General features: G+C 62.5%; 71 protein-coding genes and 3 pseudogenes. 28 read left to right on the top strand and 46 right to left on the bottom strand.

Features of this window, described 5'->3' with window-relative positions; translation table 11 throughout:
* Nucleotides 1-171 precede the first annotated feature (171 nt).
* Complete coding sequence (locus ABIE18_RS20650) at nt 172-2,613, top strand: polysaccharide lyase 8 family protein (protein ID WP_499724391.1); 2,442 nt, start codon at nt 172-174, stop codon at nt 2,611-2,613.
* A gap of 146 nt (nt 2,614-2,759) precedes the next feature.
* Here the strand turns inward: ABIE18_RS20650 and gabT are convergent, their stop codons facing one another.
* Nucleotides 2,760-4,115 (bottom strand): 4-aminobutyrate--2-oxoglutarate transaminase, encoded by a 1,356-nt coding sequence (gene gabT, locus ABIE18_RS20645; protein ID WP_499724390.1) that lies wholly within the window; start codon nt 4,113-4,115, stop codon nt 2,760-2,762.
* Between the two features lie 59 nt (nt 4,116-4,174).
* Complete coding sequence (locus ABIE18_RS20640; RefSeq protein WP_442006669.1) at nt 4,175-5,605, bottom strand: gamma-aminobutyraldehyde dehydrogenase; 1,431 nt, start codon at nt 5,603-5,605, stop codon at nt 4,175-4,177.
* A gap of 146 nt (nt 5,606-5,751) precedes the next feature.
* On the opposite strand from ABIE18_RS20640, the gene ABIE18_RS20635 reads away from it, so the two are divergent.
* The 3 genes from ABIE18_RS20635 to ABIE18_RS20625 all read left to right on the top strand — a co-directional run bounded on the left by ABIE18_RS20635 (nt 5,752) and on the right by ABIE18_RS20625 (nt 9,228).
* On the top strand, nt 5,752-7,194 hold the full coding sequence (locus ABIE18_RS20635) for a PucR family transcriptional regulator (RefSeq protein ID WP_499724389.1): 1,443 nt from the start codon (nt 5,752-5,754) through the stop codon (nt 7,192-7,194).
* A gap of 76 nt (nt 7,195-7,270) precedes the next feature.
* The gene (locus tag ABIE18_RS20630; protein WP_499724388.1) at nt 7,271-8,551 is read left to right on the top strand and encodes an MFS transporter; all 1,281 of its coding nucleotides are present in this window, start codon (nt 7,271-7,273) and stop codon (nt 8,549-8,551) included.
* The gene (locus ABIE18_RS20625; RefSeq protein WP_499724387.1) at nt 8,548-9,228 is read left to right on the top strand and encodes a FadR/GntR family transcriptional regulator; all 681 of its coding nucleotides are present in this window, start codon (nt 8,548-8,550) and stop codon (nt 9,226-9,228) included. The genes ABIE18_RS20630 and ABIE18_RS20625 overlap by 4 nt, the downstream gene beginning before the upstream one ends.
* Nucleotides 9,229-9,257: 29 nt before the next feature.
* On the opposite strand, the gene ABIE18_RS20620 is transcribed toward ABIE18_RS20625, so the two are convergent.
* The 5 genes from ABIE18_RS20620 to ABIE18_RS20600 all read right to left on the bottom strand — a co-directional run bounded on the left by ABIE18_RS20620 (nt 9,258) and on the right by ABIE18_RS20600 (nt 16,156).
* Nucleotides 9,258-10,637 (bottom strand): MBL fold metallo-hydrolase, encoded by a 1,380-nt coding sequence (locus tag ABIE18_RS20620; protein WP_499724386.1) that lies wholly within the window; start codon nt 10,635-10,637, stop codon nt 9,258-9,260.
* A gap of 82 nt (nt 10,638-10,719) precedes the next feature.
* Nucleotides 10,720-12,186: an FAD-dependent oxidoreductase gene (locus ABIE18_RS20615; protein ID WP_499724385.1), complete on the bottom strand. Its 1,467-nt coding sequence runs from the start codon at nt 12,184-12,186 to the stop codon at nt 10,720-10,722.
* Nucleotides 12,187-12,203: 17 nt separating this feature from the next.
* Nucleotides 12,204-13,481 carry a uroporphyrinogen-III C-methyltransferase gene (gene cobA / locus ABIE18_RS20610; protein ID WP_499724384.1) on the bottom strand — a complete coding sequence of 426 codons (1,278 nt, stop codon included), beginning with the start codon at nt 13,479-13,481 and terminating at the stop codon, nt 12,204-12,206.
* Between the two features lie 142 nt (nt 13,482-13,623).
* A complete protein-coding gene (locus ABIE18_RS20605) occupies nt 13,624-14,535 on the bottom strand; it encodes a glutaminase (protein ID WP_499724383.1) in 912 nt (303 codons plus the stop codon).
* Nucleotides 14,536-14,539: 4 nt separating this feature from the next.
* Nucleotides 14,540-16,156: a PucR family transcriptional regulator gene (locus tag ABIE18_RS20600; protein WP_442016479.1), complete on the bottom strand. Its 1,617-nt coding sequence runs from the start codon at nt 16,154-16,156 to the stop codon at nt 14,540-14,542.
* Between the two features lie 388 nt (nt 16,157-16,544).
* Between ABIE18_RS20600 and ABIE18_RS20595 the strand changes: the two genes are divergently transcribed.
* On the top strand, nt 16,545-17,996 hold the full coding sequence (locus tag ABIE18_RS20595; RefSeq protein WP_499724393.1) for an amino acid permease: 1,452 nt from the start codon (nt 16,545-16,547) through the stop codon (nt 17,994-17,996).
* A 17-nt stretch (nt 17,997-18,013) separates the two neighbouring features.
* Nucleotides 18,014-20,821 (top strand): aminotransferase class I/II-fold pyridoxal phosphate-dependent enzyme, encoded by a 2,808-nt coding sequence (locus ABIE18_RS20590; RefSeq protein ID WP_499724382.1) that lies wholly within the window; start codon nt 18,014-18,016, stop codon nt 20,819-20,821.
* A 28-nt stretch (nt 20,822-20,849) separates the two neighbouring features.
* Here the strand turns inward: ABIE18_RS20590 and ABIE18_RS20585 are convergent, their stop codons facing one another.
* The 11 genes from ABIE18_RS20585 to ABIE18_RS20535 form a co-directional block, all read right to left on the bottom strand.
* On the bottom strand, nt 20,850-21,890 hold the full coding sequence (locus ABIE18_RS20585) for an LLM class flavin-dependent oxidoreductase (RefSeq protein WP_499724392.1): 1,041 nt from the start codon (nt 21,888-21,890) through the stop codon (nt 20,850-20,852).
* Nucleotides 21,891-21,925: 35 nt separating this feature from the next.
* A complete protein-coding gene (locus ABIE18_RS20580; protein ID WP_499724381.1) occupies nt 21,926-22,483 on the bottom strand; it encodes a dihydrofolate reductase family protein in 558 nt (185 codons plus the stop codon).
* A gap of 24 nt (nt 22,484-22,507) precedes the next feature.
* Entirely contained in the window at nt 22,508-23,452 is a 945-nt protein-coding gene (locus ABIE18_RS20575) for an ABC transporter permease (RefSeq protein WP_224088454.1), read from the bottom strand.
* Nucleotides 23,442-24,173 carry an ABC transporter ATP-binding protein gene (locus ABIE18_RS20570; RefSeq protein WP_499724380.1) on the bottom strand — a complete coding sequence of 244 codons (732 nt, stop codon included), beginning with the start codon at nt 24,171-24,173 and terminating at the stop codon, nt 23,442-23,444. Before ABIE18_RS20570 ends, ABIE18_RS20575 begins: the two co-directional genes overlap by 11 nt.
* A gap of 100 nt (nt 24,174-24,273) precedes the next feature.
* Nucleotides 24,274-25,425 carry an ABC transporter substrate-binding protein gene (locus ABIE18_RS20565; protein ID WP_499724379.1) on the bottom strand — a complete coding sequence of 384 codons (1,152 nt, stop codon included), beginning with the start codon at nt 25,423-25,425 and terminating at the stop codon, nt 24,274-24,276.
* A gap of 230 nt (nt 25,426-25,655) precedes the next feature.
* Nucleotides 25,656-26,609 carry a homocysteine S-methyltransferase gene (mmuM, locus tag ABIE18_RS20560; RefSeq protein WP_499724378.1) on the bottom strand — a complete coding sequence of 318 codons (954 nt, stop codon included), beginning with the start codon at nt 26,607-26,609 and terminating at the stop codon, nt 25,656-25,658.
* A 111-nt stretch (nt 26,610-26,720) separates the two neighbouring features.
* Complete coding sequence (locus ABIE18_RS20555) at nt 26,721-28,124, bottom strand: sulfate adenylyltransferase subunit 1 (protein WP_499724377.1); 1,404 nt, start codon at nt 28,122-28,124, stop codon at nt 26,721-26,723.
* Nucleotides 28,125-29,192 (bottom strand): sulfate adenylyltransferase subunit CysD, encoded by a 1,068-nt coding sequence (gene cysD, locus ABIE18_RS20550; RefSeq protein ID WP_499724376.1) that lies wholly within the window; start codon nt 29,190-29,192, stop codon nt 28,125-28,127.
* Nucleotides 29,189-29,902: an adenylyl/phosphoadenylyl-sulfate reductase gene (locus ABIE18_RS20545; RefSeq protein ID WP_498687019.1), complete on the bottom strand. Its 714-nt coding sequence runs from the start codon at nt 29,900-29,902 to the stop codon at nt 29,189-29,191. The genes cysD and ABIE18_RS20545 overlap by 4 nt, the downstream gene beginning before the upstream one ends.
* Nucleotides 29,899-31,641: a nitrite/sulfite reductase gene (locus tag ABIE18_RS20540; protein WP_477514692.1), complete on the bottom strand. Its 1,743-nt coding sequence runs from the start codon at nt 31,639-31,641 to the stop codon at nt 29,899-29,901. Before ABIE18_RS20540 ends, ABIE18_RS20545 begins: the two co-directional genes overlap by 4 nt.
* A 152-nt stretch (nt 31,642-31,793) precedes the next feature.
* A complete protein-coding gene (locus ABIE18_RS20535) occupies nt 31,794-32,561 on the bottom strand; it encodes a sirohydrochlorin chelatase (RefSeq protein ID WP_499724375.1) in 768 nt (255 codons plus the stop codon).
* Between ABIE18_RS20535 and ABIE18_RS20530 the strand changes: the two genes are divergently transcribed.
* The 4 genes from ABIE18_RS20530 to ABIE18_RS20515 all read left to right on the top strand — a co-directional run bounded on the left by ABIE18_RS20530 (nt 32,562) and on the right by ABIE18_RS20515 (nt 34,894).
* Nucleotides 32,562-33,233: a trimeric intracellular cation channel family protein gene (locus ABIE18_RS20530; RefSeq protein ID WP_499724374.1), complete on the top strand. Its 672-nt coding sequence runs from the start codon at nt 32,562-32,564 to the stop codon at nt 33,231-33,233. It abuts the gene before it with no gap.
* A gap of 13 nt (nt 33,234-33,246) precedes the next feature.
* On the top strand, nt 33,247-33,669 hold the full coding sequence (locus tag ABIE18_RS20525; RefSeq protein ID WP_499724373.1) for a hypothetical protein: 423 nt from the start codon (nt 33,247-33,249) through the stop codon (nt 33,667-33,669).
* Nucleotides 33,670-34,133: 464 nt separating this feature from the next.
* A complete protein-coding gene (locus tag ABIE18_RS20520) occupies nt 34,134-34,442 on the top strand; it encodes a type IV toxin-antitoxin system AbiEi family antitoxin domain-containing protein (RefSeq protein ID WP_499724372.1) in 309 nt (102 codons plus the stop codon).
* Nucleotides 34,443-34,537: 95 nt separating this feature from the next.
* On the top strand, nt 34,538-34,894 hold the full coding sequence (locus ABIE18_RS20515) for an endonuclease domain-containing protein (protein ID WP_499724371.1): 357 nt from the start codon (nt 34,538-34,540) through the stop codon (nt 34,892-34,894).
* A gap of 129 nt (nt 34,895-35,023) precedes the next feature.
* Here ABIE18_RS20515 and ABIE18_RS20510 read toward each other — a convergent pair whose 3' ends face one another.
* The 3 genes from ABIE18_RS20510 to ABIE18_RS20500 are packed head-to-tail and all read right to left on the bottom strand — an operon-like array spanning nt 35,024 to nt 38,273.
* Nucleotides 35,024-36,127: a polyprenyl synthetase family protein gene (locus ABIE18_RS20510; RefSeq protein ID WP_499724370.1), complete on the bottom strand. Its 1,104-nt coding sequence runs from the start codon at nt 36,125-36,127 to the stop codon at nt 35,024-35,026.
* A gap of 9 nt (nt 36,128-36,136) precedes the next feature.
* Nucleotides 36,137-37,480, bottom strand: coding sequence for a geranylgeranyl reductase family protein (locus ABIE18_RS20505; RefSeq protein ID WP_499724369.1), 1,344 nt, complete (start codon nt 37,478-37,480; stop codon nt 36,137-36,139).
* A gap of 22 nt (nt 37,481-37,502) precedes the next feature.
* Nucleotides 37,503-38,273 (bottom strand): demethylmenaquinone methyltransferase, encoded by a 771-nt coding sequence (locus tag ABIE18_RS20500; protein ID WP_224088477.1) that lies wholly within the window; start codon nt 38,271-38,273, stop codon nt 37,503-37,505.
* Nucleotides 38,274-38,364: 91 nt separating this feature from the next.
* On the opposite strand from ABIE18_RS20500, the gene ABIE18_RS20495 reads away from it, so the two are divergent.
* From ABIE18_RS20495 to ABIE18_RS20480, 4 genes are all read left to right on the top strand, one after another.
* Nucleotides 38,365-39,729 carry an isochorismate synthase gene (locus ABIE18_RS20495; protein WP_499724368.1) on the top strand — a complete coding sequence of 455 codons (1,365 nt, stop codon included), beginning with the start codon at nt 38,365-38,367 and terminating at the stop codon, nt 39,727-39,729.
* A gap of 158 nt (nt 39,730-39,887) precedes the next feature.
* The gene (locus ABIE18_RS20490) at nt 39,888-40,688 is read left to right on the top strand and encodes an ABC transporter substrate-binding protein (RefSeq protein ID WP_499724367.1); all 801 of its coding nucleotides are present in this window, start codon (nt 39,888-39,890) and stop codon (nt 40,686-40,688) included.
* A gap of 102 nt (nt 40,689-40,790) precedes the next feature.
* The gene (locus ABIE18_RS20485; RefSeq protein WP_223934202.1) at nt 40,791-41,582 is read left to right on the top strand and encodes an amino acid ABC transporter permease; all 792 of its coding nucleotides are present in this window, start codon (nt 40,791-40,793) and stop codon (nt 41,580-41,582) included.
* An 11-nt stretch (nt 41,583-41,593) separates the two neighbouring features.
* Nucleotides 41,594-42,388, top strand: a complete 795-nt coding sequence (locus ABIE18_RS20480; protein ID WP_499724366.1) for an amino acid ABC transporter ATP-binding protein — start codon at nt 41,594-41,596, stop codon at nt 42,386-42,388.
* 301 nt (nt 42,389-42,689) lie between these two features.
* Here ABIE18_RS20480 and ABIE18_RS20475 read toward each other — a convergent pair whose 3' ends face one another.
* Complete coding sequence (locus ABIE18_RS20475) at nt 42,690-43,556, bottom strand: GntR family transcriptional regulator (protein ID WP_499724365.1); 867 nt, start codon at nt 43,554-43,556, stop codon at nt 42,690-42,692.
* Between the two features lie 268 nt (nt 43,557-43,824).
* Here ABIE18_RS20475 and ABIE18_RS20470 point away from each other — a divergent pair, with 268 nt between their 5' ends.
* The 4 genes from ABIE18_RS20470 to ABIE18_RS20455 all read left to right on the top strand — a co-directional run bounded on the left by ABIE18_RS20470 (nt 43,825) and on the right by ABIE18_RS20455 (nt 48,594).
* Nucleotides 43,825-45,090, top strand: coding sequence for a RuBisCO large subunit C-terminal-like domain-containing protein (locus tag ABIE18_RS20470; RefSeq protein WP_499724364.1), 1,266 nt, complete (start codon nt 43,825-43,827; stop codon nt 45,088-45,090).
* Between the two features lies 1 nt (nt 45,091).
* Nucleotides 45,092-46,390 carry a four-carbon acid sugar kinase family protein gene (locus tag ABIE18_RS20465; protein WP_499724363.1) on the top strand — a complete coding sequence of 433 codons (1,299 nt, stop codon included), beginning with the start codon at nt 45,092-45,094 and terminating at the stop codon, nt 46,388-46,390.
* A 52-nt stretch (nt 46,391-46,442) separates the two neighbouring features.
* Nucleotides 46,443-47,486, top strand: coding sequence for a zinc-dependent alcohol dehydrogenase (locus ABIE18_RS20460; protein WP_499724362.1), 1,044 nt, complete (start codon nt 46,443-46,445; stop codon nt 47,484-47,486).
* 70 nt (nt 47,487-47,556) lie between these two features.
* The gene (locus ABIE18_RS20455; RefSeq protein WP_499724361.1) at nt 47,557-48,594 is read left to right on the top strand and encodes a 2-keto-3-deoxygluconate permease; all 1,038 of its coding nucleotides are present in this window, start codon (nt 47,557-47,559) and stop codon (nt 48,592-48,594) included.
* Between the two features lie 263 nt (nt 48,595-48,857).
* Here the strand turns inward: ABIE18_RS20455 and menD are convergent, their stop codons facing one another.
* The 3 genes from menD to ABIE18_RS20440 form a co-directional block, all read right to left on the bottom strand.
* Nucleotides 48,858-50,567 (bottom strand): 2-succinyl-5-enolpyruvyl-6-hydroxy-3-cyclohexene-1-carboxylic-acid synthase, encoded by a 1,710-nt coding sequence (gene menD / locus ABIE18_RS20450; RefSeq protein ID WP_499724360.1) that lies wholly within the window; start codon nt 50,565-50,567, stop codon nt 48,858-48,860.
* Between the two features lie 417 nt (nt 50,568-50,984).
* On the bottom strand, nt 50,985-53,072 hold the full coding sequence (locus tag ABIE18_RS20445) for a PhoX family protein (protein WP_499724359.1): 2,088 nt from the start codon (nt 53,070-53,072) through the stop codon (nt 50,985-50,987).
* 76 nt (nt 53,073-53,148) lie between these two features.
* Nucleotides 53,149-54,177: an o-succinylbenzoate synthase gene (locus ABIE18_RS20440; protein WP_499724358.1), complete on the bottom strand. Its 1,029-nt coding sequence runs from the start codon at nt 54,175-54,177 to the stop codon at nt 53,149-53,151.
* Between the two features lie 94 nt (nt 54,178-54,271).
* Between ABIE18_RS20440 and ABIE18_RS20435 the strand changes: the two genes are divergently transcribed.
* A complete protein-coding gene (locus tag ABIE18_RS20435) occupies nt 54,272-54,649 on the top strand; it encodes a VOC family protein (RefSeq protein WP_499724357.1) in 378 nt (125 codons plus the stop codon).
* Between the two features lie 18 nt (nt 54,650-54,667).
* Here the strand turns inward: ABIE18_RS20435 and ABIE18_RS20430 are convergent, their stop codons facing one another.
* On the bottom strand, nt 54,668-55,276 hold the full coding sequence (locus ABIE18_RS20430; protein ID WP_499724356.1) for a hypothetical protein: 609 nt from the start codon (nt 55,274-55,276) through the stop codon (nt 54,668-54,670).
* Between the two features lie 104 nt (nt 55,277-55,380).
* Here ABIE18_RS20430 and ABIE18_RS20425 point away from each other — a divergent pair, with 104 nt between their 5' ends.
* Complete coding sequence (locus tag ABIE18_RS20425; RefSeq protein WP_499724355.1) at nt 55,381-56,001, top strand: DUF2510 domain-containing protein; 621 nt, start codon at nt 55,381-55,383, stop codon at nt 55,999-56,001.
* A 28-nt stretch (nt 56,002-56,029) separates the two neighbouring features.
* Here the strand turns inward: ABIE18_RS20425 and ABIE18_RS20420 are convergent, their stop codons facing one another.
* Nucleotides 56,030-56,371 carry a DUF5655 domain-containing protein gene (locus tag ABIE18_RS20420; RefSeq protein ID WP_499724354.1) on the bottom strand — a complete coding sequence of 114 codons (342 nt, stop codon included), beginning with the start codon at nt 56,369-56,371 and terminating at the stop codon, nt 56,030-56,032.
* Between the two features lie 141 nt (nt 56,372-56,512).
* On the opposite strand from ABIE18_RS20420, the gene ABIE18_RS20415 reads away from it, so the two are divergent.
* Nucleotides 56,513-57,574, top strand: a complete 1,062-nt coding sequence (locus tag ABIE18_RS20415; protein ID WP_499724353.1) for a LacI family DNA-binding transcriptional regulator — start codon at nt 56,513-56,515, stop codon at nt 57,572-57,574.
* A gap of 139 nt (nt 57,575-57,713) precedes the next feature.
* Here ABIE18_RS20415 and ABIE18_RS20410 read toward each other — a convergent pair whose 3' ends face one another.
* From ABIE18_RS20410 to ABIE18_RS20395, 4 genes are read right to left on the bottom strand one after another with little or no spacing between them, the layout of a single operon-like run.
* Nucleotides 57,714-59,141, bottom strand: coding sequence for a glycoside hydrolase family 32 protein (locus ABIE18_RS20410; RefSeq protein ID WP_499724352.1), 1,428 nt, complete (start codon nt 59,139-59,141; stop codon nt 57,714-57,716).
* A gap of 23 nt (nt 59,142-59,164) precedes the next feature.
* Nucleotides 59,165-60,037 (bottom strand): carbohydrate ABC transporter permease, encoded by an 873-nt coding sequence (locus tag ABIE18_RS20405; RefSeq protein ID WP_499724351.1) that lies wholly within the window; start codon nt 60,035-60,037, stop codon nt 59,165-59,167.
* 8 nt (nt 60,038-60,045) lie between these two features.
* A complete protein-coding gene (locus ABIE18_RS20400; protein ID WP_499724350.1) occupies nt 60,046-61,011 on the bottom strand; it encodes a carbohydrate ABC transporter permease in 966 nt (321 codons plus the stop codon).
* Nucleotides 61,008-62,426 (bottom strand): extracellular solute-binding protein, encoded by a 1,419-nt coding sequence (locus ABIE18_RS20395; RefSeq protein ID WP_499724349.1) that lies wholly within the window; start codon nt 62,424-62,426, stop codon nt 61,008-61,010. Before ABIE18_RS20395 ends, ABIE18_RS20400 begins: the two co-directional genes overlap by 4 nt.
* A gap of 188 nt (nt 62,427-62,614) precedes the next feature.
* Between ABIE18_RS20395 and ABIE18_RS20390 the strand changes: the two genes are divergently transcribed.
* Complete coding sequence (locus ABIE18_RS20390; protein WP_499724348.1) at nt 62,615-65,323, top strand: AMP-binding protein; 2,709 nt, start codon at nt 62,615-62,617, stop codon at nt 65,321-65,323.
* Nucleotides 65,324-65,634: 311 nt separating this feature from the next.
* Nucleotides 65,635-66,546, top strand: a complete 912-nt coding sequence (locus ABIE18_RS20385) for a phosphatase PAP2 family protein (protein ID WP_499724347.1) — start codon at nt 65,635-65,637, stop codon at nt 66,544-66,546.
* A gap of 97 nt (nt 66,547-66,643) precedes the next feature.
* On the opposite strand, the gene ABIE18_RS20380 is transcribed toward ABIE18_RS20385, so the two are convergent.
* From ABIE18_RS20380 to ABIE18_RS20365, 4 genes are all read right to left on the bottom strand, one after another.
* The gene (locus ABIE18_RS20380; protein ID WP_499724346.1) at nt 66,644-66,832 is read right to left on the bottom strand and encodes a hypothetical protein; all 189 of its coding nucleotides are present in this window, start codon (nt 66,830-66,832) and stop codon (nt 66,644-66,646) included.
* Between the two features lie 276 nt (nt 66,833-67,108).
* Entirely contained in the window at nt 67,109-68,566 is a 1,458-nt protein-coding gene (locus ABIE18_RS20375; RefSeq protein WP_499724345.1) for a S24/S26 family peptidase, read from the bottom strand.
* Nucleotides 68,567-68,721: 155 nt separating this feature from the next.
* Nucleotides 68,722-69,120 (bottom strand): hypothetical protein, encoded by a 399-nt coding sequence (locus ABIE18_RS20370; protein WP_499724344.1) that lies wholly within the window; start codon nt 69,118-69,120, stop codon nt 68,722-68,724.
* A gap of 286 nt (nt 69,121-69,406) precedes the next feature.
* Nucleotides 69,407-69,604, bottom strand: a complete 198-nt coding sequence (locus ABIE18_RS20365) for a response regulator transcription factor (protein ID WP_499724343.1) — start codon at nt 69,602-69,604, stop codon at nt 69,407-69,409.
* A 341-nt stretch (nt 69,605-69,945) separates the two neighbouring features.
* On the opposite strand from ABIE18_RS20365, the gene ABIE18_RS20360 reads away from it, so the two are divergent.
* Nucleotides 69,946-70,356: a DUF6855 family protein gene (locus ABIE18_RS20360; RefSeq protein WP_499724342.1), complete on the top strand. Its 411-nt coding sequence runs from the start codon at nt 69,946-69,948 to the stop codon at nt 70,354-70,356.
* Nucleotides 70,357-70,511: 155 nt separating this feature from the next.
* Here ABIE18_RS20360 and ABIE18_RS20355 read toward each other — a convergent pair.
* A pseudogene (locus ABIE18_RS20355) lies at nt 70,512-70,856 on the bottom strand (MFS transporter); the annotation flags it as partial.
* 302 nt (nt 70,857-71,158) lie between these two features.
* Here ABIE18_RS20355 and ABIE18_RS20350 point away from each other — a divergent pair.
* Nucleotides 71,159-71,392: a hypothetical protein gene (locus ABIE18_RS20350; RefSeq protein WP_499724341.1), complete on the top strand. Its 234-nt coding sequence runs from the start codon at nt 71,159-71,161 to the stop codon at nt 71,390-71,392.
* A gap of 157 nt (nt 71,393-71,549) precedes the next feature.
* On the opposite strand, the gene ABIE18_RS20345 is transcribed toward ABIE18_RS20350, so the two are convergent.
* Both ABIE18_RS20345 and ABIE18_RS20340 read right to left on the bottom strand, forming a co-directional pair.
* A complete protein-coding gene (locus tag ABIE18_RS20345; protein ID WP_499724340.1) occupies nt 71,550-72,605 on the bottom strand; it encodes a NosD domain-containing protein in 1,056 nt (351 codons plus the stop codon).
* Between the two features lie 405 nt (nt 72,606-73,010).
* A pseudogene (locus tag ABIE18_RS20340) lies at nt 73,011-73,464 on the bottom strand (MFS transporter); the annotation flags it as partial.
* Between the two features lie 64 nt (nt 73,465-73,528).
* Here ABIE18_RS20340 and ABIE18_RS20335 point away from each other — a divergent pair.
* Nucleotides 73,529-74,254 (top strand): hypothetical protein, encoded by a 726-nt coding sequence (locus tag ABIE18_RS20335; RefSeq protein ID WP_499724339.1) that lies wholly within the window; start codon nt 73,529-73,531, stop codon nt 74,252-74,254.
* 89 nt (nt 74,255-74,343) lie between these two features.
* Here ABIE18_RS20335 and ABIE18_RS20330 read toward each other — a convergent pair whose 3' ends face one another.
* Together ABIE18_RS20330 and ABIE18_RS20325 are read right to left on the bottom strand one after the other, a co-directional pair.
* Nucleotides 74,344-75,207, bottom strand: coding sequence for a hypothetical protein (locus tag ABIE18_RS20330; protein ID WP_499724338.1), 864 nt, complete (start codon nt 75,205-75,207; stop codon nt 74,344-74,346).
* Nucleotides 75,208-75,329: 122 nt separating this feature from the next.
* Nucleotides 75,330-76,547, bottom strand: coding sequence for an MFS transporter (locus ABIE18_RS20325; RefSeq protein ID WP_499724337.1), 1,218 nt, complete (start codon nt 76,545-76,547; stop codon nt 75,330-75,332).
* An 83-nt stretch (nt 76,548-76,630) separates the two neighbouring features.
* Between ABIE18_RS20325 and ABIE18_RS20320 the strand changes: the two genes are divergently transcribed.
* Entirely contained in the window at nt 76,631-77,482 is an 852-nt protein-coding gene (locus ABIE18_RS20320) for a hypothetical protein (protein ID WP_499724336.1), read from the top strand.
* 90 nt (nt 77,483-77,572) lie between these two features.
* Here ABIE18_RS20320 and ABIE18_RS20315 read toward each other — a convergent pair whose 3' ends face one another.
* A complete protein-coding gene (locus ABIE18_RS20315; protein WP_499724335.1) occupies nt 77,573-79,078 on the bottom strand; it encodes a beta strand repeat-containing protein in 1,506 nt (501 codons plus the stop codon).
* A gap of 31 nt (nt 79,079-79,109) precedes the next feature.
* Between ABIE18_RS20315 and ABIE18_RS20310 the strand changes: the two genes are divergently transcribed.
* Nucleotides 79,110-79,736, top strand: a complete 627-nt coding sequence (locus tag ABIE18_RS20310; protein WP_499724334.1) for a hypothetical protein — start codon at nt 79,110-79,112, stop codon at nt 79,734-79,736.
* A gap of 82 nt (nt 79,737-79,818) precedes the next feature.
* Here ABIE18_RS20310 and ABIE18_RS20305 read toward each other — a convergent pair whose 3' ends face one another.
* The 5 genes and pseudogenes from ABIE18_RS20305 to ABIE18_RS20285 form a co-directional block, all read right to left on the bottom strand.
* A complete protein-coding gene (locus tag ABIE18_RS20305; RefSeq protein ID WP_499724333.1) occupies nt 79,819-80,988 on the bottom strand; it encodes a hypothetical protein in 1,170 nt (389 codons plus the stop codon).
* 116 nt (nt 80,989-81,104) lie between these two features.
* The gene (locus ABIE18_RS20300) at nt 81,105-81,992 is read right to left on the bottom strand and encodes an MBL fold metallo-hydrolase (protein ID WP_431116117.1); all 888 of its coding nucleotides are present in this window, start codon (nt 81,990-81,992) and stop codon (nt 81,105-81,107) included.
* Between the two features lie 105 nt (nt 81,993-82,097).
* Nucleotides 82,098-84,527 carry a S8 family serine peptidase gene (locus ABIE18_RS20295; protein ID WP_499724332.1) on the bottom strand — a complete coding sequence of 810 codons (2,430 nt, stop codon included), beginning with the start codon at nt 84,525-84,527 and terminating at the stop codon, nt 82,098-82,100.
* 213 nt (nt 84,528-84,740) lie between these two features.
* Nucleotides 84,741-84,926: pseudogene (locus tag ABIE18_RS20290) on the bottom strand (2-oxo acid dehydrogenase subunit E2); the annotation flags it as partial.
* A 57-nt stretch (nt 84,927-84,983) separates the two neighbouring features.
* Nucleotides 84,984-85,897, bottom strand: a 914-nt coding sequence (locus ABIE18_RS20285; protein ID WP_499724331.1) for an FG-GAP repeat domain-containing protein, incomplete at its 5' end; no start/stop codon positions are given.

The raw sequence follows: 85,897 nt of genomic DNA, 5'->3' as shown, positions 1-85,897 counted from the left end.
ACACCTATTTCTCTTCTCCAAAAGTGCCCCCCCCCCCCCCCCCCCCCCCCCCCCCCCCCCCGCCGGCCGGCCCCGGGTGGGGGGGCCCCCCCCCCCCCCCCCCACCCCCCACTACTGCCAGCCAGTTGGGTGGGCCGGGCGGTGCGGGCAACAGTTTTGAACGGAGCCGTTTTGAACCCCAATGGACCCACACTGAGCCGTAGGACCCTCTTCCGCACTGCTGGTGCCGCGGCACTAGCCGGTGCCCTGCTTTCCCATTCCTCTCCAGCGTTTGCGGAACCGGCACCTGGACTGCAGGAACTCATAGACCGACGCCGCTTGGTCCTCACCGGAGGACAAAGTGCTGCGGGCATCCCGGAGCTTGCCAACCAGCTGCAGGGAATGGGGAAAATCACCGAAAATTGGTGGACTTCCATGGATAAGTCCGCCACCCGGACGTCCTTGTGGAATGACATTCCGCTAACGGGTATCGGTCAGTCAACGGCCGCCACAGGCAACATGGGCCTGCACTTCAACCGCCTCTACGACATGGCCTTGGGCTTTGCAGTCCCCGGAAATCCCTACGCCCGCGATCCCCAATTGGCCGCAGACATAGTGGCTGGACTGAATCTCCTTAGTGACAGCGCCTACAAACCGGGAATGCGGGCGGCCGGCAACTGGTGGTTCTGGGAAATAGGCGTACCCCGCAAAACGGTGGACATCCTCACACTGATGTATGCAGAAGTCCCGGAAGACTTACGGACATCATTGCTGGCTGCGGTCCGTTGGTTCGCTCCGAATCCGAATTGGCGTGGACGCGCCACGTCCCTCGCAGAGACCGGTGCAAACCGCGTGGATAAATCCTTGGCCTGCTGCATGCGCGGAATCCTGGACAACAATGTGGACGACATAGCCCTTGGCAGGGACGCATTGAGTGACACCGTCCGCGGCGGCACCAACAGCGTGTTCACGTACGTAACCAGCGGCGATGGCTTCTACACAGACGGTTCGTTCGTGCAGCACGGTTATCTGCCATATGCCGGAACCTACGGTGTTGTGGCTCTGGCTGGCATCGCCGAGATCATTGCGATGCTCGGTGGAAGCACCTGGGCAGTCAACGACCCCAAGCGTTCCGTTCTCCTGGACGCAGTGGAGGACACCTACGCCCCGTTCGTGTGGGACGGCCGCATCATGGACACCATCCGTGGCCGTGCCGTGTCCCGGCAGCGCGAGCCCGACTACGTCAGCGGCTTTGCCCTAATCTCCGCCGTCTTGTTGCTGGCACCCGGCTGCAACGAGCCCTACCGTTCAAGGTTCCTCGCCTTGGCCAAGGGCTGGCTCGAGCGCTGTGCAGACCAGAAACTCGTGGGGCATCCAACGCAGAGCCTGGCAAAGTCTTTGTTGTCGCTTGGCGTCCTGTCCGATTCCTCGGTAGTTTCAGCACCGGCACCGGTGTATAGCCGGATGTTCGCCGACCAGGACCGGCTGGTCCACCACAGGCCACAGTGGGGCTGCACTGTAAACCTCTCGTCCAAGCGCATCGGCCGCTATGAGTGGGGTAACAGTGAGAACAACCTTGGCTGGTACCAGGGCGACGGCATGACTTTCCTTTACACCCGCCAGGATCCCTCCCAGTTCAGCGCAGACTTCTGGCCCACCGTGGACCCGTATAGCCTTCCCGGGACCACCGTCAACGATCAAGTGCGGGCCAGCGGAGCAGGCACTGCAGGAACCGGCATTCCCCGCGCTTTTCAGGCGTTCGCTGGTGGCCTCACAGTGGACGGGCGTTTGGGCGTGATCGGCATGGACCACCTCAACCACAACAAGACGCTGTCCGGCCGAAAGTCATGGTTCTTTCTGGACGATGCAGTGGTCTGCCTGGGCTCCGCCATCACGGGCACGGGTGGGGCGGCAGTACGGACGACCATCGAGAACAGATCCTTTGCCATCGGGTCCGTGCCGGCAGTGCGGACGGATTCGAGGATCCGCAACCTGGCACCTGGGGATCCGTCCCTGCCCTTGAAGCGATCACTCCACCTCGACGGACATGCCGGCTACGTTTTTCTGGATGCTCCGGGCGTCTCCGGTGCGGCGGAACTGGCAGTGGTACGCCGCACGGGCAGCTGGTACGACATCAACTCGGGCGCAGACACCGGCGGGTCCCCTGATCCCGTCACCCGGGATTACGTGACCATCACGCATCACCACGGCACAGATCCTGTGGGGTCAGGCTACGCATACATGGTGTTGCCTGCCGCAAGCCATGAGGTCACGTTCTCAGAATCCGCAAACCCCGGCGTGAAGGTGCTGGCCAACTCTGCGGAGGTGCACATGATTGAGGTGGGCAGGGATAAGCTCACGCTGGCCAACTTCTTTGCCGGAGGCGCCGCCAGTGGATGTATGGCTTCTGGCCCATGCACCATGGCATCCCGCCAAACCGGGGACCAGCTCGCTGTCTCCGTGGCAGATCCGTCCCGGACCCAGTCCAGCGTCCGGATCACCCTGCCAGGGACCCAGTGGCGCACCTTGGCTCAGTCGGATCCTGGGGTGGCCCTGGTGAGCTCCGATCCCCTGGTCATCGAGGTCCAACTCGACGGACATGGCCATCAGAAAAACCTGACCCTGGGCACCTAGGCGCGTTCCGCCGTCGAGATCGCCGGAAAGGTGCCAGACCGCCGGGTAACCTCCAGCGAAGCTGGGCGCGTTCCCGCGAACTGGGCGGTTAAAGAAGAAGGAGGGCCGGGAAACCCCGGCCCTCCTCCCAAAACAAGCGTGGAGACTTACGCGTGGGCCTTGATGGCTGCAGCGAGGACCTCGAGGCCGTCGGTGAGCAGCTCATCGCTGATCACGAGCGGCGGAAGCAGGCGGATCACGTTGCCGTAGGTGCCGCAGGTCAGGATGATGACGCCTTCCTGGAGGCAAGCGGCAGCAACAGCCTTGGTGAGCTCAGCGTTGGGTTCCTTGGAGCCGGGCTGAACGAGCTCGATGGCCAGCATTGCGCCACGGCCACGGATGTCGCCAACCACGGAAACTTCTGCAGCCAATTCGCGGAGCTTGCCGAGGGCGAGCTCTTCGATGTGGCGGGCACGGCCGTTGAGGTCGTGCTGTTCCATGGTGTCGATGGCTGCGAGGGCGGCTGCACAAGCAACCGGGTTGCCACCGTAGGTGCCACCGAGGCCGCCCGGGTGAACGGCGTCGAGCAGGTCCGCGCGGCCGGTGATGGCGGACAGCGGGAGGCCGCCGGCGATGCCCTTGGCCATGGTGATGATGTCCGGGACAACACCTTCGTGGTCAACGGCGAACCATTCGCCCGTGCGGCAGAAACCGGACTGGACCTCGTCGGCGATGAAGACGATGCCCTTTTCCTTGGCCCATGCGGACAGTGCCGGGAGGAAACCTTCGGCCGGGACGATGAAGCCACCCTCGCCCTGGATGGGCTCGATGATGATCGCGGCAACCTGGTCGCCACCGATCTGCTTCTCGATCATGGTGATGGCGCGCTTGGCAGCCTCGGCACCGGTGATCTCCGGGTTCTCTTCACGGAACGGGTAGCTCATGGGCATGCGGTAGACCTCGGGCGCGAACGGGCCGAAGTTGGTCTTGTACGGCATGGCCTTGGCGGTGAGTGCCATGGTCAGGTTGGTGCGGCCGTGGTAAGCGTGGTCGAAAGCAACGACGGCGTCGCGGCCGGTTGCCAGGCGAGCAACCTTGACGGCGTTCTCCACGGCTTCAGCGCCGGAGTTGAACAGTACTGTGCGCTTGGCGTGGTCGCCCGGGGTGAGGCGGTTGAGTTGCTCGGCCACAGCTACGTAACCCTCGTAGGGGGTCACCATGAAGCAGGTGTGCGTGAAGTGCGCAGCAGCTTCCTGGACAGCGGCGACGACGGCGGGATCGGACGCGCCGACGCTGGTCACGGCGATGCCGGAGCCGAGGTCGATGAAGGAGTTGCCGTCGACGTCACGGATGATGCCGCCGTCGGCGTCTTCAACGTAAACAGGGACACCGGAGGCGACGCCGGCAGCAACGACGGCGGAGCGACGCTCGGCCAGTGCCTGCGACTTGGGGCCGGGGAAGGCGCCGTTGATGTTGCGCTTCTGCTCGATGCGGTACGAGAGTTCGTTCGCGGTAGTGGTCATGGGGTGGTTGCCTTTCTGGGAAATTCGTACGGGTTACGCGAACGCGTTATGCATTCGGGTTATGCATCGAGTGCAGACATCACGTGCTTAATGCGCGTGTAATCCTCAACGCCGTACATGGAGAGGTCCTTGCCGTAGCCGGACTGCTTGAAGCCGCCATGGGGCATCTCTGCCGTCAGGAGGATGTGGGTGTTAATCCAGACCGCACCGAAGTCCAGGTCGCGGCTCATGCGCATGGCCGTGCCGTGGTCGGTGGTCCAGACGCTGGATGCCAGGGCGTATTCGACGTCGTTGGCCAACTCGAGCGCTTCGGCTTCCGTGCTGAACTTCTGGACTGTGATGACCGGACCGAAGGTTTCCTTCTGCACGATGTCATCTGTCTGCTTGGCGCCGGAGATGATGGTGGGCTCGAAGAAGAAGCCCTTCTCGCCTGCACGGTGGCCACCGGTCTCGATCTTGCAGTTGGCCGGGAGGTGCTCCACCACCGAGGTGACGGCGTTGAAGTGGTTCACGTTGTTGAGCGGGCCGAAGTAGTTCTCTTCGTCGTTCTGCGAACCGGTGTGCAGGGTCTTGGTGTGCTCCACCATTGCTGCCACAACATCATCGTGGACGGAGTCTTCCACCAACACGCGGGTGATGGCCGTGCAGTCCTGGCCCGCGTTGAAGAAGGCGAACTCGGCGATGGCCGCTGCACTCTTCTTGATGTCGGCGTCCTTGAAGACAATGGCCGGAGCCTTGCCGCCCAGTTCCAGGTGGGCACGCTTGAGACCCTTGGCTGCGCCGCTGGCGACCGCGATGCCGGCGCGAACGGAACCGGTGATGGACACCAGACCGGGAACCTTGTGGTCAACCATCATGGCGCCGGTTTCGCCGGTGCCGAGGACGACGTTGAGCACGCCGGCCGGGAAGATCTCGCCAGCGAGGCGGGCCAGGACCAAGGTGGATTCCGGTGTGGTGTCCGAGGGCTTGAGAACAACGGTGTTGCCGGCTGCAAGGGCGGGGCCGATCTTCCAGATTGCCATCAGGAACGGGTAGTTCCACGGGGCAACCTGGGCTACGACGCCGATCGGTTCGCGGCGAACATAGGAGGTGTGGCCCTCGAAGTACTCCCCGGCAGACTTGCCTTCCATGATGCGTGCTGCACCGGCGAAGAAGCGGAGCTGGTCAGCACCTGCGGCAACTTCCTCGGAAGCGATCAGGGACCGGACCTGACCGGTGTTGCGGTGCTGGGCGTCAACGAGTTCGTCGCTGTTGGCCTCCACGGCGTCGGCGAGCTTGAGCAGCATGAGCTGGCGTTGGCCCGGCGTAACGTGCTTCCACGTCTTGAAGGCTTCGCTGGCTGCGGTCATGGCGGCGTCAACATCGGCCTGCACCGAAATCGGCGACTTGGCAACGATCTCCCCGTTGGTGGGGTTCACGATGTCCAGGAGACCCGTACCTGCCGGCGTAACGAATTCGCCGTTGATGAAGTTCTGCAAGGTTTGAACCACGGTGTGCAACCCTCTTTCGGTGTCTGGGGCATGGGTTTTAGCTGATCAGAGCCTATGCCAGCGAAGGGGTCCAAGGAATAGTCAGCTGCACACACCGGCATGCCCTCCTTAGTGCGCTTGACCAGCGCCGGGTTACGCTTGTAACCATGGCAATGTCCCTCTCTTCGCTCGTCGCTGTCCCATCCTTGAAGCTCCGTAAAACAGGTAGCGCAGAAACAACCTGGAACCAGGACATCAGTTGGGTGGCCGTGACGGAGCTGGAGGATCCACAACGCTTCCTCAGCGGCGGGGAATTGGTCCTCACCACTGGCCTGCGCCTGAAGAGCGCCGCCGACCAGCGCCGATTCGTCCGGCAGGTCCAGCGGGCAGGTGCGGTGGGCATCGGCTTCGGCATCGGCCTCACCCACGAGTCCGTTCCGGAGGCGCTCATCGCCGAAGCCAACCGTTGGGGTTTGCCCCTGGTTGAAGTACCCTACGAGATTCCCTTTATCGCGATCGGAAAGCTCGTTGCCGAGTCACATTCGGCTGACCACTACTCAAACCTGGAACGGCTTCTGGCCGGACACCAGATCCTGGCCAGATCGCTCCTTACTGGCGGCGGCCTGGGCGAGCTCCTTAAACAGTTGGGCAGCATGCTGCGCACTGATGTCGTCCTCACCCAGTTCAGCGCGCAGCTCTACAACAGCGTCCCCGGAAAACCGGCCCCGACGGCGGACGGCTGGGCTTCGTACCCGATCCCCACCGGCCGCAGGGACGCCTGCACGCTGTGGTTGCGGCAGCCCTTTGTGGACTCGGGGATTGTGAGCTATGCGCAAAACCTCATCAGTGTTGAGCTGAACAACATGGTCAAGCAGCGCCAGGCCCAGCGCGCCATGGCCGGACAGGTGCTGGACGACGTCATCCACGGGACCCTGGAAACCATAGAGGCAGCCCGCCGTCTGGCTGGCGTTGGAATCAACAGCACCAGGAAGAACGTGGTGCTCGTGGCGGAGTCCACGGCACACCATAAACAACTGGTGAGCATCTCGCTGCCCCAGGCGCTGGAAGCCGGCGTCAGCGCCGTCGTCGGGAAGGATCTGGTCACCGTCATCACCGACGACGGCAGCTCCGCGACAGCCTTGGCCAAGAGCCTGAGCGATCACCTGCAAGAGGCCGGAATCCACGCTGTGATTGGAATCGGCGGCGCCTATACGAAGCCGAACGGCCTGCGCTGGAGCTACTTTGAAGCGCGCGACGCCGTGGCGCACGGCTTACCCGTCAACGAGCCCGAGCGGCTGAGCCTGACGTCCCTCCTGCTGGCGAGCGAGGACGTTCCGTTGGCCGACATGGCCAGCGAGTCACTCACGCCGTTGAGGAAGTTCGACGCCGCCCACGGTTCTGAACTGGTAGCCACGCTGGAGAGCTACCTAAATCACAACGGCTCCGTCGCCGCCGTCGCCGAAGCCCTGACCCTGCACCGAAACACCGTGCGGTACCGGTTGGCCCAGATCACCGAACTGACGGGCTACGACCCATCGCAAACCCAGGATCGTGTGCAGCTCTGGCTCGCCTTGGCGGTGCAGCGCCTGGGTTCGCGCAATCCGCGCTAGCAGTCCACTGGGAAGTACATGGAGAGCTTCGCCACAAAAGTGTAGACATTAAACGTCAAACGTCTAACCTTTAGATATGGCTGCGACGACCCCTCTTACCCCCACCACCGGAAACATCCCTATGATTGCCACTTCTTCTACGGCAACAAACCAACGCCAGGCAGTTCCCAAGACGCGCGTCGTCGCCGTCGTCGGCATCATTGCCGTGGTGCTCATCGGACTGAATCTTCGCGCCGGCATCACCAGCGCCGCGGCGCTCTTCCATGAGCTGCAGCAAGTGTTGGGCTACGGCGCTTTGGTGGCCTCAATCCTGCCCTCGATTCCGCTGCTGTGCTTCGCGGTTGCTGGGATGGGGACCTCGTGGCTGACCCGCCGCGTGGGTGTGGAGAAGGCTATCGCCATCGCCTTGGCCTTGCTCGCTGGAGGTTTGCTGGTGCGCGGCGTCCCGGCCACCGGTGCGCTCCTCGGCGGAACGGTCCTGGCGATGTCCGGACTTGCCGTCTGCAACGTGGCCATGCCGTCGTTCATTCGCGAGCATTATGCGGACCGCACCTCCATGATGACCGGCCTCTACACCTTCACGATGTCCGGTGGCGCTACCTTCGCAGCGGCAGTGAGCGTTCCCTTGGCGCAGCAGCTCGGTTCGCCATCGATGGGTCTTGCCGCCTGGGGCGTCCTGGGTGTCGCAGCGCTGCTCGGCTTCCTGCCGGTGGTCCTGCACTCGCACCGGAATTCCACCAAGACGGACCGTCCGCGAGTATCCATGTGGCCCCTGCTCCGCACCCGCCTGGGCATCCTGATCACCGCCATCTTCACCTTCCAGGCTTTCCTCGCCTATGCCGTGATGAGCTGGTTCGCTTACATCCTCACGTCCCAGGGCCTCAGTGCCTCCGAAAGCGGGCTGCAGTTTGGCATCATGCAGCTGGTCTCCGTGGCCGCTGGCATGATCCTGCTCGCCTTCGGTTCCAGGCCCGGAATGCTGCGGCCTGCCCTCTACCTCGCAAGCAGCTCCACCCTGGTTGCCATTGCCGCCATGATCTGGCTGCCGACCTCCCTGGCATTCGTTTCCGCCGTGCTCTTTGGGTTTGGCTTGGGCATCTTCCCGCTGGTCCTGGTAATCATCAGCCGCAGCGGACGGTCGACGGCGGAAACCACCGCGCTCTCCACGATCGCCCAATCGCTGGGATACTTGATTGCGGCAATTGGCCCCTTTGGCATGGGGCTGCTCCACAGCGCAACGGGCGGCTGGGCGCTGCCCTTGAGCTTGCTGTCCATCGTGGCGGTGGCGCTCATGGTTACCTGCCACATGCTCACGAGCAAGCGCACTGCCACCAAGACCGGACCGAGGACAGCATGACCCTTACCCCTTCGCATCGCCCGGCCCTCGCCGAGGAGATCACCGCCAAGCTGCGGGACATGATCAAATCGGGCGAATGGCCGCTCCAGGAGCGCATCCCGGCAGAGCCTGAACTCATGGCAAGCCTGGGCGTTTCGCGGGGAACCCTCCGCGAGGCCATCAAGGCATTGGCGCACTCGGGCATGCTCGAAGTCCGCCGGGGTGACGGCACATACGTGCGTGCCAATAGTGAGATGTCCGGCGCGGCGCAGCGTATGTACTTGGAGCACACCCAGGAACACATCGTGGAAGTGCGGCTTGGCCTGGACACTCAGGCCGCCCGCCTTGCTACCAAGCACGCCACTGTCGAAGACCTGGCTGAGATGCGCCGCCTTCTGGCCCTGCGCCATGACGCGTGGCAGTCCGAGGACTACCCCACCTGGGCCCGCGCGGATTGGGAATTCCACGAACGCGTTGCCCTGGCGTCCGGAAATCCGCTGTTGCATCAGCTCTATGTCTCGTTTGGCGGGGTCTTCCACAACGATCTCCTCCGGCAGCAACGCAAGGAAGGCTTCAACGGCATCCCCCGCGAGGGCCACGACGAACTGGTGGATGCGCTGGAAGCACACGATCCCGACGCCGCCGTCCGGAGCGTCTACCGGAACCTGGATTTCTGCGCAGACAAAACCCCTCGTTAGTCCGTTGCCGTCTTAGGCACGGTCCCGGTTTAAGGCACGGTCTCGATTCCCACCCCGGCCGCGTCCCTGAACCGCGCGTTGATCAGCACCACGTCCCGTCCCGCCCGATCCAGGAGACTCGCTGCGACACTCGCCCGGTATCCCGTGGCGCAGTGCACCCAGATCCTGGTGTCCGGCAGCTCGGTGATCCTGCCGAGCAACTCATAGACCGGAACATTGAGCGCTCCTATGACGTGCGAGGCCTTGTATTCCTCCGGGCGGCGAACGTCCAGCACCACGTCCCCAGGCTCCCGGTCTTTGAGGAGTGCAGCCCAGTCCCCGTGCTCGTAGCTCACTTGGGGAGTGTCCGGCGCCAAGGCGCCGATACCCGAATCACCCGACTCAGGCCCGACGGCGGCATCCGGTCCATCGATGCCAATCCTCGCCAGATCGCGGATCGCCTTCTCCACCTCATCCAACGGGCCCAGCAAGGTAAGGGGTTGATTCCACGGGATCACCCATCCGAGATAGCTGGTGAAGTTATCGCCCCGACCGTATTCGAAGCTCACGCTGCCTTGGAGATGGCTGTCTGCGAAGGCCACCCTGTGCCGCAGATCCACCACCCACTCCCCCGCCCCCAAACGCCGGCTCAGCTCTGCGGCGTCCACGGAATCAGGCACCTGCAAGTTCGCTGCACCGGGGCCGGCGGCGTTGAGGGGGCTCATGTGCGCGTAGTAGGCCGGATAGGCTGTAATGTTCTCCAACAACTCGGCCACAAAATGGTCCTCGTTGGGATCCGTGAGGGCATGGTTGGCCGCGGCTTGCTCGCCGATGGTTGAGGCAGTCACCTTGCTGGAGGGCCCCACGGAGCAAAAGGAACCGAAGCCGTGTGTTGGATAGAGAAATGCCTCGGGTTGCGCCAGATCCACGAGTCGCCGGACCGATGAATACTGATCGTGGGCCAACTTCGCAGTGTCGTGGGGCGAGACGAGGTCCGTTCTCCCAACTGAACCGTAGAGCAGGCTGCCGCCGGAAAACACAGCTTCAGGGCCGCCGTCGTGCGTGTCGTCCCGGACCACGTACGAGAGGTGTGTGTGCGTGTGGCCAGGCGTGGCAACCACCTTAACAGTGAGCCGGCCGACGTGAAGCACCTGTCCGTCCGTGACGGGAACGCGTGTGAACTCCACATTGTCATCAGCATTGACCAGGTAAGCGGCGCCATGTGCCTCGGCGAGCAACAATCCGCCAGTGACGTAGTCGTTGTGCAGGTGGGTTTCGGCCACATGGGTGATCCGGACGCCGGCTTCCCTCGCTGCCGCCTCTATCCGATCGGTGTCCCGTTGGGGGTCGATCACCAAGGCCACTCGGCCGTCATGCACCAAGTAGCTCCGGTCCCCCAACTGGGGTGTTTCGATGACGACGACGTCCATACCTCAGGTTAAAGCAACGCGGGGTCACATACGCACCATCCGGCAGCCCGGAAAGGTGCGTAAGTGTGACCCCGCGTTGAAATTAAACTTCCGCGGCTACGCCGTCGCGGGAGATGTTGACCATGTCCTCACGCGGCACAACCTTGATGCGCTCACGCGTGACCTCAACACCGTGGGAGCCGCCGGCCTCAGTGGCTGCTGCGCCGAGCGCGAGCTCGTGGGCGTCCAGAGCCAGCCAGCCTTCCCAGCTGGTGAACTGCACGCCGCGGGAGTCGAGCAGATCCACGACGGCGTCTGCCGCAGGAACCTCGGCGAACGGCAGGTTTTCGCGGTCCTCCAAGAGGTACGTCACCGTTTCAAGGGCATCACCCTTGGTGTGGCCGATGAGGCCCACCGGACCACGCTTGATCCAACCGGTCGCGTAGAGGCCCGGCACGTGCTGACCGTCGGCGTCAAGGACGCGGCCGCCGTCGTTGGTCACGACGCCCTTCTTGTGGTCGAACTCGACGTCCGGCAGGGCCGAACCGAAGTAGCCGATGGCTCGGTACACGGCCTGGACCGGGTAGTCGACGAACTCGCCGGTGCCGCGGGCGTTGCCCGTGCCATCCAGTTCCGTGCGCTCGAACTTGATGCCCGCAACCTTGCCCGGGGTTTCCGGGGAGTCGACGATTTCAACCGGGCTGTGCAGGAAGTGCAGGTGGAGGCGACGCGAGGCCTTGAGCTCCGAGAGGTCCTCGGGCTGCTCGGCGATCCAGTTGGTGAGCGTGCCAACCATGGTCTTGGTCTGGTTGTTCGTCTGGACCTGGCGGTCTGACTCTTCGTCGAATTCGAAGTCCTCGGCGTAGAGGATGATGTCGACGTCCTTGGAGTGCGAGAGTTCGCGGAGTTCCAGCGGGGTGAACTTCACCTGTGCCGGGCCACGGCGGCCGAAGACGTGAACGTCTGTGACCGGGGAATTCTTCAGGCCCGCGTAGACGTTGTCCGGGATTTCGGTGACCAGGAGGTCGTCAGCGTGCTTGGAGAGGACGCGGGCGACGTCAAGGGCCACGTTGCCGTTGCCGAGGACGGCGATTTCCTTGGCGTCCAACGGCCATTCGCGGGAAACGTCCGGGTGTCCGTCGTACCAGGAGACGAAGTCAGCGCCGCCGAAGGAGCCTTCAAGCTCGATACCCGGGATGTTCAGGTCCGCGTCCTTGATGGCGCCGGTGGCGAAGATGACGGCGTCGTAGTGCTTGCGGAGGTCCTCGATGGAGATGTCGGTGCCGTAGTCAACGTTGCCGAAGAAGCGGATGTCGCCGCGGTCCAGGACCTTATGCAGGGCGTTGACGATGCCCTTGATGCGGGGGTGGTCCGGAGCGACGCCGTAGCGGATCAGGCCATACGGTGCCGGGTAGCGGTCGAAGAGGTCGATGCTGACGTTGAGCTCGCCGCTCTTGACGGCCTCGCTCTTGGTCAGGATGTCTGCTGCGTACACGCCGGCAGGGCCGGAGCCGATGACGGCGACGCGAAGCGGACGGTCCGCAGAACCTACGGGGGTGCTAATTGACACGGCTGTGTTCCTTCTTCTCAGTTGGTGCGGACGCGGGGACGGTTGGGGGTAATCGTGCTGTAGTCAGCGGTCTTGAAATGCTGTGGGGCGAAGGGGCTGACACGGACCACATCGCCGATCACGATGACCGCGGGATTGGCCACGCCGACGGCTTCAGCCTGGTCCGCGATGGATCCCAACGTGCCGATCGTGACGCGCTGATCCGGCAAATACCCGTTCTCAACGATACCTACTGGAGTGTCCAAAGGCAGACCCGAGCCAGCCAGGGCAGCCGCGGAATCGCGCAATTGAGCCACGCCCATGAGCAAAACCACAGTGTGATCCGGCCGGGCAGGCACTTCGGAAAGCTCTTCATGACCGGTCACAACGCTGAAGCCCTTGGCCAGGCCTCGATGCGTGACGGGAATACCGGCAGCGGCAGGAACCGAAATGGCCGACGTCACGCCGGAGACCACTTCAACCTCGACGCCGTTCTGCCGGCAGAATTCTGCTTCCTCGCCACCGCGGCCCAGCACGTAGGGATCGCCGCCTTTGAGGCGGACCACGCGGTTGCCCTTGAGGGCTTCGTCAACGAGGATCCGGTTGATCTCAAGCTGCGGCACGGGGTGATGGCCCGGCGTTTTGCCGACCTCGATCACGCGGACGTCTGGAGCCAGTTCCTTGAGCAGCTCGCGCGGGCCAAGACGGTCAGCAACCACGACGTCGGCCTGGCCCAGCAAGCGTCGACCCCGGACTGTGATGAGTCCCGAGTCGCCAGGGCCGCCGCCAACCAGCGCAACAGAACCAGCAGGCGCTTTGCCGGCAGCGTCCGGCTTGCGGTGACGACGGAGCGGCAGGTCACCGGTTTCCAGTGCAGTGGCCACAGCATCGCGAAGCGCCATGGCGCGGCGTGGGTCTCCCCCTGCATTGATGGCGATCTTGACGTCATCCACCACAGCCACTGCGGGCGTCCAGGCAGCTGAGGATTCGTGGTCCGAGGCGTTGACGCACCAGATGCGCTGGGCTTCGGCGTCGGCTGCTACCTGGGTGTCCACAGCGGCAGTGCCCGTGGCGGTCTGAACGAACCAGACGCCGTCGAGGTCTGACGTGCGGTACTCGCGCGGCTCCCAGGTGAGGAGTCCAGCGTGGGCGAGTCCGCGGAGGTTTTCGGAGGCAACGGGAGCGACCACGGTGACTTTCGCACCGGCGTCGAGCAGCCCCTTGGCACGGCGCTCCGCGACGGGCCCGCCGCCCACAACCAGCACTGGGCGGCCGAGCAGCCGCAGTGCCGTGGGGTAAATGTCCTGTATTGCCATAAAAAAACTGTAGGGCGGGCCCGTAATATGCTTCAAAGGCTCGGAAACACCCGGTAACGCTGGGTAATCCAGCGTCACATATGCGTCATCCCTTGTTTCCGCCGGCAAACGTCCGGAAACCGTTCCGCTAAAAACTGTGCCGCTAAAAAACAGACCAGCCCGTGCGCGTCGTGAATTCGTCCAAGGCAGCCACCCCTGCCACCGAGTTCCCGGACCGCCCAAGGCCTGGGCTCCACACACTGATGGCGCATCTGTTGGGAACCACTGCGACGATTCCGCCCCCAACACCGCTCTTCCCCGGAAGGCCCACGCGATACGCGAATTCCCCGGCGGCGTCGTAGGTCCCGCACGTGAGCATGACGGCATTGATCCGTTTGGTCTGTGCTGGGGACAGCAACCGGGTGCCGTCCGCTCCAACCCCGTTGGCGGCGAGGAACCGGGTTGCGAGCGCCAGGTCTTCACAGGTCATGGCCAGGGCGCACTGCTCCACATAGGACTCGAGGACGGCTTCCACGGGGTTCTCCAGGTTGCCGCAGCTGGCCAGGAAGTGGGCCAGGGAGGCGTTGCGGTGGCTGTTGCGGAGTTCTGATGCCGCTACGTAGTGGTCCGCGGCCACAGTGGAGTTGCCGGTTTCGCGGCGCATCAAGTCGCGGACAGCCAAGGCTGCGCTTCCCGTGACGCTGAGGAGCCGGTCGCTGACGACGATCGCGCCGGCGTTGATGAAGGGGTTCCGGGGAATCCCTTCTTCGCTCTCCAACTGGATCAGTGAGTTGAAGGGGTTGCCCGAAGGTTCACGGAAGACGCGCTTCCAGATGCCATCGCCGTCGAAGGCCAGCACCAGGGCGAGCGCGAAGACCTTGGAAATGCTTTGGATGGAGAAGGGCACATGCGCGTCCCCTGATGAGTAGACGTCACCGTCCCGGGTTGCGACGGAGATGCCGAACTGGTGTGGGTCCACGGCTCCCAGCTGCGGAATGTAATCGGCCACGTTGCCCTGGCCGACGTGCGGCTGTACTGCCCCGACGATGTCGTCGAGGAGATTCTGGATGTCCAAGGTTCTAGCTCCTGGCCTCTGCGTAGGTCCAAAGTCGTATCTGGAGATGGGCAAGCAATCGTTCGTCGGCGGACTGCAGGTCCAGCCCTGCCTCTTCGCACGCGCGCCGGAGCCGGTAGTGGACGGTGTTGCGGTGGATGGCCAGTTCCTCGGCGCAGCGGTTCACATCGCCAAAGAATTCGAGGTACGTGAGCAGTGTCAAAGCGAACTCCGGGTAGCGGTCGCAGAGCTTCGCTATGCCCTGGTGGCGTAGCCCCTTCCGGGTTTCCAGCAGATCCAGTAATTCGTTGGTGAGGACCGTGGTTTCCACATCCCTGTAGGAGGCAACGCGGATCGACGGGGTGCTCTGCAGCACCTTGAGAACGCTGCGGACGTGGTCAAGCGTGGCGTAGAGGGCGTCGAGCCGCGGAACAATCGGGCCCACGGCGGCTTGGACCTGGAAGTGCAGGTGCGTGGTGGCGTCACGCACAATCGTGTTGACCAGCCGGTTGATCGCGGGCAGGGACTTTACCGGGTCCAGATCGGGCAGGATGATCGCTGTTTCCGTGCCCAAGGCTCCCACCACTGCTCCTGGACGGTACGCCGCCGCGTGGATGGAGGCGAGGTTGGAGAGCTCACCCCTGCGGAGCTGTTGACCGGGGGCGCTCTGGTCCAATCCGCCTGCTGAAATCAGCACCAATGCCGCAGGTTTGGAGGGGTCTATGCCCGCCGACTGGGCCTGCGAGTGAACCTGTGCCGTACCGCTGAGCAGGCTGGACACGCGGTCTTCGCGCATCGATTGGGATTGCTGGTTGCGGTGGCGGACCAGTTCAATCGCGGCATGCCGGGCAGCGCCGATCATCAGCCTGTCGGTGTTCGCGGCCAACGGCTCTGCGCCTTCCTGCAGCCAGATGTAGCCCATCACCCGGCTTCCCGCATGGATGCCAATGGCCACGCGTTCCCGAAGGCCGGCCTCAGGGTTGGCATCCACATGGACGGGTTCCTCGGTGGCCTGAAGGTGCTTGTAGACGCCTGATTCCTTGAGGAGTTTCTGGTACCGCTCGGGTCCGCGCCGCGCCAGGATGGACAGGCGCCGGAGCTCATCAACATCGTTGGACGCAGGCGAGTAGGCGAGGACCCTGTTTCCCGGATCCTCGATGACTACGTGGCCGTTGGTCAACGTTGCCGTTGTTTGGGCGATGGCGAACAAGTCCCTGTGCACCGTGGTGGGGTTCTCCCCCGATACACCGCGTTCCCGGATACGGTCCACGGCGACGCTCTCGAACTTGTCCCAGCGAAGGCCGGGGGCTACGGCCACCAATCCGATACCGGTGGATTGCAGCAGTTCCGCCACGGCTTCGAGTTCACGTTCGTTTCCCTTGACCGCGACGGCCGTGGGCCTGTCGCTGATGATCCGGCGGATTGCGGGCAGCGCCACACGTCCACGGGCGCCGATGAGCATCACCAAGGACCCAGGGCGAGTGGCATCCTCATCTTCTGCGTCCACAATGACCGTTTCACGAACTGTCAGGTTGTCCGCGTCCGGGGCAAGCAACAAGCGTGCGTTGTCCACGCCCAGGTCTTCAAGTACATCGCTCAGCAAGGTGACGACGCCGTCGTCGTCAATGTCCAGGGCCTTCAACGAAGCTATCGCTTCCTCTCGTATTCAATTCGGGTCAACCGGACGTCCTTCGCCATTGAAGAAGTCCTGCCCATGCTCCTGCGCAATCGCGCACAGCCAGAAACATTACCGGGCCTTCAGGACACCAGTGTTGTCCAGCCAGCACAAGAGCCGGGTCCTGAATTTGGTTCCCCAGCCAATTTGCGCGATTCGCCTGAGATCTAGAGTTATTTACTGTCCCCAACGCCACAAACACTGTGTGTTGCGCCGTGTCAGACAACACATCTGTGCCGTTTGGGACTGTTGAGCTGCCGACGGCGGCGCCGGAGTCAAAGGAGACCCCCAAGTGATACCCACGTCAGTTTCAGAGCATTCTGCTGCCCCCGACCGGCCCGACGAGGCCGGCACCCTGCTTCTTGGCCAGGAGCCAGGCCAGGATTTTTCAACGGAAGAATCGGGCTACCGGAAGACCCTCAAGCCCCGCCAGATCCAAATGATCGCCATAGGCGGCGCGATCGGCACCGGGCTGTTCATGGGAGCCGGCGGCCGCCTCAATGGTTCAGGCCCGGCCTTGGTCCTGGTGTATGCGGTGTGCGGATTTTTTGCCTTCCTCATCCTGCGCGCATTGGGCGAGTTGGTTCTCTACCGTCCGGCTTCGGGCTCGTTCGTTTCTTACGCCCGCGAGTTTTATGGCGAGAAAATGGCGTACACGGCTGGCTGGTTGTACTTCCTGAACTGGGCCATGACCTCAATCGTGGATGTGACCGCAGTGGCCCTGTACGTGAAGTTTTGGGGCCAGTTCTGGCAGCCGATCAATGACGTCCCGCAATGGCTCATCGCCCTGATCGCCCTGGTGGTAGTGCTGGCGTTGAACCTTGTGTCCGTGAAGATCTTCGGCGAGATGGAGTTCTGGTTCGCCCTCATCAAGGTGGGTGCGCTGGTGGCCTTCCTCGTCGTCGGAATCTGCTTCATTGTCCTCGGGGGGCGGACGGATGTGGGCGTTCCCGGCCTGAATGTCATTGCCGATAACGGCGGCCTCTTCCCCACGGGTGCGGTGGCGCCGCTTCTGGCGATCAGCGGCGTCGTCTTCGCGTACGCAGCAGTTGAGCTGGTAGGCACGGCCGCCGGCGAAACCGCCAACCCGCACAAGGTCATGCCCAAAGCCGTCAACACGGTGGTGCTCCGTATCGGCATTTTCTACGTCGGCTCGGTCCTGTTGCTCTCCCTTCTGCTGCCCTTCACGTCCTACAAGTCCGGCGAATCGCCGTTCGTGACCTTTTTCTCGCACCTCGGCGATCCCCAGGCCGGCGCGATCTCGGCCTCCGTGATGAACTTCGTGGTTCTGACCGCCGCCCTCTCGAGCCTCAATGCTGGCCTGTACTCCACCGGCCGGATCCTGCGCTCCATGGCAATCAAGGGCTCAGCTCCCCGCTTCACCGCCCGAATCAGCGCTTCCGGTGTCCCTTACGGCGGCATCCTGCTGACTGCCGTCATCACCTTGATGGGCGTGGCGCTGAATGCGATCGTTCCGTCGCAGGTCTTTGAAATCGTGCTCGAGGTCTCTGCGCTGGGCATCATCGGCGGCTGGGCCACCATCATGCTCTGCCACATCAAGTTGCAGGCGTGGGTGCGGAGCGGCAAAGTCACCAGGCCGGCATTCCGGCTCTTCGGCGCACCCTTTACTTCCTATCTCACCCTCGGATTCCTGGCCTTTGTCCTGATCACCATGGGCTTCTCGGAAACAGGCCGATGGGTGCTCGCTTCCCTTCTGGTACTGGCACCGCTGCTGGTGGGCGGCTGGTATGCCCACCGCGGCCGAATCCGTAATGAGCAGTCCGCTTTGAACCCGCCCTCAGTTTGAAAGAGAAAACACGTCACATGAGCACCCTCTCCCCCCTTCCAAAAATTGGCACGCCCAGCCGCGCCTGGAGGTCGCGCGCCGATGCTTGGGAGTTCCTGGGATATGCCATCAAGCAGCTTGCCTTGGACCGTCATTCAGGATCGTCCGACTCCGGTTTGCACTCCCAGATCAGCCGGACTTTTGCTCTCCTGGATGCCGTGGAGCCCTACTGGGCAGAACCGGGCGTTGCGGCTGTGGCGCAGTTGCGCCAATTGGTCGACGACGGCGACCCCCACGCCGCGCTGGAACTTCTGGGCGGTTTGGCGCACCTTCCTCTGGCTTCCGGAGCGGAGCAAGGCTCAGTTTCCGGGGTTCTCCCGGAGTCGCCGGAGGACGAGGTTGCACAAGCCGAGCAGGCTGACCGTCCTCGCTTTGAGGTTCTGGTGGTGGACAACGTCACGGCCCAGGAAGCGGAGGCATTGAAGGGCAACATGGCAGCCCAGCGCCGCCCTTCCGATGCTTTCACCTACGAAATCAATGTGGTCCCCAGCTACGAAGACGCGTTGGTCGCTGTCCTGCTTAACCCCGACATCCAAGCCGTGATCATGCGTCCGGGCTTCTCCGTTCGCAGTTCCCAGCAGCTGGGCAGCGATCTCCGCCGGTTCCTGGCCGGGCACACTCCCGAGGGCCTGCAGGCCTTGCGGCCCGTCAAACGGATCCTGGGCCTGGCCGAGGAAATATCCGGGCTCAGGCCTGAATTGGACGTCTATCTGGTTGCGGGCGTCTCCATCGAGTCCCTGGCCGGATCACTGACCAGGAAATTCCGGAGGATTTTCCGCAGACAGGATCACCTGGACCTGCACTTGTCCCTGTTGTCCGGGGTTGCAGAACGATACGAAGCTCCGTTCTTCACAGCCCTGCAGGATTACAGCCGCCGGCCTGCAAGCGTCTTCCACGCGCTGCCCATTTCGCGTGGCGGATCCGTAGGGAACTCCCCCTGGATCCGGGACATGGCCGATTTTTACGGGACAAACCTGCTTTTGGCAGAGACGTCGGCAACGTCCGGCGGCCTCGATTCCCTGCTGGACCCGCATGGATCCATCAAGCAAGCCCAGGATCTCGCTGCCCGGGCCTTCGGAGCACAAAGAACATACTTCGTTACCAATGGCACGTCCACGGCCAACAAGATCGTTCATCAATCCCTGCTTGCCCCCGGTGACGTTGTGCTGGTTGACCGGAACTGCCACAAGTCCCACCACTACGCCTTTGTGCTCGCCGGTGCCCGCGTTTCATATCTGGATGCCTACCCCTTGGACAAGTACGCCTTCTATGGCGCTGTGCCCTTGGCGAGTTTGAAGCGCAGGCTGCTTGAGTACCGGCGGGCCGGACGGCTGCACGAAGTCAAAATGGTCACGCTCACCAACTGCACCTTTGACGGGATCGTTTACGACGTCGAGCGTGTCATGGAGGAATGCCTGGCCATCAAACCTGACCTGGTGTTCCTATGGGACGAGGCATGGTTCGCCTTCGCCCGCTCCCATCCCATCTACCGGCGTCGAACGGCTATGGCTTCAGCAGCCGCTCTGGAAGCCTCTTTCAGCAGCCCTGCCTACAAGGCCCGATATGCCGAGCAAGCAGCGGCCCTGCATGACCCTGCCACCGGTGAACCACTTGATGACGAGGCGTGGCTGAACAGGCGGCTGATTCCCAACCCTGCCAAGGCGCGGATCAGGGTGTATGCCACCCAGTCCACGCATAAAACCCTGACATCCTTGCGCCAAGGTTCGATGATCCACGTGTACGACCAGGACTTCATGGCCTCCAACCAGGAGTCCTTCCGCGAGGCGTACATGACCCACACCTCCACCTCACCCAACTACCAAATCCTGGCTTCCCTGGACATTGGCCGGCGCCAGGTGGAGTTGGAAGGTTTTGGTTTGGTCCAGAAGCAATCCGACCTCGCCGTCTCTGTGGCACAAGCAGTCGCACGGCATCCCCTGCTGAAGAAATACTTCCGGGTGTTGACCTCGCGGGACCTTATTGAGCCCCAATACCGCGAAACCAGCGCCGCCATGCCGCTGCGGGAAGGATTGGCGGAACTTGAGGACGCCTGGCAGCGCGATGAGTTCGTCATTGATCCCAGCCGCCTCACGCTGGACATCAGCAGGACAGGAATCGACGGCGACACGTTCCGCCACAGCTACCTCATGGACGATCACGGAATCCAGGTGAACAAGACGTCCCGGAACACTGTGCTGTTCATGACCAACATCGGTACCTCACGAAGTTCCGTGGCGTACCTGATCGAGGTCCTGGTCAAACTCGCCGAGGGGTTCGAAAACCCGCATCCCTCAGCGCGACCCCGCACGGTGCCCGTGCTTTCACCGGCATCTTCGCAGGCCGGAGGATCAGGCGAGGTTGGACAGACGCCGCCGCTTCCGGACTTCAGCACGTTCGCGGCGCGGTTCCGTGTGGACGACGCCTGCGAAGACGGCGATATCCGTGCGGCCTACTTCGAAAGCTACAAGTCCGAATCCACTGCCTACTTGTCCGCCGACGAGCTTGCCCTTGCAGTGCGGGCCGGGCAGGAAGTCATTTCCGCCGGCTTCGTCACGCCGTATCCGCCCGGCTTCCCCATCCTCGTCCCGGGCCAGGTAATTACCCGGCAGACGTTGGAGTTCATGGCCGCTTTGGACACCCGCGAGATCCACGGTTTCGATCACGAACGTGGCTACCGGGTATTCGTGGATGGGTCTGGTGTTACGGGGTCCGGCTCCGCCGAAGCTGGTGTTTCGGAGACTGCTGTTGCAGCGGTGGGCATCGGGCGGCTGCCCGCCGCGTCGTAGGACTGGCCGGATACCTGCGCAGAGTGCGCTAGGCGCCTTGGCGGGCCCAACCAAAAGCAGGTGCGATGTACTTCGCAACGTTCCCCAGGAGCTTCGCGTTGTACTCCACCCCAAGTTGGTTGGGCACCGTCAGCAGGACAGTATCGGCAGCTTGGACGGCCGCATCGGCTGCGAGTTCTTCTGCCAGCTCGTCCGGCTCCCCGATGTAGCTCTTCCCGAAACGGGACAACGCGCCGTCGAGAATTCCTACCTGGTCCTGCCGGTCCGCTTGGGCGCGAAGGCCAAAGTAGCGGTTGTCCACCTCATCGACGATCGGCAAGATGCTGCGGCTGACTGAAACGCGGGGCTCGAACTCGTGCCCGGCAGCTGCCCAGGCTTGGCGAAACATGTGGATCTGCTCGGCTTGCAGTTGGTCGAAGGGGACTCCGGTGTCTTCGGTCAGGAGCGTGGAACTCATGAGGTTCATGCCCTGCTCGGCGGCCCAGACTGCTGTCTTGCGGGTGCCGGCACCCCACCAGATCCGTTGTGGAAGTCCCGGGGAGAGCGGCTGGACAGGCAGAAGCCCGGTGGCTCCGCCTGCGTAGTGGGGATCAGCTTGGGCTACCCCGTGCCCGGCAATCGCCTTGCGGAAAAGTGCCGTGTGGCGCCGTGCCATCTCGCCTGTGTCCTCGCCTTCGTTCGGGACATAGCCAAAGTTGGCGGCTCCGTTCAGGGCAGGCTCGGGTGAACCACGGCTTACTCCAAGCTGAAGCCGGCCGTCGCTGATCAGGTCCGTGGCAGCAGCCTCCTCCGCCATGTACAGCGGGTTCTCGTAGCGCATGTCGATCACGCCGGTGCCCATCTCGATGGTGCTGGTCCGTGCGGCAATGGCGGCGAGCAGCGGGAACGGGGACGCTTGCTGCCGGGCGAAGTGATGCACACGGAAGAACGCTCCGTCGATCCCCAATTCCTCTGCGGCCACCGCCAGTTCGATGCCCTGCTTGATGGCTTCACCGGCCGACGGAACGAGCGAACCAGGGACGCGCGCCCAGTGGCCGAAGGAAAGGAAACCGATCCGTTTGGTGTGCATGTCCGGGACAACAGCCGTGGGCGTCCGGTAATTCCTCACTCGGCGCGTCGGTAGTGCATGGCGACCGCGCCGTTGCTGAGCGGCTCGGCCGAGATGAGTCCGAGGCGCCTGGTGCTGGGCAGCCCGCCCTGGTACAGAGTGGGACCATGGCCGGCGATCATGGGGTGGACCAGGAACTTGTACTCGTCGATGAGGTCCAGTCGGTCCAGCTCGGTAGCAAGTTTGCCGCTGCCGACAAGAACGCCGTTAGGAGTCCCATCCTTGAGATCCTGCACCGCAGTGCGCAACTCGCCGACGAGGTGATGGCTGTTGGTCCACGGGAAGTCGCTACGGGTCGCCGAGACCACGTATTTGGGCTTGGTCTCCAGTTTGAGGGCCCAATCGCGCATGGCTGGCGGCGCATCGACGTCGCCATGAGCCACCAGGGGCCAGTAGTCCTCCATCATTTCGTACGTGGTGCGGCCCCAGAGCATCGCGCCGCTCTCCTCCAGGAGCCGGGTGAAGTGGGCATGCGTCTCGTCGTCGGCGATGCCCTCCCGGTGGTCGATGCAACCATCCAGTGTGACGTTGATGCTGAACGTTAGAAGGCCCATGCGGTGATTCTAGCCAAAAGACAGCTAGCGGCTGCTACCCGCCAGCAGACCGCGACGCTGCAGCAGGCGCTTCTCGATCGGGCCGAAAACGAGGAGCTCGATCAGGATGCCCACAGCCAGGATCAACAGGATCGCGGACATGACCACTGCCATGTCGGACAGCGCACGTCCTTGGTCAAGCAGCGAGCCCAAGCCGAAGCCAATGGTGCCACCGACAGCGATGATTTCCGCGGCCATCAAAGAACGCCAGGAGAACGCCCAGCCCTGCTTCAATCCGCCGATGTATCCGGGAAGTGCTGCGGGAAGCACGATCTGCAGGGCCATCTGCAGCCGGTTCGCGCCGAGCACCGTACCTACGCTGCGGTATTGCGGCGGGATCTGGTCCACACCGGAGATGAGGCCATTGATGATCGACGGAATGGCACCCATGAGTACAACGAAGTAGACGGTGGCATCGGTCAAGCCGAACCAGATGATCGCCGCCGGTACCCAGGCCACGGACGGAAGGACCTGAAGACCGGAAATCAGCGGGCCAAACGCACGGCGGAGAGGAGCAACCTGCGCCAGCAACAAGCCCACAGGCGTGGCAACTACTACCGAAATCAGGAAGCCGATCAAGCCGCGCTGCAACGAGGTCCATACCGATTCCTGAACCCTGCCTTCGCCCCAGAGCGTCACCAGCTGGTTGAGCACATCAAGGGGCCCGGGCACCTGATCACGGCGCTTAAGGCCGAGGGACACGTAGAACTGCCAGGCGAGGACGAGAACTACCAAGGCAGCGATCGGCAGCAGTACGCGCTTCCATTCGATACCGGCTTTGCGTCCGGTATCGGACTGGAGGTTGTCCAGGCCCGCTTCGAGGTCGCGCAGTTCGGAGGGGTTGCCCTTCAAGGACGGCGACGTAATGTGCTCGCTGGATTCGCTCACGGGCAGGGTCCGCTCTTGGGTAGTGGTGGGGTTACTTGGCATGGCGGCGGATCTCCTCGCGTAGCCGGCGGGTAATGACTCCGGTCAGCTCCCCAGCACGACCAGCATCAGTTCGGTGTTCTTCGGTCACATCCCATTCGGCCACGACACGACCGGGACGCGAGGACAAAAGCAGCACGCGCTGGCCCAAGCGGACAGCCTCACGAACGTTGTGCGTCACGAACACGATGGTGCGGCCGGTTTCCTTCCAGATCCGCTCGAGTTCGTCGTGCAGGAGATCGCGGGTAATTGCGTCAAGGGCCGCGAAGGGCTCGTCCATCAACAGCAGCTGCCGGTCCTGCGCCAAAGAACGGGCAAGGGCAACGCGTTGCCGCATGCCACCGGACAGTTCGTGCGGACGCTTGTCGCCGGCGCCGCCGAGGTGCACCAGCTCCAGTAGTTCGGTTGCCCGATCGCGGCGGCTGGCTTTGGTGCTGGACTTGTCAGCCAGCTGAAGTGCGAGCTCGATGTTGCCTCGCGCTGTCAACCAGGGGAACAGCGCCGAGTCCTGAAACATGAAGGCCGCGCCGTCGCTGGGCACCTCAAGAGCGCCCGACGTGGGATGCTCAAGTCCCGCCATGATGTTCAGTAGCGTGGACTTCCCGCAGCCGGACGCACCGAGGAGGGCAACGAACTCGCCCTGCGCGATCGTGGCATTGACGTCGTCCAGCACCGGGGCGCCGTCGCCGAAGCGCTTGCCCAGGTTCTCGAGTACGACTGGCATGGTCCCGTCCTTCGTGTTGATTGGTGGAGCTGATATGGCTGAAGGCTGGCCCGCTCCCCCACCCGTATTCCGGAGGGGAAGCGGACCAGCCGATTGGTGCTTAGTCCTGGCCGAGCCCTGCAGCGGACGTCTTCTTGCCCTCTACTTCGTTCAAAGCCCGGAGGTCGAAGATGCCGTTGATATCGGCAGCCTTGGTGGTGCCGGCGTCTACGCCGTCCTGGAGGAGCTTCTTGTACGTTCCGGCGAGCGGATCAGTGGTGAAAGTGATGTTCTTCAGAGCGCGGTCTATCACGTTGGCGGGAAGCGGCTTGCCGGCCGTGTCCTTGAGGACGGCGTTGATGGTGCTGGCCTTCTCTTCAGGCGAAGCGGAGTTCAACCAGTTCACGGATTCAACGTGGCCCTTGAGCAGTGCCTTCACAGTCTCCGGGTGCTCAGCGGCGAACTTCTTGTTCACGATCAGGATGGTGGTGGTGAATTCGCCCTTGTCCCACAGGTCCTTCTCGTCCACGAGTACCTTCGCGCCTGCTTCGAGGACCAAACGGGAGGCCCACGGCTCTGGCAACCACGCGCCGTCGAGCTTTCCGTCCTGGAAGAGCTTCAGCGTCTGGGCGTTTTCTGTCGGGTTGATGTTGACGTCGCCGCTGCCGTCCGGGTTGGTCTTGTAGCCCTGGTGGCCCAGCCATGCGCGGAGGGCTACGTCCTGCGTTCCGCCAAGCTGCGGGGAGGCGAGGACCTTGCCCTTGAGGTCTGCCGCGGAGTTGATTTCGGGCTTGACCACCAGCTGGGCGCCCCCTGCTGCTGCGCCGGCGATAATGCTGACGGATTCGCCGTTGCTCTTGACGAAGGAGTTGATGGCCGGGTTGGGGCCGATGTACGTGGCGTCGATGGCGCCGGCGTTCAACGCCTCGATCGCGGCAGGGCCGGCGTTGAAGATCTGGGTGCTGAGCTTGGTATCGCCGAGGTCCTTGGCGATGATGCCCTTGCTGATGCCAACCAGGGCCGGGCCGTGCGTCACATTGCTGAAGTAGCCGAGCTTGAGCTCAGCAGCAGGCGACGTTGTGGGAGCCGGGGCGGCCTGGTTGTTCCGGGAGACGACGGAGGCTACTGCGGCGCCAGCACCGATGAGCAGGGCCAGGCCGACGGCCAGGCTGATCTCAAGGGTGCGGCGGCGCTTGGGCTTAGGTGCGGTCTCACCGGCGACGATGCGGGTGGTGCCGGAATCGGATTTCTGTGACTCGGGGGTGTTTGCCATTGGGGAGGTCCTAAGGAGATGTGGGATGCGAAGGGGGGGGCGAAGATCAGGCCCCGTAACATCGCCCGTCGAGGGCAAGGAAGGACCATTCCGGAAAGGTCATGCCTTCACAGTAGGGACTGTCATATTTCGGCTTCAATCCCATGGAAACCAAGGTTCACGCAGGGTCACGTGACGTCATATTCGGCGCCAGGCCTTCAAAGTTGCATCGCGTTGTGCGGCACGTGCGTTCATGAAGGGTCACCCGGCGTCATGTTTGCTGCCAGCTCCGCAATGTCCCGCGGCGTCGTGCGGCAGCAGCCACCGATCAGCCGGGCTCCCCGCTCGCGCCAGTCAGCGGCGTTTCCGGCGAGGGTAGTTGTGCCGTGACCACCCGCGGAAGGGCCCCACGTCTTCGTGACGGCGTCGTAGGTCTCCCCCGAGTTCGGGTACGCGACCAACGGTTTGTCGGATACTTCGTTGAGCGTCCCAAGCGCCGACGTCACCAGCTCCAGCGGCACACAGTTGACCCCGACGGCGGCCACCCGCGGCTCCGTACGGAGCAGCGCAGCCAACTCAGCCAGCGGCGTTCCATCACTGATGTGTTCCGCGTCCCGCAGGGTGAACGTGAACCAGGATTCGACGTCGAACTCCGCCACGAGCGCCAACAGCGCCTCCGCTTCGGCGAAGGACGGCAGCGTCTCGCACGCCAGGAAATCCGCACCGGCTTCCACAAGAGCGGCAATGCGTGGTCGGTGGAAATCCATGAATTCTGTGCGACTCAGCGTGTAATCGCCCCGGTATTCGGAGCCGTCAGCAAGATAGGCACCGTATGGACCCACGGACCCTGCCACCAGGAGCGGGCCGCCGGAAGGGTTTGCCTCGGCGTGCTCGCGACGTGCTTCGTCGGCAAGCTGCACGCTCAACGCCACCAGTTCCAAGGCCTCGCGCTCCCCCAGGCCGCGACGCGCGAACCCCTGGGGAGTGGCCTGGTAGCTGGCTGTGATGGCCACGGAGGCACCGGCGTCGAAATAGTCGCGGTGGACCTGCTTGATCAGGTGCGGCTGCTCCAGCAGAACCTTGGCGGACCACAAGGCGTCCTCAAGATCACAGCCATGGGCCTCCAGTTCCGTGGCGAGGGCCCCATCCAGGACGAGGTCCTCGCCGGAGTCCAACAGGGTGCTGAGTGCGGTGTTCTGTGGCATGTAGTGATCTTCCTGCTAATCGCTCAATGAAAAAACCGCAGCTTGTTCGAAATCCCCGCCGTACAAGGCCGGGAATTTCGAACAAGCTGCGGTCTATGTGACTCTTCGACCTTAGATGACGTAACGCTCGTCTTCGTGATCGCCGGGGTGGTCCTTGACCAGGCCGGCGGCAAGGGTGTTGCCGTCGATGGGGTCGATCACCAGGAACGCGCCCGTACGGCGGTGGTGCAGGTAATTCTCCAGCGGCAACGGAGCAGCCAGGCGAAGCTGGGCGTGTCCGATGTCGTTAAGCTCAAGGCTCGAAGCAGGCTCCACGTTGAACGTGGCCAGATCCAGCTTGCCGGTAACGTTGCGGACCAATGCCTGGACCGTGCGCGTACCGTGCTTCACCAGAACCTTCTGGCCTTCGCGCAGGGGCTTGGGCGAGAGCCAGCACAGCGAGGCGTACAGGTCAGCCGTGCTTTCGCGGACCGTTCCTGCGGCAGCGATGGTATCGCCCCGGGCAATATCAATCTCGTCAGCCAAACGAACGGCAACGGACTGCGGAGCAGCCGCTTCCTGAAGTTCCTTGCCAGCGAAGTCGATGCCAGTAATCCGGGTGATACGCGGCTCGTGGCCAGGGCTCAGCACAGTGACTTCGTCGCCAACCTTGACTGAACCCTCGGTGATCTGGCCGGCGTAGGCGCGGTAATCACGGTAGGCCTCGACATCCAGCCCGTCAGCCACAGCATCAGGCGCCAAGGCACCCTGCGGACGGATCACGAGCTGCACCGGGAATCGGAAGCTCTCCAGTTCAGCCTCAAGCTCATCGGCTGCCGGGAGGGTTTCGAGGACCTCAAGCAGTGCAGGACCGTTGTACCAGGGAGTGCGCTCGGAGCGGTCAACCACGTTGTCGCCATCAAGCGCAGAAACCGGAACCACCAGCAGGTCAGCGACGCCGTCGGAACCGAGTCCCAGCTCGCGGGCAACCTTCTGAACATCGGTCTCGATGTCGCGGAACACCTGCTCGCTGAAGTCAACGAGGTCGATCTTGTTCACGGCCACAATGACGTGGGCAACGCGCAGCAACTGCAGCACGGACAGGTGGCGGCGGGTCTGCTCAAGAACACCCTTGCGGGCGTCAATGAGTACGACGACGGCATCCGCAGTGGACGCGCCCGTCACCGTGTTCTTGGTGTACTGAACGTGGCCGGGGCAGTCCGCCAGGATGAAGCTACGGCGATCCGTCGCGAAATAGCGGTACGCCACGTCGATCGTGATGCCCTGCTCGCGCTCGGCACGCAGGCCATCAGTCAGGAGGGCAAGGTCGATCCCACCCTTGTCCCCACCAAAGCCGCGGTCGGCAGACGTGCGGGCAACGGCGTCGAGCGTGTCAGCAAGAATGGCCTTCGAATCGTGAAGGAGGCGGCCCACCAAAGTGGACTTGCCATCATCTACCGAGCCGGCAGTAGCGAAGCGGAACAGGGTTGTGGGCAGGGCTGTTTCCAGCCCGGCAGCCAGTGTATCGATGCTCATTTAGAAGTAGCCGTCCTTCTTGCGGTCTTCCATGGCTGCCTCGGAGATGCGGTCATCTGCTCGGGTGGCGCCACGTTCGGTCAGGGTGGAGGCAGCGACTTCAACTACGACGTCGGCCACGGTGCGGGCATCGGACTCGACGGCACCCGTGCAGGACATGTCGCCCACGGTGCGGTAGCGAACCAGCTTGGTGATGACTTCCTCGTGCGGCAACGGTTCGGAAACCTCGCCTACCGCACGCCACATGCCGTCGCGGGCGAAAACCTCACGCTCGTGGGCGTAGTACAGGCCGGGGAGCTCGATGTTCTCACGCTCGATGTAGCGCCAGATGTCCAACTCGGTCCAGTTGCTGATGGGGAACGCACGGACGTGCTGGCCCACGGTGTGGCGGCCGTTGTACAGGTTCCACAGCTCAGGGCGCTGGTTGCGCGGGTCCCACTGACCGAATTCGTCACGCAGGCTCAAGATGCGCTCCTTGGCGCGGGCCTTGTCCTCGTCACGGCGGCCGCCACCGAAAACGGCGTCGAACTTGTTGCGCTGGATGGCATCAAGCAGCGGAACGGTCTGCAGCGGGTTGCGGGTTCCGTCGGCGCGCTCGGCCAGTTCGCCGCGGTCAATGAACTCCTGCACGGAGCCAACAACCAGCTTCAGGCCAAGACGCTCAACAGTGCGGTCGCGGAAGTCGATGACCTCCGGGAAGTTGTGGCCCGTGTCCACGTGCAGGACCGGGAAAGGAACCTTGCCCGGCCAGAAAGCCTTGGTTGCCAGGTGCAGCATGACCACGGAATCCTTGCCGCCGGAGAACAGCAGCGCAGGCTTCTCGAACTCGGCAACAACCTCGCGGATGATATGAATCGCTTCGGACTCGAGTGTGTCCAAAGACGAAAGGCGAGCCGACCGCTGAGACGAAGCAGCAGATGCCGCCCCGGGAGTGGAGGCAACGCCGAATGCCGCCCCCGCCCCTTCGCCGCGCGGCCGATCTTCGATCAGCCCAGCGCGCGGCTCCGACAGGCCCGATGCCACTCCCTGGGCGGCATCCGGCGTTGCGTTGGTTGTGTAGGTGCTCATGTGTGTAGTCCGCATTCTGTCTTGTCGGATCCTGCCCAGCGGCCGGCACGGGGATCTTCACCCGGGGCCACCTTGCGGGTGCAGGGCTGGCAGCCGATGGACGGGTAGCCCTGGCTCAGGAGTGGGTTGACGGGAAGGATGTTGTCCTCGGAGTACTCGACCAGCTGATCGAAGGTCCAGTCGACCATCGGGTTCACTTTGACCAGGCCGAAGCCCTCGTCCCAGGTGATCACCGGCGTATTGGTGCGGGTGGGTCCTTCGTCGCGTCGGACGCCGGTGAACCACACTTCGTAGCCCGCAAGCGAGCGGCGCAGCGGCTCTACCTTACGCAGTGCGCAGCACTGGGCGGGGTCGCGGGCGAACAGGTCCTTGCCCAGCAAACGGTCCTGCTGTTCCACGGTGTTCTCCGGGAGGACGTCCACCACGTTGACGCGCAGGTTCGCCGCTACTTCGTCGCGGGTCTCGTACGTTTCCTTGAAATGGTAGCCGGTTTCGAGGAACAAAACGTCAACGCCGGGAAGCTGGTCCGCGACCAAGGCCGGCAGTACGGCGTCGGCCATGGAGCAAGCCACGGTTACCGCGGGCAGCTCAAAGTTCCGGGCCACCCAGGCGATGACATCGCGGGCGGGCGCGTTCCAGCCAAGCTCTGCAGCTCCGGCTTCGGCCAGTGCTTTGAGTTCTTCGTGTGAGCGCTTGGTAACAACTGTCACTGGAGGTCTCCTTCATCTGCGGAGAGTGCCCACTCTGCGAAGGTCTGGCCCTCGGCGCCAACGGCGACGAATTTGCGGACCACACGCTCCACGTAGTCAGGCAGGTTTTCGACCGTGACCTTGAGGCCGCGGACAGTACGTCCCAAGCCGGCTTCCTCACGCTCGTTGTTTGCCAGCCCGCCACCGAGGTGGACCTGGAAACCCGGGGTGGGGTCGCCGTCGGGCGTTGGCAGCATCATGCCCTTGAGGCCGATGTCCGCAGTCTGAATGCGGGCGCAGGAGTTGGGGCAGCCGTTGATGTGCAGGGACAGTGCCTGCGGGAGCTGCTTGCTCTCCACGAGGTCGGCCAGGCGGCGTTCCAGTTCAGCGATTGCCGTAGCTGCCGTGACCTTGGTTTCGACGATGGCCAGTTTGCAGAACTCAATGCCGGTGCAGGCGATGGTGCCGCGGCGGAACACGGACGGACGGGCGGAAAGGCCCAGCGTGTCCAGTTCGGCGATGAGCGGCTCAACCTGCTCCTTGGCTACGTCCAGGATGACGAGCTTCTGGTGAGGAGTAGTGCGGAGTCGGTAGCTGCCGTGCTGTTCCAGCGTGTCGGCAAGCTTCACCAGGGACTCACCGGAGGTACGTCCCACGGTGGGGGTCACGCCGATGAAGAACTTGCCGTCCTTCTGCTCGTGGACGCCGATGTGGTCTCCGGGAGCCGTGGGCTTGGGAGCGGCGGGGCCGTCCGGGAGCTTGAAGCCGAGGTATTCGTCTTCCAGGATCTGGCGGAACTTGGCGGGGCCCCAGTCGTTCATCAGGAACTTCAGGCGGGCCTTGGTACGCATACGGCGGTAACCGTAGTCGCGGAAGATGCTGGTGACGCCGAGCCACACTTCAGCAGCGACGTCGGCCGAGACGAACACGCCAAGGCGCTCAGCCAGGCGCGGGTTGGTGGACAAACCCCCGCCAACCCAGAGGTCGTAACCCGCACCGAGCTCGGGGTGGACAACACCCACCAAGGCGAAGTCGTTGATCTCGTGGACCACGTCCTGGGACGGGTGCCCGGTGATCGCAGTCTTGTATTTGCGCGGCAGGTTGGCCAGCTCGGGGTCGCCGATGAAACGCTCGGCAAGCTCGTGGATGAGCGGCGTGGGATCGATGATCTCGTCCTTGGCGATGCCGGCAACCGGCGAACCCAGGATGACACGGGGAACGTCGCCGCAGGCCTCAGTGGTGGACAGGCCGATGGATTCAAGGCGGCGCCAGATCTCCGGCACGTCCTCCACGCGGATCCAGTGCAACTGGATGTTCTGGCGGTCCGTGAGGTCGGCCGAGCCGCGGGCGAAGTCCACGGAGATCTGGCCGATTACGCGCAGCTGCTCGGTGGTCAGCGCACCGCCGTCGATGCGGACGCGAAGCATGAAGTACTTGTCTTCGAGCTCGTGCGGCTCAAGTGTTGCGGTCTTGCCGCCGTCGATCCCGGGCTTGCGCTGGGTGTAAAGACCCCACCAGCGGAAGCGGCCATGGAGATCGGTGCCGTCGATCGAGTCGAAGCCCTCTTTGGAGTAGACAGACTCAATCCGCTCACGGACGTTCAGTCCGTTGTCTTCCTGCTTCCAGGTTTCGTTGGCGTTGAGCGGCGCAGTGCCATCAACCTTCCACTGGCCGTGGGGCTTGGCGGCAGGGCGGGTGCGTGCTGGGCGCGAGGGGACTGCGGAGTCCGCGGGCGCACCCGCTACAGCTGTATCTGTCATACGTCGACTTTAGGTGTGGCCAGTTTTCGTCAGCAAAGGTCCGGAAACGCTAAGTCACCTAGGGAAACATTTCGTCACGAACACGCCAGCGGCCTTGTCCCAAGGGCCGGTATATGCAGGTCCTTTTTGGGCTCCCACCGCGCAAATAAAGGTTAGGACGCCCTTGCCAACACGGCGTCGTAACGCTCCAGTGCTATCTCCGCGAGAACCGGCGACGGCAGCAAGGGAGCCGTAACAATGTCCGCTCCAGCCGTGGCGAGCTGGTCGTGGAAGTAGCCGGTCGCCAGCAGGTACGAGGCGACGAAAACCCTGCCGTTTGCCCCGTCGTCGGCGAGTTCGGCACGCAAGGAGGCGACGCCGTCGGGCACTGTTGGCTGCGCGCTGGCACCATAGGCCACCCGCACCTTGTTCGGCAGCAGTTCTGCGAGGAGTCGCGCCTGCTCCTCAGAGTCCACCGAGCCGTCCGGAAGGGACGAACCCGCGGCAGCCAGCAACACGCCGTCGTTCTCCTTCAGCCCGGCGGCGCGCAAATGAGTGGCAAGCAGCTCGGCCAGACGCGGATCCGGACCCAGCGGCCTCGCGGCCACTACTTCCGCCCGGCTCTTGATCGCCTTGGGAACGTCCACCTTGATGTGGAAGCCGGTACTGAGCAAAAGCGGCACGACGACGGCGGCAGTCCCCTCGGGCAGGCCCTCCACCACGCCGGACAGCTCGGGCTCCTGCACGTCCACGTACGCCTCAAGGACCTGCAGGCCCGGACGCAGGGCTTCGATTTCGGCCATGACACGGCGGATGGCGGCCTGGCCTTCGGCGTTGCGGGTTCCGTGGGCACAGGCGATCAAAACGGGGCTGTTCATGGGAGCTAGCGTAACGTTGAGCCAGCACCTACTGAGAGTCGCAGGCAGAAAGAACCCGTCCACTTGATTTCCATCGACATTGTCCTTCTGTGGCTTGACCTGGTCGGCGTGTTTTTCTTCGCGGTCTCGGGTTCGCTGCTGGCAGCCCGCAAACAATTCGACATCGTGGGTTCTGCGCTCCTCGCGTCCATTGTGTCGCTCGGTGGCGGTGCGATCCGCGACGTCGTCATCAACGCCGGACCCCCTGTTGCTTTCACAAACCCCATCTACTTGATCCCGCCACTGCTCGCTGCGCTGCTGGTCTACTTCCTCTTCTCTTCGGTGCAGCGCTTCACATCCCTCTTAACCCTGTTCGACGCCGGCGGGCTGGCCCTGTTCTGCATTACCGGAACGTTGAAGGCACTCACGTCCGGCATGAACCCCGTGGCTGCGATCCTTTTGGGTGTCACCACCGCAGTGGGCGGCGGCCTGTTGCGCGACATCACCGCCAACGAGATTCCTACCCTTTTTGATGCCCGCGACATCTACGCACTACCCGCGTTTGTGGGAGCCGGATTAACCACCCTGCTCTGGCACCTTGGCCTGTTCAGCGGGCTCACCGCATGCCTGGTGGCCGGCATTGTTTTCGCCTTCCGCGTCACAGCCTGGAGGCGCAGTTGGTACGTTCCCCTGGCCGTCCGCGGATGGCAGCGTGCAGGCACCGGGACGGGCGCAATTTCGGGTGCCCGCGATTAGCTAGGATAAGAGCATGACTGACATGTTCCTCGAGAAGTTCCGCGCGCTGGTCCCAAAGTATCTCGAGGATGAATGGCAGGAAGAAGACGGCCTCACACCAGAGGAATTGGACGAGGCCCTCGCCGATCACTCCTTCACAATCCCGCTGGCTCTGCGCGAGTTCTACCTTGCCCTCGGCGGCTGCGAAGACCTCATGGAGGCGTACCACTACTTCTGGGACCCCGAAGAACTCGAGGTGGACGACGAAGGCTTCCTCATGTTCCTCGAGGACGAAGAGGAACAATTCACTTGGGGCTTCCGCATCGCCGATGTCAGCGTCCCGGACCCCATCGTCTGGCGCCGCAACAACGCCCGCGGCCAGTGGAAGAGCGAAGAGGGCACGTTCTCCGAGTTCGTCTTCGACATGTTCGAGTGGGCGTTCAACGACGAAGACTAGGTTTTTGACTGACAGCCCCTGCGCTCCCCTTCGTGGGTGGTGTGGGGGCTGTTCTGTTTGCTGCTGTTCGTGGTGGGGCTGTGGCTGTGGCGTCCTGACCATGCTTGGCTTGGCTTGAGCCATTTTGCACCCTATTTGGGTTGCATCTGAGCTTCCAGTCCTCCAAAGGAGGTCACGAAGCCACCCCGCCATTGAGGTCTTGCTGTTAAACGGAATGGCCCCGGTCCGCTGCAACGTTACGAGTCATACGCTGCACCGAACCGGGACCACAATCTCCGTTCGCATCAGACCCACCGGAGGCATTTAGTGGATCCGTGAATAGCTTATGACAAGTCTGTCACATACGCAACTTTTTGCGTCAATGATTTTCCAACAAACAAGATCCTATTTACGGACGCGTGGAGTTATCCACATAGCTGCAAAACACGGCACATTCAGGATTCAAAGCACGGCAGCATGACCGAATGAACCTCATCGAATTCCTTCAGTCCCGGCACGGAGCAGCCAGGACCACGGATCTCAAACGGGCCGGTTTTACAGAACGCTCACTGTCCGACGCCACACGATCGGGAGCAATCAAGCGTCTCCAGCGCGGCGTATATGCCACCAACGGAGCAGACCCCGACGTCGTTGCTGCCTTTCGCGCGAACGGCCGCCTACGTGCATCTCAGCTGCGCGGTTCTATGGGTTGTGGACACTTCACGAACCGGAGATCCTGCACCTGGCTTGCGGTAACGGTCTACCCAATCCAGCAGTGGTCAATCACGCAGTAGCCCTTCATCCACGCCACCTATGTCTCCCTGTGGTTGGAGTGGCCGACGCCCTGTTGCACGCCCTTCGATGCCTCCCTGAGTAGGAATCACTAGTCATGGCTCAAAGCGCGATTGCCCTTGCCTTGCTCACGCCGGACTACCTTCGGACGGGACTCCGCGTCCGCATGCACGTGCAGCTGCCCGGGGTTGGGGAAGTCGACTGCCTGATCAACGATTGCCTGGTCATCGATCTCGACGGAGGCACCCACTTGGAAGGTAAACAAGTGAAGAAGGACCACTATCGAAACAACGCCAGCATCCGGGGCGGCCACTTGGTCCTTCGCTACTATTACGCGGACGTCGTTCATAGCCCTGAGCGAATGGTGTCCGAGGTGCTCGCTGTCTTGGCCAACCGGGAAGCCGGCCACTTCGGACCGTCACGCTTGCTCTCCAAGTTGGTGTCGGCGTCGTGAGCTACCGGCCAGCGCGTGGTTTCCTGACCCTCTTTGAAACCAAATCAGCCACCACTCAACCTAAAAAGGGTGCACAACGCCTAGACGGAAACCAAACAAGGTCAGGAACCCACACCGAGAAAGAGGGAGCTAGCTGCTCCGGTCCACCACTGCGTGCGCGAAGTTAGTCAGCGACGCCTTCACAACGCCCTCCGGCAGCGGCGCCAAGGCGGCAACGGCCTCAGCGGACCACTGGCGGGCAATTTTCCAGGATTCTGTGGTCACCGGGTGTTCGCGCAAACCAGCCACAGCATCGGCAAGGGCGGAATCAGACGTCAAGTCGCCGTCCACAAGTTTCAAGAGCGCAGCCGCTGAGGAATCACCTGCGGCAGCGTCGCGGCGCAGCAGCAGCACGGGCAGTGTGGGAACACCTTCGCGGAGGTCGGTGCCCGGGGACTTGCCGGACTTGACCTTCACGCCGGTGACATCGATGACGTCGTCGGCCAGCTGGAAGGCCACGCCAACTTTCTCGCCGTACTCAACCAGGAGGTCCTCGTACGTGGGATCGGCGCCGGCGAAGATCGCGCCAAGTTGGCCGGAGGCTGCGACCAGGGATCCAGTTTTGTCGGCGATGACGGACAGGTAGTGCTCCACAGCGTCTTCGTCCTCGCGAGGGCCAACGGTTTCGTGAAGCTGGCCGAGGCACAGGCGTTCGAAGGTCCGGGCCTGGATGCCAAGTGCACGGGAGCCGAGCTCGGAGACGAGGATGGAGGCGCGGGCAAAGATGAGGTCGCCGGTAAGGATGGCCACGGAGTTGCCCCACACTTCGTGGGCCGTCGGAGCGCCGCGGCGGAATGGTGCCGAGTCCATGACGTCGTCGTGGTACAGGGTTGCGAGGTGCGTTAGTTCAACCACAACTGCAGCCTGGACAACTTCGGGACGGGAAGCATCTCCAAGGTGCGCGCACAGCAGGGTGAGCAGCGGACGGATGCGCTTGCCGCCGGCTTCCACCAGGTGGCGCGACGTCGCGTCAGCCAGGGGATCCGAGTTGGAGATGGCTTCGCGAAGCTTCTTTTCCACGCGGGCGAGGTTGGTGGTGATGGCTGGACCGAGTTCGGCGTCGCCGGCGATGGCGGCAAAACCGGCGGGCAGCTGGAGACCCGTTGCGATCGCGGTGGTGTTGGGGGCAGGCTCAACAGAGTCCGGCAGGCCGTGCCCGGCATGCGTCCAGCTGTGTTCGGCAGAGTTCGTCACGGCTTAACCCTAACTAGTTGTTGCGGAAACCGCGGTGTCGGAGGCTGCCGCCTTAAAGGGACGGACAGAGGAAGTGTTGGACGTGGCCGGGACGAGCATCTCAAGGACGCGGATTACGCGGTCTTCGAAGCCCTTCGCGGACGGATCCGTGAGGTTGGCGAGCATACGCACCACAAAGCGCATCAGCACCGGAATCGGCATACCTGTGCGCAGGGCAAGCTTCATCACGGCCGGCTTCCCGATCAAGGAAGCAAACATTCGACCCAATGTGAAGTGCGATCCCCACTGGTCCCGCACATAGTCCGCGTACCGCGAAAGGTGGGCGTCGGCGTCGTCGGCGGTCCATCCGGCGGAGGCCGAACGTGAAGCAGAGTCAATCAGGAACTCGGCCGCGAACCGGGCCGACTCCATGGCGTAGGAGATGCCCTCGCCGTTGAACGGTGACACCATGCCGCCGGCGTCGCCCAGCAGGAGCAGCCCGGGCGAGTAGTGCGGGGTGCGGTTGAAGCCCATGGGCAGAGCGGCGCCGCGGATCTCCCCCACCTGATTCTCCGGGGTAAAGCCCCAATCAGACGGCATTCCAGCGGTCCATTCGCGCAGGACTTGTTTGTAGTCCAGCTTGCCGAATTCCTTGGAAGAGTTCAGTATTCCAAGGCCGACGTTGGACGTTCCGTCGCCGACGCCAAACACCCAGCCGTAGCCGGGCAGGGGTTTGCCGGACTTGCCGGGGAGCTCCAGCCAGCCTTCCATCCAGTCGTCTTCGTGCCTGGGAGATGTGAAGTACGTGCGAACGGCGACACCTAGTGGGCGATCGTCACGCTTGTGCATACCCAGCGACACGGCTGTTCTCGTGGAGTTACCGTCCGCAGCCAGTACGACGTCGGCATGGAAGTCGCGCGTTTCGCCGGTCTTACGTCCGGAGTCGTCAAGGATGGCCGCCCGCGCGCCGATGACTCGGCCGTCGTCGGACTGCAGGGCGGACGTGACGCTGTGTCGTTCAAGCACGACGGCGCCCGCGGCCTGTGCGTGACGGGCCAACTCTTCGTCGAATCCCAGCCGGGTCCGAATCAGTCCGTAGGTGGGAAAGTCTGAAACCTCGGGCCAAGGCAGCTCGATGGTACGGCCGCCTGCAATGAGTCGAAGACCCTTGTTTCGGCGCCAGCCCTCGGACTCGGCATGCGGCAATCCGAGCTTCTGGATTTCACGTACCGCGCGCGGGGTCAGACCGTCTCCGCAAACTTTTTCGCGGGGAAAGGAGGTCTTTTCCAGGACTGTGACATCAATGCCGGCCTGGGCGAGGTAATACGCGGCGGTGGACCCGGCGGGTCCCGCGCCAACAATCAGTACTTTCACGTCGTCCTAAATAAGTGGCACGTCAGGTGGGCTGGCTGCCGGACCGGCGCGGTTTGATCTGGCGGCGAAGCTTGGCCACGGGCACGCTTTCGCGGTGCTCGGCCGGCTTCTGCGCGCGGTGTACGGCAACGATGCCGCCGCTGAGGTTGCGGTAGGTGATGTCAGTCCAGCCAGCGTCGCTGAGCCACTGGGCAAGGTGGTCCTGGTCCGGCCAGGCGCGGATCGACTCTGCCAGGTAGACGTAGGCATCCGGGTTGGAGGAGACCTTGGTGGCGATGGCCGGGAGGGCGCGCATCAGGTATTCGGTGTAGAGGTTGCGCCACAGCGGCACCACGGGGTGCGAGAATTCCGCGATGACCAGCCGGCCGCCGGGCTTGGTGACACGCAGCATTTCCTCGAGTGCCTTGCGCGGTTCAACAACGTTCCGCAGGCCGAAGGAAATGGTGGAAGCGTCAAAGCTGTTGTCCGCGAACGGCAGGTTGGTGGCATCTCCGGCGATGAAGTCGATGTCCGGGCGGCGGCGTTTGCCCACTTTGAGCATGCCTAAAGAGAAGTCGCAGGCCACGACATCCACGCCGGCATCGGCGTACGGTTCGCTTGAGGTGCCCGTTCCAGCGGCGAGGTCCAGGACCTTCTGGCCCACCTTCACATCCATGGCATCGACCACGATGCGGCGCCACCGACGCGTCTGCCCCATGGAGAGGACGTCATTCACGACGTCGTATTTGGGGGCGACATCGTCAAACATCGTCGCAACTTCGTCCGGACGCTTTTCCAAGGATGCTCGGTTCACCCTGCAATTGTCTCAGACATTCAGCTGACTTTGCTGCGCTGTAGAACTCGGCTCAGGTTCTGGCGGCACGCGGGAGTACTGTTGTTCCATCATGACGAGCACGCTCCGTACCTTGACAGTCCCCCTCGATGTCGAATCATCCTCCGGGGGGCTGCCGTCGTTTCTGGTCCGGGACGACGTCCTCTGCTGGTCACGCCGCGAAGCCGGTCTGGTGGGGTACGGCGAGCTGACACGGTTCAACGCCTCGGGCCCTGAGCGCTTCCTTGAGGCTGATATCTGGTGGCGGCACCTCATTCTTGAGGCCGAAATCACCGACCACGTGGAGATTCCAGGCACTGGCCCGGTTGCGTTTGGCTCATTCGCTTTTTCCAAGATGTCCCCCCACGTTTCCCGGCTGATCGTCCCTGAGATGGTGGTCGGCATCCGCGATGGCCGCGCTTGGGCCACCCAACTGACTTTCGACGACGCCGAGCTCACCGAGGCGGGCGTCCTCGCCGCCCTGGACCGCTGGCTGACCAGCACCGACCCATATGAAGCCGATGGTGAGGCCATCGCGGCAGGAGGGTCCGACGTCGGGCTGTCACCTGACGCTTTTTCGCCCAACGGTGCGGCTGGTTACCTCAGCCGGGGGTCGTTGAGCGAAACGGATTGGATGCAGGCCGTCTCCAACGGCGTGGCGGAAATCCGCACCGGCAAGCTGGAGAAACTTGTCCTGGCGCGCGACGTCGTAGCCAACCTTCCTGCCGGCGTGAACGCTGCGGAGGTGCTTCGCCAGCTGGCGGCACGGTACAGGGAATGCTGGACGTATGGCGTTGACGGTCTGGTGGGTGCGACACCGGAAATGCTGATTCAGGTGGAGGGTCGCACGGCTCAGGCCCGTGTGCTGGCCGGTACGTTGGATCGCCGCGACGCCGAAGGTGTGGACGGATCCCCCATGGCCTACGCCGAGCGGGTTCTGGCGGGATCTGAAAAGCAGCGCCACGAGCATGAGATAGCGATCGATTCGCTGACCCGCCAGCTGGCGCCGTTTTCCGAGGCGATGAACTCCCACAGCGAGCCCTTCATTCTGGAACTGCCCAACGTGTGGCATCTGGCCTCGGACGTCAAGGCTGAGCTGGCTGATATTGAAGGTCATGTGCCCACGTGCTTGGCCCTGATCAATGCGCTGCATCCAACCGCGGCAGTGTGCGGAACGCCTACTTTGGTGGCCGGCGCGCTGATCCGAAAACTGGAGCACCTGGACCGTGGCCCCTACGCCGGGCCGGTGGGTTGGCTTGATGCTGCCGGCAATGGCGAATGGGGCATTGCTCTGCGCGGCGCGGTCATCGAGGACGCCAACACGGTACGGCTTTACGCGGGATGCGGGATCGTGGAAGGTTCACAGCCGGAGGCTGAGCTTGCCGAGACATGGGCCAAATTCCGGCCAATGCTCGAGGCCCTGGGGATCCAGCGCTGAATCTGGGATCTCAGACTGGGACTCGCGGGTGGCACTTGCATATTCGCTAAACTAGTTATCTGATAGTGAAACTAAGTTTCCTGTGATGCACATCTCACGTTGGGCGCTACACTAAAACCGACTCAGCTCAGCATCCACTGCAACAAAAGGTAAAAAACATGCAGATCTCCCGTTCGGTTCTGTCCGGCACCAAGATGGCCGCCGTGCTCGCAGCAGGCGCCCTGGCCCTGACCGCCTGCGGTGGCGCCTCCACCCCGGCTGCCTCGAGTGGCTCAGGCCCCAAGCTCATCAATGCCGGCAAGCTCACTGTGTGCTCGGATGTCCCCTACGAGCCCTTCGAGTTCCAGAAGGACGGCAAGATCGTCGGCTTCGATATGGACATCGCCAACGAAGTGGCCAAGGACCTCAAGGCCGAACTCAACGTGGTGGACAGCTCCTTCGAAGCCATCGAGACCGGCACGGCACTGACTGGTTGCGACGTCTCCATCTCCTCAATCTCCATCACGGACACCCGCAAGAACGTCATGGACTTCTCCAACCCGTACCTTGACGACGACCTCACCCTCGTGGCCACCTCGTCTTCCGGCATCAGCAACCTCGATGGCGCCAAGGGCAAGAAGGTGGGCGTCCAGCAGGCCACCACTGGCGCCCAGTACGCCAAGGACAAGGGAATCGACGCCCAGCAGTTCGAAGACTCCGGCCTCCTGGTCCAGGCCCTCAAGGCGGGCACCATTGACGCGGCAGTAGGCAACCAGTCCGTCCTCGGCTATGCCATCAAGGACGACTCCAAGCTCAAGCGCGTCGAAGACTACGCAACGGGCGAAAAGCTCGGCATCTCCATCAAGAAGGGCAACACCGCCATGGCGGACGCCGTCAATGCGACGCTCAAGCGTCTCACTGATGACGGCTCCATGAAGAAGTTCGAGACGACCTGGTTCGGCGAAGCCACCAAGAAGTAGTCCGAGCCCCGGCTCCCCAGAATCACGCAGGCGGGCCCCGCAACGATCTGTTTAGGCAGTCCGTTCGGGGCCCCACCTGCGCAACACGAATGTGAGAACACCATGGCAATGACTGCACGTCAACGAGCCAAAGTCAGTCTGTACGTCCAGGCCGGGATCTTCGTTGTGGCCGTGGCCGCAGTAATCCTCGCCGTGGATTGGAAGACCGTTGGAAACAGCGTCTTCAACTTCGCCAAAATTGGCCCGATGTTCCCGGATATCTTCCTCATCGGCCTCAAGAACACCCTCATCTACACGGCGCTTGCCTTCGTTGTGGGCCTCTCCGGTGGTCTGCTGCTCGCCCTGATGAAGCTCTCCTCTTTCCCGCTGTACCGCTGGCTCGCTACCGGATACATCGAGTTCTTCCGCGGCGTCCCCGCCCTGCTGGTGTTCATCGCCTTTGGCTACGGCGTGCCCTTGGCCTTCGGCGTTCAGTGGGACGTCAACATTGTGGTCATGGTCTCCCTCGGTATGGTGGCCTCCGCGTACATCGCCGAAACCCTGCGCGCCGGCCTCCAAGCTGTTCCCAAGGGACAGATGGAAGCCGCCCGCTCCCTTGGCATGCCGCACTGGCGCGCGATGGTTTCCATCGTCATTCCGCAGGCGTTCAAGATCGTCCTGCCGCCGTTGACCAACGAGATCATCCTGCTCACCAAGGACTCCTCGCTGATCTACGTCCTGGGCCTCACCGCGTCCCAGTATGAGCTGACCAAGTTTGGCCGCGACGGCATCTCCAGCCTCGGCGCCGGGCTGACCCCGTTGCTCGTGGCGGGTGCCTTCTACCTGGTCATCACCATCCCCTTGAGCCTCCTGGCACGGAAGTTCGAAAGCCGCTCCGCGCGGACGAAGCGATAGGCAGGACAGTCATGAATAACTCCACTGGGAGCACCGCAGCCGTTCGCGCCGCAGGCGTGGACATCAAGGACCTCCGCAAGTCCTACGGCAACAATGAGGTTCTCAAAGGAATCTCGCTGACCGTTGAACCGGGCCAGGTCGTGTGCCTGATCGGGCCCTCGGGTTCCGGAAAGTCCACCCTCCTGCGCTGCGTGAACCTCCTTGAACACCCGAATGCGGGCACCATCAACGTAGGCAAGTTCGAGGCAACCGATCCCGACGTCGACCTCAACCGCATGCGTCAGAGCGTTGGCATGGTGTTCCAGCACTTCAACCTGTTCCCGCACCTGAGCGTGCTGGACAACTGCACCATCTCGCAGATGAAGGTCCTCAAGCGGTCCAGGTCCGAAGCCGCCGACGTAGCACGCCGAAACCTCGAACGTGTTGGCCTTGGACACCTGTCCGATCGTTTTCCGGACCAACTCTCCGGTGGCCAGCAGCAGCGCGTAGCCATTGCACGCGCGCTGTCCATGGATCCGCAGCTGATGCTCTTCGACGAGCCAACGTCCGCCCTTGACCCGGAGACGGTGGGTGATGTCCTGGCCGTCATGCGCAAACTGGCCCAGGAAGGCATGACCATGCTGGTGGTCACCCACGAGATGGGCTTTGCCCGCGAAGTGGCCGACCGTGTGGTCTTCATGGATGCCGGCGTCGTCGTGGAAGAGGGCCCGGCGGAACACGTCATCAGCGCCCCCACCCAGGCACGAACCAAGGAATTCCTGCGTCGCGTCCTGGACCCGACGCACATCGACGTCGTGGAGGACTGACGCTTCGCTGCCGCGCAAATTCGCTGGCGCCGCGCAAACGGGAGGGCGACACCTATATGTGGGTGTCGCCCTCCCGTTTCTGTGTCGCCTCGGAATAGGCGTGTCATGTAGATGCCCGACGACTCTTGGTTTGAAGTTGTCGCCTAAGTCCCTGAGGTTGCTGGGGAACCAGGCCGCACTCAGCCATAAAACTCGGTTCCCCGGCTATGCCCGTCTCGAAATATCAGCGTTTGAGGCATATCAGTTATGAGACACGAGGATCCGGAGCGTGACTGGATCTGAGCAGAGGAATGGCTGCCTTCTAGTGCGCTCCTCGCTCGAGATCTGCTAATTCTGATTCCAACTGCTGGGTCAGGTTCCGCAAGCGCCGGATGTGCTCTTGCGAGACGCGTCCAGGCTGGGTTGTGACTTGCGCATCGACGTCGAAGACCGTGTTGGGGCTGTGCCAGACGTTGAACCATTCGAGGCCGTGGCCGAGAGCGTCGCGAGTAACTCCCTGGAGCAGGAGCAGTGGTTCGCGTGTATTGATGTTCAACCTTCGGGCCAGGTCAGAATCCGATGAGACTGCCTGTACTTGGCGGGGGCCGCCGGCGGGGTGGTATCCGTGGTCGCGCATCAGGCTCAGCAGCGACGCGTTTTCGAGCAGTTCGGCCGTGAAGTGCGGGAAGAAGTCTCGCGGGACCCAGGTTCGCATAAATGCTACGGGAAGGTCATCGAGGTAGCGGACTCGCTCGATTTTCCAGGTATTGGTGGTGTTGAGGGCGTCGATGCCCGATTGGGGTGGTTCGGAGGGTTCCAGGCTGATGACATGGGTGCGGAGGCGCTGGCCGTGCGCCGCGGCTTGTTCGTCCAGGCCGCCTGCGCGCTGCACGTGGCGTCGGAGCACGGGTGTCGAGGCTACGACGCTGCCCCGGCCGCGTTGACGCCGGATCAGTCCAAGGTCAGAAAGTCCGGACAAAGCTTGGCGCACCACGCTGCGGGAGACCCCGAACTGCCTTTGCAGCTCTTCTTCGGTGGGCAATGAAGATCCTGGGGACAGTGCCATGCCCACGATCTGACGGTGAAGGATATCCCGGATTTGAGCGTGGAGAGGACCGCCGCTGTCCCGGTTCAGTGGGCTGATGCGTCCCACCGGCTCCGCCGCTGCTTCTGCCGATTCCAAACTCACATTGACTCCTTTGCCGCTGTCCAATCTTAGCCCTGAAGCCTCGGTCCGCGATGGGGACCATACAACAACCGGCCTTGACGTGATGCACACCACCTATTATTGTACGTATCAAAGGTACGTACAACTTCGATCAACGGAATCACCGAAGATGCCGTAAAAGCGAAGTCCGAGTCACCTGCTTGAGCCCGCACTGGAGCGAGAGCGAAGTGAAAGTACCTGCAGGTGACATCGGATACGTAAGTTTCAAATCCCCCGAAATGGAGAGTCCATGCGCGACCCGCGCTCGGTGCGTTGCACCTACTACCTTGAGTCCGAGATTGACCCGGAGAAGGCGGCTGCCATCATGGCTGGCGAACAGTCCAGCGGCACCTTCCTCCCCGTGCCGGGCGAGTCCGCACGGATCCGGGAGCGACACGCAGCGCGGATCTCGGCTGTTCAGGAAATTGGCTTCTGCCGCCCTTCGCTGCCATCCCGGGCAAACCCGGAAAAGGTCCGCGCTGCCGTGGTTACCGTTGACTTCCCGATGGAGAATGTCGGCACGGACCTGGCCACTTTGCAGACAGCCATCGCAGGCAACCTCTTCGAGCTGGGCGATCTTTACGCATGCAGGCTTCAGGACATTCGGCTGCCTGAAGACTTCGTTGCCGCCCACCCCGGGCCGGCCTTCGGTATCGAGGGCACGCGCAAGCTCATCAGCGATGTCCAGGGCGTCATGGTTGGCACCATCGTCAAGCCCAACGTAGGACTTTCCGAAGATGAATTCCGGCTCGTGGTCCGTGATCTGGCCATGGCCTCCATCGACCTGATCAAGGACGATGAGCTCATGACCGATCCGGCGTACCTTCCGTTGGAACGCCGGATCGCCGTCGCCACGGAAGAGATCCGCGCCGCCGAACAGCTCACAGGCCACGCCACTATGTATGCGTTCAACATCACCGGTGACCTCGCCGGGCTGCAAAAGCGCCACGACCTGGTCGTTGAAGCCGGCGGCCGCTGCGTGATGCTGAACATTCCAGTGATGGGAATGCCTGCACTGGCGCTGTTGCGAAGCTTCGCCGAGGTTCCCATCCACGGCCACCGGGCCGGCCTGGCAGCTTCCATGAGGTCCAAAGCCCTGGGCATGGATTACCGGGTATGGCAGCAGATGGCCCGTCTGGCCGGCGCAGACCACCTTCACGCAAGCGGGCTGGGCAGCAAGTTCTATGAGCTCGATGAAGAGGTCGCCTCCAACATCCGCTGCCTGCTCGAACCTCTCGGACAGACCATTGCACCGCTTCCTGTGTTGTCCTCAGGTCAGAACGTCACCACCCCTGGCCCGACATTCGAGGCAGTTGGTTCGACAGACCTGATGATGCTCGCCGGCGGCGGCGTCGCAGCGCACCCGGACGGACCGGGAGCCGGAGTGCGGAGCCTCCGCCAGGCATGGGAAGCAGCCGTGGACGGCGTGCCGCTGCAAAACGCAGCGGATCAACTCGCACACACCGGGGACGCCGCTCTCCTGCACGCAGTCCAGACATTCGGGAAAGGTGCCTGAGATGACCGCTTTCGGTTTCGTCGCCGATGACCTCACCGGAGCCGCCGATGTCCTCGCCCAAGCCCACCGCTACGGGCTCGAAGCTGCGCTTGTCATCGGGGACGCACCGCTGCCGACCGACACCGACGTCGTCGGGTTCGCCGGTCCGGCACGTTCGCTGTCCGGCGCTGCGTTCGACAACCTGGTCAGCCGTGACCTCGCAGGCATCGCGGCACTGAACTTGGAAGTGCTGCTCTACAAGGTTTGCTCCACTTTCGACAGCTCGCCTACCATCGGCAGCATCGGCCGCGGGATCCAGCTGCTCCACGAACAGTTCCCGCTGCACGGACCCGTCGCCGTCGTCCCTGCCCAGCCCGCTTTTGGCCGGTACACCGCGTTCAGCAATCACTACGCAACCTACGCAGGGAAGATCTACCGTCTGGATCGTCACCCGGTCATGTCCCGTCATCCCTCAACGCCCATGTCCGAAGCGGACCTAAGAAAGATCCTGGCCCAACAACTCGGGGGTCCCGAAACCCCTGAAGCTATCCATCTTCCCGCTTACGAAGACGGCGCCTTCAAAGACGCCTGGGCGGACCGGAGACGGGAACCCGGCGCGCAGGCCTTCGTGGTCGACGCCGTGGACGAACACCACATGGACACCGTCGCAGAAGCCCTCACCCGGGAAGAACACGGCCACGGTCCCTCGATCGTCGTCGGATCCGGCGGGATCATGGCGGCCCTGGCAAGGTCGATCTCAGACCAAGTCCCACGCACCCCCGGCCCGCAAAAACCCTCGGGACCTGTACTGGCGGTCAGCGCCTCGGCCTCCAGCACCACAGCCGAGCAGATCAACGATGCGATCTCGAACGGCTGGGTGGACGTCCCGGTTCCTGGCGAACTGTTGCAGCGCAATGACCCGGCGGCCGTGGCAGCCCTCGATGAACGCGTTTCAGCCGCCCTGCGGTCAGGACGAAACGTCGTCGTTCACACCACCCGCGGCGCGGCAGACCCCCGCTACGGTACAAGCACACCAGTAGACGCCGGATACGTCGGCACCCTGATAGGTGGCATCGCCGCCAGGATGGCCACCGCAGGGCTCACCCGGGACATCGCCGTCTGCGGTGGCGATACTTCCAGTCACGCACTGATCGCCATGGGCGTCCGCCAACTCCGGGTGTCGGACCAGTTCGTCACAGCAGGCCCAATCCTGAAAGCCGACGACGCCTCCGCCGTCGCAGGGTGCCGGCTCCTGCTCAAAGGCGGACAGGTCGGCCCGACCGACATCCTGCGCCGCTTCGCCGGCCAACTCCCCGGCTGACCCACAAGCAATTCCCTCCACGCATCACCAGAACCAACGAAAGGCGGCCCCCATGCGGGCAGTAGTCAAGAACGCAGCCGAGCGAGGCGTCACCTACGTCACCGACGCCGGCGACCCCAAAGCAACAGAAGGCTCAGTCGTCATCGAAGTCGGCGCAGCCTCCCTGTGCGGCACCGACCGCGAACTCTACGAATGGACCCCATCAGCCCAGGCATTCAACCTCAACCTCCCCGTCATCCTCGGCCACGAAGGCGCAGGAACCGTCGTCGAAGTTGGCCCCGGCGTCACCGGACTAAAGGTCGGCGACCAGGTCGCCCTGGAAAGCCACCTGACCTGCGGCCAGTGCTTCCCCTGCCGCACCGGCGACGCACACACCTGCGAACGCACCGGCATCCTCGGCATGCACATCGACGGCGTCTTCGCCGAATACGCGGCCGTCCCCCAGGACATCTGCGTCAAACTCCCCACCGGCCTGTCCCTGGAATCCGGAGCCCTGCTCGAAGCCGCCGGCGTCGCCGTCCACGCGATCCAGCGGGCCAACTACTCCGTCGCCGGCCGGGCCGTGCTCGTCAGCGGTGCAGGACCCGTCGGCCTCGTCGTTGTGAACCTGGCACTGCTCATGGGCGCCTCCCACGTCATCGCAGTTGACCCCAACCCCTACCGCCGCGCTCAGGCCGAAAAACTCGGAGCGACCGCACTGCACCCCAACGACGGCATCATTGAACGCTGCCGGGAACTCACCGGCCGCCGTGGCGGATTCGACGTCGCCTTCGAATGCTCCGGCGCGCCCGGCACCCTGACCACTCTTTTCGAAGCCGTCCGCCGGGAAGCCACCGTCATCACCGTCGGTCACCCCAGCCGCCCGGCTGAGGTCGATATCGCCGCATACATCAACAAGAAGGGCATCACCCTTCGCGGAATCTTCGGCCGCCGGCTCTGGGAAACCTGGGAGCAGAGCCTGCTGCTGCTGGACTCCGGCAAGCTCGAACTCGACTGGCTCATCACCCACCGCAAGAAGCTCAGCGAAATTGACGAAGCAGTAGAGCTCCTCACCGGAGACGCCTGCAAAGTCCTGCTCATCCCCGGCCTCGGCTAAACACCCCCACCCGCGCACCCTCCAGGAACCCGCGGACCAACCACACCCCAGCCATTCACAGGAGAAATCAATGTCGATTCCCATCAAGAAAGCCTTGGAAAAGGTCCCCGGCGGCATGATGCTGGTGCCACTCGGCATCGGCGCCGTCATCCACACCCTCGCCCCGGACGCTGGCAAATTCTTTGGATCCTTCACAGGTGCCTTCTTCACCGGCCTGGCACCGCTGCTGGCTGTATTCTTCGTCTGCCTCGGCGCAACACTAGAGGTCAAGTCCACGCCCTACATCCTCAAAAAGGGCGGCGTGCTCCTCGGCTCAAAAATTCTCTTCGCCATTCTCATCGGCGTCATCGCTGGCCGATTCCTTGGCGAAGCTCCCATCGAACACGGAATCCTCGCCGGCCTGTCAACCCTCGCGCTGGTCGCCGCCCTGAACGACACCAACGGAGGGCTCTACATCTCCCTGATGGGACAGTTCGGCCGCAAACGCGACGCCGGAGCCTACTCCATCCTGTCCCTGGAATCAGGGCCCTTCCTGACAATGGTCACACTAGGCATCGCCGGTCTCGCCGCATTCCCCTGGCAGGCACTCGTCGGCGCCATCCTCCCCCTCGCCCTGGGCATGCTCCTCGGAAACCTCGACAAGAACATGCGACACCTGCTGGCTCCGCTGGTACCAGCGATGGTGCCGTTCCTGGGCCTCGCCCTCGGCCTGACCATCAACCTCAACGCAGTCGTCGAAGCCGGCCTGCTCGGCATCGCCCTCGGCCTGTTCGTGGTCTTCATCGGCGGCGCAGTACTGCTCCTCGCCGACAAACTCACCGGCGGCGACGGCGTCGCAGGCCTCGCCGCGGCAACCACGGCCGGCAACGCAGCCCTCGTTCCGGCAATCATCGCCACAGCCAACCCTGTCTACGCCCCAGCAGCAGAACACGCCACTGTCCTCGTCGCAGCCTCGGTCGTCGTCTCCGCTGTGCTCTGCCCGCTCGTGACCTCAGCATGGGCCAAGCGGGTGCAGAAAAAGGCTGGCCCAGCGGGCAGCGAAGACAACTCTCCCGAGCAGGAGGTACCAGCCCCCAAGCATGTAGGTAGTACCCCGGAACTGACCTAGCAGTACTAAAGGAAATGGGCGGGGCGTGCACAATGCACGCCCCGCTTCCCCATATCCGTATTCGCCGAGGAATACCGCCGGCCAAGGTGGCAGCCGGGGCCGTCCCACTGAGTTATCGCAACTGGATCCGCCTCAACCCCCGCGACGGAATCATCGTCAAAAGGAGCGGATTCGCACCCGAACACGGGACCGTGGACGAAATCAGTAAGGATGCCAGCTACTTCTGGGTCTGGATCGATGGCCGAAGTCGAATCGTGATCCCGCTAGCCCGCCGTCAACACCTTGCCCACGGCACCCGAGACTGCTTCCTTGATGCGGGCATGAAGTGCCCGCAGGCCTGCCCGGTCCACGCGCACCTCCACAATGGTGCGTCCCTTCAGCGGCGACTTGAGTGCCTCCGCGAGTTCCGCCGTCGTACTTACCGCCTGGTGTCCGACGCCGTATGCGGCCGCGAGTGCCGCGATGTCCACTGAGTGTGGCGTACTGAAGAGGCGTTCGACGGCGGTGCCGTAAGCCCCCGAGTCCTCCACCGCGCCGTGTTCGAGGAGGCTGAAGATGGCGCCGCCGGAGTCGTTAAGGACCACGATCCGAAGATCGGGGACGGGCTCCCCGTGGCCCAGAAGCAGGCCACCGGCGTCGTGGAGGAAGGTGACGTCGCCAACGAGAACTGTGGTTTCACGTCCGCTGCCGAGAGCGATTCCGGTGGCCGTGGCGATGGTGCCGTCAATGCCGGCGAGGCCGCGGTTGGCGTAGACGGTGGCGATGGGGTCGGGGTGCGGTTGGCCTGCGAGATCCACATCCCGGATCCCGTTGGAGGATCCCAGGACCAATTTGCCGCGCGAGTGCTCCCAGACGGCGGCTCCGACGGAAGGACCATTGGCAGTCGACTCCCCAGCCAATATTCCATCCAAGGCATGTTGGGCGGCAGCCCCGGCCAGGAGCCAGGAATCCAGCCACTCTGCAGACCCCCGGCCGGCAAACCCGGCCAACTCGGGGAGGGTTTCGATGGGTGTCTCTCGGCGTCGTCCAGCCTCGTACCAGGCCACGGGGACCGGCTGGTAAATGGCGGATTCGATGGCGGGGCGGGCCAAGAGCGCGGCCACTGGCCTGGAAAGGGTGGCCCGGCCGAACAGGACCACGCGCTCGATCGGTGCAGCCGACCCCGGACCAAAGTGCTCCAGCAACACCCGGTACGGGCCCACAGCGTTGGGACCGAATCGCGCGTTGGATGAAGGTTCGGCAAGTAGGGGAAGGCCGTGTGCACGTGCGAAGGCCTCTGCCACAGGACCGGCGTCGTGACCAGCGAGAACCACGGTGCGTCGCTCGGCGAGATCCGTGGATGCCGCCGGAAGATCCAGCGCCTGGGGACCGGCGTCGTAATGGAAAACGCTGTGACCAGCGGCGGTGGGAAGTGCATCGCCCGCGCCTGGAACCAACGGGTCGCGGAACGCGAGGTTCACTTGCACCGGGCCTGGCGGCGTGTCCTCGAGGGCACCAGTGGCAGCATACAGCGCTGTGGCAACTGCCCGTTGCGGGTTGTCCCCCGCGGCGACGTCGACGGCGAAGCGAACGTGATCGCCGAAAAGGTCCAGTTGAATTGTGGTCTGGTTCGCCCCCGTCCCGTGAAGCTCCTCCGGCCTGTCTGCCGAGACGACGACCAGTGGCACGGCTGAGTGGTTGGCCTCCATCACGGCGGGCAACAGATTCCCGACGGCGGTACCCGAGGTTGTCAGGACTGCGGCGGGCGCTTCGGTTGCGAGGGCGAGGCCGAGGGCTGTGAATCCGGCATCCCGTTCATCGATCCTGACATGGAGAAGAACCTTGCCCGCGGCTTCTGCCTCGGCAAGGGCGTAGGCCATGGGCGCCGAACGCGAACCCGGCGCTACCACCACGTGCCGCACGCCGCCGTCGAGCAATGCCGTCACGGCGATTCTGGCCGCGGCGATGGATGTCAGAGAGTCCTGGGAAGTCACCGTTCCAGTCTATTGGCGTCCACCGGACCACAATCGCGCTCTCACATCGTGCCGGTTCCCACCCGATGCTCTCTCACATCCAACCGGCTTCCACGGGATGTTCTCTCACATCCAACCGGCTTCCACGGGATGTTCTCTCACATCCAACCGGCTTCCACGGGATGTTCTCTCACATCCAACCGGCTTCCACCCGATGCTCTCTCACATCCAACCGGCTTCCACCCGATGCTCTCTCACATCCAACCGGCTTCCACGGGATGTTCTCTCACACTCTGTGCCATGAAAAGGATCGCCCAGCACCCCGCGGGAAGTGAGAGAACGACCGTCAAAACGACGCAGGAAGTGAGAGAACATCCGGAGAGACAGAAACGCTCCCCCACCGGTCAACCCGGGCGAGGGACCGCTTCTGCCGCTAAGTTACTTGCGGAATACCTGGACGATCGACGGCCGCGGCGCCCGCACCGCACCGGCGGGCGTGGCTCCGGCGTCCACGTAGTCCGGGAAGAACGAGTGCTGGTCCGCGAACGTTCCTTCCTCGCCCGGGTGCTGAACGGCGACGAAAACGGTCCGCTCGTCGTCGTGGATGATCGGACCACAGGTCTCGGCGTCGCGCGGAACAGCGAGGAACTGCTCCACCTTTCCGCGTTCGGGCCCTTCGAGGGTGACCTTGAACAGCCCATCTGCATAGCCGATGGTGGAGGGTGCGCCGTCGGTGGAGATCCAGAGGTTGCCCACTGAGTCGAAGGCCACGTTGTCCGGGCAGGAAATCGGGGATACCTTGTCCGCCGGGAATCCGGAGAAGTACGTGGACGTGTTCTTGGCGGGGTCACCGGCCACCAACAGCAGGGTCCAGTTGAACTTGGTGCCCGTTTGGTCCGGGCCTTCGGTGATTTCCACGATGTGGCCGTCACGGTTCAGCGTACGGGGGTTGACCTCTGTGGCGCCCTCCTTGCCCACCTTGCCGCGGTCCGAGTTGTTGGTGCAGGCCACGTAAACCTTGCCTGTGAGCAGGTTGGGCTGGACGTCTTCGCAGCGGTCCATCTTTGTGGGGCCAACCTTGTCAGCGGCAAGACGCGTGTAGACCAGGACTTCAGCAACAGACATGCCGGGAACTTCCGAGACACCACCCACCACCAGCGGCAACCACTCGCCAGTGCCGTCAAAGGCGCCGTCGGAAGGAACCTTGCCCGTTCCGTCAATTTCCGCTGCCGGGGAGTCTCCCGTGAAACGGGCAACGTAGAGATCACCTTCGGAGAGCAGGGCCATATTGTTCTTGCGGGCCTCCGCTGAGTCGCCGGGCTGGTATTTGCCCTTGGAGACGAACTTGTAGAGGTAATCAAATCGTTCGTCGTCACCCATGTACGCCACAACTTGGCCTGACGGAGCGACAATCACGTTGGCGCCCTCATGCTTGAAGCGGCCCATGGCGGAGTGCTTCTTCGGAGTCGAGGTGGGGTCGAAGGGGTCAACTTCGACGATCCAGCCGAAGCGGTTGGTCTCGTTGGCGTAGCCGGCATTGCGCGTGTCGAAGCGCGGCTCGTCGAGTTCCCACTGACGCGTGGTCGGCTTCGCAGATATGCCGTAACGCTTGTCGCCGTCGCTGGTGCCAGGTGCGGCAAAGTAGCCGTTGAAGTTCTCCTCGCCGGAAAGGATAGTTCCCCACGGAGTGGTTCCGCCGGAGCAGTTGCCCAAGGTTCCCTTGATCCAGCGGCCTTCCGGGTCATCGATTGTCTTGACCAGGTTGGTTCCTGCAGCAGCGCCCGTCAGTTCGTAGACGGTGTCCGTGAGGAAGCGGCGATTCAGGGGTGCTCCCTGAACATAGTTCCACGGCTTGTTCTTGTTCTTCCGTTCCAACTCCACCACCGTCAGGCCGTGACCGGCCCGGCCAATTGCACGGGCTTCGGCGGCGTCAAAACCTGCCGGCAGCATGATGTTCTCGTTGGTGTATTCGTGGTTCGTGAACAATACGGCTCGACGGCCCTTTGAACCGGGAACCGGGATGATGTCCGTGTAGTCGTTGTTGTAGCCGAATTGGCGGGCCTGGGCGGCAGCAGTCTGCGCGTTGAGGTTGAAGGCCGGCGAGTCGGCGAAAAGAGGGTCACCCCAACGGATGATGGGCTTCCAGTCGAACCCCTCCGGAACCGTGAAAGCGTCGACGGCGGCGTCAACCGGCTTGATTGCCGTGAACTGAAGCTTGGACTTTCCGAAACCCTTCTTGGCCGCGTCCGACAATCCATTACCCGCATCGGCGACTGCAGGTTCGGCACCAGTCACCGCACTACCAAGCACGACGGCGAGCGCACCAGCGGCGCCAAGCCCCAGGGCGGCGCGGCGGCTCATCGCTGTTGAGGCGATGTCTCGGAAGTAGCCGTTAGAGCTCGTGTTGCAAACATCGCCGGCACAGGCGTTGTCGCACTTGAGAGCACAGGTAACGGCACTGCGTTTGCCTTTGGTGTGGCCGAACATTGGCAGCAGTGGGAACGTGCGTCCGGTGGTATCAGACATGGGGGGACCTTCCAGAGAATGTACGAGGTTCCCGCTGAGCCTTTCAGCGCAATCCGAATCCGAGAGGACTCTCTGGTTAAGTTTCGGTGAACAGGTCTTCTTGCGAGGAAGCGAGCGCCGAATGTACGCGTCGCAGCCTCTCCAACCACCAGTCGCGACGTTCCCCCGGAGCCGCATACTGCTCCAGCAGTCCAGGATCGGCGACGGCCTCACGAAGGCCGATGGCGCCGTCGTCGGGTACCAAGGGATCCAGGGTGATGTCCGACGCAAAGAGCGAAACGGTGCCGAGCCCGCAGGCGTATGGCAGCGAAGGCAGCGCGGCGGCGAGCGCCAGACCGGCGCGGATCCCAATGGAGGTATCGAGGGCGGAGCTCACGACGGCGGGAAGGCCAGCCTGGACGACGATGTCCAAGGCGCGTGCCACTCCCCCAAGCGGCGCAACCTTGACGACGATCAGGTCCGCGGCCCCCGCCCTCGCGACGCGGAGGGGGTCGGCCTCCTTCCGGACGCTCTCATCGGCGGCTATCAGGACGGACGCTCCCGCGGCGGCAAGGCGACGGCGCACGTCAGCCAAGCCCTCAATGTCCGGCACCGGTTGCTCTGCATATTCAAGTCCGACAACTGAGAGTTTGCCCAATGCCTCTACAGCCTGGTCAACATCCCAGCCCCCGTTCGCATCTACGCGGATGGCGGCGTCGGGAAGGGCGTCGCGCACGGCGGTGACCCTTGCGACGTCGTCGCTAAGAGATTGCCCACGCTCAGCAACCTTGATCTTGACGGCATCCACCCGGCCAAACCGCGCGAGTACTTCCGGCACGCGCTCCGCAGCGATCGCAGGTACGGTGGCGTTCACGGGAATGCTGTCCCGAAGCGCCGGAGGGAATCCAATCCAGCCCGCTTCCAGGGCGGCAGCGAGCCAACGGGAAGATTCGTCGTCGTCGTATTCCGGAAAGGGGCAGAATTCGCCCCAACCCAGCGGCCCTTTCAAGAGGAGTGTCTCCCGCTCCATGATGCCGCGGAACTTCACGCGCATGGGCAGTGAAACGACGTGGGCGTTGTCGAGGAGTTCTTCGAGCGACGGTAAATCAAGAAGGCGAGCAGGCATATTGCCACTGTACCGGCGGCTCCAGGCGCCAAAGGCTGGCCAATCCGGCTATGTGGATAACTCGTCCATTCCAAGAATCCGTACACTGGGTTCCATGTCATGCCGTATCAGCGAACTGGTCCTCCACTGTGCCGATCCCGAAGTGCTGGCGCGGTTTTGGAGCGACGTCCTTGGTTACGTCGAACTCGACCGGGAAGATGGCGCGATCGAGATCGGCCCTCCGGACGTCGGGTTCGGCGGCCTGCAGCCCACCATCATCCTGAGTCCCAGCAGCGACCCACGGACTGGAAGACTTCCCCTGCACATTGACGTCAATCCCGTCGACAGGGACCAGGACGCCGAGCTGGAACGTTTGCTCGCCCTCGGCGCCCGTCCTGCTGACGTTGGGCAGACCGGGAACGAGCAATGGCACGTCCTGGCGGACCCTGAGGGCAACGAGTTCTGCCTCCTGCGTAGGCGGCTGGAGCCCTGAGCAGATAACCGGACCACGTTAGTCCGTCCAGTATTTCCGGACCTTGCCCAGTGCATCGCTCAACTGCTCACCGGACAAGGTAAGGGAACTTTCGGGCATCCCCAACGCGTCCCACCGAGCAACAACCTGAGTGTCACCTTCTACCGGCAAAGGCCACAACCAGTAGTGGGCCGTGGACTGAACGATTTCATCATTGCTGCTCCCCCCGCCGCCGCCCAGCGTAGCCAGCACGGGACCTGTGACGTCGTCAGCCCCTTCGTACATCGACGGCCCGTGAACGGCTGCAACCGCCTTGCGCCCATCAGGGAAAGCGACCCCGAGCTGCAGTCCTGCCCCGGTATCAAGGCTTGAACGGGGATGGTTGAAGGACTGGTCCATGACATCACGCCACTCCCGGTCCGACTCGTCGCCCCGGCGAACCGACCACACCAGGTCCAACGTACATCCCGTGGAATACACCTCAACCAGCTTCAGGGCCATCACCATCTGCCGGCTGTTGTATACGAACTCGCCGATGTGAACCACGCCAGGCAACTCGTCCGACGGCGGACCGGACCAGCCTGGGCGGAGGGGCTGGGGTTGGCGCGGACGTTGGGGTGGCTCTGGAAGATCGTCGAAGAACGTCATGTTTCCATCCTTACACCGCCACGAAAGCTAAAGGGAGGGTTGCCATCCGAACGGAAGCATGGAACCGCGCTATCCTCTGATTCACGACTTACTTCAGGGGAAATATGACGCACGCACCCAACGGTTCCACGACGCCCGCCGGCTGGTACCCGGATCCTTCGTTCCCGCAGCAGATGCGATGGTGGGACGGAGTTCAGTGGACGCCGCATTTGGCACCACGCGGCCAGCAGTTCATGCCGCTCCAGCGGGTCCTGATCAGCAACCAGACGCCTGTGTACAACCCCTTCATTTGGGCGGTGGTGCTGCTGCCGCTGGTGCCGCTCCTGTTGATGCTTACCTGGCAGCCGGAATTCCGCTACATGACTACCCGGCAGGGTGCCACCACCCTTGACCCGATGTCGATCTACACGCCCGGTTACTTCCTGCTCCAAGCGTCAGGTTTCATCGTTTATGGCGTATCTGTCCTGATGGCCTTCTTGGACTACCGGCGGCTGGCCCGTTCCGGCGTCGTCCGTCCCTTCCACTGGGCATGGTGCTTCCTGAGCCCCGCTGTGTACGTCATTGGTCGCACGGTGATTGTCCGGAAGGTTGCTCTTGATCGCGGGATGGGGCCGGTGTGGGCGCTCATTGGCGTTGTGGTGTTGTCGTTCATCGTGGCCGGTATCTGGATGTCGACGATGATGCAGTCGCTGTACAACCAGATCGGTTATTCGATAAACGCCTAATGTCTTTGGCACCAATCCAAGACACGATTTACGCAGTTAACGCGTAGGCCGCCCGAACCCAAGTCAGGAACTCGTCGTCGATTTCAGTGACGTCTTTGAGTATGACCTCGTTGTGCCACCGGTTACTCGATACTCGCTCAGCCCGGTGAACGCGATCTGACTCAAGCTCGCTCTCGAGAACTATGTTGACCAGGATGCCGCCACGACGAGGAAGAATCCCCAGAAACGCGCGCCCGTGCGTGACGTGGAAGGATGAGGCATTCTCCTGTAATTCCCAGCCTTCCAGCTCGGAGAGTGAATCCGTGAGTGCCTTGTGAATTCTGGAGGAAGCAGGGTCACTTTCAATGCGCTCTCTAGCGGTGCGTGCCATGCTGCCAGCATAAGCGCACTTCCCTGAACCGGTGCCGCCTACTGCATTGTCTCCCTCCGACCCATCCGAATGGCATCCTGGCAGTCTTCCTCACACGCGTTAGGTAGACTGCTGACAAATGAAGGATGGAAGGACCTCCCGATGAACCGCAAGGCCACTGCACTGGACGTCGCCAAAAGGGCGGGGGTGTCCAGGAGTGCGGTCTCGCTGGTGCTCAATGGCCGCGGCGACGGCAACGTGGCCAAGGAGAGCCAGGACCGGATCCGGTTGGCCGCGCAGGAACTCAACTACTCCCCCAACGCGATAGCGCTCAGCCTGCGGAACCAGCGCTCCCGGGTGATCGGCATCGTGTCTGACGAAGTTGTGGTCAGCCCCTTCGACGGCAACATCATTGGCGGCGCGGATGATGTCGCCCGCAGCCGTGGCTTCGTCACCGTGGTCATGGACACCGAGCGCGACGCCGCCCGGGATGCGAGCGCAATCGAAACCCTCCTGGACCGCCAAGTGGACGGGCTCATGTACGTGACCGTGGGTTTGAAGCCGCTCGACGTGCCCCTTGGCATGCTGCGCGTCCCGTCAGTCCTGGCCAATTGTTATGACAGCAGCCCCAAGCCTCAACTCCATCACGTCATCCCGGACGAAGTCACCGGCGGCAGGGAAGCTACCGAGCACCTGCTGCAGTTGGGCCATCGGGACATCGCCTTGCTTGCTGGCTCTGAGGAGTCCCCGGCCGCTCCCCTGCGCGTCGAGGGCTACCGGGATGCGCATGCCGCAGCCGGCCTGTCGGTTCGCGCGGACAGGATCACCATGGCCGGTTGGGACATCGACGCCGGTTTCCACGGCGCCATGAAACTGCTCGACGGCGCGTCCCCGGCCGAGCGACCCACGGCCATCATGTGCGCGAATGACCGCCTGGCAATCGGCGTTGCCTTGGCTGCTGCCCGTTTGGGCCTCAGCATCCCGGCGGATCTCTCGGTGATGGGTTACGACGACGAAGCACGCATCGCCGACACCATGGTCCCCGCCCTGACCACCATGGCCCTGCCACTGCGTGAGATCGGACGCGCGGCCATGACGACGCTTCTTGACACGATCGAGGGCGTATCCGCTGGCACGGAAGACACTGCCGAAACTAACCTGGAAACGATGGTCAACTGCCGCCTGGTTATCCGGGAATCAACCGGCCCTGCCCCAACGCGCTGAGCTCGGGAGCGCACCCCTGGGCAACCCCGTTGCTGGCCCGCTATTCCGTTGCTGGGCAACAACGGAACAGCGGGCTTCCGACGTCGATCCACCACAAAACGCAGAGCAGGCCCCACAACGCACGACGTCGGCCTGCCGCCTACCCGGGGAGCGTCAACTCCCATACGTCGGCAGTTTCGCCTGTGGGCAGGGTGAGCTGCCATTCCTCCCCAGGAGCCGGGTAGGCGCGGAGCGTCGTCGCAACCGAACCGGTGCGGTAGACCTCCACGAGGGAAGCATCAATGAAGATCCGGAGCTCCTCCCCTGCGGCCAAGGCACCCGAGTAGACCACCTGCCTGTTGTCCCCGGAGCCACCCTCTGAAGCCGAAACGAGCGCCAGCTCCACAACGCCGGAAGACACAGCACCGGAAGACACAGCACCACCCGTCACGAGTACCTCGGCAAACTCGGGAACCACCACCGAGCCCGCAGCGCCCGCAGCCACCGCTGCGCCACGATACGCCAACACCTCCGGCGCCGGGGAAACCGCTAGTGCCCCGTCCACCACGGACAGGAGGCGAGGATGTGTCAGCACGCCCGACCATCCGGCGTCGTCGATTTCTTCCTGGGTGCGGCCGCGGCGACCGTCGCGTCCGGGACCCTCGTTGGCCCACCCCCACAACAACGCAGCAGGCGAAGAAGCAGCGGAACCATAAGAGAGCTGGACAATCTGCGGTGCATAGAAGTCGCGCCCAAGGTCAGACTTCCCACCGGAGGACGGCACAAACACAGGCAACCCCGTCGCGGGGTCCGAGGAAAGGGAACCGATCAGGTGCCCAACCCCGTTGGCGTGCTCGTGGTCATCGCCGGACAGCCAGAGCGAGAACATCATCACCCAGGCGGAGCCGCCGGAAGAGTCAGGCACTTGCACCAGTTGGGGGCACTCCCAAATCTCGGCAGGAGTGTGAACGGCAGCCACGGGATCAGCAGAGGTGAGCCAAATCCCCTGATATTGCCAGAAGTCGATATCCTCCACGGTGTACAGCAGCAAAGCGGCGCGCCCATCAGATAGACCCGCTCCTTGGATGGCATATCGAGCACCGTTGAAGTGGAAGATGAACGGATCGCGCACGGCTGTGACCAGAGGATCCAAGGGCATGGATGCGGCGACGTGGCCGGTCTGCTCCCAGGTCACCATGTCGGAAGAACCGCGCGCAATGACTACCTGCGAATGGCCGCCGTGGTCCTGGACACCCGAATAACAAGCGGTCGGAACGCCACCATCAGAGGTCACCACCCCGGTCCAGCAGCCCGCAGAATCGGGACCGCCCGCCTGAGGTGAAAGCGCGATGGGGTGTTCTTCCCAATGGACCAAATCCGCAGAACTCACGTGTCCCCAGTGGATCTGCGAGTGTCGGGCCGATTCCGGGTTGTACTGGAAGAAGACGTGGTGCCGGCCGTTGATGTAGCTGATGCCGTTGGGATCGTTGATCCAGCCTTGGGCCGGCCGCGGGTGGAAGCGCGGGAACGCCGGATCCGGGTGCGTCGAGGCAGACAACAGGGAATCAAAAAGTGCAAGGTCCGTCACTGGAACCCTTTCAATCAGAGAGGTTACTTGCCCGTTCCAGCGGTGAGTCCGTCCTGCAGTGCGCGCTGGCCGAACATGAACACCACCAGCGCGGGAATCATGGAGAGGACAACGCCTGCCAGCACCACGGAGATGCTTCCGGTGCCAAGGTTGCCCTGCAGCGACACCAGGCCCAGGGGCAGGGTGAAGTTCTGCTCGGAGATGGTCATGATGAGTGGCCTGAAGAACTCGTTCCAGTGGAAGTTGAACGCCAGGATGCCCACGATCGCCAGGCCCGGCATGGCCAGTGGTGCGTACACGGAGCGGAAGGTACGCCACGGCGAGGCGCCGTCGATCGCAGCCGCTTCAGCGAGCTCACCCGGCAATCCCAGGAAGTACTGGCGCATGAGGAAGGTTCCGAACGCCGTCGGGATGGCCGGAATGATCAACGCGAGCAGCGTGTCCGAGAGCCCGACGCCGCGGATCAGCATGAACACCGGCACGATCGTCACCTGCGCGGGCACCATCATGGTGGCCAGGACGATGGAGAACAACGCGCCGCGTCCCCTGAAACGAAGGTGCGCGAACGCGTAACCGGCAAGGGCTGCGGTGAGCATCTGCCCGACGGCGATCAGTCCGGTCACCAGGGCACTGTTCAGTACTAGTTGCACAATATTGAGCTGCTTGAACACCTGCTGGTAGGACGCCAGATCGGGGTTCAGGGGCAGGAACGCCGGTGGCAGTTTGAAGGATTCCGACGGCGGTCGCAGCGAGGTGGATAGCGTCCAGAGAACGGGGCCCAGGACAAAGACGGCCGCGATCAGCAAGGCGGCGACGCGCCCCACCACTGACCAGTCGCGCTTCTTGTGCGTAACCACAGGCGCCGTGGTTTCAACACGTTCTGAAATGAGGGTCATGGCGGGCCTTACTGGTAGAAGACGAATCGTTTGCTGAGCCGGAACTGTGCGGCTGTGATGGCCATGATGATGAGCGTCAGGATCACGCCGATCGCCGAGGCCTGGCCGAATTCGAGGCGTTGGAACGCGGACTCGAAGATCACCATGACGGCGGTGCGCGTTGAGTCGCCGGGCCCGCCGCGTGTGAGCACGTAGGGCTGATCGAATACTTGCAGCGCGTTGATGATGGCCATCACCGAGGCCACCAAGGTAGTGGGGCTCAGCAGGGGCAGTGTCACGTAGAAATGCTTGCGCCAGCCGGTGGCGCCGTCGATCGAGGCGGCCTCGTACGTCTCCACCGGGATCGAAGCCAGCCCACCAACAAAGAGCAGGAACGAGAACCCGAAGTTCTGCCACACGTACACAAGAATTACGACGGCGGCCGAACCACCTGGCGTCGTCAGCCACGGTACCGCTGGGACGCCTACGAGCGAGAGCAGCCAGTTCACGACGCCAAACTGTTCGTTGAAGAGATAGCGCATGAAGATGGATACCGAAGCCGCGGACAGGATGAGTGGGAAGAAGAAGGCGGAGCGGAAGAACACCCTCAGCCAAGCGGGGAGTTTCTCCTGCACCATGATCGCCAGGCCCAGGGCGAGTCCCAGCTGGAGGGCCACGGCCACGATGACGAACACGATGGTGTTGAGGAACGAGACCCGCACGGTGGGGTCCTGGACTACTTCGGCGAAGTTATCGAAGCCCACGAACGTCGGCGCGGAGATGATGTCCCAGCGGAAAAAGGCGAGCGCCACGGAAGCGACGATCGGCAGGAGCGTGAAGATGCCCATGCCCACGATCGTCGGGGCAAGGAAAGCCCACGACAGCCAGCGTTGCTGGACGCGGCCACGTTTGGAGGGCTGGCTGTGCTTGTGGGAGGCCTGACGTCCGCCCGGCTGCTTTCCGGTCCCGGTGGGGGTGCTGGTGGCGGTGCTCATGGCTGCCTCCTCAGGGCCAGTTCAAGATCGCGCTGCATTGATTCGAGGGCCTGCTTGAGTTGGCGCTCGTCCCCGCTGACAGCCAGGGATACGTTTTTCATGAGGGCCGTTTCGACGGCGGCCTGCTGGGGTGGTGCCGGAATGGGACCTGTGGTGGGGAACTTGTCCAGGGTCTCGTAGAAGACCTTCCAGTTCCGCGGGCCGGTGCCGGCATAGAGCTGTTCGTTGACCATGGATCGGCGAGCGGGAGTGGTGTTCGGTGTGGGGAACACGATCCTCATGGCCTCAAGACTGGAGCTGAACTTCACCCATTCCCATGCGGCGTCCTTGTCCTTGGCGGTCTTCATGATCGCGTAGCCGGCTGTGCCGAATTGGTGCCGCTGGGTCCGCCACTTCGGGAAGAACTGGACGTCGAATCCGTCCTCAGTCATCCCCGCTTCGTGGAGGCCTTGTACCCAATAGCCGCCTGCCGGCGTCGTACCTATCCTGTTGGAGGCGAAGAGACCGATCAGTGCGCTGCCGCCACCTTCCTCAGGCCGGACACCCAGTCCGTCCTTGACCAGGCCGCGGAGGTAGTCGAAGGATTCGAAGACCCGCGGATCGTCAGCGTTGGGTTCGAGCCACTGGTAGCCGCCGGAGCGGAGGCTGCGCGAGGGGTCGTTGGCGTAGAAACCATCCCAGAGCCATTCGCCGCCGGTGGACTTGGTTTCCTTGAGGAAGCTCGTGTCATTTGCGTAGAGCCACGGCACCACTCCACCGAAGAGGCGGTTGGTCCAGTAGTACGGGGTGAAATCCTGAGGCTTGACCTTCTTCATCGCAGCGAGCGTGCTGCGGAAGTCCATGTGCGTCCAGTCGTCGGCGGGGCGTTCCAAGCCGGCCTGACGGAGTGACGCGGTGTTGTAGTACATGTTGGCGGCGTTCCAGTCGATGGGGAGCTGGAACAGGCTGCCTTTGTACATGAAGGCTTCCACCAGGCTGGGGTGGACGTCCTCGAAGTACTCTTTCATGTGCTCGGCGTCGCGGCGCAGGTACTCGTCCAGCGGATGGGCCAGCTTCTCGGCGAAGAGCTGCGCGCCTTCCGTTGCCACGTACACGACGTCCGGTGGCGTGCCTGCTGCCACCATGGTGAGGATCTTGGTGAAGAAGTCCTTCCAGTCCACGGCCTGGATGGCTTGGACCTTGACCTTGATCTCGGGGTGGACCTTGGCGAAGGCGTCGATGACCTTCTGGCGGGCCGCGGCGTCAGCGGCGGTGCCCATGATGGCGATGCTGAGGCTATTGTCTCCCCTGCCCGGAATATCGGTCCCGGTCAATCGCGGCCACGACGCCGCTGTTGCTCCGACTATTCCAGCACCGAGGGCTGTGAGGGCGGTTCTGCGTGTGAATTGTCGCAAAGCCCCATTGGTTCCCGGCATGTAGATTTCCTTCCCTAACACGTGTGAGGTAGCCTATTCCTGCCACCTAACACGTGTCAAGCGTCACAGGAATGTTGCGCCAACCTCACCCCAACCGTCCCACCGTGGAGGGCCAGCGCGGCGTCATGATTCTTCGCCAAGGCATTATCCAGTTGAGTTAGGTTAGGTTTACCTTGTTACATTGCCCCGTGACTACCCAACCGGATGTGGCCCGAATTTCGTTCGCCACCAACCTGGCGTCCTTCGGCGACCGCACCGCCATCAGCGCCGGGCACAGCTCCATCAGCTACCGCGACCTGGCCGCGCGCGTAGAGGATATGGCACGCCAACTCGGCCCTGAGCGCCGCTTGGTTGCCCTTGAAGCCGATAACACCTTGCCGTCTCTAACGGTGTATCTCGCGGCCCTGGCATCAGGCCATCCGTTGCTCATACTGCCCGCCGGCGGCGGAAAAGCAGCCGAAACACTCATCGCCGCCTACGATCCAGACATCATTGCGCGGTCCTCCGACGGCGAGCCTGTCCTGGACGTGCGCCGCCATGAGACAGCACACCAACTGCACCCGGACCTGGCACTCTTGGTGAGCACTTCAGGGTCTACAGGTTCGCCGAAACTCGTTCGACTTTCCGCGGCTTCCATTCAGGCGAACGCAGCGGCCATCGCACAATACCTGCACCTGCGCCCCAGCGATACTGCCGCCACAACACTTCCCCTCTCCTACTGCTATGGGATGAGCGTGGTGAACAGCCACCTGCTGGTGGGTGCATCCCTGGCGTTGACAGAGCTCTCCGTTGTGGACCCCTGTTTTTGGGACTTGGTCCGCTCCGAGGGCGTTACGTCGTTCGCTGCCGTCCCCTACACCTTCGAGCTTCTGGACCGTGTGGGATTTGAGCACATGGATGTTCCGACCCTGCGCTACATCACCCAGGCCGGAGGTCGTCTTGCTCCCGAGCGCGTCCGATCCTATGCAGAGTTGGGCCGCGAGCGCGGCTGGGACCTTTTCGTCATGTACGGGCAGACCGAAGCCACCGCCCGCATGGCCTACCTGCCACCCGACCTGGCGGCGGAACATCCCCATGCCATCGGCGTCGCGATTCCCGGAGGAGAATTCCGGCTCGAACCAGTGCCGGGGCTGGATGACTGGGAGCTCGTCTACACCGGCCCCAACGTCATGCTGGGCTATGCCGAGAAACCGGAAGACCTGGCCCTTGGCCGGGAAATCACAGAGCTCCATACCGGCGACCTCGCCCGGCTCGGCCCTGAGGAACTCTACGAGATTGTGGGCAGGCGCAGCCGATTCGTGAAGATCGTTGGGCTGCGGGTTGACCTGGGACGTGTTGAGCGACTCCTTGCAGATCTTGGCCTGACCGGCGCTGCCGCTGGTTCAGATGACGTTGTGGTTGCAGCGGTGGAAGGCCACCACGACCTTGCCTTGGTCGCAAAGAGCCTTGCGCAGGATCTGGGTGTCCCCCGCGCGGCCGTCCAGTTGCATCCGGTGCCCGACATTCCAAGGCTGGGCAATGGGAAGCCTGACTATCCGGCCATCCTTGAGTTGTCTGCGCCGCCGGAGCCCCTGTCTGCCCACACAGAGCCCCACCCCAGGACAGAATCCATCCCCGGCCCAGAGACTGTTCTTGAGATTTTCGCAGAGGTCCTGGAACGCCCGGACATCACAGAGACTGACAGCTTCGTTTCCCTCGGCGGAGATTCGCTCTCCTACGTGGCGGCGTCGGTACGGCTTGAGCGTGCACTTGGCCGCATCCCGCAGGGGTGGCACCTCATGCCCATTTGCGAGCTTGTCCCGGCACCCGAAGCCGCAGGCCATCCAAGCCATCCAGCCCACCCAGCCCACCCAGCCCATGAAGATGCGCACGCCACTGGCCGGAAATTTCTCCGGAACTGGCGGGGGAAGTTGTCGGCACGCATGGAGACGGGGATCGTGCTGCGCGCGGTGGCCATCATTTTCATCGTGGCAACGCACATCAAGTTCTTCTCCTGGGAAGGCACCGCCCACGTGCTGATGGCGGTGGCCGGCTACAACTTTGCCCGCTTCCAACTAACGGGATCCCGGCGTGAACGGCTCCGGAGGCAATTGCGTGCCGTCACGAGGATCGTCGTACCCAGCGTCCTGGTCATCGGCGTCGCGTTCGCCGTCACCGACGACTACGGCTGGCACAACGTGTTCTTGTTGAACTCAATCGTTGGTCCCCAGGGGTGGACGGATATGTCCCGCTTCTGGTTCGTTGAAGTGCTGGTTCACATCCTGATCGGGCTGGCTCTCCTGCTGGCCATACCCGCGGTGGACCGCGCGGCACGCAGATGGCCGTGGGCGTTTCCACTCGCGTTGGCCGGCGTCGACCTCCTGCAGCGCTTCGACATCATCGAGCTGCCCTACCCTGGCCAAGGGCCTGTCCTGTGGCTGTTCGCCTTCGGATGGGCTGCTGCTGTATCGCGGCAGTGGTGGCAACGCGCCGCCATGACAGCTTTCGCTCTCTTGACCATCCCGGGGTCCTTCAGCAACGAATACCGCAGCGCCACCATCCTGGCAGGTTTCCTCATCCTCCTCTGGATTCCTACCTTGCCCGTGCCGCGCGGCCTGCACCGCATCACGGCTCTTCTGGCCAGCTCATCACTGTATATCTACGTCACGCACTGGCTGGTGTACCCACTCTTTGAACAGACCCACAAAGGGCTGGCCCTCGCGGCATCATTGCTGGTGGGCGTGGCCTACTGGGCGACGGCGACGCGCGCCATGGGCAGCGTCGAGCGGTGGCTTCGCGACCGACAAAAGCGGCGCCACGTCAATTCTTCCGGCCCGTGGCCGGACGGGGTTTCGCGGCAGGATGGGGTTTCAGTGCTGGATGCGAGGGTGCCGCATCGATCGCGTTCTCGCGGATGAGTGTGAGAAGACCGGTCGCGCGCCCGAAAATGCTCTCCTGTGACCCTCACGGCGGCCCCTCCGGTTCGCTGAGGTCCCATCTTCCCGAGAATGCGACGGAGCCAGCAGCATCAGCGGCACAATGGTTATCCCCAGCCAGACAATCACAGCCAGCAACGCCAGCATCAGGCCTGTAGTAGGTTCCATAGGTTAAGAATAGGCTGATTTGCCCTTGACCATAAGGCACCTTATTGGTAAGCGCGCGGGTATGTGCGCCGCGCCCGAGGTGTCCTCACATGAGCCTTCCAGCGAACTGTGGCAGTCTTGATTCAATGAGTTCCCAGCAGTCCCGCCCCATAGCGATGTCCACTGACCGGTCAGCACAAGGTCGCAAGCCCGGCGTCGGTACAGGGCTGCTTTTCGGCTTGGGTACCCTGGCCAGCATCCTGGGCTTGGTGGTCACGTACTACTTCTTCGTACGGACCACAATGGGTCAGTTCATCGACGAGTCTGCTTTGGTCGAGGCCACTGAACTGAGCGGATCTGCAGGCAGGGCGTCCACGAAATTCCTGGACATGCTGCCGATTCTGTCACTGGCGATCGCTATCATCGTGGTGCTCTTCGTGACCGTTGCGCGTCGCCGTTGGACTGCCGCGGGAATTGCCGTGGCCGCCTGCATCGCCGCCAACCTGGCGACGCAAGTATTGAAGCTCTTTATTCCGGACAGGCCCGACCGCGGCGTCCAAACACTTGAACTCAATTCACTCCCCTCCGGCCACACAACATTGGCGGCGTCTGCTGCTGCGGCGGTCTTCCTCATGGTCTCGCCCCGCTGGCGGCCTCTCGCAGGATTCCTCGGCAGCACCTTCGCCGTGGCCACCGGGGTTTCGACACTCATCAACCAATGGCATCGACCCTCCGATGTCGTAGCCGCCTTCCTCGTGGTGGGCGCCCTCATGCTTCCTGCCGGATGGCTGATCCTTCGCAGCGACAGCGACTGGAATGTTTGGAAAGGCTACGGCGAGCACTGGGCAGCGTCGCGCATTTGGGTATGGTTGACCGCCGTTGCCTTGCTCCTGGCAGCTATCGTGGCTGGCTACTCACTGCTCCAAGTCATGCCGGGACTCAGCGCCGACAGCACTGTGGACTACTTCTGGGCCGGGACTGCATCCATTGTGGTTGCCGGATACCTGTCCGCCCTGGGCGGGACGTGGCTGTTCGGCCTGGCGGCCAGGAAGCGCTAGGGCACCAGAGCTTTAAGGCTCGACGGCGGCAGCCCGCCTTTGGAGCGACGCTCCAGTCGCGCCGCCGGCATGGAACTGGCCGCTTGTTTGGGTGCGCTCAGTCCTCCGGGCGGACGGAATCGAAGAACCTGGGATCCCCCGCGTAGCCATCCTTGCTGGCCCGTGCTTGGTCCTGGATGAATTCCCTGTCATCTTCAGTCAGCAATGTGCCTCCGTGCCCGTCAACAGGACCACCCTCACCACTTTCATGGTTGAGCTTGGCCGTTACCGTACGCGGGATAATCATGCTCCCGGGATTGTCGATAAGCCATTGCCGCGTATCCGGAGAAAGCTGGTTCCAAATTTCCCTGATGTGCATTCTTATCAGCACTGCCCTTCAATGATGGGGTAGTTGGATGGGACTCGCTGCGATTTAGCGCAAGTGAGATCAAGACTCAGGCTACGCCCTTTCGGCCCCATTCCCGACCCCAAGTCCCGCAGACTTTTCTTCCTGGCGCGTCGACGGGAAGGGTCCCCCGACTACAGTTAATCCAATCAATGGACCAACAGTGGGCCTTTCCCTTTATGCGTCTGCTCCTGAACGGGCCTGGGCTGTCTCGGAAGGGGTTTGATTGGCTCCGGTGCGGTAGCGGTAGGTGATGTTTTCGTCCTGGACAACGAAGGTTTCCACTCCGCTGCGGGACCAGTGCAGGACCAGCAGACCGTAGCGTTCGGCGAGTTTGGCCAAGGTGGCGAAGGTGGTGACATCGATGATTGGCCGTCCCTGCGGTGCCGGAATAGGGTGGACCCTTACCAACAGAGCGGCGTAGCGGCGGCGGATGGCTGCGGCTTCATCGCTGGGGGCGGTTCGTCGCGCAAACACAATCAGGATGGCTGCGGTTGTCATGGCTGCCAGCAGCAGCACTGCGGAGATGATCCTTGCGTTGAGGGCGGTGATGGACCAGCCGTTGAACCCTAGCATCCTGGGGCCTGTTATGAATTGTTGAACGGTGGAGGAGTCCGTGACGGTGAGCTCGGTCTGGTCGTTCGCCAGGCCGAGCTGCAACGGTGTGAGGTTCAGTTTCAGTTTTGGTGTGAACTCCGCTCCGGAGCCTGTGGTGACCCGCGGGGTGATGGCGACGGCCACAGGGGCCGCTGCTACGCCCGTCGCTGTGGCGGCGGCTTGCGCTTTTGCTTCCAGGGCATTGAGGTCCAACCGGACCGTGCCCTGGTACTCCTCGCCGGTGAAGGCTGCGGGCCCGGCAAGGGGCAATGTTGAATGCCACCCGGACGGAGTTGAGAGTTCAGCGGTGACGGCGATCGTGCCCGGATCACCCTTGTAGGAGTACGTGACGTCAACGATGTTGGCGAGTTTACGGAACACGGGGTCCGGTGAATTGGCCGTCGTACCGTCGTAGGCAGCACTTCGCCCAACCGCAGCATTGTAAGAGAAATCCATCTGCGTTCCGCTTTTGACCACCGACGCCGATGACTCCTCCAGCGGACCGGACCAGGCCAATGCGCCCAAAACGGTACCGAGGATCCCGAGAACCAGTGTGACGATGGCAGAGACCCTCAGGGTGGGCGGGAGGCCAGCCACGGATAGCGGCCTGACCGGAAGCTCAGTGGTGTGTCGGGACATGGTTGTCTTCCTTCGCTTGCGCCGTTGTCGGACGGTGGTGGCGGCACCGCCGCTCACTATCAGGGCGAACGTGACTACGCCCAGGACCGGAGGGCTTGTCAGCCGCTCAAGCCAGGCTCCTCCCTGGGGAATATGGAGTACTGCTCGGCCGGTGAGCTCACCAGCACCTGGAGTGAGTGGATCTATGGATTCGTTGTTATCGCCCTTGAAGACAAACCCCGAGGGGTTACCGGCGATGATGCGGTGCAATGCGACGTCGTTCTTCGCGGGGAGCTCGTACGCGGCGATCTCGCCAATCTCATAGGAGGAGGCCCGCTGCACGATCACGAGGTCACCCTGATAGTAGACGGGGTTCATGCTGACACCGTGGGTGATTACCACGGACACCTGGCCGCTCATCAGTGCAACCCCTGATACGGCCAGTAGCAGTACAGCCAGCCCTGACAGGACAAACCTCGTCACGCGCCGCGGCGCCCGATTAGCCATACTGAATCCCCCATGGAAGTGAGCGTGAGGGGGCGGTCCAGTTTGGGCCGCCCCCCCCGGCACCCGAACTAGCTGACAGTGACGGCGAGACTCGTCAAACCGGTGTAACCCGTCTCCGCATCGGCAGGGACGAACGTGCACGTGGAAGCATCGGAAACAGTCTCCGAGCAGGTGAACGTTCCACCGGAACCACCGGTCGGCGTAACGGCAACGGTGCGGCCATTTGCGGTCCCGCTGAACGTCAGGGCGATGCTGTCGACACGCGTGTTGGCACCGGCGTCATCGAAGGAATAGGCGATGGTTGTCAACGTGGCGCCACTGACAGACTGGCTAACGGTACCGCCGACAAACTGGGCGGCTGATGCCTGGCCTGTGGTTGCGACACCCGTACCGGTGAACGCGGAACCCGCGGCAACGGCGAGGCCGGCAATGGACAGAGCGGTGATGATCTTTGCGGACTTGCGCATAGTGATTCTCTTTCGGTTTGGTTTGCCCGGAAGCCCCTGAGCGGACCCCGTGATCTGGCCACCCTGCCTAAGCGGGCGGCGTTTGCGATGGAGTCCGGCCCGCTAACACGAAAGAAGTAAAAGTCATGGCGATTCCCCCAAATCGTATTTCGCTGCGGGCGCCAGATACCTGACCGGACTAACCGGACTGATTCGGCTAAAACCACATCGACAAGTACGAAGCTAACAGCTCCATCCGCCGGCCCGGCCAGAACTGGGCGAAACCTCGGGGAAAGTTGGGGAAAACCTATGAAACTCCGGTGGTTCGCAGAATAGCCAACACGCGTCCGCGTAGTTCCCGCACGAAAGGCTTGGTCATGAAATCATCGACTCCCGCCGCGAGCATGCTCTCCGCAATATCCGTGCGTCCTGTCAGCACAAGAATGGGCACATCGCTGAATTCCCTGATCCGCAACGCGACCGCAAGCCCATTCAGGTCCGGCACGCCAAATCCAGCACGACAATGTCGGGCTTATACCCCCGTGCGGCATCAACGCCGGCCACACCCGTGGCGACACTACGAACACTGAGGCCGACCGAACCCACCACCCACTGACAAGGCTCCGGAAGTCCAGGTCGTCCTCTATAACCAATCCCACCCGACCCGTGGCCTGGGATATGGCGCGGCAGAGTTTTTTCGGGGACGTTCGCTCCGATGCTTCCGTCGGCCAATGTCCTAGGCGGATTTTCCCTGTAAGACCAACCTCAGTAAACGGGCCATCCCCCTGTAGGCGCAGCAGCCTTAGTCCTCTACGCTGAAACCGGACACGCTGGAAAGGACTGGTCATGACTGCTGAAGGAACGAAAGACGACCCATGGGTGCTGGTCACGGCACCGGGCTCGTCGGAATACTCCATGTACCGCGACCCGGAGTCAGACCCACCAGCCCTTGTTTGCCAGGTAGGGTCGACCACCCTGAAGTATCACCTGCGGGCCACCGAGGATCTCTCCACCTGGCTCCGTGAGCAGCAGGACTGGGTACCCCTAGGCGCAACCGATGAAAGCAAACCAGCACCGGACGGAAGCGTCGAAGCATGGGGACGGGACCCCGCCAACCCTGTATCCGGATGGCACGGGCTCCGCAAAGGATACCGCGGCCGCTTTGGTATGTACCTCCCGCCGCTGCTCGAAAAACTCGGGCTGGTCGAACTAACCCACGAGAAACGCAACAACATGGTTCGAGCCATCCCCAACTAACCCATTGCCGTGGAGCAGGCGGCTCAGGAACGCGCGGCTTCCCGACCTACTTTGAGCTTCCGTCGGCCGGGGAAACAGCCTGAATGGGTTGATTTGTGGCTCATGCAGCCTCAAACAGGGTCCGGAAGCAACGCCGCATCCGGCCAAGATTTGGGCTAGTAGTTCCGCCGATGCTTGAGCCTGGGGATTGCGACGGCGAACACGGCTGCCGCTGCGAAGCCCAGGACGCCAGTGGCCCAGACGCCAGCGGCGAGCGAAATGGCAGCAGTCAGGGCGGACAACAGCACAGGCCCACCCGTGGCACCCGAATCAGCAATGAAGTGCCAGATGCCAAGGAAGTGGCTCCTTCCGTTATCCGGGGAGAAGTCGGCACCCAGTGTCATGATGAGCCCGGAACTAATGCCATTGCCAAAGCCAATCAGCAGGGCAGCCAACAAAAGCGGCACGAACCCACCCGTGAACGGGATGAGCATCAGGGCTGTCCCCATGATTACCGTTGCGCCACTTCATCATAGTGCCGCTCATGCATGGGGGCCCTATCCCGTTGACATGCTGACCAGCCAAAACCCGCCCATGGTCCCGCTGATCCTTGTAGGTCTGGCACACGTATTGCTCGTGAAAGCGGTGTAACCAGTGCTGCCGCGTGCAGTGCAGGTGGCGTGGATTCAGAAGGTGATGTTCGTGGCGGGTAGCCGAGCGATGACCACCTTTCTGTGGCATCTGCCAATGATCATCGCCATGTTCGCGATCGCATTGGTGTTTCGGCTTCCCTTCCCCCGAGCCTGCCAGTAGTGAGTGGTCGTTGGGCCGGCCACCGTTCTACCTGGGAGCCTGGCTGCTCGTTCTGCTGGTGTCCACGCCCTTGGTCCGCTTGGAACTCGCGAGCACGGCACTGGCGCCGGCTACTGCAAGGCCAGCCATGTGGCGCATAGTGGTTGCCACCGGTACTGGCGATCATTCCGCCTTCATCGTGATGCGGACAGCATTGGATACCGCGAATGCACATGGGGGTTGGTGGTGGCCGTGGCTCTCGTGACGGGGCTTCGACCGGTCAGGAAGTGGAAGACTCCCGTTGCCTTTGAAGTAGGCGGCTTCCTAGCCCGGCCAAAAAACGCGCCGCTTCCGACCCTTTTGAACGATGAACGGCCAGAAACGGCTCTTCCGGATGCACTCTTGTTAGACAACGGCATAGTTCATTTCAATTCAGGAGCCGCATTTAGGCTTTCGTTGTGCGCGTTACCTTCCACTTGCTCGTCTGTTGAAGAGCGGATCTGTACACCCGCACTGCCGCCGAACACCGTGTTGTCCCGCACAACCGGGGAAACGGTCCACTTCAAATAAATGCCCGCAGGAGCGTTAGCCCCCGATTCTCGCAAAACGTTCCCGCGTACCTCAATACCGCGTAGTGGGGCTTTGGCGATCCCGTTCACCGCTATCCCGTTCCCCACAAGGTTGGGATCGATGGCGTTATCCAGAACCTTTACATTGTCAGACCTAATGACATCAATCGCGGCGCTCGGATTCGTTGGGATTGCTCCCGTGTCGGTGTGAAGCTTGTTGCCCTCGACGACCACGTATGACGCTTGAACTTTGATAAAGCGTCTGGAGACATTCCGGATGTCGTTATCACTGATGTTCACTTTTCCTACATTGAACGGATTGGCGGTGCCATCGAAGAACAAGATGTGAATGGCATCCCCTTCCTCGCCTGAGACGTTCTCAATTGTGTTCCCCGTGATGAACGAACTTGCCTGCGCGTCGCCGGTGGAATTAAGCCCGATGCCCCGAGAGGCGCCCGGCCCATTGCCTCCGATCTTGTCGCCCACACTGACAATGTTGCGTACCCAGTTGTTGCGGATGATTACCCCGCCGCTCGTGGAAGCGTCGATCCCCCGGGCCGATTGAGTTTCAGAACGAAAGTTCTCGTAGCAGCCGTTCTCAATAATCGCTCCTGAGCCAGTCACCTTTAGGCCGTACGCTGCCCGACTTTGACCATCGACGTGAATGCTCACCCTGGCGTAGTTTCCCGTCACAGTGAGCGCCGTGATGTCAGGGCCATCCGCTACGATGGTGGCATTTTGCGTTTGTAGGGTCCTGTTGTCACCAGCCAAAATAAGGCCTTTAGTGATGCGGTACTTCCCGTTTGTGAGTCGAACGCCGCCGGCGTCCAGCCATGCCTGCAAAGCTGCTGTGTCGTCTGCGACGCCATCGCCCTTAGCTGCGTTAGGAATCTCTGACGGCCCGCCCATGCTGTAAGGTGCGGCAGTCTCAGAAGACGACGTGGCGTTTGGGGCCGTGATCTGGACGGTTTGGCACCCCGCAAGAAGTAGGCACGAGCACGCCATGAAGGTCGAGATGAGCCACTTCTGGGCTCGACCAGACCACACAGCGCCCACGCAGCTCCAATCCCCAAAGAATCGTCGACGAGAACCGGCCTCTGACCCGAGGATATCGTGGCTCACTGCAGGAAATTAATTGCAGGAGCGCGATTGGGAAGAGCGAATCGGTTGCTTGTCTTTCCTATGCTAGCTTGAGAGATCAATGCATTCCCAACGGCGACCGGCTTGTGCTCTCATGGCCTCAGCACGCCTGGTCGGAAGGCTGTCAACATCCCCCCACCCATTGGCCGGCTTGGCGTTGAATTACATGGCTTCCTAGTAGTTCCGCCGGTGCTTCAACCGCGGGATTGCGACGGCGAACACAGCCGCCGCGGCGAAGCCCAGGACGCCAGTGGCCCAGACGCCAGCAGCGAGCGAAATGGCAGCAGTCAGGGCGAACAACAGCATTGGCCCACCCGTGGCACCCGAATGGGCAATGAAGCGCCAGATGCCAGGGAAGTGACTCCTTCCGTTACCCGGGGAGAAGTCGGCACAGTGTGATCACGAGCCCGGAACTGATTCCATGGCCAAAGCCAATCAGCAGGGCAGCCAGCAACAGCGGAACGAACCCACCAGTGAACGGGATGAGGATCAACGCCATTCCCATTATCACCGTTGAAGGAACCGCCACCCACGGCCGTCCCTTGCGATCCATGAGCTTCCCTGCCGGATAGAACACCAACATGTCGATGGCGCCGGAGAGACCGTAAATCAAGGAGGTTTGTGTCGCCTGGCGACTGGGGCTGGAACGCAACCCGTGGGGTTTCGATTCAAACCCCGTCGGCCTGTTGAACATGGTGTTCGTTTGGGGCTTGCTGCAGCAGATGGGGTTCTTCTGTGACGACGGCTTCTTTGTCCGGTTTGCACGCTGGAAGCTCGTCGCGGCAGCAGTCGGCTGCTATCTCGTCCTGGTGCCGCTCACGTATGGCGGCCCCTATCCCGTGGACATGCTGACCAGCCAGAACCCGCCCATGTTCCCGCCGATCCTTGTAGGTCTGGCGCATGTCCTGCTCGTGAAGGCCGCGTATCCCCAGCTTCAGCGGACCGTGCAGCTGGCGTGGATTCAGAAGGTGATGTTCGTCGTGGGGAGCCGAGCGATGACCATCTATCTTTGGCACCTGCCGCTGATCATCGCCATGTTCGGGATCGCCTTGGGGCTTCGGCTCCCCTTCCCCGAACCCGCCAGTACGCAGTGGTGGCTCAGCCGGCCGCTGTTCTACGTGGCAGCCTGGGTGCTCGTTCTGCTGAATTCCACGCCCTTGGTCCGCTTGGAACTCGCGAGCACTGCGCTGGCGCCCGGTGCTGCGAGGCCGGCAATCTGGCGCATCGCAATTGCCACGGCACTGGCGATCATTCCGCCGTTCGTCGTGATGCGGACAGCACTGCATACCTCAAATGCAACATCGGGGTTGGTTCTGCTGGTGGTTGCCGTGGCACTGGTGACGGGGCGTCGACCGGACAGGAAGTGGAAAGCTCCCGCTGCCGTTGAGCAAGCGGCGCAAGAACGCGCGGCTGCCTGAGCTACTTTGAAGGGTCGAAGGGTCGGAGAGCACCTTCGACCCCGGGTTGATTTTGCATTACACCTGGCCCAAAGACAGCTGGAAACTCCTCAGGAAGTTGACTCGGGTAAAGCAGTTTCCATGACACGACGCTTAACATCTGCACGGGTGGTTTCCGCTTGGAACCCGCTGGCGGCAAGCCCGGCTTCCCAATCGCCTTGGCAGGTCGCAAGCTCTTCAAAGAATCCGCGGAGAATTTCCTTGGGTGGCGGAGTATGGCCGTCCCCGGAATTTGGTCCCCACCTGTCCATCAACATGTAGAGGTTCTTCGAATTGCCTACCCTGTCCACAAACGGCAACTGATGATTCTCTATATGGAACCAGTCCCTTGCGTTCTGAACCAAGGCGACCGTATGGCTGAACCCGGCTGAGTAAACGGGGAGCAAGTCATGTGCAACGCACCCGGGCAGCGCTGTTATGTCGCCGTCCTGCATCTCCCATGCATGCGTTATATAGCGGTCCACGGCGCCCGGGTAGAACCGTGAAATCGATGTCTGTGGATTGACGGCAAGCGCCAATGATGTCGGGAAGAATCTAGACAACGCCAGACTGGCATATCCCCCGGCAGAGCTGCCAAAGAAGACGACGTTGTAACCGCCAGTCTCCCTTATGATGCGGCGGATGATATCCACCAAAGTCTCCTGAAGATCAGGTTGCTCTTTGGATCCCGCATACCAGGCGAGGTTGCACTCCGAAGATTTCCGGAGGCTTGGATCGGAAACAAAGATTCGGTTGACCGGCAGCCCAGCCGTAACGCCTTGGCCAAGGAACCAAGGCAGCCGAACGTCCTTCTCGGCAGCCCCATGGAAGCACACCAACGTCGTGTCCGAATCGGCGGGAACGTTCAGGAGTTCAATAGGCAGGCTCTGGTGCTGGATTTCGATCAGCCCAGGGGGGACCTCCTCACTGGACAAAAATTTAGAGAGATCTGCAAATGAGGAGGATCTAGGGGTTTCGGAGGCGACGTTTTCTTGCACCCCGGTAGTCTAGCGGTGGCCCGGAAAAGGAGCAGCTTCGACATCCGTCACCCGTTCGTCTAGTAATTCCGCCGGTGCTTCAGCCGCGGGATTGCGACGGCGAACACGGCTGCCGCTGCGAAGCCCAGGACGCCAGTGGCCCAGACGCCAGCGGCGAGCGAAATGGCAGCAGTCAGGGCGGACAACAGCACAGGCCCACCCGTGGCACCCGAATCAGCGATGAAGCGCCAGATGCCAACGAAGTGGCTCCTTCCATTGTCCGGGGAGAAGTCGGCACCCAGTGTCATGATGAGCCCGGAGCTAATGCCGTTGCCAAAGCCAATCAGCAGGGCAGCCAACAGCAGCGGAACGAACCCACCCGTGAACGGGATGAGGATCAACGCCGTCCCCATGATTACTGTGGAAGGAACGGCTACCCACTGCCGTCCCTTGCGATCCATGAGCTTCCCTGCCGGATAGAACACCAACATGTCGATGGCACCCGAGAGGCCGTAGATCAGCGACGCTTGGGTGGCATCCATGCCCAAGTGGTCGGCCCACAACGGGATGACAACTTGGCGCGAAGCACGCAGAGCGCTGAGCAGCAGAATTCCGAAGCCCACAGACAGGAACACGCCGGCATGGGAAGCCGCGACGTCGCGCAGCGTTGACGCCGGAACGACCGGTCCGCCGTCGGACGTAGCGGGAGCCACCAGATCCGGGATGGTGAGCGACAAAGCAGCGGCTGCCATCATCCCGACAAAGCCAACCCAGTATGCCCCGCTGATTCCGCCGAACTGCATCACGCCGGCACCGATGAACGGACCGATGAAGATGCCGATCCTCGTGACACCGCCCAATGTGGAGAGCGCACGGGCACGGAAAATCACAGGGACGGCCTCGGTCAGGTACTTCTGGCGCGCAAGGTTGAAGACGCTCGCCGACATACCCACCAAGGTCATAGCCGCGGCCAGCAACCAGATCCCGTGTTCCATCTGCGGAGCGAAGGCTGCCGCGCCGAGGGCAAGGGCTCCTACGGCACCTGCCCCGACAATTGCCCAACGTTCGCCAAACTTTATGGTGATGAGCGATGCCGGGATATTGAAGAGCCAGGACCCCAAGCCGATGAGCGTCACGATCAACGCCGAGACTGCCACGGATGCTCCAAGATCACGCGCCGAGAGCGCGATCACCGGAAGAACCGCTCCCTCGCCGATACAGAACAACAGCGCAGGCCCGAAGGCCGGTAACGCAATGCTGCGGAGGCTGAAGTTTTGGTCTTCCTGGGTGGTTGTCATCCATTTCATCCTAGAACCGATAGTCGTAGCCCTCCCCGTCATCAACGAGCGGTCGCCGTCGGTTTTCCATTAGAGTCCGAATCATGACCAACTCGAACCGCCGCGATGTGTCGCGTTATCCGCGAAAGCACACAGTCTTCTCGAGCCTCACCGATTTCCTAGCCACGGAGGATTTGCCATCGGAGATCCTCTCCATCGACGGTGCACAGCCGCTCGATATCTTCTACCTTCCGACAGGCAGCGACACTACGGTCGTTTCGTTTCACGCCGCGATTTCCGGCCAGGGTACAAATCTCCCCATGTTTTCGGGTTTCAAGGTCACCCAAGATTGGACGCCCAATCAGATATTTGTCTCTGATCCGGGCCTCCTGACAAGTGACGACTTGACCATTGGGTGGTTCGCAGGCAGTAGCGAACTTGCCCTCCAGGAAGTTCTTCCACAAGTCCTCAGCAAATTGATAGGTGCCGCTGGGGGTTCGCGGACTTTGTTCTGGGGTCCGTCAGCCGGGGGATTCGCTGCGCTCTACTATTCACGATTCTTCCCCGGCTCACTGGCCGTCCCCGTGAATCCTCAAACGATTTTGTCCAACTTCAATATTGCGCATCAGCGGCGGTATACAGAGGCCGCGTTTGGGGCTGAAACCGTGGAGCAACATGAAGATGTGTTCGCAAGACAGCTGTGCTCAGACCTTCGGGACCATTACGACGGGGAGACGCCGAACTACATCCTCTACGTCCAAAACATAACGGATCCCCATGTCGAGTTACACATGAACCCATTCCTTCGCTCACTCAATTCAATGGCTAACGTCAAGACGATCATGGACGATTGGGGCCAAGGCCACGTTGCGCCCTCGTCAGAGGAGCTCCGCGAGATAATAAGTTCAATGACCAACCCGGATACTGACTGGGATCGATACTTTTCCGAGAACTAAAAACTGCCGCCACGACCATGGCCATTTCAAGGCTGGGACGGGTTGCCGGGGCCCAAGGTCGTCGCCTTGGGCCTAGGCAATCTTCCCGATTTAGCCGTTAACTCCTGCCTTCCGACGGCCAGCTGTTAATAAGCCCAGACCTATGAACAGCATGCCCACTGCCCAGAGGGTGAAGCTGCCGTCCAATCCCGTCGTGGCCAGAGAGTTGGAACTCCCTACGCCGGTCGCAGCGCCCGCTGTCAGCACACCTTGCGTGCCGCCTGCGGTTACAACACTGCCACCCAGTTGAGCGCCGCCGGTTCCGATTGTCCCGAGGCCAGCGTTGCCGAATCCGGCACCACCGATCTCGGTACCCGGATTGTTGGTGCCAGTGTAAGCACCGCCAACGCCAAGTCCAGCATCGCCCGGCTCGTTAACCGCGGGCGGGTTGGCGACGGGAGGGTTGACTACTGGAGGGTTCACTACCGGCGGGTCAACCACCGGCGGATTAACCACGGGCGGGTTGGCCACCGGCGGATTCACAACGGGAGGATTCACCACGGGAGGCGTGATGGCTCCTACCGAAGCGCCACCGATGCCAAGCGAAGTGGAATCGATGGTGACAGGAGCCGTGATCGGAACAACCAACTGTCCGGAGATGATCCCGTCACTTCCATTCGTGGTGTTATTTGGTGTGGTTCCCGTGCCGGAAGTACCGGTTGAGGTGCCGGCTGTGCTGGCCGACGAATCGCCCAGCACACCAGCCGACGTCGAACCAACAGTCACCGGAGCGGTAACCGGAGCAACCACCTGAGTCCCGGAGCCAAGGCCCTTAGATCCGGAGGTGCTGGTTCCCGACGTCGTACCCGCGCCCGAAGTACCGGAGGTGCCGCCAGTGTTGCTGGCCGACGAATCGCCCAGCACACCGGCCGAGGTCGAACCAACAGTCACCGGAGCGGTAACCGGAGCCACCACCTGGGTTCCGGAAGCAACGCCATCCGATCCATTGGTCTTAGCACCCGGCGTTCCCGCCGGGGCAGTCCCACCCGAAGTACCAGCTGTGCTGGCCGACGAATCGCCCAGCACACCGGCCGAGGTCGAACCAACAGTCACCGGAGCGGTAACCGGAGCCACCACCTGAGTACCGGAGCCCAGGCCCTTAGATCCGGAGGTGCTGGTTCCCGACGTTCCCGCCGGGGCAGTCCCACCGGAAGTACCGGCAGTGTTGGCTGACGAATCGCCCAGCACACCAGCCGACGTCGAACCAACAGTCACCGGAGCGGTAATCGGAGCTACCACCTGAGTACCGGAGCCCAGGCCCTTAGATCCGGAGGTGTTGGTTCCCGCAGGAGCAGTCCCACCGGAAGTGCCGGACGTGCCGCCATTGCCGCTGGCGGAGGAATCACCCCAGACACTAGCGGAAGTCGAACCAACAGTCACCGGTGCGGAAACCGGAGCAACCACCTGAGTCCCGGATGCTACGCCATCCGCTCCATTGGTCGTAGCGCCAGGAGTAGCAGCAGCAGGTGCACTGCCTGTGTTCGAGGGTGCGCCGGAAGTAGCTGATGAATCTCCAGCCACACCCGCGGCAGTGGCTCCGATGTTAACAGGGACCAATATCGGAGCCACTACCTGAGCGCCGGATGCGATGCTTTCTCCCCCCGACGTTGTTGCCTGCACTGGCGCTTGGGCCGGCGCAGAACCTGATGTTGCTGCTGGTGTTGTCGTTGCCGATGAGTCCCCCAGGACACCCGTCGACGTCGATCCCACAGTTACGGGGACCGTCACCGGTGCAACTACTTGGGTACCGGAGGCTGTGCCCCCGGAACCGTTGGTGCCAGCCGCCGTCGTCGAACTGCTTGGTGCAGTTGGCGCGGCAGGTTTGGCTGGGCCCGTCGCAGTGGAGCCCCCCAGCAGACCCACTGATGACGAGCCCAGGTTTATGGGCGCTGTTACGGGCGCGACTACCTGTGTCCCGGAGCCAACGCCGTTGGAACCGTTGGTGCTGGCAGCTGGCGCCGTGCCTGTTGCCGGAGCGGCTGCCGGTGCCTTTGTGGTTGAGGAGGAATCTCCCACGAGGGCTAGTGACGTCGCGCCTGTGTTGACTGGCGCTGTCACCGGTGCAACCACCTGTGTACCGGAAAGGGTTCCGTCCTTTCCACTGGTCGTATCTGCCGCGTTGGCCGCGGTCCCGCCGAGGGCTATCAAGCCTCCGGCAAAGCATGTGCCGATCAGGCACCTGCGAATTGTCGAGTTCATTGTGATCTTCTCCTGAAGGTCGTGTTCCCAAAGACGTCCGATGACGGATCGTCCGGTTAACCATTGGCCGCATGTAGAGGCGCGGCTGGGTTGGGGAACTAGTCAGGAGATGAGCCGGGATCGAATGAAACCGGCTTTGGATGATCTTCATTGCTGGCCGCTGCTGGACCAGAAAGTGTGTCTGCAGGAACGATCAGCGCACCCTGCAGGAAGGCTGCGGCAGGGCTTGGTGGCCCGTTTTGTGAGGTACCCGAGCCCGTGCCGGTGACACCAAGGGGTGCCGCATCCGGGTCGGCAGGCAGCTCGGTTGGAGCCTCAGGTTCGACCATGACAGAGGCGCCGGTTACGGCACCTGGTGAAGCAGGAGCAAACCCTCGGGCCAGGACAAAGGCCAGTGAAACGTCGGCATTGAGGGTGGGCGGGGTTGTCCCGAGGGGCAGGCCAGCGGATTCCGGGGCCGAACCTTCGCCAGCTGGAGTCGCTGGTGAGGTCCCGACGGCGGGTGGCGTCACAGCTCCCGCGCCCGGCGTCGTGGGGAGCATAGCGCCGCCGCCGCCCAAGAGTGGAGGAAGCAGGCTTCCGGGTCCAGCAATCGGAGGCAAGACGTTGCCGACAGGCGGGAGGACAGTGTCGATGACCTCAACGATGGGGACTACAACCGGGTTGGTCACGTCCGTCACGGGGTCCAGGCCAACTGGTTCCAGGACACTGTTTACCGGAGGAACAACCGCCTCGACGGTGTCGTCAATGGTGCCCGTGGCTGGTTTAACCACCGTATCCACAACGTTGCCGACCGTGTCGTTGGGCACTACCCGATGAACCACGGGGACTGTGGCGATGACTTTATCCGTGGAGTGCGCAACATGCTCAACCACTGGGGTTACAGAGGGAACATTTACGGTTATCGGTTGCGCCGGGACAACGGCTTTGGCGGGAGCCGGCAGGGGTACGTTCGGCACCGGGACAGTGACGACGGGGGCGGAGGGCTTGGGCCCAACGGAAGTTGCAACGGACGCGGCCGCCTTCTTGACCGCACCCGTTGCAGCACTGAGTGTCTTGTTGGCTTGCGAGCTGGCGCTGTCGGCTGATGAAACGGCTGACGACACCGAAGACGTCACTCCATCCAACAGCGAGTGGTTATCGGTGATCCCGGAATCGGCGCTGGCGGCCGTCGCGGACAATGCCATCCAAATTGCGGTACCGGCGCCAGCAATCATGACGGAGCGGAGAATCTGAGTAGCGCGCGGAATTACGCGAATGGCCTTCATCTCGACACCCCCCAGGTAGCCGCAAACCGATGGTCGACTTCATCCTAGGACTGGTGTTACCCAATAGTCCATGGGGAGACAGTAATCAAGATGACAAATTTATAAGCAACCTTCATTTATGAAGAAGGGTAGAAGCCCGTCTTCTCGGGTCCAAAATCAGGCGTTGCCAACGATCCGCCAGCAGCCCTCCCGTGCTGGGCGTTTGTTTCCTGGAGCCGCTTGATGAACCAGCGCGACTGCTCCGGTCCATAAGGCAGCACCGGGATGGCCTTGGTTGCATCGTTGGGCATATCGCGGATGGACTGGGTTGCCTGCCGCACTGCAGTGCTCATGGTGTCGGCCATGGTCTTGACGAATTCGTCGCTCGCAGGCTTGCCATGGCCTGGAACCAGGAACTCGTACCGGTGACGCAAAGCAGAGATGTGCCGGAGGACGTCCGCCCATTCCTCGGGATACGAGTCCTCAAACGAAGGATGGGCGCCCTGCTCGACGAGGTCGCCCACGAAGAGCGTCGAGTTTGTCCCCACCAGAAGGTCACCGTCGGTGTGGGCGCGGCCCAAATAGAACAGTGTGGCGGTAATTCCGCCAAGGTCCACCAAGACCGGCTGGTCGCCAACGATCGCGTTCGGAACAACGATGTCGACGGCGTCACCCTCCCCCGCGGCCATCTCGGGTTCGTTTGTGGCGACGAAGCGACGTTGGTTGTCGGCGTCCCGCTCGATGGTTGCCGCACAGTTGGCGTGCGCCCAGAACTCTGTCACGCCGTCGTCGGCAAAAACAGCGTTACCGAAGAAGTGGTCGTAGTGGGCGTGGGTGTTGACTACCACCAGCGGAAGCTGGGTCTTTTCGCGGACAGCAGCGAGGATCTCGCGGCCTTGGCGCGGGCCACATCCGGTGTCGATGACCATGGCGAGCTCACTGCCCACCACAAGCCCGGTGTTGAGTAAGGACCCCTCGGTCTCCAAGACGTAGTTGTCCGTGCCAAGTTCATGCCAAGCTGACAATGAGTTCTCCGTATCCAGTGCAATCCGGCGATGTTCAGGCCTCGATTCTACCCATGCGCAGCTGGGAGAAGCCGGAATGACCCGGTGCAGGTGAACTCGGCGGGACTACAGGATGGCTGTCATGACGTTCCAGCCGGACCCAATCTGGCGGGCAGCAAGCCAACCACCCGAACCGTCACCCGGGTATAGCCACAAAATGCCGGAGCTGTTGCGGGCAACAACGTCAATCTTGCCGTCGCCATTGAAGTCACCGGGGCCCTCAATAGCGGTCATGACATTCCAGCCGGAACCAACCTGGCGGGCAGCAAGCCAACCGCCTGAACCGTCACCGGGGTAGAGCCACAAAACACCGGAACTGTTGCGGGCAAGAACATCAACTTTGCCGTCCCCATTGAAATCACCGGGGCCCTCAATAGCGGTCATGACATTCCAGCCGGAACCAACCTGGCGGGCAGCAAGCCAACCACCTGAACCGTTACCCGGATAAAGCCACAAAACACCATTGTTATCCCGGGCGATCACGTCGGCCTTGCCGTCCCCATTGAAGTCACCAGGTGCCTCAATCGCGGCCATCCCATTCCAACCGGAACCAATCTGGCGGGCAGCAAGCCAACCACCGGCCCCGTTACCTGGATACAACCACAAGACACCGCTCGCATCCCGCGCGATCACGTCCATCTTGCCGTCCCCGTTGAAGTCACCGGGGGACTCAATGGACGTCATGCCATTCCAGCCCGCACCAACCTTGCGGGCAGCAAGCCAGCCACCTGAACCGTTGCCCGGGTACAGCCACAAAACACCGCCGCTGTCCCTGGCAAGGACATCGCTCTTGCCGTCACCGTCGAAATCAGTGATTTTTTGAATGGAGGTCTTGAAGGTGAACTTCCACTCCGCCACGGCTGCAAGAGCAAACGAATAATCTGCAAGAGCCCTGGCAGTAACAGTCACTGCCCCGCTGCCCGGATAGGTGCCAGCGGCAAGAACCTTCCCGCCTACCACGTATTCAACGCCGGTCGACGTGGGAACCGTGTAGGTATCGTTCGAGGTGCCGTCCCTGTCAGTGAAAACTACTGGCGCAGGCGTCACCGGAAGGTGCCCACCAAACGTTGTGAGGGCTGCGGTGGCATCAACCAAACCGGCCCCGCATCCGGCCGGGCAGCCAGCAGGAAGTGCTCGCGACGAGTCCTTCAGCTGCTGTTCCACATGGTCGGGAGTGAGGGCGCTCCCCTCTGCCGAGTAAAGGAGAGCCGCAAGGCCCGCAACGTGAGGGGCGGCCATGGACGTTCCCTGCATGAACGCATAGCCCGGCGTACCCTGCCTGGTTGTCCCTGAGTTGTAGGTGGACAAGATACCGTTCAGGGCCGAGGAACTCATGTCGCCCCCGGGAGCAGTTACATCAACGGTGCTCCCGTAGTTGGAGTACGGCGCCTTCGCTCCTGTCCTGTCGCTGGCGGCAACGGTGATGACATTCTGGCAGTTGGCCGGGCTGGAATCGGCCGCGGGGCGGTTGGAATTTCCAGCAGCAACGATGACCGCTGCCCCAGCGTTATAGGCGAAATTGATGGCATTTTGATAGGTGGCAGAGCACGGCTTGATGCCACCGAGACTGAGGTTGATGACGCGTGCCGGGTTGGGATTGATTGGAGCCCCGCTAACAACGCCGCCTGCGGCCCAAATGATTGAATCTGCGATATCCGATGAATACCCGCCACAGGCACCCAGTGCCCGCACCGGAAGGATCTTAGCCTTCGGGGCCACGCCGGTTACACCGTAAGTGTTGTTGCCGATGGCAGCGATTGTGCCCGCTACGTGGGTTCCGTGCCACGAAGAATTTATCTGCGGGCTGCCCACCCCGCATTCATTTGCCGTCGACCAATCCCCGGGATCTGTAGGATCCGCATCCCTGCCGCTCCCATCCCGGGCATCAGCGGCATCGGACATCATGTCGTAGCCGGGCAGGACATTGGCGTCGAGATCCACGTGGCTGGTGATCCCGGTGTCCACTACTGCGACGACTACGCCTTCACCATGGTTGTATTGCCACGCCCCGGAAGGCCGAATGCCGGCCAAATCCTCCGAGAGATCCCACTGCGTCGAATAGTAGGCATCGTTCGGATCAGCCGCGACCTGCATGATGTCGTCAGCTTCGGCGTAGGCAACGTTGGGATCCGCACGAAGGGTCTTCAGGAATTGGTCAGCAGCTGTCCCCGAAATTGCCTTGGCAAGTTTGATGACCTGCCCGCCCGCTGCGTTTTGGTGCGCGCTTTCGGCAGCCACTCCGAGCTTGGTGGCCGCGCGATCTGCAGCCTGCTCCGCAGTAGCCGCAGCCGCGGCTGCTTTGACGTTGTCCCGCAGCCCGACAATGAACTGATCCGTGGCCACTTCAGGTGCCGGACGCAGTGATTGCGGTGGGCTCGGGAGGATGTCATTGTCATCCGCTACAGCCGGCTGAACGGCCAGTCCCGCCGTGATGATGAGCGTGGTCAGCGCGAAGCCTACGGTCCTCGCGGACCATACTCGGGAATCTTTTACCATTTTTTGGGCATTCTACGACGGCGACGGCGCACGATATACGGCCGGTCGCGGGCAACTGGAGACCACCAGCTGACCCCCACAGAAAATTGTACGCAGTGGTGGCGGCACTTTTAGCCAAGTCTTTTGCGAGGATTTGTCCAAGATTTGCCAGACAAAGGGCAGGACCCCGATCACCCGAATCGAGGTCCTGCAGCGTGGCCGTCTGTCTCGCGCCTACATATCCGCGAGCGCTCCACCGGGGTTCTCGATGGCGTCGGCTACGTACCGGAGGAAGCCAGCGGCCGTCTCGCCGTCGCACACGCGGTGATCGAAAGCGAGGGTCAACTCGGTAACCTTGCGCACGGCAAGCTCGCCATTAACCACCCAAGGCCTGTCGATGATGCGACCAACACCGAGCACACCGTCCGCTTACCATGAGCCTGCGTTGAGGAAGTGACAGGTGAACTCGGTGCCGGACTAGACGATGGCTGTCATGACGTTCCAGCCGGACCCAATCTGGCGGGCAGCAAGCCAACCACCCGAGCCGTCACCGGGGTAGAGCCACAACACCCCGGATCCGTTGCGGGCAACGACGTCAGTCTTGCCGTCGCCATTGAAATCACCGGGGCCTTCAATGGCGCTCATGGCATTCCAGCCGGAACCAATCTGGCGGGCAGCAAGCCAACCGCCGGAACCGTCACCGGGGTACAACCACAAAACACCCGACCCGTTGCGGGCAAGGACATCAACATTGCCGTCCCCATTGAAATCACCGGGGCCTTCAATAGCGGTCATGACATTCCAGCCGGAACCAATCTGGCGGGCAGCAAACCAACCACCGGAACCATTGCCCGGATAAAGCCACAAAACACCGTTCGCATCCCGGGCGATCACATCGGCTTTGCCATCACCGTTGAGGTCACCAGGCGCCTCGATCGCGGCCATCCCATTCCAACCTGCACCGATCTGACGGGCGGCAAGCCAGCCACCTGAACCGTTGCCTGGGTACAGCCACAAAACACCGTTCGTGTCCCGCGCAATCACGTCCATCTTGCCGTCCCCGTTGAAGTCACCGGGGGACTCAATGGACGTCATGGCATTCCAGCCCGCACCAACCTTGCGGGCGGCAAGCCAACCACCTGAACCATTGCCCGGGTAAAGCCACAAAACACCGCCGCTGTCCCTGGCAAGGACATCGCTCTTGCCGTCACCGTCGAAATCAGTGATTTTCTTGGCCGAGCCCTTGAACGTTGCAGACCACGAAGCCGCAGCACCAGCGGCAAGAACGTAATCGGTCTTCGCCCTGGCCGTCACCGTCACCGTCCCGGCGCCCGGATAAGACCCGGCAGCAACAACCTGCCCGCCAACCAAATACTCAACACCAGCCGTGG

This window comes from Arthrobacter sp. 2762, from assembly GCF_040548745.1.
Lineage (GTDB): Bacteria > Actinomycetota > Actinomycetes > Actinomycetales > Micrococcaceae > Arthrobacter.
Note: the sequence above shows the minus strand (reverse complement) of the source record. Positions and strands in the feature narration are given on the sequence as shown.

Coding starts and splice junctions, on each gene's coding strand:
- gabT (WP_499724390.1), bottom strand. CDS start 4,115: ATGACCACTACCGCGAACGAACTCTCGTACCGCATCGAGCAGAAGCGC.
- ABIE18_RS20635 (WP_499724389.1), top strand. CDS start 5,752: ATGGCAATGTCCCTCTCTTCGCTCGTCGCTGTCCCATCCTTGAAGCTC.
- ABIE18_RS20630 (WP_499724388.1), top strand. CDS start 7,271: ATGGCTGCGACGACCCCTCTTACCCCCACCACCGGAAACATCCCTATG.
- ABIE18_RS20625 (WP_499724387.1), top strand. CDS start 8,548: ATGACCCTTACCCCTTCGCATCGCCCGGCCCTCGCCGAGGAGATCACC.
- ABIE18_RS20620 (WP_499724386.1), bottom strand. CDS start 10,637: ATGGACGTCGTCGTCATCGAAACACCCCAGTTGGGGGACCGGAGCTAC.
- cobA (WP_499724384.1), bottom strand. CDS start 13,481: ATGGCAATACAGGACATTTACCCCACGGCACTGCGGCTGCTCGGCCGC.
- ABIE18_RS20590 (WP_499724382.1), top strand. CDS start 18,014: ATGAGCACCCTCTCCCCCCTTCCAAAAATTGGCACGCCCAGCCGCGCC.
- ABIE18_RS20585 (WP_499724392.1), bottom strand. CDS start 21,890: ATGCACACCAAACGGATCGGTTTCCTTTCCTTCGGCCACTGGGCGCGC.
- ABIE18_RS20580 (WP_499724381.1), bottom strand. CDS start 22,483: ATGGGCCTTCTAACGTTCAGCATCAACGTCACACTGGATGGTTGCATC.
- ABIE18_RS20575 (WP_224088454.1), bottom strand. CDS start 23,452: ATGCCAAGTAACCCCACCACTACCCAAGAGCGGACCCTGCCCGTGAGC.
- ABIE18_RS20570 (WP_499724380.1), bottom strand. CDS start 24,173: ATGCCAGTCGTACTCGAGAACCTGGGCAAGCGCTTCGGCGACGGCGCC.
- ABIE18_RS20565 (WP_499724379.1), bottom strand. CDS start 25,425: ATGGCAAACACCCCCGAGTCACAGAAATCCGATTCCGGCACCACCCGC.
- mmuM (WP_499724378.1), bottom strand. CDS start 26,609: ATGCCACAGAACACCGCACTCAGCACCCTGTTGGACTCCGGCGAGGAC.
- ABIE18_RS20555 (WP_499724377.1), bottom strand. CDS start 28,124: ATGAGCATCGATACACTGGCTGCCGGGCTGGAAACAGCCCTGCCCACA.
- cysD (WP_499724376.1), bottom strand. CDS start 29,192: ATGAGCACCTACACAACCAACGCAACGCCGGATGCCGCCCAGGGAGTG.
- ABIE18_RS20540 (WP_477514692.1), bottom strand. CDS start 31,641: ATGACAGATACAGCTGTAGCGGGTGCGCCCGCGGACTCCGCAGTCCCC.
- ABIE18_RS20525 (WP_499724373.1), top strand. CDS start 33,247: ATGACTGACATGTTCCTCGAGAAGTTCCGCGCGCTGGTCCCAAAGTAT.
- ABIE18_RS20520 (WP_499724372.1), top strand. CDS start 34,134: ATGAACCTCATCGAATTCCTTCAGTCCCGGCACGGAGCAGCCAGGACC.
- ABIE18_RS20515 (WP_499724371.1), top strand. CDS start 34,538: ATGGCTCAAAGCGCGATTGCCCTTGCCTTGCTCACGCCGGACTACCTT.
- ABIE18_RS20495 (WP_499724368.1), top strand. CDS start 38,365: ATGACGAGCACGCTCCGTACCTTGACAGTCCCCCTCGATGTCGAATCA.
- ABIE18_RS20490 (WP_499724367.1), top strand. CDS start 39,888: ATGCAGATCTCCCGTTCGGTTCTGTCCGGCACCAAGATGGCCGCCGTG.
- ABIE18_RS20485 (WP_223934202.1), top strand. CDS start 40,791: ATGGCAATGACTGCACGTCAACGAGCCAAAGTCAGTCTGTACGTCCAG.
- ABIE18_RS20480 (WP_499724366.1), top strand. CDS start 41,594: ATGAATAACTCCACTGGGAGCACCGCAGCCGTTCGCGCCGCAGGCGTG.
- ABIE18_RS20470 (WP_499724364.1), top strand. CDS start 43,825: ATGCGCGACCCGCGCTCGGTGCGTTGCACCTACTACCTTGAGTCCGAG.
- ABIE18_RS20465 (WP_499724363.1), top strand. CDS start 45,092: ATGACCGCTTTCGGTTTCGTCGCCGATGACCTCACCGGAGCCGCCGAT.
- ABIE18_RS20460 (WP_499724362.1), top strand. CDS start 46,443: ATGCGGGCAGTAGTCAAGAACGCAGCCGAGCGAGGCGTCACCTACGTC.
- ABIE18_RS20455 (WP_499724361.1), top strand. CDS start 47,557: ATGTCGATTCCCATCAAGAAAGCCTTGGAAAAGGTCCCCGGCGGCATG.
- ABIE18_RS20445 (WP_499724359.1), bottom strand. CDS start 53,072: ATGTCTGATACCACCGGACGCACGTTCCCACTGCTGCCAATGTTCGGC.
- ABIE18_RS20440 (WP_499724358.1), bottom strand. CDS start 54,177: ATGCCTGCTCGCCTTCTTGATTTACCGTCGCTCGAAGAACTCCTCGAC.
- ABIE18_RS20435 (WP_499724357.1), top strand. CDS start 54,272: ATGTCATGCCGTATCAGCGAACTGGTCCTCCACTGTGCCGATCCCGAA.
- ABIE18_RS20430 (WP_499724356.1), bottom strand. CDS start 55,276: ATGACGTTCTTCGACGATCTTCCAGAGCCACCCCAACGTCCGCGCCAA.
- ABIE18_RS20425 (WP_499724355.1), top strand. CDS start 55,381: ATGACGCACGCACCCAACGGTTCCACGACGCCCGCCGGCTGGTACCCG.
- ABIE18_RS20420 (WP_499724354.1), bottom strand. CDS start 56,371: ATGGCACGCACCGCTAGAGAGCGCATTGAAAGTGACCCTGCTTCCTCC.
- ABIE18_RS20415 (WP_499724353.1), top strand. CDS start 56,513: ATGAACCGCAAGGCCACTGCACTGGACGTCGCCAAAAGGGCGGGGGTG.
- ABIE18_RS20405 (WP_499724351.1), bottom strand. CDS start 60,037: ATGACCCTCATTTCAGAACGTGTTGAAACCACGGCGCCTGTGGTTACG.
- ABIE18_RS20400 (WP_499724350.1), bottom strand. CDS start 61,011: ATGAGCACCGCCACCAGCACCCCCACCGGGACCGGAAAGCAGCCGGGC.
- ABIE18_RS20395 (WP_499724349.1), bottom strand. CDS start 62,426: ATGCCGGGAACCAATGGGGCTTTGCGACAATTCACACGCAGAACCGCC.
- ABIE18_RS20385 (WP_499724347.1), top strand. CDS start 65,635: ATGAGTTCCCAGCAGTCCCGCCCCATAGCGATGTCCACTGACCGGTCA.
- ABIE18_RS20380 (WP_499724346.1), bottom strand. CDS start 66,832: ATGATTATCCCGCGTACGGTAACGGCCAAGCTCAACCATGAAAGTGGT.
- ABIE18_RS20375 (WP_499724345.1), bottom strand. CDS start 68,566: ATGAGCGGCCAGGTGTCCGTGGTAATCACCCACGGTGTCAGCATGAAC.
- ABIE18_RS20370 (WP_499724344.1), bottom strand. CDS start 69,120: ATGCGCAAGTCCGCAAAGATCATCACCGCTCTGTCCATTGCCGGCCTC.
- ABIE18_RS20360 (WP_499724342.1), top strand. CDS start 69,946: ATGACTGCTGAAGGAACGAAAGACGACCCATGGGTGCTGGTCACGGCA.
- ABIE18_RS20345 (WP_499724340.1), bottom strand. CDS start 72,605: ATGGGCGGGCCGTCAGAGATTCCTAACGCAGCTAAGGGCGATGGCGTC.
- ABIE18_RS20335 (WP_499724339.1), top strand. CDS start 73,529: ATGGTGTTCGTTTGGGGCTTGCTGCAGCAGATGGGGTTCTTCTGTGAC.
- ABIE18_RS20325 (WP_499724337.1), bottom strand. CDS start 76,547: ATGACAACCACCCAGGAAGACCAAAACTTCAGCCTCCGCAGCATTGCG.
- ABIE18_RS20320 (WP_499724336.1), top strand. CDS start 76,631: ATGACCAACTCGAACCGCCGCGATGTGTCGCGTTATCCGCGAAAGCAC.
- ABIE18_RS20310 (WP_499724334.1), top strand. CDS start 79,110: ATGCTTTCTCCCCCCGACGTTGTTGCCTGCACTGGCGCTTGGGCCGGC.
- ABIE18_RS20305 (WP_499724333.1), bottom strand. CDS start 80,988: ATGAAGGCCATTCGCGTAATTCCGCGCGCTACTCAGATTCTCCGCTCC.
- ABIE18_RS20295 (WP_499724332.1), bottom strand. CDS start 84,527: ATGGTAAAAGATTCCCGAGTATGGTCCGCGAGGACCGTAGGCTTCGCG.